A 115,343-nucleotide genomic window follows, 5' to 3' on the forward strand; every position below is an offset into this window, starting at 1 on the left:
GCCTATTGGGCGCACAACGATCCGCTGTTCTTCTTCGCGACGCTGGGCCTGCTGGAAGGCCAAGGGATGAAGGAGGACAGCTTCATTGAGGCATGCACCCGGGTCGGAATGGACGAGGCTTTTGTCGGGCCGCTGCGCACCCATGCGAACATCAACATCAGCGCTTGCCACGGCAATCTCAGCCGGCTGATCTATCAGAAAATTCCCGCAATTACCGAAGCGGAAGCAAGGCGGCTGAAGGCGCAAATTCCGTTGTTCGTCGACCTGTATGACGCATTCTACAGCGGCGTCTGGCGCCACTATACCGCGGACGCACCGCTGCTGCGGCGTGTCTCCGAGCTGTGAAGGAATAGTAGCATGGACGCCACTATCGCCGGTCTCAGCCACCCCAAGTTCAGGCCCGGTGTGACGACGGACGTCGGGCCAAACAGCGTCACCGTCCGCGTCGGCGAGACCAAATGCGCGTTCGCGTTCGAAACGGCAGAGGCTCCCGCCGTGGCCCGGCTGATCGACCAACTCACGACCGGCGGCGGTACGATCGACACGATGATTGCCACCGTGCCCGAAATCGCCGAAAAGGTGCCGCCGCTACTCCAGGCGCTCGACGCCGTCCGCCTGCTCGTTGACGCGAGGCCGCATACCGCGGGCATGGTAAGCGGCGCGCAACTCTACCGCGAGGTTCGCCGGATCGCCGAGCGCGTCACGAGACGCGTTGCCCGCTCCGCCTTCCAAACCGCGCTCGTCGAGCGACACGCGACGCGCGAACACCTGATCGGCTATGCCCTCGAATATTTCTACATCGTCAAGGCCGCGCCCGGGCTGATCGCCCCCGCGCTGGCCACCGCGTTCACCCGACGCGAGCGGAATCTGCTTCAGGAGTTTCTAAAGTCGGAACTCGGACACGACGCATTTCTCGGACGAGCGCTGGAGGCGGTCGGAATTACCTCCGCCGAGTTGGAGGCGCATCAGCCGCTACCCGCCACTTTCGCATTATGCGCGGCGCTCGGCGTCTATGCGCGCCAGCATCCGTTATCCTTCAAGGCGGTGCTGTTCCTGTTCGAAATGGCGCAGGCGGCCTTCATCGACGCGTTCGACGCTCGGTGCCGCGAACTCGATTTACCTGCCGCTTTCTATCTCCCGCTGCGCGACCATGCCGATCTCAACGCGGACTACGACCATGCCGACATCTCACGTGAATTGCTGGCGCTGGAGGGCGTGATCGATCGCGAGGCCGTCGTCGTGGTGAAACGTCACGTCGCGTTGATGATCGAGACGATGATCCAGCAGGAGGAACAAATCCTCGCCGCCTATGCCGAACCCCGCGCGACAATCGCGCGTATCTTCGAGAACGCCTGATGGATCTCTGGACCTTTCATCGCTACCGCGCACCCAAGCTGTGCGTCGATGCGATCCAAGTCTCGCCGGATGCGCCCGCGATCACGCTCGTCCAAGGCGATACGCATTACACGCTCGCGGTCGATGATCCCGCAGCCGCAGCGCGTATAGCCAAGGAGCTCGCGACGCTGCGCGACAGCGGCGCGCCCCTATGGGACTTGATGCGCGAAGCGGGCGCCGACGGTTGGGGCGCCCTCGGTGCGTTTCTCGACAGCCGCGCCCTGATCAGCGAAGGCCATGACGAAACCCGGCAGGCGCTCGCTCGGAGGATCGCCGCGATCGAGACCTGCATCGCCGGCACCATCGCCGCCATCCGTGAAAATTTGCCTTCCGATCGGCTCGAACGCCTGGCCGCCCACGCCGCGTTGCTGAGGGCAGAGGCAAACGCAACGCTCCCCGCCGACGCGCTCGGCACCACCGGCGATCCGTTCGACGCGGACGTCCAGCCCAACTTCTTCCTCGCGCTGATCGTCGCCGAATTCGCCTATTTCCGTCAGTCGGCGCCCCTAACGCTGGTTGCGGCCGGCGTGATGCTCGCGCGCATCGCAGGTGACGACGCCACCTTGCCGGAGACCGACGCGGTCATCGAAGCGCTTTCCCTCTACGATCCACGCGACCTCGAATCGCACCTCTGGCTTGTCGCGCGCGGACTGGTGGATTCGACTGGCGACGCTGCGAGGCGCTTCTCGACCCCACCGGTTCCAGACCTGCCGATGTTGCCCGGCCTCGAGTTCATGCGCCGCCTGGAAGTGCTGACGCGTAGCGCGCTCGCGGCATGGGGCGAGAACGCGTACGTTACGCTGCTCGACGCGCTTGGCGATCGCTGGTCGCCGCTGGTCGGGGGGCCGTTCATCGAGCAATATCATGTCACATGCCGCTTCGTCGAAATCGTCGCCCCAAGCCTCAGCCGCCGACTGATCGCGCCGCTCCGCGCGATGATGTTCCGCTATTATGGCGAAGAGGTGGGCCACGAGGCATTCGAAAGCGCGACCTGTCAGGCGCTAGGCATCACCCAGGCGGCGCTCGATAAGGCGATTCCGCTACCGCTGCACGTCGCGTACGTGGATTTGTTGACGCTTGTCGCGCAACTCGATCCGCTCACGGCGTGCGCGTCGATCATGGTGGCCGAAGGAGTGTTCGGCGAGCCGCCCGACATGTCACTCCGCCTCGCCGCCGCCGCGCGTACCAATCCCGCATTCAGCGACCTCGCGGGCGATCACGAGGCGCTGAACGAAGATCTGAACCACAACAGCATCTCGCGCGACGCGTTCGAACATATCGCGGCTGTGCCACCGGCCGCGCAGGCGCGTGTCATTCGCCGCATCCTGTTCCTGCTTGAACTCAACCACCGCGCCTGGTCCGGCATCGCCGATTTCTACGGGCCACAAACGTCCCTGCGTCTGCAGGGCTCGCTGGGTTCTATGCTTTCGCCCGAAGGCCGGCGCGCGTGTTGAGAGGAGATGGCCAGATAGCTCAGCCGAAGCCCTGCGCCCGTGCCCATGTGGCGAAGAGTTCCTTCCAGTGACGCGCCGGCTCGCCTGCCGCGCCGGGGAGGCCAAGACCATGTCCGCCGGCGGTGAAAAGATGCGTTTCGACCTTCACCCCCGCCGCCTTCAGAGCCGCCCGCATTTCGAGCGTATTCTCCACCGAAACGACCGTATCATCCTCGGCATGGGCCATGAAGCAGGGCGGCGTGGCGGTGGTGACGTTGTGCGCCGGACTGTGCACCCGCTGCGTTTCGGGCGATGGGTTTGGCCCGAGCAGCATGTCGCGCGAGCCGCCATGCGCGAGCGGCGCACTCATCGACTGGACGGCATAGATCGGTGCCGCGATCGCGGGCCGCGCACTCAACCGATCGCTCGCGTCGAGCGGGTCATAGACCCGCGCGTCATAGCGGGTGGCGAGATCACCGCAGACGTGGCCACCTGCGGAAAAGCCGAGTGCGCCGACCTTGTTGAGATCGAAACCATATAGCGGCGCTCGCGATCGGATGAGCCGCATGGCGCGCTGGGCGTCGGCCAGCGGCACATCCGCCCGGTTCGCCCATCCCTCGCCAGGCAGACGATAATACAGCACGAACACCGTCCAGCCGCGCTCACTGAGCCACGGCCCAACCTGATACCCCTCGACGTCGATGACGATCACCGAATAGCCCCCGCCCGGCGTCACCAACAGCGCGGCGCCGTTCGGCTTCGATGGCCGGAACACCTTCATGCGCGGCCGGACGATGCCCTTCACCATCCGGCCGTGGCGTTGGGCGTCGCCAGCCTCGATCACCTGCTCGACCGGCAGGACGGCGGGCGCGCCGGGCGGCGTGCCGGGCCACAGATCGATCTCCTCGGCTGGAAACGCGGGCCACATTCCAGGCTCGGCGGCGCGAAGGCCCGAACTCAGCAGACCCGCACCGACCCCGGCCAACAGCGTTTCGCGACGATTCAACATAGGTGTTCGTCTCTCCTTTGCGGGGGCAGTCATCTCCGGGGGCGTGCTGCGTGTCAAAGCCAATATGGGCGGCACCGGCCCCCGCATTCGTGAGCGGTTCGAGCCCGCGATAGGTGCGAACCCGGCTGGATCTTTCGATCGATATGGGGCGCAGACGGCAAGGAAGCTCGCCCCGATACCGACTTCCAAAACATGCCACGCTGGCTCGATACGTGATGTTACGGATGTCCCTCGGAACCGCCGCCGGTCATCTTGGGTCGATGGCTCTCGGGACGCGGGCGGATCGGGCACGGATGAGCAAGACTGGGCCAGTCGTCGAAACCCATGCGCTTGGCCGTCGCTTCGGCAGCGTCGTCGCCGTTGCAGATCTGAGCATCACGATCGCGCCGGGTGAAACCTTCGCGCTGATCGGCCCAAACGGGGCAGGCAAGAGTTCGCTGATGAAGATGCTGACCACACTGCTCCCGCCGACGGCCGGCGATGCGCGTGTCGCCGGATACGATATCAGGGGCGAGCCCCAGCAAGTACGCCGGCACATTGGGTATGTCCCGCAACTGCCGTCCGCCGACACGGAACTGACCGGCTATGAGAATATGCTGCTTTCCGCGCGCCTATATCTGCTTCCGGCGCGCGAACGGCGGTCCCGGATCGCGGAGGCACTCACTTTGATGGAACTGAGCGATGCGCGCGACCGCGCGGTCGGCACCTATTCGGGCGGCATGGCGCGGCGTCTGGAGATCGCACAGAGCACGCTCCATCGACCCGCCGTTCTGTTCCTGGACGAGCCGACGGTAGGACTTGACCCGAACGGCAGGCTTGCCGTCTGGAGTCATGTGAGGCGCCTGCGGCGGGAGACCGGCGCCGCGATCGTCTTCTCGACGCATTACATGGAAGAAGCGGAAGATCTCGCCGATCGGGTCGCGCTGATCAGCCGCGGGCGCCTTGCCGCGGTGGGCACCGTGGCCGAACTCAAGAACGCGCATGGTGCCGCCTCGCTCGACGCGCTCTTCACAAAGCTGACCGGCGCGGCGCTATCCCCGACGGCGGTTCGGCTATGAATCCGGTGCGAGCCTATTTGACGCAGGTCCATGCGGTCACGGCCGCCGAAGTGATGAAACTGGCACATGATCCGATGGATCTCGTCACCCGCGCGGTGCAACCCATATTGTGGCTGCTGCTGTTCGGCCAGGTGATGGCGCAGGTCCACGGTTTGACGAACGGTTCGTATCTCGACTTCCTCAGCCCGGGCGTGCTCGCGCAAAGCGTGCTCTTCGTCGCCATCTTCTACGGCCTCTCGGCGATCTGGGAGCGCGATCTCGGCATTCTCCACCGCTACATGGTGAGTCCTGCCCCGCGCAGCGCGCTGGTCATCGGCAAGGCGATCGCCTCGAGCGCCCGCGGCATCACCCAAGGCATCGTCATATATGCCTGCGCGGCGCTGCTCGGCGTGAAGCTGAGCTTCGCACCGGCCAACCTGCTCGGCGTTCTGGTCATGGTCTTCATCGCCTCGGCGTTATTCTCGACCTTCTCCCTGATCATCGCCTGCATCGTGAAGACGCGGGAACGCTTCATGGGCATCGGCCAGTTCCTGACCATGCCGATCTTTTTCGCGAGCGACGCCATCTATCCGATCGAGTTGATGCCGCCCTGGCTGCGCGCGATCGCGCACTTCAATCCGCTTACCTATGAGGTGGACGGGCTGCGCGCGCTCATGCTGACGGTCGGCCGGTCCCATTTTCCGTTGACGGTCGATTATGGCGCCCCGGTGATGTTGCTCGCGCTCCTCATCGCCCTCGCCAGCCGGATGTACCCGCGCTTGACGGAGTGAGCCCGGCCGAGCACCGTATCCGAGGCGGATCAGCGGCGGGTGCCGTGCCCATGAATCGCCCCGTCAGGACGATCCATGCGCACGGCCGTTGCGATCAGCGAATGCCGCCGCTCGCGGTGATGTTCTCGCCGGTTAGCCAGCGGGCATCGTCAGAGGCGAGGAACGTGACGACGTCGGCGATGTCATCGGGCTGGCCTACGCGGCCGAGCGGCGTCTGCGCGATAAGCCCGGTCTCCATCTCGGAACCGATAACGCCGGCGGCGTGCGTGCCTTCGGTCACGACGAGCCCTGGGCTGACCACATTGACCCGGATTTTGCGTGGGGCCAATTCATTGGCATGCACACCCGAAATCGCATTCACCGCGCCCTTCGTCCCGGCATAGGCGGCCGCGCCCGGCGTATTCACATGCGTGATCGCGGACGAGATGTTGATGATGCTCGCGCCCTCGCCGAGATGCGGCGACGCGGCCTGCGTGGCGAGGAGGATGCCGAGCACGTTGACGTCGAACTGGCGCCGGTAATGGTCCTCCGTCACGTCCTCGATCGATGCGAATTCGTAAATCCCGGAATTGTTGACCAGCACGTCCAACCGGCCAAACCGCTCCACTGCCGCCTGGATCAGTGCCTGTGCGTCCGCAAGCTTGGACACGTCGCCCTGCACCGCGATGGCCTTGCCGCCACTCGAGGTGATCGCCTCGACCACGGCGTCCGCCCCAGCCTTGCTGGACGCATAGTTGACGACGACCGAAGCTCCGTCAGCCGCCAGCGCCCTGGCGATCGCGGCTCCGATACCCTTTGATGCTCCGGTCACCACCGCGACCTTGCCGTTGAGCTTTGCCATAGTCTCCAATCTCCGACATGGGCAGGCACCGGACCGGAGCCATTCTCCCATAGTTCGGGAATCTGGAACTAACGCTGCTCGGATCAAGACCCTATATGAGAAAAATATGAGGCCGATGATTCACCCTGCGATGGACGACGTCCGACCGGAAGCGATCCTCCACGCGCTCTCCGATCCGGATCGCGCGGCGATCTTCGCGAAGATCATGAGGGCCGGCTGCGTGGACGCCTGTTCGGCGGTGGCCGCATTGGGCGATCGGATCATTCCAAAGTCGTCGCTCTCCAATCACTTGAAGATGCTACGGGACGCGGGCCTGATCCGCAGCGAGCGTCATGGTGTCGAGGTGCGAAATCACTCGCGCTGGGCGGAGGTGGAAGAGCGGTTTCCCGGCCTCTTGCCCGCCATCATCAACGCCTATGCCTCGAACGCCGCGTGTAGAACGCCAAGCATCGATTAACGCGGCGACCGATACTGTACATCGGCCATGCGCGGTGATCGGAAGGCCGGCTAAGCAGGTGTGCCGGGTTCGTCCCAATACGGCGGATCGCCGAACGCCAGTTTTACGTGGTCGACAAACGCGCGCAGCCTCGCAGGCAAACCGTGCTGATAGGCGATCGTGATCGGCGTCACGTCAGGCTCTAGCCCAAGGTCGAGAATCTCGAGCGTTCCGGCCTTGATCGCCTGATAGCTGTGGAAGGTTGGGAGCCAGGCGATACCCAGCCCCGCCACCGCGGCATCGCGCATGGCGAGACAGGACGAGACACGAAGCCTTGGCGGGACACGCGCGACGACCCGCTCGATTTCAGCCTTGAAGGTCCAGTCGTCGGGGCCGCGCTCCATATAATGAATCGCCTTGTGATGAGCGAGGTCCGCAATGGTCTCGGGGCGGCCGTAACGCGCCAGATAGGCCGGAGCGGCCACGAGGGAGCGCCGGCTGATCGTGAGTTGCTCGGTCGCAAGCTTCGGCAGTCCGTCGGGGGCGATCCGCACGATCGCGTCGAAGCCGCCGCTCAGGTCGCTGATCCGGTCATCGAAGTCCGCCGTTACCGTGATGTCCGGGTGACGATCCATGAAGTCGTACAGGATCGGCCCCAGATGAAGGTCGCCGAACGCGCGCGGAGCGACGATCCGCAACGGCCCCGCGATTTCCCCGCGCCGACGCGCGAGATCCTCCCGCGCCTCGTTCGTCTCGGCGACGATGCGCCGCGCGCGCTCGAGCAGGATAACGCCCTCGTCCGTCAGGGCATGCTGGCGACTGTTGCGGCTCAGGAGCCTGGTGCCGAGTGCATGTTCCAGTTCGGTCAGGCGTTCGCTGACCGTGGATTTCGAAAGCCGAAGCTGTCGGGCGGCCTCGTTGATCGATCCGCAATCCGCGACCGTGACGAAGGCGATGATCCCGTCGAGCTTCATCGTTCGCGATCTCCGAAATGTAGGTTCGGCATTTCCGACCTGTTAGGACGTTTCACTCCCGATCATAAAGTCACGCAAGCACGGCTGCCAAGCAGGAGTCGCGCAAACCGAGCAACAGACACTTAAAAGGGGGCGGACGATGAGGGCATTTGGCATTCCGGCCATGGTCGCGGCCATGACGTTGTTCTTCATGCCGGTTTCAGCGGTTGCGCAGGATTTCAATTTCCCGCCGTCCTTCGCCGTGCGGGACATCGCGACCAACGGCACGACCCTGCACGTTCGGGTCGGCGGCGCTGGGCCGGCGGTTCTGCTCCTGCACGGTTACGGCGAAACCGGTGACATGTGGGCGCCGCTGGCACGCAATCTGATGCGAGACCATATTGTGGTCGTGCCGGACCTGCGTGGGCTGGGCCTCTCGGCGAAGCCGGCCTCCGGCTACGACAAGAAGACACAGGGTTTCGACATGGCCGGCGTGCTCGATGCGCTTAAGATCGACAAGGTCGATCTTGTCACGCACGACATCGGCAATATGGTCGGCTATGCATTCGCGGCCGAACACCGCGATCGGGTCAAGCGGTTCGTCCTGATGGATGCGCCGCTTCCCGGCATCGGCCCCTGGGAAGAAATCCTGAAGAACCCGCTCCTCTGGCACTTCCGCTTCGGGGGGCCTGACATGGAGCGGCTCGTCGCGGGGCGGGAGCGCATCTACCTGGATCGCTTCTGGAACGACTTTTCGGCCACGCCGGCCCGGTTCAGCGAAGCTTCGCGGCAGCATTATGCCCGCCTGTACGCGGCGCCCGGCGCCATGCACGCGGGCTTCTCCCAATTCGCCGCGTTCGATCAGGATGCGATCGACGACAAGGCTTTCCTCGCTGCGGGCAAGCTGACGATGCCGGTGCTGGCGATCGGCGGCGAGAAGTCGTTCGGGCCGCAGATGGCGGCCGTCATGCGCTTCGCCGCCACCAACGTGACCGAGGGCGTGGTGCCGGACGCGGGCCATTGGCTGATGGAGGAGCAGCCCGAGGCGACCGTGAAGTTGGTCCGTGACTTTCTGGACGTGGGGCGATGAAGCGGCGCGTTCCGCTCGGTTTCGCGCTGATCTCGATGTTCCTCCTGGCAGCCGCGTCACCGCGTGGCGGCGAGCGCCGGCTGAGCCGCGAGGAAGCGGCCGCGCTGCCGGTCGTCGCGGCCGGGGGCGGTACATCCGGGCTGCGCACGATCGAGACACGCCTCCTGAAAGGGAATCCCGCCCGCGCCGGCCTCTACACCATCTCGATCACGGTGCCGCCGAACACGCACATCGCCGCGCACACCCACCGCGACGACCGGACGGCAACCGTTGTCACCGGCCTGTGGCACTTCGGCTATGGCCCGGATGCGAAGGGTGGCACCGCGCGCGGGCTGCCACCAGGCAGTTTCTATACCGAACCGGCGGGCAAAGCGCACTTCGCTTGGACGGGACCGGAGGGCGCGACCGTCTATATCACCGGCATCGGACCATCGGACACCCGGTATCTTGCCACGCCACGTTGACCGACTTTGGATCGGCTCTCGCGGCCCATCGCGGCGCCCCACCCTTCCTGCTAGACGAAAGGACGCGGCGGCTCAAGGCCGGTCCGGCGCCGCCTCGGTCAACGCCTTCGCTTCGGATGTGATCCAGTTCATCACGGCGCGCACCCGCGGCGCGAGCGTCTCGTTGGCGGGATAGGTGACGTAAAAAGGGATCGGCTCCATCTTTGAATCGGGAAGCAGCCGCACGAGTTCCCCCGCGCGAAGATCCGCTTCGACTTGGAAGTAGGGGAAAAGGCTGATTCCAAGCCCGCTGCGTACCGCTTCGTGCTGCGCGAGGCTGCTGTTCGTCCGATAGGTGCCGGACACCCTGACGGCCTCGCCATCCACGTTCCAGATCTGGCGGGTGGAACCGTAGCTGAACAGCACACAATCATGGTGCTGCAGGTCCGCGGCGCACTCCGGGGCCGGACGACCCGCGAGATAATGAGGCGCGGCGACCAGGTGGCGATCCACATCGCCCAGATGCCGGGCGGCGACCGTGGTTTCCATGATCTGGCCAGTCCGCATGGCCAGATCGAGTCCGTCCTCGATCATGTTCACGAAGCCGTCGCTCAGGATCATCTCCACGGTGATCGCGGGATAACGGCGATGAAAATCGACAAGGCTTCGGGCGAGATGCAGCCCGAACATGCTCGTGGTTCCGATTCTGACATGCCCGCCGTGGTGGCGGTCACGTCCATGAATCTCCGTCTCCAGCGCATCCACCTCCCGCAGAATGCGCCTGGCCCGTGCCAAGAAGACGCGCCCATCGTCCGTCAGCGTGAGATTGCGCGTCGAACGGCGAAATAGCGTCACCCGAAAATGGTTCTCGAGCATGCTGATACGGCGGCCGACGGTCACCTGATTGGTCATCGCTTCCCGGGCCACGGCCGAAAAGGATCCGCTTTCGGCAACCCGAACGAACCATCGCAGACCTTCGATCACCGGAGCCATTCCTTCACTTAATGAATAAGTGATCTACGTTGCAAGCCAATTGTCGATCATTGCGAACAGGATTACGTGGCGGCACATCAGAACGTCACATACTTCGGGAGATTTCCCGATACCACTTCGAGATAACAATCACATTATTCGCGAATCTATTTAGATAGATTTGTCGTACATATTCAAATTTTCAACAAATCCGGCAACCAGAAACTGATCTCACGCCGATCTTCAATTTCTCCTGCATATATATTTACGGGTTTATTGTTGGAATACCAAGGAAATATCTGTGAATCCTGAACCTCGGGAAATGATGGAATTCGACGTTGTTATCGTCGGCGCCGGTCCAGCCGGCCTCGCCGCCGCGATCCGGCTCCGTCAGCTCTCGCTGGAACGCGGTCGAGATATTTCGGTCGTGGTCGTGGAGAAGGGCTCCGAGGTTGGCGCGCACATCCTGTCCGGCGTCGTGGTCGATCCAATTGGGCTCGATCAGCTTCTGCCCGAGTGGCGCACCCATCCCGAGCGGCCGCTGACAACCGAGGTGACGGAGGATCATTTCCTCCAGCTCAGCGCCTCCGGCGCACGCGCCCTGCCCGCCAAACTGATGCCGAAACTGCTCAGCAATCACGGCAATTTCATCGGCTCACTTGGCAATGTCGCGCGCTTCCTCGCCGCTCGGGCGGAGGAACTGGGCGTGGAGATCTTCCCCGGCTTCGCCGCGACCGAACTGCTCTACGATGGCGACCGTGTCGTCGGCATCGCGACGGGGGATATGGGCGTCGCGCGGGACGGAACGGCGCGACCCGATCATGTCCGCGGCATGGAACTGCGGGCGCGCTATACATTGCTTGCCGAAGGCGCGCGCGGCTCCCTGAGCAAGCAGGCGATAGCCCGCTACTGGCTCGATAAAGGCTCGGACTTCCAGAAATACGGGATCGGCATGAAGGAACTCTGGCAGGTCAAGCCGGAGCATTTCCGGCCCGGCCACGTCCAGCACAGCTTTGGCTGGCCGCTGGACAAGCACACCGGCGGCGGCTCCTTCCTCTATCATTTCGACGATAATCTCGTCGCCGTCGGGTTCGTGGTGCATCTGAACTACAGCAACCCCACGCTCTCGCCCTTCGACGAATTCCAGCGCTTCAAGACGCATCCGGCCATTCGCGATACGTTCGAAGGTGGGAAACGCCTCGCTTATGGCGCCCGCGCCCTCACCGAAGGCGGTTGGCAGTCGGTGCCGCGCCTCACCTTCCCGGGCGGTGCGTTGCTCGGCTGCGCGGCGGGCTTCGTCAACGTGCCGCGCATCAAGGGGTCGCACAATGCGATCCTGTCGGGACGCCTCGCCGCCGATGCGATCGCCGACGAACTGGTTCGCGACGAACCCGCCATCGAGCCCGTCGCCTATGAGCGAAACTGGCGGGGCTCCGCAATCGGGCGCGACCTCCACCCGGTCCGCAACGTCAAGCCGCTTTGGTCGCGCTATGGCATGCCGCTCGGGGTGATGCTGGGCGGGATCGATATGTGGTCGCACCAGATCCTCGGTCGCTCGTTGTTCGGCACCGTCGCGCACGGCAAGCCCGACCATGCCTGCCTCCGCCTGCTCTCCGAAGTGACGCCGATCCAATATCCGAAGCCCGACGGCGTGGTCAGTTTCGACAAGCTATCTTCCGTGTTCCTGTCGAACACCAACCATGCCGAGGATCAACCCTGCCATCTGAAGCTGCGGGATCCTTCAGTTCCAATCAAGAACAACCTGCCGCTCTACGGCGAGCCAGCGCGGCTCTACTGCCCGGCCGGCGTCTACGAAGTGACATACGAGGACGATTTCAAGAAAATCGGTCCGCGTTTCGTCATCAATTCCCAGAACTGTGTTCACTGCAAGACCTGCGACATCAAGGATCCAGCGCAGAATATCACCTGGGTGCCGCCGGAGGGCGGTGGTGGTCCCAACTACCCGAATATGTAACCAGAGAAAGTGGTAGGAATGTCTGACATTACCATCCGAAAAGCCGCCGTCATCGGCGCCGGCACCATGGGTTCCGGCATCGCGGCGCACCTCGCCAACGCAGGGCTGGACGTCGTTCTGCTCGATATCAAGCTGGAGTTCGCACAGGGCGGCATCGACCGCCAGCTCAAGGCTGGCGGCTTCATGCGGCCCGAATTCGCCGCTCGCGTGAAGCCAGGGGCGACCGGTACCGACATGGGTCTGCTCGCCGATTGCGACTGGATCATCGAGGCGGTCGCCGAGCGGATCGAGATCAAGCACGCGCTGTTCACCTCGATCGCGGCGGTGCGCAAGCCCGACGCCATCGCCGCCTCCAACACCTCCACCATTCCGCTGCACATTCTCCTCGATGGCTTTTCGGAGGATTTCGCGTCGCATTTCCTCATCACCCACTTCTTCAATCCGCCGCGCCACATGCGTCTGCTGGAGCTGGTCACGGGTCCGCGCACAGCATCCACCGTGGCTGACACAATCACCCGTTTCGCCGATGAGCGGCTCGGCAAGGGCGTGGTGCCCTGCAAGGACACGCCAGGCTTCATCGGCAACCGCATCGGCTGCTACTGGCTGGCGGTCGGGCTCGATGAGGCGATCCGTTCGGGCATTCCCGTCGAGGTGGCGGACGCGACGATCGGCAGGGCGTTCGGCTTCCCCAAGACCGGCATTCTGGGGCTATACGATCTGATCGGCAACGATCTGATGCCGCAGCTCATCCGCTCGCTTCAGGACGCGCTGCCGAAGACGGATGCCGTTCAGGCGATCGCGGCGGAGCCTCCGCTGCTGCACGACATGCTCGCGAAGGGGCTAACCGGCCGCAAGGGCGGCGGCGGCTTCTATCGCCGCTCGGCAGATCGCAAGTCGATCGAAGTCATCGATCTGACGACGGGCGCCTATCGTCCGCAGCAGCCCGCAACCTCCGACAGCCTGGACGCCGCGAACGGCGATGCCCGCGCGTTGATCGGCCACCCGGGCCAGGCGGGGCGTTATGCCCGCGCCGTCCTGTCGGCCACGCTCGCCTATTCGGCCTCGCTGGTGCCCGAGATCGCGGATCGCCCCGATCTCGTCGATGAGGCGATGCGGCTCGGCTATGGCTGGAAATTCGGCCCCTTTGAACTCATCGACCGGATCGGCGCGCAATGGCTCGCCGATGCGCTGGCCGCCGATGGGGTGGCGGTGCCGCCACTGCTCGCGGATGCGACACGGAGCGGCGGCTTCTACCGGATCGTCGATGGCGTTCGCCACGTGCTGGCGCCACGGGCGGACAAGAGCGACTATGTCCCGGTGCCGATCGCGGACGGCGTGATCTCGCTCGCCGCGATCAAGCTGCGCGACAGGCCGGTGTCGACCGACGAGGCGGCGAGCCTCTGGGACATCGGTGACGGCGTCGGCCTGCTTGAATTCCATACGAAGATGAACAGCTTCAGTCCCGCGCTGCTGAACGCGGTGACGCGCACGGTGAAGCTGGCGCCTCAGCATTTCAAGGCGCTGGTGATCGGTAACGAAGGTCCAGCCTTCAGCGCTGGCGCCGATCTCTCCGCCGTACTGGCCATGTCAGCCAACGGCGACGCGGCGGGAATCCGCGCCTTTGCTCTGGCCGGCGTGGCCGCGTTCGATGCGGTGCACGATGCGCCCTACCCGATCGTCGGGGCGGGCTTCGGCGCGGCACTCGGCGGTGGCTGCGAAGTGCTGCTCCACTGCCACGCCGTGGTCGCCGATGCCGAAATCGGCATCGGCCTGGTCGAGCCGCGCGTCGGCCTGCTCCCCGGCTGGGGCGGTCTCACGGAGTTGATGGTCCGCCTTCAGGAGCGGTTCGATGACCCCGCCGAGGCGGCCGCGACCGCGCTGCGAACCGTCCTGGCCGCGACCACGTCCGCGGGCGCCCATGACGCGCGCGCCAAGGCCTTCCTCCGGCCGACCGACGGGATCGTGATGAACCATGATCGCCTGATCGCGCAGGCCAAGGCGCACGCCCTGGCGCTGCTGCCCGGCTTCACCACGCCCGTGCGCGCACCGGTGACACTGCCGGAGGCTTCCGTTCTCGACGCGGTTCTCGCCGACATGGCACCTTCGCTCGCACCGCACGACATCGTGATCGGCAGGGCGATCGCCGATGTCCTGTCGGGGCCGATCACCCTCACCCACGCCGAACTCAATGCGCGTGCGGTCATGGCCTTCGAGGCGCTCGCGCTCAGCGAGCCTACCCGCGCCAGGATCACCCAGATGCTACGCACCGGCAAGCCGCTACGCAATTGACGACGACTGTCGCGAGATTGGCCCAATCCCCTTCTGTCCAGCACTAGGAGTGCTTCCATGCCTGATTATACTGCCCCGCTCGACGACATGACCTTCCTCCTTCAGGATGTGTTCGACGTCGAAAAGACTTTCGCCGTGTTGCCGGGTTACGAGGAGGTTTCGGCCGAACTCGCGGCCTCGGTGCTGGAGGAGGCGGGCCGCTTCTGCGCGGGCGTGCTGCGTCCGATCAACCAGAGCGGTGACGAGGAAGGCAGCAGGCTGGACAACGGCGTCGTCCATACGCCCAAGGGCTTCAAGGAAGCCTATAAAGCGTTCGTTGACGGCGGCTGGTCGGGCCTGTCCTCGCCGACCGAATATGGCGGTCAGGGCCTTCCCCGCACGGTGCAGATCCTGGTCGATGAGATGCTGTCCGCGTCGAACCTGTCCTTCGGCCTGTTCCCCGGCCTGAGCCGCGGCGCCGCGGAGGCGATCGAGGCGCATGCCAGCCAGGCGTTGAAGGACCAGTATCTGCCCAAGATGGTGGCCGGCGCATGGACCGGCGCCATGGGCCTCACCGAGGGCACCGCCGGGTCGGATCTGAGCCTGGTCAAAGCGACTGCCAAGCCGCGCGACGACGGCTCCTATACCGTGACGGGATCGAAGATCTTCATCTCGTCGGGCGATCACGACATGGCCGAGAACGTCATCCATCTGGTGCTCGCTCGCCTGCCCGACGCTCCTCCCGGCACCAAGGGCATCAGCCTTTTCCTGTGCCCGAAATATCTTGTGAACGACGACGGTTCGCTCGGCGCGCGTAACGCGGTCAACGTCGGCTCGCTGGAGCACAAGATGGGGATTCACGCCCAACCCACCTGCGTCATGAACTATGACGACTGCCAGGGTTGGCTGGTCGGCGAGGCGAACCGTGGCCTCAACGCCATGTTCACGATGATGAACGCGGAGCGGCTGTTCGTGGGGGTGCAAGGTCTCGGCCTCGCGGACGCCTCCTACCAGACCGCCGCCAATTACGCGAAGGAGCGTAAGCAGGGCCGCGCACCTGGCGCGAAAGAGTCGGGGATGATCATCGCGCATCCCGATGTGCGCAAAATGCTGCTGACCATGCTGTCCTTCACCGAGGCGGCGCGCGCGCTGACCGTCTTCGCCGCGCTGGAAATGGACAAGGAAACGGCGCACCCGGATCCGGAGGTCCGCAAGCGTGCCGCCGGGCTGGTCGCGCTCCTCACCCCCGTCATCAAGGCGGGTTTCACCGATTTCGGGTTCGAGGCCACGGTGCTTGGTCAGCAGGTGCTGGGTGGCCATGGCTATATTCGCGAATGGGGCCAGGAGCAGTTCGTGCGCGATGCCCGCATCGCCATGATCTATGAAGGCACCAACGGCATCCAGGCCCAGGATCTCGTCGTGCGTAAACTCGGCCTGGACGGCGGTGCGCCGGTCCGGACGTTCCTGGCGATGGTCACCGAAACCATTGCGGAGGGTCGCCAGGTCGCGGCCGCTCGCGATACGGCCGCGGCACTCGACGAAGCGCTGGAAGCGTTGGAGAGCGTCACCACACGCCTGACGACGGGCACGAATGCCGACCCGCTGGAGCAGAATGCCGCCGCGACGGACTATCTGCGCATGTTCGCGTTGGTCACGTTCGGCTGGCTGTGGCTACGCATGACGCTGGTCGTGGTAGCGAAGGGCGACGCCGCGACACCGCATGAAAAGCGCAAGATCGAGATCGCGCGCTTCTTCTCAAGCCGCATCCTCCCTCAGTCGCTTTCACTGGGGAGCCAGATTTGCAGCGGTTCGGCGCCATTGATGGCGATCGCGTCCGAAGCCTTCTGAAATCGCCCGGCCCGTGCCGGCCTCGCCGCCGTCCTCTACCCGGCCCGCCGCCGGCACGGCCATCCGCAAGGTATGAAATCATGAAAATTCTGGTGCCTGTCAAATTGGTGATCGATTCCAACGCAAAGGCACGGGTGAAGCCGGACCAGAGCGGCGTGGATCTCGCCAACGTCAAGCTCTCGATCAATCCGTTCGATGAAATATCAGTCGAGGAAGCGGTCCGCCTGAAGGAAGCCGGCAAGGTGAGCGAGGTGGTGGCGGTCACCATCGGCGTGGCCAAGGCGCAGGACGCGCTACGCGCCGCGCTCGCGATCGGCGCCGATCGCGGCATCCTCATCCAGACCGACGAGATGGTTGAACCGCTCGCCATCGCGAAGCTGCTCGCCAAGGTGGCCGAGGCCGAACAGCCGGGCGTGGTGATCCTGGGCAAGCAGGCCATCGACGATGACAGCAACCAGACCGGCCAGATGCTGGGTGCGCTGCTCGGCTGGCCGCAGGCGACGTTCGCCTCGAAGGTCGACCTGTCGGCGGAGGCGGTCGAGGTCACGCGTGAGGTCGATGGCGGCCATCAGACGCTGAAGCTCACCCTGCCCGCGATCGTCACCACCGATCTTCGCCTGAACGAGCCGCGCTATCCGTCCCTGCCCAACATCATGAAGGCCAAGAAGAAGCCGATCGAGACCAAGGCGCCGGCCGATTACGGCGTCGACGTCACGCCGCGTCTCAAGCTGCTGAAGGTCGGCGAGCCGCCCGCCCGCTCCGCCGGCATCAAGGTCAAGACCGCCGGCGAGCTGGTCGAAAAGCTCAAGTCGGCGGGCGCACTCTGACGCATCGCGTCTGAAAGATTTTTCGAGGAAACAGCAATGACGACCCTCCTGATCGCGGACCACAACAACACGTCGCTCGCCGATGCGACATCACGGGCGCTGACCGCCGCGCTCCAGCTTGGCGGCGATGTCCATGTGCTGGTCGCCGGCGCGAACGACCGGGCGGCGGCAGACGCGGCAGCAAAGCTCGATGGCGTGAAGAAGGTGTTGCTCGCCGACGATCCGGCGCTCGACCATCAGCTCGCTGAGCCAATCGCTGCGCTGGTCGTATCGCTCGCCGGGGATTACGATGCGATCGTCGCGCCAGCGACCGGCAACGGCAAGAACATCCTGCCGCGCGTCGCCGCCCTGCTGGACGTCGCCCAGGTGTCCGAAATCACCAAGGTGATCTCGTCCGACACGTTCGAGCGGCCGATCTACGCCGGCAACGCCATCGCCGAGGTGCGAAGCACGGATAGGAAGACGGTGCTGACGGTGCGCGGCTCCGCTTTCGCGCCCGCGCCCCAAGGAGCGGCAACGGCGCCCATCGAGCCGGTCGCGGCGGTGGCGGGCGACTATCGCTCCTTCTTCGTCGGCGAAGCGCTCGCCAGCAGCGATCGTCCGGAGCTCACCTCGGCCAAGGTCATCGTCTCGGGCGGTCGGGCACTCGGCTCGGCGGCGAAGTTCAACGAGGTGATCCTGCCGCTCGCCGACAGGCTCGGCGCCGCCGTCGGCGCGTCCCGCGCCGCCGTGGACGCGGGATATGCGCCCAACGATGACCAGGTCGGCCAGACCGGCAAGATCGTCGCGCCTGATCTTTACATCGCACTCGGCATCTCGGGTGCGATTCAGCATCTCGCCGGCATGAAGAACTCCAAGATCATCGTTGCGGTGAACAAGGACGAGGATGCCCCGATCTTCCAGGTCGCCGACTATGGCATCGTCGGCGATCTGTTCCAGGTCGTCCCGGAAATCGAAAAAGCGCTGAACTGATCGATTTCCCGAAGCGGTGTGCCGCTCACTTCAATTCAAAGGATAATGCGATGAAGAATCCTATCACGGCGGAGGAGGCGGTTGCGCTGATCCCCGACGGAGCCTCGATCATGATCGGCGGGTTCCTGGGGTGCGGCACTCCGCTCCGGCTGATCGAAGCACTGATCGCGGCGGGCAGGAAGAAGCTGACGATCATCACCAACGACACCGGCCGCCCCAATGAAGGCGTCGGACGTCTGATCCACGAAGACCGCGTCAGCCACGTCATCGCCTCGCATATCGGCACCAATTCCGAGACGCAGCAAAAAATGCTCGACGGAACGATGCGCGTCGATCTGGTGCCCCAGGGCACGCTCGCCGAACAAATTCGTGCGGCGGGCTATGGGCTCGGCGGCGTGCTGACCAAGACAGGACTCGGCACCCTGGTCGCCGAAGCGGGCGAGGTGGTGACGCTCGGCGGCGAGCAATGGCTGTACGAACCGCCGCTCAAGGCCGATTTCGCGCTGATCTACGCCGATGTCGCGGATCAGGTCGGCAACCTGACCTATCGCTTCACCGCGCATAACTTCAATCCCGCGATGGCACTGGCCGGGGCCACCGTGATCGCCGAGGCGCGTGAGATCGTGCCCGTCGGCAGCATCGCGCCCGACGCCGTGAAGACGCCCGGCATCGTTGTGCACCATCTGATCGCGAAAGCCTGAACCATGAGCAAGGACATCATCCTCCGGCGCACCGCACGGGAGCTTCGGCCGAACACGCTGGTCAATCTCGGCATCGGCCTGCCGACCGGCGTCGCCAACTATGTGAGGCCGGAAAGCGGTATCTTCTTCCAGTCGGAGAATGGTCTGGTCGGGCTTGGCCCCAGGGCGGTGGCCGGCTTCGAGAACCGCGCGCTGACGGATGCGGGCGGCGGCTTTGCCACAGCCGTGCCGGGCGCGATGTCGATCGACAGCAACCTGTCCTTCGGCCTGATCCGCGGCGGCCATGTCGATACCACCGTGCTCGGCGGGCTTCAGGTCGATGAGGCCGGACATCTCGCCAACTGGATCGTGCCGGGAAAGATGGTACCGGGCATGGGCGGAGCGATGGATCTGGTCGCCTGCGCCAACCGCGTCATCGTCGCCATGCAGCATACCGCCAGAGGCGCGTTCAAGATCGTCCCCAAATGCACCCTGCCGCTTACCGCCGATCGCCGCGTGACACTGATCATCACCGAGATGGCAGTGATCGAGCCAACGGAGGCCGGGCTGATCCTGCGCGAGCGGGCGCCGGGCGTCTCGATCGAGCAGATCCGCGAGGCGACCGAGGCGGTCCTCATCGTGGACGGCGAAGTGGCCGAGATGAACCTCGCGGCCTGAACGTCGGATACCAATTTCGGAAGCGAGAACCATCATGAGCATTCAGACCCTGCCGGACGAGGCGTTCGCCATCCCCTTTGCCAGTCCCTCCTATCCGCGCGGCCCGTTCCGCTTCTATGATCGCGAATTCGTGATCATCACCTATCGCACCGATCTCGACGCGCTACGCGCGGTGGTGCCCGAACCGCTCGAGATCATCGATCCGATCGTGAAATATGAATTCATCCGCATGCCGGACTCGACCGGGTTCGGTGATTATACCGAGACGGGCCAGGTGATTCCGGTGCGGTTCAACGGGCGCGACGGCAATTACACCCCTGCCATGTATCTGGATGCGGCTGCACCTATCGTTGGCGGTCGCGAGATCTGGGGGTTCCCGAAAAAGCTCGCCAAGCCGAACCTGCGCGTGGAGGGCGAGGTTCTGGTCGGCACCCTCGACTGCGGATCGATCCGCTGCGTCAACGCGACGATGGGCTACAAGCACAATATCCTTCCGCTCGATCCCATCCGCAAGAGCTTGCAGCAGCCGAACTTCTTGGTGAAGGTCATCCCCCATGTGGATGGCTCGCCCCGGATCTGCGAGCTTGTCGAATACTACCTTGAAGATTTGCAGTTGAAGGGCGCCTGGTCCGGGCCGGCCAGCCTGCAATTGTTCGATCATGTCCGCGCCGACGTCAGCCGCCTCCCCGTTCTCGAGGTGCTTTCGGCCGTTCATTTCGTGACGGACGTCACGCTCGGCATGGGTAAGGTCGTCCATGACTATATGAACGGCGCCGCCGGATAGGACACGCCGCGAGGGCAGAGAAGCCCATGCGCTCATCGACCCCGGCGGCTGGTGTCCTGCCGCCCTTCGCTAGATGAAAGTCCTCTGAACGCCCAAACGCCTGACCCTTGCGAGGCCGTTCATATTCTGCCGAAAAACCACAAAATATCGCCATTCCGTCCGACTTCGTCATATGCCTTGCATAAATAACGGTCAAAGCGAGCGCGTTTTCGGATGATGGGGCGCGCGTGACGATCGATCGCAGGATGTTTCTTCTCGGCGCCTCGGGTGCCGCCGCTGTTACGGGCCACACGGCGACGGCGCTCCATCGCCCCGCCGGGCGCGGCTCGATCCGGGATATCGAGCATGTCGTGATTTTGATGCAGGAGAACCGCTCCTTCGATCATTATTTCGGCAGCTTGCGCGGCGTGCGCGGCTTTGCGGATCCGCGCCCCGTCACGTTACCGAGCGGCAAGCCCGTCTGGGCGCAACGCCGAGCGGATCGCGACGGCGGCGAGATCGCGTGGCCCTTCCGGCTCGACTACAACAGCAGCAACGCACGGTGCTTCACCGGGCTCGATCATAGCTGGAAAGACAGTCAGGCGCGTTGGCGCAACTGGGATGTCTGGGCGGAGCAGAAGGGACCGCTGACGATGGCGCACCTGACCCGCGCCGATATCCCCTATTATTACGCGCTCGCCGACGCGTTCACCATCTGCGACGCGTACCATTGTTCGCTACAGGGGCCGACCGGTCCGAACCGGCTTTATCACTTCACCGGCACCAGCGGCCTCAGCGTCGGACAGGAGGGCGAATATTGCGTCACCAACGGCGGCAGCGACCCCAATCCGGGCGCGGACATGGCGAAGGACGACGCTACCGAGGGGCTGCCGTGGCGGACCTATGCCGGGCGGCTGGAGGAGGCCGGCATATCCTGGCGCGTCTATCAGGAACTCGCCAATTATTCCGACAATCCGCTCGGGTACTTCAAGGAGTTCCGCAAGCTGGACCCGACTTCATCGCGGTATCGACGCGGGCGCGCTTACGTCGATTGGATCGACGGCATCGCACCGGCCGATCCCGAGAAGACGCAGGCGCGCCACCTGATCGCCGCCTTCGCCGCGGACGTGGCCGCCGATCGTCTGCCGCAGGTGTCGTGGATCGTGCCGATGATGCAGATGAGCGAGCATCCCGACGCCCCGGTCCCCTTTGGCGAGGTGCTGATCGGCAACCTCGTCGCCGCGCTGGCCGCCAATCCCAAGGTATGGGCCAAGACCGCCTTCATCCTCAATTATGACGAGAATGACGGCTTCTTCGATCATATCCCGGCACCGATGCCCGCGATCGCGCCGCGCTACGGCGCGAGCAACGTCGATGTCCGAAGCGAGACGTATCAGGGCGAGCCGGTGGGGCTCGGCCCGCGCGTACCGATGATGGTGATATCGCCCTGGACGCGCGGGGGTTGGGTGAACTCGCAAATGTTCGATCATACCTCGGTGCTGCGCTTCCTCGAAAAGCGCTTCGGGGTGGCGGAACCCAATATCTCGCCTTGGCGGCGCGCGATCTGCGGCGACCTGACTTCGATCTTCGACTTCGACGTTTCGCAGGAGGCGCGTCTCGATACGCGCTGGGCAAAGGCGCTACCCTCCGTCGCCGGCTATATCGCGGAGACGGAGCATCTGTGTAAGAGCGGTTCGCCGCCGCAGATCGCCACGAGCAAGGGCGTTCCAGCGCAGGAGCCGGGCACGCGCCCCGCGCGCGCGCTGCCGTATCGTTTCGCCGTCGAGCCGAGTTGGTCCGATGCCGGGTTGACGCTGCGCTTCGTCAACGAAGGGAACGTCGGGGTCGTGTTCGGCGTGCAGGACGAGACCGCCTTTCCCGGCTGGCGCTATTTCACCGTCGCGGCGGGTTCGCGGCTCGAAGAGGCGTGGCCGTTGCGTCGCGATCGGCCGCATGCGCTGGTGGTGCGGGGGCCGAACGGCTTCCAACGCGAATATCGCGGCCCCGGCGGCGGCGCGCGGATCGAGGCGACGGTCGCCTGGCGCGACGATGGCCGGGGCGGCATGCTGCACCTCGCCGACCGCGACGGGACGGCGACGACCGTGACGATGCATTGCGCGCACACCGGCCGGCAGGAGCGATTACCGGTTGCGGCGGAGACGCGGCACCCGCTCGCGCTCCCCGATCATCGCTGGTACGATGTGATGCTGGTAGCGTCGGATGGCACCCGGCTGCGGCTCGCGGGGCATGTCGAGACCGGCGAACCCGGCGTCAGCGAGCCCGTCGCGGCTTATCCGCACCCGCTTTGAGCCGCGACTGTCATCACGGTGTTGCGAAGCGCGCCTAGCGCCGCCCGTCGGCAAGGGCGGGCGAGATGGGCGACGCGGTAACCAAGGACGGCACATTGCTGGACAGGCGCTTCCTAGCGCTGGCGATGATGGAATTCTGGGAGCGATTCGCCATGGCCGGCGTGAAATCGCTGCTCGTGCTGATGCTGGTCGATCATGTCTTGGCCGGCGATCTGACGCGCGTGGCCGGGGCGACGGCGGTGCGCGATGCCAGCGGGGCGCTGTTCGGTCCGGTCTCGATCACCGGCCTCGCCTCCCAGCTATATGGCTATGCGAACGCCCTGATCTACCTCGCCATCCCGCTCGGCGGGTTGGCCGGCGACCTCGTCGGCAGCCGCCGGGTGGTGGTGGCCAGCGGCGGCGCGGGCATGCTGCTTGGCCTCACGCTCATGCTCGCGAACGGCAGCTTCCTGATCGGCCTGATCTTCTTCGCCACCGGCACCGGGCTGCTCAAGGGCAATCTCTCCGCCCAGGTCGGCTTGCTGTTTCAAGACGAAGCGCAGCGCAGGCGCGCCTATACGGTCTATCTCGGCTTCCTCAATGCGGGCGTGATTTGCGGCCCATTGGTGTGCGGCGCGCTGGAGGCATTTGCGGGACCGGCTTATGGTATCGGCGCGGCGGCGGTGGCGGTCGCCATCGGCCTGTTCTTCTATGCCCGTACCAGCCGGGACGTCGCCATCGGCCCGGCAGCGGCGATGCCCCCGCGCACGCCGGGCCGGCCGGCCGCCGCGGCGGGCGTGCTGATCGTCGCGCTCGCCGCCGTCTATCTATGCTTCGCCGCTTACGAGCAGCTCGCCAACATCTTTCTGGTCTGGGCGCGGTCGCATGTGGATTTGCGCTTGGGCGGATGGACGGTGCCGGTGGCCTGGTTTCTCTCGCTCGACGGCGCTTTCACGCTGGCCTTGGTCGCCGCGTCGCACGCGGCGGCGAGAGCGCTCGAACGGCACGGCGTCGTCATTGGCGCGAGCGTGCAAGTGTTGCTCGGCGGGCTGTGCTGCTCGGGCGGGTATCTGGTGCTGACGATCGGTAGCACGGCCGGGGGGACGTTGCCGCTCCCCTGGGCGATCACCTACCTGCTCTTGATCGATGCCGCGGTCGTGCTGATCTGGCCGTCGGGCCTCAGCCTGATCGCGGGAGTCGCGCCCCGCCGGCTGGTCGGCTTCTGGATGGGTCTGTTCTACCTGCACGGGTTCTTCGCGAACCTGTGGGTCGGTTTCAGCGGCGTATATTATGAGCGGATGGGGCCGCCATCCTTCTGGCTGCTCCACGCCGGCGTGGCCGGCGCGGGGGCGCTGCTCGTGCTGGTCATCGGATTACCGCTGTTGCGCGTCGCGCGCGCGGGTCAGGCGACCACCACCTCGGCATGAGCGAAGGCACGCGCGTAATCCTCGTTCAGCGGTTCATCGGTGACGAGGATGTCGACATCGGTCAGCGCCGCGGTCTGGATCAGGGCGTATCGGCCGATCTTCGAACGATCGGCGGCGAGCAGCACCCGCTTCGAGGTGGCGTACGCGATCCGGCTCATCTCCGCCTCGCCCGGATGGAAATCCATCAGCCCGCGTTCGATGCTGATCCCGCCCACCGACAGGATCGCGAGATGCGGGGTGAAGCCACGCACATACTCCTGCGCGACATGGTCGGAAAAGGCGCGGTAGTCATAATCCATCTGTCCGCCGGCGAGGAACAGGCGGTTGTTGTTGATGCCGCCAAGATCTTTCGCGACATGCAGTGAATTGGTCACCACCGTCAGCGATCGCCGCTCGACAAGCTGCCGCGCGATGAAGCAACTCGTCGTGCCCGAATCGATGAACAGGATCGCGCCGTCATCCACCAGTTCGGCGGCCGCGCGGGCGATGCGCAGCTTGGCATCGGCATTCTCCTCCATCCGCTGATGGAGCGGCCCCTCATGCACGGGCGTCGCCATGCGCGCCCCGCCATGCTCGCGGATGACGACCCCCTGATCCTCGAGCGCGCGCAGTTCGCGGCGGATCGTTTCGTCGGACACGGCGAGGTCGCCCGCCAATGCCGTCACCGATAACGTCCGTCCGCTGCGCAGCCGCGTGATGATCTCGCGCTGGCGCTGTGATCGCTTCTCTATCGTCCCCTCCCTCTGATCGCTTGCCGTCGATTCGGATGCACGGCAAGACATGCGCCGCGCCCGCTGATTTGCAACCGCCGGGCCGCCTCCTGGAAGCGAACCCGGCGATCTGCGCATGGCTCAGAAGCCGAGGCGCGCCGTCACCCGCACGGAGCGCGGGTTCTGGTAATTGACCGGCATCCGGTAATCGGTGTTCACCGATCCGTCGCCCTGCTCGCCGAAGTTGTTGTACGACGTGACCGCCTGGCTGTTGAACAGGTTGAACACGTCGAGCCGGATCGATGCATCTACACCGTGGGGCAGTGGCAGATGGACGATCGCGCTCACGTCGAACTGCGCAAGCCAGTCGCCGTTGAACGCGGTGCCACGCGGGATCAGCTTGCCCTGACAATAATAGCCATAACCGTGATAGGTGTTGGCGTAGGGATCGACGCTGAGCGGCACCGCGCCGATGCAGCTATAATGCGCGCCGGACTGGACGATCGCATTGCCGCCGAGATCGAGAAAGTCGAACAGACGATAGCTGCCATACGCCTTGAAGCTGTGGCGGCGGTCGCTGGGGAGATAGCCATAGGCGCCATTGACGAAGCCGGGCGAGTCGAAGTCAGCGGTACGGTTGATCGCCGCCTGCCCGTTCTCCGAGCGGACGCCGCCTTCGTAGTTCCCCTTGTTGAACGACAGCGTGTAGGAGGCGGCAAGGCTCCACACTTTGTCGAAGCTGCGATCGAAGGTGAGCGTCAGCGCGTTATAGTTGCGGCTGGGCTTGGGATAGCCGAGATCGGCCGCCTTCAGCGTCACGGTGGGCGTCGAACCGTCGGGGAGCTTGTTCAGCTGCACCGTGACGTCCTCGCCCGGATTGGCGATGACGAACTGATTACCGCCCGAGAAGGTCGATTGGCACGCCGCCGCCGCCATGCCCGCCGCCACGCAATATTTGCGCGCGGCGATGTCGATCGACATGTCCTCGATCACGCTCTGGAGTTCCCGGTGCGTGAAATACGCGCCGATCCGCACATGGTCGCCGAACTGATGCTCGGCGCCGACGATGAACTCATTGTCCGACTGCGGCTTGATGTTGGTGGCGATCGCGCCCGCCGGGTTGAACGCGGATCCGTCCGCCGAGACCTCGCAATTCTTGATCTTGGTGTCCGGGCAGGCGGTGGTGTTGACGACCGACAGAATCGGCGCGCCATCGACCGGGATGTTCCCCGCCCCGCTGGTGCCGTTGAACAGATTGTAGCGGGTATAGGTGACGAGGCTGCCCGCGACGTTCAGATTGATGTCGCCCGCCATCGGCAGATAATATTTGGCGTAGGATCCGAACACCTTGGTCCGTCCGTCGCCGAGCGGATCGAACGACGCGCCAATACGCGGTGCCCATTGGTCGCCCGATTCGAAGAAGGATTTGCCGTTCACGCCCTGGTTGCTGAAGCGATCGTTACGAAGTCCGAGATCCAGCCGCAAACGGTTGTCGAGCAGCGACCATTGATCCTGAATGTAATAGGCTTCGTTGCGTACATGCGCGGTGCCGTTCTGCGCATAGACGCGCGTGGTGTAATAGGTGGTGCCGACCGGCAGCCCGATCCGCGCCGCGGACTCGTTTGTGACGTTGTAGATCTTGAACGCGCCCGCGCCGATCGTCTGGAAGGTTTGCGTCTGCGTGTCCTTCTCATGGTCATAGCCGAAGCGGACGTGGTGCGAGCCCAGCAGGTGGAACTGGAGGTCGGCGTCGATGCGGTAGAATTCGCGCTCGTTATCGGTCTTGCTGTAGGCGTCGGTCACTTTGTTCGCGCCGATCTGGATACCGGCCGGATCGCTCCGGTAATCGACCACCTGCGAATTGGTGGTGTCGAGCGGCAGGTTGCCCGAGCGCAGCTTGTTGACGCCGTATGCGCCGGACAGCGTCAGCCACGGCGTGAACGTCCCCGTATAACGGCCGACATAGTTGACGCCGCCCGCGCGTGCGTTGGTGCCGCCGGTCTGCACGCCGCGCGTGTACGTGGTGCGATCCCACGCATAGCTGCGGTTCAGCGTGTCGTTGGTGGTGTCGAAATAGGTGAATTCGAAGTGATGGTCGCCGGTGATGTAGCCATCGACCTTACCGCCCCAGAACGGGCTGCGGTTGGTCACGCCGGTCGAGTTGTTCTGGTTCTTTGATGGCGTGAACGAGCGGATGTCACGGAAATTGTAGAGACCATAGACGAACAGATGATCCTTGATGATAGGACCGCTCGCCTGGAAGATCAGTTCCTGCCGGCTGGCGCGGGCATGCGCGTAATCGGTAGTACGGGTCGAGCGTGAGCTGTCGCGCAGCGCGTCGGGTTCGGTGATGCCGGTGACGCTGGCATGATATTCGTTGGAACCCGATTTGGTCGTGGCGACGACATAGCCGCCGGTCGCGCGGCCGAACTCGGCGGGCGCACCCCCGGTCTTCACCTCGACGGTCTGGTAGAAGTCGAACGGTACTTCGGTCGGCTGGCCGCCCGACACGAAATCGGTCACGTTCAGCCCGTTGATGTAGAAGGCGTTTTCGGTGAACGCCGCACCGGCGATCGAGACTTGGTTGGCGAAGCCGCCGTTCGACGGCGACGAACCCTGCACCGTGCCGGGCGTCAGCAGCATCACATCGCGCAAGCTGCGGCCGATCGGAACGCGCTGCGTCAGCGAGCCGAGGTTGATCGTGCTGCCGACCGTGGTGTCCTGGAAGTCGGCGACGCGCTGACGCGAACCGGTAACAACGATATCGCCATTCTGCGAGGCCGTGACCAGCCGATAGCTGTTCGCACCGCCCGTCTCGCGGGTCAGCGGGACGTTGCGCTCGGTGTAGGTCGCGAAGCCGTCGGCGGTGATGGTGACGTCGTAATTGCCCGGCGACAATTGCGGAATCGTGTAGGCGCCCGCACCATCGGTCGTCGCGCTGCGGCTGACGCCCCGGTCCGACGACGTGATCTTCACCTCGGCACCGGCGATCGGCGCGCCGTCCTGCCCGGTCACACGGCCGGAGGCGACGATGTTGGTATAATCCTGTGCCTGCGCGGCCGGCGTGGAGATGGCGACGGCGGAAACCGTCGAGCCGAGCATCAACAGCGCGCGCAAGGCGGCGCGCGACGAACGTCGCGTGGAGCGAAACATGGAAACCCCCTTGGTGAAACGAAAGCGGCGGACCCGGTTCAACCGCGTCCCGGGAGCGCCGCTAATCGCGGTTGTTGGATTTTTTGTGACAAACCGACAAAAATCTCACATCGAGGCGACGCGCGCTCATCAGCGCACCGGGAATGACCCTCGCCAGCGTTTCGGCAACGTCATTCACGTCGCAGACCATCGGGCGGCGCCGGGCATGTCGACGCCCATTGTATCATTCCTGCAAGAATAGCCCGCTAGCCGCATCCTGACCGTCGCCTTCAGGCGGCGAATCCCGCCGATCAAGGACCGCCGATGACCTTTCCCCTGCGCTCGCCGTTCGCCGCCGTTCTCGCCCTCGCCACCGCGACCGCCGCCGTCGGGCAGTCGGCCCCTGTCGATCTCGCGCGCGCCGCCCAGGGAGACCTCAGCCAACCCGGCGGCGCGCGGCGCATCAAGGGCGACATGACCGCAACCTACCGCGCGCTGATCCGCGATGGCGCGGTGCGCAACGTCATCCTGCTGATCGGAGACGGCATGGGCGATTCCGAAATCACCCTCGCCCGCGATTATGCCGAAGGCGCGGGCGGCTATTTCAAAGGTATCGACGCACTGCCCGTGACCGGCCAGTACACGCACTATTCGCTGGAGAAAGCGACCGGCAAGCCGGATTACGTCACCGATTCCGCCGCCTCGGCGACCGCGTGGAGCACGGGGGTGAAGAGCTACAACGGCGCGATCGGCGTCGATATCCGCGAAGCGCCGCATCCCTCGCTGATCGCGCTCGCCAAAGCGGCCGGCTTTGCCACGGGTGACGTGACCACCGCCGAGATCGAGGATGCGACCCCCGCCGCGCAGATCGCGCACGTCACCATGCGCGCCTGCTTCGGCCCGGTCGTGACGAGCAAGCTCTGTCCCACCAACGCACTTGAAAAAGGCGGCGCCGGGTCGATCGCGGAGCAACTGCTCAACACCCGCCCCGACGTCGCACTCGGTGGAGGCGCCGCCATCTTCGCGGAAACCGCCCGGGCTGGCGACTGGCAGGGCAAGACCCTGCTCGATCAGGCGCGCGCGCGCGGCTTCGCGGTGGTACAGGATGCCGCCGGGCTCGACGCGGTCATCAGCGCCGACGCCAGGCGCCCGCTGCTCGGCCTGTTCGCGCCAGGCAACATGCCGGTGCGCTGGAAGGGGCCGCGCGCCAGCCATCACGGCAATATCGACCAGCCGCCCGTCCGCTGCGAAATCAATGCCGAGCGTAGCGCCAGCGTGCCGACGCTCGCGGCGATGACGACCAAGGCGATCGCGCTGCTGCGCAAGAATCCCAAGGGCTTTCTGCTCCAGGTGGAAGGCGCGTCGATCGACAAGGAGGATCACGCCGCCAATCCGTGCGGCCAGATCGGCGAGACAGTCGATCTCGATGAGGCGGTACAGGTCGCGCTGGCCTTCGCCAAGGCAGACGGACACACGCTGGTGATCGTCACCGCCGATCATGCGCATACCAGCCAGATCATCGGCAACGGCAGCCAGGCGCCGGGGCTGACCGAGGCGTTGTTGACCAAGGACGGCAGCGTCCTCACGGTGAATTACGGCACCTCGGAAGTCGGCTCGCAGGGGCATACCGGCACGCAGTTGCGCGTCGCCGCCTACGGCCCGCGCGCGGCCAATTTCGCCGGCCTCACCGACCAGACCGATATGTTCTACACGATCCGCGATGCGCTCGGCCTGAAGTGAGGCCGTGACCGTCCTGCGCGCGTCGCCGTGTCGCGCGCGGCCGCCCTGTCCACTCTTGTGAGGTCTTCGCCATGATCGACCGTCGCTCGCTGCTCCGCCACTCGATGCGAGGCGCGGCCCTCGCCGCGATTTCGCCGGCGCTCGCACGCGCCGCCGCGATCGGCCCCGACCGGCGCGGTGGCGGCCTTGGCGACATCGACCATATCGTCGTGCTGATGCAGGAGAATCGCAGCTTCGACCATTATTTCGGAACGATGCCGGGCGTGCGCGGCTTCGGCGACCGCTTTCCCATTCCCGTCGCCGGTGTGGCGGGCGGCCCTTCGCGCACCGTCTGGGATCAATATGACGGTACCGCCAAGCCACCGCGCGTCCTGCGCCCGTTCCGCATGGCGACCCGCGAGCATTTCGAGCTGATGCGCGTCGCCGGCACGCCGCACAACTGGCCCGATGCACAGGCCGCGTGGGATCACGGTCGCATGGGCCACTGGCCCGAGGCCAAGACCCAGCGCGCGATGGCGCATTACGGCGCCGAGGATCTGCCCTTCCAATTCGCGATGGCCGACGCCTTCACCCTTTGCGACGCCTATCACTGCTCGATGCAGACCGGCACCAATTGCAACCGGCTGTTTCAATGGACCGGCACCAACGATCCATTCGGCCGTGGCGGCGGCCCGACCATCGAGAACCCCGACGACGATCTCGCCAAGCCCGATGCGGCCAGCAGCCCGCGCTTCTTCTGGACCACTTACCCCGAGCGGCTCGAGGCGGCCGGGGTGAGCTGGGCGGTCTATCAGGACATGGCGGACAATTTCACCGACAATCCGCTCGCCAATTTCCTCCAGTTTCGCGCCGCCTACCGGGGCGATCCGGGATCGCGCGGCGTGTTGCGCGACAAGGGGCTGACAACGCGCGCGCTCGATGCGCTCCGCGCCGATTGCCTAACCGACCGTCTGCCGAGCATCAGTTGGATCGTCGGCACGGCGGAAGGATCGGAACATCCCGGCCCCTCCAGCCCCGCGCAGGGCGCCGCCTATACCGCACAGGTGATCGCGGCCTTGACCGCCAACCCCAAGGTGTGGGCGCGAACCGCCCTGTTCATCAACTTCGACGAGAATGACGGCTTTTTCGATCACGTGCCGCCCCCGGCACCGCCCTCGCCCGACGCCGGCGGCTTCGCGGGCGCCAGCACCGTCAGCACCGACGGCGAATACCACCACCTGCCCGCGCCCGGCGCCGAGAGCGACCGACCGGCGCTGCGCGGCCGACCATATGGCCTGGGGCCGCGCGTGCCGATGTACGTGCTGTCGCCGTGGACGCGCGGCGGGCGGGTGTTCTCGGAAGTGGCCGACCATACCTCGGTGCTACGCTTTATGACGGCACGGTTCGGCGTCGATGAACCCAACATCTCCGCATGGCGGCGGGCGGTGTGCAGCGATCTCGTGCCCGCGTTCGATTTCGCGCAGGGTGCCAGGCCCGCGGCGCTGACACGCTCGCTGATCGACACGATGGCCGAAGCGCCGGCGCGGCGGGCGGCGGCGCAGGCGATCGCGCATCAGCCGCGCCCGGGCGCGCCCGAGGATCAGCCGCCGCCCCGGCAGGCGGCCGGCATCCGCCCGGCGGTTGCGACGCGCTACCGGCCCGAAGTGCATGGTGCGGTCGAGGGCGGCGCCTTTCGCCTGACTTTCACGGCGGAGGGCGGTCTAGGCGTGGTGTTCCACGTCTATGACCGGTTACGGCTGGACGCGATCCCGCGCCGCTACACGGTCGAACCGGGCAAGATGCTGCACGCCGACTGGCCGCTGGATGGTGAGCGGGGCTACGATCTGTTCGTACTCGGGCCGGCGGGCTTCCACCGGCTGTTCGTGGGCAGCGGCCGCGCCGAACCCGTGGTGACGTGGCGCATCGTCGACGCTGGCGCGTCGGGCAAAGCGCTGCGGATCGAGGCGAAGCAAGCCGGCGGCGTGCAGGTCGCGCCGGGCGCTTATCATACCGAGCACACCGGCTGGACGCCCGAAGCGCCGGGCACGCACGCCTGGCCGCTCGCGCCGACGCACGGCTGGTACGACCTCATCCTCACCGCGCCGGGCGGATGGCGGCGTCGGCTGGCCGGGTGCGTCGCCGGACCGTGGGCCGCGATCAGCGATCCCGCCCAGGCATGATGTTTCGGAGACGATGGATGATCGACGTGCGCAAGGCATTGCTCGCCTGTGCCGCCCTGGCCGGCATCGGCGGCATCGCGTCGGGGCAGAACGCGTCGCCGCCGTCCGGCGCCGCCAACCCCGATGCCGATCGGCTGAGCGAGGCGCCGCTCAATGGAATGCGGGTGCTCGGATCGCACAACTCCTACCGACCCGCCTTTACCGCCGCCTCGCTCGCCGAACAGCGAGCCGTGCTGCGCGAGCAATCGGCCGGCGTGGAATATGGCCATCCGCCGATCGCGCGCCAGCTCGATCTCGGCCTGCGCCAACTCGAATTCGATCCGCTCGCCGATCCGCATGGCGGGCTCTACGCCGCACCCTATGTCGGCCAGCCCGATCGCTATGCCGCGATGCTCCGCCCCGGCCCCAAAATACTCCACGTACCCTTCGTCGACCGGCGCACGCTTTGCCTGACGATCGCCGAATGCCTGACGCAAGTCGCACGATGGTCCCGCGCGCATCCCGGGCACCATCCGATCGTCATCACGATCAATCCGAGTGAAGGGCATACCGATAATCCCATCATGCCAGACCTCCCCGCGTTCGACGAAACCGCGCTTGCCGCCGTCGATGCCGCCGCGCTCGCCGCGTTCGGGCCGCAGGGCCTCGTCACGCCCGATCAGGTTCGCGGCCGCCACGCGAGCTTGCGCGACGCGGTGACGCATGACGGCTGGCCGAGCGTGCGTGCCACGGCGGGCAAGGTGCTGCTGGTGCTCGATGCGGGCGGCACCGTGCTGGATCGGTATCGCCATGGGCATGCATCGCTACGCGGTCGCGTGATGTTCGGCTTTTACCCGGAGGACGCACCTGAAGCGGCCTTCCTGAACATCCAGGATCCGAGGCGGGATGAGACCGCGATCCGCCGTGCGGTCGCGGCGGGGTTCATCGTGCGAACCCGTGCCGATGCCGAAACCGTCGAGGCGCGCGCGCATGATCGGTCGCGGCTGGAGGCGGCGTCGCGCTCCGGCGCGCAGATCATCAGCACGGATTACTATGCCGGAGCGGACGATCCGCTGAAGCTCAATTTCGTCGTCCGGCTGGCGCGTTGACGTTAAAACGAAACGTCCAGAAGACTGTCACAAAAATAGCCATGAGCTGGAACCGTCCCGCCACAGAGCGCTGATAGCGGCACCTCCGTCGCAGCCCGCCACGCCGCTTTGGTGAAGGCACGCGCGACGGGGGGCCCACATATCATGAAATTCCGCACGACCGCGCGATTGCTGCTGCTTTCCTCAGCCTTAACCATTCCAGCGCTCGCTCATGCGCAGGCGCAGGAGTCCACCACCGCCGATGCCGACGCACCCGGCCGCGAGACGATCATCGTGAAGGGGAGCCGCCAGAAGGGCAGCCTCGAACAAGAGCAACTGGCCTCGCCCAACGCGGTCGCCGAATTGAGTGCCGCGAAGATCGAGCAGGCGCCGGACGTCAACCTCGCCGAATCGCTTGCGCGCCTGCCCGGCGTCAGCGTGTTCAACGGTGGACAGGGCAACACCAACAGCGTCGCGACGGACATCGCCGGTCGCGGCCAGGGCAATTACGTCGCGCTGCGCGGGATGGACGCCGAATATAACATCAACCTCATCAACGGTGTCGAAGGCGCGCAGGGCATGCCGTTCAGCCGCCAGGTGCCGCTCAACCTGCTGCCGCCCAGCGGCATGCACCGCATCGTCGTCAACAAGACCTTCCTGCCCGCGCTCGACGGCACCGGGATCGGCGGCTCGATCGATTTCCGCACCCCCACAGCCGCCGATTTCGACCGGCCGACGGTGTTCAACGTGTCGGTGACCGGGCGCCTCGCGTCGCGCGCGCGCGATTACAAGCGGGATGCCGACGGCGAGACCGCGACTGCCGAATTCGCGAAGACCTTCGGTGCGTCCAAACAGTTCGGCTTCTATGTGTCGGGCTATTATGACCGCACCAACTTCACCAACAGCATCGTCGACGGCGTGTATCCCGCTGCCACCAACGGACAATGGACCTATGCGCTGCAAAACGTCGACGGCACCAGCGCCGCCCCAGGCTCGCGCGCGGACAACCTCACGTCGCTGGGCGTGAACGCGGGTTTCACCAACGGCCTCATCACGCGCCACGGCGGCAGCGCCTCGCTCGATTGGGCGCCGGACGAGAGCCAGCACTGGTACATCCGCGGCACCTATGCGCGGAATGATATCAAGCAGGATTCCTATTACGAGCAGATCTACGCCGACAGCACCAGCCGCACGCAAATCGGCACGACCGGCACCTATGCGACGAACATCACCCAGCTTCGCCCGCGCTATTATTTCAGCACCTCGCCCGAACAGGCGCTGCTCGCCACCGCGCAACTGGGCGGCGACCTCAAACTCGGCAAGCTCACGCTGCGCCCCAACGCCTTCTTCAGCGCGGGCGAATATAATGCGCCGGACCATCAGGAAATCTCGGCCCGTAAACCCAATAGCGGCAGCTCCCTGCCCTATAGCGGCACGACGATGTTCACCTACCGCGACGGCCAGCCGATCCTGATCGGCTCCGCCGCGCAATATGCGTTCTTCGACGGGATCGCCACCTACAACGCCCGCCGCGCCGGTGAACTCTCCGCCGAATTCAGCCATCAGACCAAATGGGGCCTGAAGCTCGACGGCGATATCGACGTGGATGCCGGCGTGTTCAAGACGATCAGCTTCGGCGCCAAATATCGCGACGCCTATCGCAAGCACACCTACAACGATTATTCGTCCAATCGCGTCTTCGATGCCGCCGGGCACGAGGTAAGCTGGTCGACGCTCAATATCTTCGATGGCAGCGCGTCGCAGGTGGTGCCCGGTCTCTACAATTTCTCGGCACCGCTCATTAACCGAAGCGCGCTCGACAGGCTGTTCAACGCCGATATCGCGCAGAACTACGGAAGGCTCGCCGACGCGGACGACAGTTGCAGCGATCCCGGCTCGGTCGCCGGCAATGTCAACAACCACAACTGCAACACGCAAAGCGGGCATGAGCGTGTCACGTCCGGCTATGCCATGGCCACGTTCGGCGTCGGGATCGGTCAGGTACTCGTCGGCGCGCGCTACGAGCATACCGACATCACCAACATCTACTGGACGCTCCCGACGGACGGCGCCGGCAATGAGATCATCGGCACTTTCGCGTCGAGCAAGACCACGTACGACAAGCTCTTGCCGAGCCTACAGGTCAATCTACGGCCGAGCGAGCGGCTCGCGCTGCGCATGTCGGTGTCGCGCACCTATATGCCGCCCTCGTTCTTCCAATTGGCCGGCGGCCAGCGGATCTCCAAGTCGGGCGGCGGCGCCGAAGCGGGCGGCACCACCAGCATCACGCAGGGCAACCCGGACCTGAAGGCGATGGAGTCGACGAATTTCGATGCCTCGGTCGAATTCGCCAGCAACACCACGGCGCTGTCGGTGAGCGCTTTCTACAAGGCGCTCGACAACTTCTTCTACTCGCAGGTCAACAACTACGCCAACGTCTCGACCGAGACCGGTGCGACGACGATCTCCAAACCGGTGAACGGCGGCAGCGGCAACGTCTATGGCGTGGAACTGGCGGGTAGCGTCACGATCGAGGCGGCGCCCGCCCTTCCCGGAAGCGTCGTCCTGTCGGGCAACGCCACGTTCGAGGGGTCGCGCGTCGATCCGAAAGGCGGCCTCTCCCCGAACGAGCGCCTGCTCTACCAGCCCGATCTCACCGCCAACGCGCAGGTTTCATATCTCTTCGGCGGTCTGCGCGCCGATCTCTCGTACCGCTACACGAGCGATTATGTGTATCAATATGCGGTGATCGGCGGTTCCAGCGATCTCGATGGCTGGGTCCATGCCCGCTCGCAGCTCGATCTGCATGTCGCCTACGCCTTCGGCCCCGCCAAGCTCGAAGGCGCAATCTCGAACCTCGCCAACGAGCGCAGCTATTATGCCACGATCGGACGTTCCAGCAGCACGATCGGCGCCATCGTGGATTCGGGCCGGACCTTCACGCTGGAAGCCTCCTACCAGTTCTGAGGAGATGCGGTCGGGGCGGCTGGCTATCACCCGCCCCGATCCGCCGACTGCCAAGACACCCGTCGTCGCCACTAACGCGCCGACAGTGCGATCCGGCTGGCGTGTTTCGGCGCGAGAATCGTGAAGGAAACGGTCTTGGCGGCGCTGTCCACAATCGCTTCGGTCTGCCTACCATCATGCTCGACATCGGCCCGTCCGGACCATCCGTGGACCGTAACGGCGATTTTCGTCCACCACGGCGTGAAATGTCCAGCGCGTGGATCGAAATCGATCGAGAGGCCGTGCGGGCTCGCGGCACAGCGCACCGTCTGACGCAGGAAGGCGTGCCGAGCATAGCCGAGGGTGTGACCGTCATCCTCATAGAGCGTCCCTGCGCAGTCATCGCCCGGATAGACGTCCAGCCGCAGTGGTCCGCTCGGAGTTTCCGCCGTGCTCTGTACCAGCGGCTGGCGTGGCAGAATCGTGCCCGCGCGGACGAAGACAGGTAGCCGTTCGAGCCGCGGCGTCTCGATCACCTTGTCGCCGCGCGTGTGCGCGGTCGGAACCGCCTGCGTCGCCGACTGGATCGGCCCTTCGGCGTCCAACTCAGGGGTTCCGACCCGCTGGCCGCTCCAATAATCGAACCAGCCGCCCGCGGGCAGGCAGACATCATAGGTCTGCGGCGATTCCGGGTTCGGCGGCGGCGCGATCAGCAGCGCCTTTCCGAGCGTGAACATCATGGACTGGTTGCACGAAGCGTTGAGCGCCGACGGGTAATCATAGAAGACCGGCCGCATGATCGGGTCGCCCAGACGGCTGTTCTGATCGGCGAGCGCGTAGAGATACGGCATCAGCCGGTAGCGTTCCTCGACGAAGCGGCGGCGGATCGCGAGATGATCGGGGCCATCGACCCACGGCTCCACCCGCGGCGTGCCGGTGGCGCTATGGTCGCGGAACACGGGGGTGAAGGCACCGATTTCGAACCAGCGGGTGAGCAGCTCGGCGCTGGGGCCACCCGCGAAACCGCTGACGTCGGCGGCGCTGTACGCGAAGCCCGACAGACCGAGGTTGAGGATCTGGTGGATCGACAGCTTCAGATGATCCCAGGTCGCGCTGTTGTCGCCGGTCCAGGTAACCGCATAGCGCTGGCCGCCCGCATAGCTGGCGCGGGTCATGACGAACGGGCGCTCGTCGGGGCGCAGCTTCAGCAGCCCGTCGTAGGTGGCGCGGGTATTCTCCATGCCGTAGACGTTGTGGATCTCGCGGTGGTCGGTCACGCGCGGCGCGAAATCGTCGCTGGCGATACGGTGACGGGTGTCGAGCGGCATGGTTTTGGTCGGCGTCGCGAAGATCGCCGGCTCGTTCATGTCGTTCCAGAAGCCGGCGATGCCGCTGTCGACGAAGCCGTTGAACAACCCGCCCCAATAGTCACGCCCCGCCTTCTGCGTGAACTCGGGAAACACCGATGGCCCCGGCCACACCGGCGCGACATAGGTGCTGCCGTCCGGGTTCTTGACGAACGCATCCTGCGCCAGCCCGCTCTGATAAGGCGCATAGCCTTCATCGACCTTGGCGATGTGCAGGTCGGTGATCGCGACCAGCTTGATCCCGGTCTTGCCCATCTCCCGGACGAGTCCGGGCAGGTCGGGGAAGGTCTTGGGGTTGCTCGTGAACGGCCGGTTGCGATCCTGATAGTCGATATCGAGCCAGATCACGTCGGTCGGGATGCGGTCGGCGCGCAGCCGGGCGGCGATACCGCGCACCTCATCCGCCGACATGTAGCTATAGCGCGACTGTTGGTAGCCGAACGCCCATTTCGGCGCGAGCGGCGGCCGGCCGGTCAGGTCGGCGTAGCGGCGGGTGACTTCGGCCACCGAAGGGCCGGCGATGAAATAATAATCGATCGGGCCGTCGGGGCCGCCGAACTGAAGCGTGTCGGCGTCGCGGTGGCCGAAGTCGAACCAGGTGCGGTACGTGTTGTCGAGCAGGAAGCCGTAGCTGCCCCCCGCCCCGCCGGTCGCGATGAAGAACGGGATGGACTTGTAGATCGGGTCGTCGGCACTGGTGAAGCCGAACGCGTCGGTGTTCCAGTCGACGAAAGCGTGCCCGCGCCGGTCCAGCCCCTGAGTCTTGTCGCCCAGCCCGAAGAAGTGTTCGGAGACCGGCAGTGTCTTGGCGATGGTGAACGCCGTGCCGTCGAGCTTCGCCGGGGCCGCATCGGCCGAGATCACCTTGCCGTCGAGCGTTTCGAACGACACGCCGCCGGTCGTACCAACGCGGACGCGAACGCTGGCGGTGGTGAAACCGTCGGGGGTGGCGGTGACCTTCACCGCCTGCCTGCGCACCGCCGCTGGCACCGCCCAACTCGCATCCTCGGGATATTTCCCGTCCTTGGCGATGCGCACCCGGATCAGCCCGTCGGTAAGCGCCGTCAGCCGCGTCGCGGTGGTAGCGGTGCGGATTTCGACGCCGTCGCTATGCGGCGTAAGCACAGGAGCGGTGCTCTGCTGCGCATATGCCGCCGGAATGCCGCCGAGACACGTCGAGACGGCGAGAAGCAAGGCGAGACGTTTCATGGCAAATCCTTGTGCAACGGATGGTGCTCGTGCGCGGTGAGGGTCACGCGGACGTCGTCGTTCTCGGCTCGGCTGATGATCGCGATCATCGCCGCACCACCAATCCCGAAAACGCGGGAAGGCGCACCATGTCAGCGTCGTTCGCCGCGAGGATCGTTTCGCCCGTGGCGGTCGGCCCCGGCCAGTCGCGCGGCGTCTCGCCCAGATTGAACACGCACAGCAGGCGCTCGCCGCCCTCCTCCCGTTCGAACGCGATCACCGCATCATCGCTGTGGACGACGCGGATGCTGCCCCGGCGAAGCGCCGGATGCGCGTTGCGCGCGGCAATCACCGTCCGCGTCCAGTGCAGCAACGAGCCTGCGTCCGCCTGCTGCACATCGACCGCCAGGGCGCGATGATCGTCGCCGAACGGCAGCCACGGCTTCGCCGCGCCGCTCCCGAAACCCATGTCGGGCGCCGCGCCGATCCATGGCATCGGCGTACGCGCCCCATCGCGCGACAGCGTCATCGGCCAGTTGGCGATCGCCTCGGGATCGAGCAACTCGGCGAACGGAATATCGACTTGGGTGAGGCCCAGTTCTTCCCCTTGATACAGGAAAATATTGCCGCGCAGCGCGACCAGCAACAGCATCTTCATGCGCGCGAACGCCGTGGCATGCTCAGGCACGGTCCAGCGTGACAGCGCACGCGGCGCGTCGTGATTCTCGAAGGCCCAGCTCGGCCAGCCGACGCCCGGCGCGTCGGGCCAATTGCCCACCGCATCGGCGATCAGCTCCGGGGTCAGCCGGTCGGCATAGAGAAAGTCGAAGCCATAGGCGCTGTTGAGGCGCGTATCTCCCGCGGTGAACGCTTTCATCTCGCGATCGCTGTCGTCGCCGCCGACCTCCGCCACCGTGAACCGCGCGCCATATTCGTCGAGGAGGGCGCGGATACGCTCGAGCAGCCCGAGAATGTCGGGATGACCTTGGTTATAGAGCTTGAGCTGGAAATCGAACGGCCGCGTGCGGGCGCGATTGGTGTCGGGCGCGGGCGGGTTATCGGTCAGTGCGGGATCATGCATCGCGAAATTGAGCGCATCCAGGCGGAAGCCGTCGACCCCGCGATCGAGCCAGAAGCGCGCGGTCGCAAGCAACGCCTCCTGCACCGCCGGATTGTGCCCGTTGAGCTGCGGCTGATCCTTGAGGAAATTGTGCAGATAATATTGCTGGCGCCGCGCATCCCAGGTCCAGGCCGGGCCGCCGAACACCGATTGCCAGTTGGAAGGCGGGGTGCCGTCGGGCTTCGCATCCGCCCAGACATACCAGTCCGCCTTGTCGCCAGAGCGCGCGGCGCGGCTCTGCTGAAACCATGCGTGCTGGTCCGAGGTGTGTGAATAGACCTGGTCGATGATGATCCGAAGGTCGAGCGCGTGCGCGCGGGCGATCAACGCATCGAAATCGGCGAGCGTCCCGAAGATCGGGTCGACATCGCGATAATCCGCCACGTCATAGCCGAAATCCTTCATCGGCGACGTGAAGAAGGGGGACAGCCACACCGCATCGACGCCAAGTGACGCGACATGATCGAGATGCGCGGTGATGCCGGCGAGATCACCGATGCCGTCACCGTTCGAATCGGCGAAACTGCGCGGGTAGATCTGGTAGATCACGGCCCCCTTCCACCAGGGAGTCGCGGTCTGTGCACGGGCAAGGGTCATCGGATTCATTCGCTGGGGACGGCCGCGCAGATGGCATAGCCAAGGGGCGGCAGGATGACACGCGCCGAGCCGGGCGCGGCGGCCGCGCCCGGACAGGCGCCGGCGAGCGCGGCGAACCGCACGGACCGCGTGCCGACCGCGACATTCTGCGCGATCGGCGCGGTGCTGGTGTTGACCGCGACGAGGATCTCACGTCCGTCGTCATCACCGCGCGTGAAGGCGAGCAGACCCGGCTTGTCCGTCGTGAAGCGCACCACCGTCCGGCCACGGCGAAGCTGCGCATGGTCGCGGCGCAGGCGCGACAGTTTGGCGATCGTGGCGAAGATCGGATTGTCCTGTCCGAAATGCGCCGTGGCCGTGGTTGTGTTCGTGCCGATCAGCCGATTGCTGTTGTAGCGCGCGACCTGGCTCGCGAACAGATCCTCGCGCGAGTCCCGGTCCCCGCCGTGGCCGGTGAAGCCCTGTTCGTCGCCCGAGTAGATCGTCGGCACACCGCGCGCGGCGAGCAGCAGGACGTGCGCGAGCGTGAGGCGCTGAAGGCGCTCCGCCTCGCTGGCGTGTGGCCATGCCTGGTCGAGCATATAGCCGATCCGCCCCATGTCGTGATTGCCGAGGAAAGTCGGCAACTGCCGCGCCCCCGCCTCGCCGCCCTCGTAAAGCACATCGCCATCCACCCACTTGGCGAACACATCGGTTCCCGCCTTCCCCGACAGCAGTGCGCGCGCCGCCGCCTGAAAGGAAAAGTCGAGCACCGCCGGCAGCGTGTCGCGCCGGGTATATTCAGCGGTGTAGCCGGGATCGACCGCCTCGGAATAGACTTCGCCGAAGATGTGGAAGTGCGGGATGCCGCGCGCGGCGGCCCGGGCCTGCATCGCGGGCACGAAACGCTGCCAGAACTCCGGATTCACGTGCCGCGCCGTGTCGATCCGAAAGCCGTCGATGCCGAACCGGTCGATCCAGCTCCCGTAGATCGCGATGAACCCGTCGATCACGCGCGGGTCTTCGGTCATCAGATCATCGAGACCGGCGAAATCACCGAACCGCGCGGATTCCCCGGCAAAGGTCGAGTCACCACGATTGTGGTAATAGCGCGGGTAATTGAGCCAGGCGGGCACCTTCACCTTGGCCTCGGCGGCGGCGACGAACGGCGTGTAGGCATAGCTCGGGTCGGTGAGCGCCGCGAAATTCTCGGGCGTCTCCACCGCGTCCCCCTGAAACTGGGGGTTTATCGCCTTGCCGCTCACGCCGCCCTTGCGCGAATAGGGGTAATCCGCCTTGCTGCGATAGGCGCACGGCCTGCCGACGCATTCGCGATACTGGATCACGTCCGCCGTATGGTTGGCGATGATGTCCATATAGACCTTCATCCCGCGCGCATGTGCCGCATCGACCAGCGCCTTGAACTCGGCCTCGGTCCCGAAATGCGGATCGACCGTGGTGAAGTCGGTGATCCAATAGCCGTGATAGCCCGCGCTCTCGTGACCCGGCGGCCCCTGCACGGGCTTGTTCTTCAAGACCGGCCCGATCCAGATCGCGGTCGCGCCAAGCGCCTCGATATAGTCAAGCCGCTCGGTCAGCCCTCTGAGATCGCCGCCATGATAGAAGCCCGCGTCGCTCGGGTCGTAGCCGGTGACCAGCCGGTCGCCGGTAAGGCCGCCGCGATCGTTCGACGGGTCGCCGTTCTCGAAGCGGTCGGGCAGCACGAAATAGATCACGTCATCCTCGGGCGGGCGCGCGCGGACCACGTCGATCGGTACGGCCGCCGGCCCGGCCAGCGCCATCAGCAGCGCGGCGACGACGCTCATGCCGCCACCGGCAGCGGCGCGGCGCAATGGCCCGCGATGAAGTCGGCGTGGCTCGGCATCTGCGCCACCTCGCGCGCGTTGAGCTTGTCTATCGTGTCCATGAACTCGGCGAGGTCCGCAGCCGGAACCGCGTCGGCGAGCGGATGATGTCCCGCCGGCATCACGCCCTGCCCCACCAGGACCTGCAACCAGCCGACCTCGGTGAACAGTTCCTCATGCTCACGCGTGATATGGCCATTGCCGCGCCACAGCGCGATCTTGGCGGCGAGCGTTTCGGGCAATTCCATCTCGCGGCACGCCCGCCAGAACGGCTCGCTACGATCATTGGCGTGATAATGCAGGATGATGAGGTCGCGGACCCGCTCATACTCGAAATCGCTCTGCCGATTGAATTCGGCGCGGTCGGCCTCGGCGATCGAGCGGGCCGGAAGCAATTTCATCAACCGCGAGATCGCCGACTGGATCAGATGGATGCTCGTGGATTCGAGCGGTTCCATGAAGCCGGCGGCCAGCCCGATCGCGACGACGTTGCGGTTCCACATCTTCCGGCGCTTGCCGGTACGGAACGGGATCGGCCGCGGTTCGGCGATCGCCTCCTCATCGAGCCCGGCGAGGAGTGTCGCGGTCGCCTCGTCCTCGCTCAGATGCGCGGAGGAATAGACGATGCCGTTGCCGGTGCGGTGCTGCAACGGGATCCGCCACTGCCAGCCTGCGGCCTTGGCGGTGGCGCGCGTGTAAGGCGTCAGCGCCCCGCCCCGCGCCGAGGGCACCGCGATCGCGCGGTCGCATGGCAGCCAGTGAGACCAGTCATCATAGCCGGTCTTGAGCGTCTGCTCGATCAGCAACCCGTGAAAGCCGGTGCAGTCGATGTAGAGGTCGGCGCCGAGCGCGGTGCCGTCCTCGAGCACCAGCCGCGACACGTCGCCCGTCGTATCCTGCTCGACGCGGACGATCTTGCCCTCGACGCGGTTCACCCCCCGCGCCTCGCTGTAGCGCCGCAGATGGCGGGCATAGAGTGCGGCGTCGAAATGAAAGGCGGAGGGCATGTCCGGCAGCAGCCGCGCTGTCCTCGCAGGCCCGCGCTGCATCCGCTCGGCCAGTGCCGCCTGGTTGTTGAGCGAATAAGCGGTAAGCTCGCCCGCCGCGCCCAGCCCGCGCGCGCGCAACCAATATTGGTGGAACGGCAACAAGCCGACATCGCGACCGACCGCGCCGAACGCATGCATGTAGCGGTGCCCCGGCCGAAGCCAGTCGACGAACTCGATCCCGAGCTTGTACGTCCCTTGCGTTGCGCGCAGGAATGCATCCTCGTCGAGCCCGAGCGCATCGTTGAACAGCCGGATCTGCGGGATCGTCGCCTCGCCGACCCCGACCGCGCCGATCTCCTCGGATTCGACCAGATCGATTTCGAACCCCACCTCCAGGAACCGTGCGAAGGTCGCCGCGGCCATCCACCCGGCGGTGCCGCCGCCGGCGACGACGATTCGGATAGGATCAGTCATGTCCGCGTCCCCGCTTCAACTACGTCAGGCAGCGCAACGGCGGACAACGAAAACACATTGTCCGCCGTTCCGATCGGTTCAGAACTTGTACGTGATGCCCAAGTAATAATCACGACCATAGCGCTGGTAATCGATCACCTGACGCGGGTCGTCATTCTGGTAGGTCACGAACGGACGATCGGTCAGGTTCTTCGCTTGCGCCAGGATCGCGAAATTCTTGAGGAAGCCGCTCTGGAATTCATAGCCGATCTGCGCATCGAGGATCGCTTCGGCACGCGCCGTGCGATACGTCGGTGTCGCCGACAGGCCCGCGACTTCCGCCAGGAAGGACGAGCGGTAGCGATAGTTCACGCGCGCCTGGAACCCGTGCTTCTCGAAATATACCGTGCCGCTGCCGGTCCACTTCGACAGGCCGGGCAAGGTGATCGCCTGCGTCGGGTTGCTCGCGAACTTGATCGCGGAGTCGGTATAGTTCCCCGATACGAACACCCCGAACCCGTCGAGCGCCTCGGCGATCATCTTGAACGGCACCGATACGGTGCCCTCAAGCCCGATCACGCTGCCCCGCCCCGTGTTGGCCGGGGCGGAGACCACGCCGTTGGTGAGGCGGTTGCCGGTCACGATCGCCTGCTGCGCTTGCGTCAGCGCAGGCAGCAGCGCCGAGAAATCATAGGAATAGGCGTTGTTCGGATCGACGAAATCGGTGAGATGCTTGTAATATCCCGACAGCGCGACATAGCCGCCGCCCCGGAAATATTGCTCGAACGACAAGTCGATGTTGGTCGATTTGTAGGGCCGCAACGCGACATTGCCGCCCGTCGAACTGAACACCGGGTTGAGGCCCGGATTGGTGTTGCCAAGCTGGATGTTCGAGGTGTTGATCGCGACATCCTGCGTCACGCGCTCCTGGTCCAGCCGCGGCCGGACCATGGTCTGCGAGGCGCCGATCTTCACATAGCCCAGCGGCACCAGTTCGACCGCCATTGTCGCCGACGGCAGCACGTTGGTGTAGCTGACCTTCTGCGATGCCGGCGCGTTGGTCACGACGCCTGCGACGACGCTGGCGATCTGCCCATCCGACCGCTGCTCGCTGCGGACGACTTGTGTGCCGATCGAGCCCTTGAGCGCCTTGCCCCCGACCTCGCCGTCGATGTTGATCTTGGCATAGCCGGTATAGACATTCTCGATCACGACATTGTCGCGGACCAGCGAACTCGGGCGGCCATCATAAGCGCTGTTGTAGCTGTTGTTGTACAGGTACAGCGGGTCGAGCGCGAGCGCGGCGGGAACCCCGAGATAGGCGAGCGGAACCGTGCCGATCACCGCCTCTGACGGGATCGTGGCCGAGGTCTCGGCGGCGTTGCTCACCAGGCACGTCGTTCCAGTCGCCTTGGGGCACAGGAAATAGGATTGGTAGGCACTGGTCTTTTCACGCCGGCTGTAATTGCCGCCGACTTCCCAGCTCTTGACGATGCTGTTGTCGAACTCGCCGTTCAGGCTGGCGCGGAGCGACTTGAGATCGTCCTTGAAGCTCGGGCGATTGAGGAAACCCGCCTGAACCACCGGCTGCGTGCCGTTATAGCCCCAACCCTGCGGATCGGTCAGCTTGAAGATGTTGGTATTGGCATAGTCGAGCGTCGGGACGACGCGATAGGCGCCATTGCCCTGCCGCGTCAGGTTGACCGTGTCGCCGACCCCCGACGCGCCATAGCCCGTGCCGGTATAGGTCTCGAGCAGGAAGTCGGTCCGCTTGGCGTGGCTCCAACTGGCGTCGACGTTCAGATGAATCGTGTCGGTCAGCTTCAGGTCGTTGTTCCAGCCGAGCGAGTAATTGTCGGCCTTGCGCTGATTATAGTCGTTGCGCTGGATGGCATGGACGTTGGTGAACTGGATCGTGTCGGCGAACCCGCCCGACGCGGTGACCGCGCCGCGATGCGCCGCCGTGGCATAGCCTGCCGAGGTCGGGTCGTTGTTGACGTTGCCGTCGAGCGGGAACTCGATTCCGCGCAGATGCTGCGTCTCCTCGAAATGCGAATAGAGCGCGTCGAAGGTCGAGTGAAACCGGTCGGATGGCTGCCATTCGATCGTCGCCACGCCGCCATAGCGCTTCAACTCGTTGGACTGGACATAGGGCTTTGCACCGGTGACGATGAACGGGCTCGCCGCCGTGCCCGCGCCATTATAGCCCCAGGCGTTGTAGCGTTCGTCCTGCGACGGTGCCGAGGTCGCCGAGCCGCCGATCGCAATGCCGAGCGTGTCGTTCGCGAACTTGTCGACATAGGTGGCCGACACGCGATAGCCGTAGCGCGAACCGTCGGGATTGAGCTTGTCGATCCCGTTCATCTGGCCACGGGCGCTGACCGCGATGACGCGCTTGGGCTGGTCGAGCGGGCGCAGCATCCGCAGATCGACCGTTCCCGCGATACCGGCGGCGATCAGCGACGCATCGGCCGATTTGTAGACGTTCACCGTCTTGAAGAACTCGGAAGGATATTGGTCGTATTCGACACCGCGATTGTCGCCGACGGTGACCTGCTCGCGACCGTTCAGAAGCGTGGTCGAAAAATCGGGGCCGAGGCCACGGATCGAAAGACGCTGGTCGCGGCCCTCGAGCCGCTGGGCGGTAACGCCGGGCAGCCGCGCCAGCGAGTCCGCGATCGACACGTCGGGCAGTTTGCCCACGTCCTCTGCCGAGATGGAATCGACGATCAATACCGACTGGCGCTTGATCTTGGCGGAGGAATCGAGACCGGCGCGGATACCCGTCACGACGACGTCGCCCGTCTCAGGCGCAGGCGCGACCGGCCCGGCCGGCTGGGGATTCGGCTCGGCCTGGATGGGCGTCGCCTCGATCTGCGCCGGCGCGGTGCTGTCCGCGTTCGCGGTGCCGGGCGCAATCTGGGCGTGGACGGTGCCGGGCAAGAGCATGGCGGCGACAAGTGCGGTCCCGCTGACGCGGAGCGCAAGACGGCTACGCGCGGGAGCGCCGCGCGGCGTGGAATTGATCATGATGGTCCCCTTCGGCGGGGTCCGGCCCCGCGCATCCTCGACAGGTGAAGTCTGTGTCCTCGACGTCATTGAAGCGCGTCGAATTGCTGAAGCGGCTATATGCGCGCCAGCATCGTTGCAAAAGGAACGGGCATACGTATTCAAGGATTATGCATACTGCCTGCCCCCCGTGCGGCGTCGTCCCCGCCGCCCGTCCGCGATGACCAAACGCCCGACCTCGTTCGACATCGCCCAGCTCGCCGGCGTGTCGCAGCCGACCGTCTCGCGCGCGCTGCGCGGGATGAAGTCGGTTAATGTGCAGACCCGTCAGCGGATCGAGGCGATCGCGAAGAGCCTGCATTATGCCGTCGACAAGAACGCCTCGTCCTTGCGCAGTCAGGCGTCGAACACGCTCGCCCTGCTGTTCTTCGAGGAGCCGGCCGATGACGATGCCACCATCAACCCGTTCTTCCTCTCGATGCTCGGGTCGATCACCCGCGCCTGCGCGCGCGCGGGTTACGACCTGCTGATCTCGTTCCAGCAATTGTCGGGCGACTGGCACGTCGATTATCAGGACAGCCACAAGGCCGACGGCATCATCCTGCTCGGCTATGGCGATTACGAGACCTATCGCGCGCGGCTCGACCATCTCGCCGAGCAGGGCACGCATGTCGTGCGCTGGGGTGCGATCGGTACCGGCCCGGCGGGAATCACGGTCGGCTCCGACAATCGCGGCGGCGGCGCGCTGGCAACCGCACACCTCATCGGGCGAGGACGGCGACGGATCGCGTTCCTGGGCACGACGGATGCCCGCTACCCCGAGGTCAGCGACCGCTATCACGGCTACCGCGACGCCTTAGCGGCAGCGGGATTCGTCGCCGAACCGGAACTTCAGATCGACGCGGTCACCACCGAAGCGGCCGGCCAGGCGGCCGTCGAGGAACTGGCGCGGTGCGGTATCGGCTATGACGCGATCTTCGCGGCGAGCGACAGCATCGCGATCGGCGCGATGCGCGCGCTGTCCATGCAGGGGCGCACCGTGCCGGGAGACGTCGCGATCGTCGGCTTCGACGACCTGCCCTCCGCGCAGCTCACCAGCCCGCCGCTGTCGAGCGTCACGCAGGACACGCGCAACGCGGGCGAAGCCCTGGTCGGCACGCTGCTCGCGCGCTTACGCGGCGAACCGGTCGACACCGCGCCGCTGCCGACGCGGCTCGTCGTTCGCGCCAGCAGCGGAGGATAGCGCGCCCTCTCATCAAGAGGGCGAAATTGCACAGGCTCAGTCGTCGAACAGGAACAGGTTCAGCGTGAGCCGCCCGATCAGCGGGTCGGCGCTCAACGTCACCTTGGGCGGCAGGTACGCGCAGTGCAGCATGTTCCCCGAATAGATCAGTGCCCGATTGCGCCGCCCCGCATGTAGCGCGATCTGCTCATAGAGCGGCGTGTCTCCCGCGATATACGCAGGCGCGGGTATGCCGTGCGTTCCCACCCCCTCCTCCAGCGCCGCCTTGAAAGAACCGAGCCGCGCGGAATCGACGCTTTCATAGCCGGTGGCGCGCTGGCGATAGAAGGCGGTGCCGCCCTGCTGCCCCTCACCAAGGAACAGCAGCACGGCGATCCGGCCCGGCTCGACACCGTCGAAATGCGGCAGCCGTTGAATCGGCGCGAGATCGGCCGGCCGGGTGGTCACCAGGGAATAATAAGCCTCCGAGACCGCCGGCGCCGGGTCGAGCCCGAAATGCTGCGCCAGCAACGGCGCGACACGCCGCCGCATCGTCTCGGCGAGCCGCGCCGGTGCGGGTGCGCGTATGCCGGGATAGTGCGGGCCGATTTGGCCCATCTTCAGGCTCGCCGCATCGTCGCGCAGCACGTCGGGGTCGGGCCAGAAATCGTCGATCACCACCAACGGGCGCTGCTCGGTGCCGTGCAGGTGGAGGATGGGATCGCGCATGGCGCGGCATGTGCCGGATCTCGCCACCCGCACGCAAGCGCCGCCATGCACCGCGTACCTGCGGTATTCGTATGCAGGGTTGTGCCGGTGGTCATCGGGCGGCAGGCTCGAACACGCGGATCGTCGTGCCGACAAGCGACGACCGATGGGGAGTCGAGTCTTGAACGAGAAACCAGTGCAGGGCTTCGCCGGCCTGTGGGACATCAGCTTCGGCTTCTTCGGGCTGCAGATCGGCTTCGCGCTCCAGAACGCGAACATGAGCCGCATTTTCCAGACGCTCGGGGGCTCGCTCGATGACCTGTCTTATCTCTGGGTCGCCGCGCCGCTTACCGGGCTGCTCGTCCAGCCAATCATCGGCCATTACAGCGATCGGACCTGGAACCGCTTCGGCCGCCGCCGTCCGTATTTCTTCGCTGGCGCGGTTCTCGCCGCGCTCGCCTTGTTCGTGATGCCCGAGGCGCGGATTCTGTGGTTCGCGGCGGTCACCCTCTGGGTTCTGGACGCTTCGATCAACGTGTCGATGGAGCCGTTCCGCGCCTTCGTGGGGGATATGCTGCGCAAGGATCAGCACACCGCCGGCTACGCGCTGCAGACCGCGTTCATCGGCGCGGGCGCGGTGGTCGGTTCGATCTTCCCGTTCGTTCTTTCGCGGCTCGGCGTGTCGGAGGATGCGATCGGCGGCGTCCCAGACACGGTACGCTACAGCTTCTGGTTCGGCGGCGCGGCGCTGCTGCTCGCGGTGTTGTGGACGGTCGGCAACGTCCGCGAATACAGTCCCGAACAAATGGCCGGCTTCGGCGAGCGCGCGCCGTCGGGGGCCGAGCCGGTCCGTGCGCTCGCCGCGCGCGGCTTCGGCGGCGCCATCGCCTGGATCGTCGCGGGAGCGGCGGTCACCGCCGCGGTGCCCGAGTTCGCGCTGCAAAAGGAGCTGTACCTGCTCGGCGCGCTTCTGATCCTCTACGGGGCGGCGAGCATCGCGGCGATCATCCTCGCGCGCGGCGGCGCGGCCGGCAACGCGCTCAGCACGATCGTGGGGGACTTCTCGGAGATGCCGGAGGTGATGAAGCGGCTCGCGCTCGTGCAGTTCTTTAGCTGGTCCGCGCTGTTCATCATGTGGATCTTCACCACGCCGGTTGTCGCGCAGCGCATGTACGGGTCGAGCGACCCGACCAGCGCCGCCTATAATGCCGGCGCCGACTGGGTGGGCGTGTTGTTCGCCACCTATAACGCGATCGCCGCGATCGCTGCGCTGCTCATCCTGCCGGGGCTCGCCAGACGGATCGGCAAAGTGAAAACCCATATCGTCTGCCTGTCGTGCGGCGCGGCCGGCTTCGCGAGCTTCCTGGTGGTGCGCGATCCGCACCTGCTGCTGCTCAGCGAAATCGGCATCGGTGTCGCCTGGGCCTCGATCCTCGCCATGCCCTATGCAATTCTCGCCGCCAGCCTGCCGCAAGCCAAGCTCGGCATCTACATGGGGCTGTTCAACGTGTTCATCGTCATTCCACAATTGCTGGTGGCGACCGTCATGGGATCGGTGCTCAAGGCCTTTTTCCCCACCCAGCCGATCTGGACGATGGCGTTCGCGGCGGTCGTGCTGGCGATGGCCGCGCTCGCGATGCTACGCGTGCCCGAAACCTCGGGCGAAATGGCGGTAACCGCATACTAGGGGTTCATGTGCGGAAGACCGACCGGCAAGAACCGAGCGCGCTTTCCGCTCAGGGCACCGAAAGCGCTGCGTCCAGCCGGGCCGGGAACTGCGCGAACAACGCCCCGGCGAGCTTGCCGGCCACCGCATCGGGCGTTCCCGCGCGCGTCCCCTCCACCTGGGCGGTGACGGCGCTTCCGCTCCACACCGCGCGCTTCTCGCTCCGCAGCAGGATCGTGACCTTGAGTTCGGTGAGAACGAGGCCCCGGAGTTGATCTTTCCGGGTCGGCAATCGCATCCCCACGCCGACGCCCCAATTGGCGATCCCCGCCGCCGGCGCCGTCCCTTTGGTGCCGGAGGTCACGACGCCTTCGGACTTTCGCGTCACCGCGATGAGCGCGATGTAGCGGCTGTGGCTCGGCGCCGGCAGCGGGATGAAGTTCGCCTGCACGCTCGCCGCCTGGACCGCGTCGGCGAACACCGGGTCCGTATCACGCGCCGCCGCATCGCTGTCGCGCTCGACCGTTATCGTGCCCGGCGTAAGGTCGGCGGGCGCGCCGTCGAGCGGTGTCGCCGCGCCGAACAGGCCGGCCATGATCCACGGGAGCCACATCGTGTTGCCTCGCTCTCGGCGCCGATCCGCCCGCGACCGTGTCTAGAAGGCGCTGGCCCGGGAAACAAGCCGATAGCGCCCGGCCCGCCTCGGTCAGCCGCACGCGAATGCACGCGAGACGCCGGCGGAGAAAACGGGCATGATACTGCGAAACGGCCATAATGGAGAGCGCGGTGGAGAGCGATGTCACGAGACGCGGTGTAATGGGATTGGGCCTCGGCGCGGCGCTGACGATACCGGCGGCAGCGAGTTTCGCCGCCGCCACGCCGGCGCGGGCCAGGGCGCCGGGATCGGTCGGCATCGCGGTGGTCGGCCTCGGCAAGCTGAGCCTCGGGCAGATCCTGCCCGCGCTCAAGCTGACGAAGAATGCACATCTCGCCGCACTGGTCAGCGGCAAACCCGAGAAGGCGCGGAAAGTCGCCGCCGAGTTCGGCCTGCCCGACACGGCGATCTACACCTATGACACGTTCGATCGCATCGCCGACGATCCCGGCATTCAGATCGTCTACATCGTCCTTCCGAATTCGATGCACGCCGAGTTCACGATCCGCGCGTTCAAGGCCGGCAAGCATGTGCTGTGCGAGAAGCCGATGGCGGTCACGCTGGAAGAGTGCGAGCGCATGATCGCGGCGGGCAAGGCGGCGAAGCGCCAGTTGATGATCGCCTATCGTTGCCAGTTCGAGCCGGTGAACGTCACCGCGATGCGGATCCTGCGCGACGGCACGATCGGCACGCCGCGCCTCGTCAGCGCGGTGATGGGCAAGCAGACCGATCTGTCCGATCCGTCGGACGCATGGCGGCTCGACATGGCGATGTCGGGCGGCGGCGCGCTGGCGGACATGGGCATCTACGGCATCAACGCCACGCGCTATCTGCTGCTCGAAGAGCCTGTCGAGGTCCGTGGCTGGGCCCGCACCGACCGGAACGATCCGCGCTTCAAGACCGTCGATGACATGATCGCCTGGCAGATGCGTTTCCCCTCGGGCGCGATCGGCGAAGGTTCCTCGTGCTTCTCGCAGCCCGGCACGATGTCATGGCAGGCGATCGGCAGCGACCGGCGGCTGGTCGCCGATCCGGGCTGTTTCTATGGCGGCAACACGCTCAGGATCGTCGGCGGCAAGGGCGATGTCCAGCCGAGCGTGGCCGAGATCGACCAATTCGGCAACGAGATGAACTGGTTCGCGGACGTGGTGCGCGGGCGATCGCCGAACATCGCGCCCGGCGAGGAAGGCATGCAGGATATGCGGATCCTGCATGCCATCATGCGATCCGTCGCGAACGGCGGAGCGTCGGTCAAGATCGACGCCGGCTACAAGCGCGCCCACGATCCCGCGACCACGGTTGGTATCCGCACGTCGATCTGAGCGGAGTAGTGGCAAGGCGAAGATGGAATTTTCCCAGGATCACGGGGACGGCCGCCGCCGCCGCCTCTCCCTCCCTTCGTTACAGCCGGAACCGCACGCCGGCCGAGAACAGGCTCGCTTCCCAGCGCACGTCTCGCGGATATTCCGGCGATTTCACATAGCTGTGATACGGCGTTTGCAGCAGGTTGGTCGCGTCCACGGTGAAGGTCACCTTGTCGGTGATATTGTAGCTCGCCGACAGGTCGAGACGGCCCACCGCGTCCGAATAGACGGTGGTGAAGACGCCCGGCGCGCCGAAGCCGTCGACGTTCGCGCTGCGATAATTATACGCCAGGCGCACGCTCGTCGGCCCGAGTTCGTACAGGCCGATGATGTTGAAGCTGTATTTCGACACCCCCGGCAAGGTGTTGCGGCCACCCGCGAAGTTCGCCGCGGGCGGGAGCGTCTGCTGGCCGTCGATATAGGTGAAATTGGCCTGCGCACCGAATCCGCGCAGGGCGCCCGGCAGGAAGTCGAAGAACGTCGTCGCCGCCGCCTCGATGCCCTTGATCTTGCCCGATCCCGCGTTCGACGGGCGATACACTAGAATGTCGCCGAAGGGCGGCGTGTTCACCACCTGCGGCAAGGAATTGATGAAGCCCTGGATCTCACGGTAGAAGCCGGCGACCGATACCGATCCGGTGCGCGAGAAATAATATTCCAGCGACGCGTCATAATTGTTGGAGCGGATCGGTTGCAGTTCGGGGTTGCCGCCGTTGCCGGTGTAGGAGATGTTGCCGCCGATCGTGCCCTGCTGAACGGTCAGCGTCGGGTTGATCTGGTTGAAGCCCGGCCGGCTCAACGCTTCGGTACGCGACAGGCGCAGTTTCAACCGGTCGGTGAAGTGCACTTGCGCGCTGATGTTCGGCAGAATGTCCACATATTGCTGGGAGGAGTCGATCGGCACCAACACCGTGCCGTTCGCGGTCGGCAGCGAATTGGTGCCGTTCAGCTTGTTGCGGGTGACGATGACGCGTGCGCCGATCGCGCCGTCGATCGGAACACCGAGGTCGAACGCATATTTCAGTTGCGCATAACTGGTGAACACCTGTTCGCGTGCCTTGAAGGCGGAGAGCGGGTTGAGCAGCGGCCGTTCCGAGGCCCATGCCTGCCGCGTCGCCGGGTCGGCGCTGGTACGGGCCAGCGCCTGCCGGACGTAATCGCGCACGTCGTTGATGCGGTCGTTCAGGATGTCCGAGTTGGGCGCGAACCACGAGCGGAATTGCTGCACGTCATCGTTGTGAAAGCCGGGTTCGATCACCGCCCCATCCGACACACCGGGCACGCGCGAGATCGGATCACGCAAGCTGGCGAGCGAGGCGTTGCGGTCGCCGTACACCGAACTGGCGGTACGATTGGCGTAGCGCACGCCGAACTGGAATTTGGGAAACAGCGGCGATCCGGTGTCGAGCGCGACATTGCCCTGCCACTGCCACTGTTCGCCCTCGGAGCGCTGGCGGTTCTCGTACAGACCGCGCATGTAATAACTCGCCGGGTTCGCGAAATCGACGCCGCTCGGGGTGAAATCGACGCCGCGTTCCGCATTCAGCCGCACCGCCAGCGACAGCGGGTTCGCCAACTGCGTCTGGAACTCGTAGTACGTGTTGTCGACGATCGACTTGGTGTACGCGAGATCGGTGGTGAACACGGCATTGCCGATCTCCCACTTGGCGCCGAGCGCACCCTGGAACGTATCGGTCTTGTTGCGGCCGGCCTGTTTGGTCGGCCCGTTGACGATGCCGAGATCGGTATCGAACGACGCGAGCGTCGTGCCGTCCTGTGTCAGCACCGCGTTGCGGATCGTCGGGGGGTTGCCGCCGGTGGTGCTCGATTGGATCGGCACGCCGAAGAAATCATTCGCGGTCTTGTTGCGATAGGCCAGCCACAGCCCATCGGCGTAGATCATCAGATTGTCGGCGGGTTTCCACTGGAGCGATCCGTTGACCGATGGCCGCTGCCGCGTGCCGCGGCCATAAAACAGGCCGATATCCTGCGGAAAGGTGAAATCGCGCCCCACCGACGCGGGCAGGATCTGCTGCGCGGCCGGAACATTGTCCTGAAACCCCTGGTAGCGGACCGAGTTGAGGTAGCGCGTTTGCGTGAAGGACACGTTCACCAGCGCGCCGATCTCACCGATGCCGGTCTGCCAGCGATCGCTCACCAACAGGCTGCCGATCGGGTCGAGCTTGCGGGATTCGGTGTTGTAGACGCCGCGCGCCGCGCCGGCGAGCTCGAAGCCCTTGAAATCGAAGGGACGGCGCAGCCCGACGTCGATCAGGCCGGCGATCCCGCCCTCCAGATTGTCGGCGGTCGTCGCCTTATAGACCTCGACACGCGACAGCGCCTGCGCCGGGAAATCCTGGATCGATACCGACCGCCCGTCGGCGGTGAAGATTTCGCGGCCCTGCACCGTCGTCTGCACGTTGGGCAGACCGCGGATCAGCACGCCGTTCGCTTCGTCGAGATAGCGCGTCACCTGCACGCCGGTGATGCGCGCGATCGCTTCGGACGCGTTGTTGTCGGGAAACTTGCCGATGTCCTCGGCGACGAGCGCGTCGATGATCGCATCCGAATTGCGTTTGATGTTCTGCGCGTTGCTCAGGCTGCCGCGAATGCCGGTGACGACGATGTCGTTCGGTGCCGCAGCCGCCGGGGGCGTAGTGCCGGTCACGGTATCGGCATCCGGCTGCGCCTGCTGCGCGCTCGCCGGCGTGGCGGCGGCCAGCGCGAGCGCGGAAGCTGCGGCGGATGCATATAGCGGTGCGGCCAGCTTGGTCTTGATCTTCATCTTTCCCTCCTCTTGTTTATGGTTGTTTGTCGCTTCGCCTCATCGATCGGCGGGAGATGCCTTTCCCGTCAGCGGCGTGACCGTGATCCGGTCGATGTTGGGGGCGAATTTCGAGCGCAGCAGCACGTCCGGCCACACGCGCGAGGCATAGGTCTTGCCGCCCCAATCGGGGTGTTCCTCGCCGGAGAAGCGGATCGTGTTGGCGCCCGCGCGTAGCGTGACCGGCACGGTCATCTCCCACCAATTGTTGCGGTGGAAGCTGTTCGGGAAGGTCGCCAGCAGCGGCGCCGCTTCGTTGATCGAAATGCGCGCGACGCGCGCGAGCGGATCGGGATTGTAATGCGTGGCCTTCGACTGCTCGTCGTTGGAGAAGCGCACCGTCAGCGCATAATCGCCGGCGCGATCGACCACGACCGACGGAAAGGTCAGCGTGTTGGCGTTGCCCGGCGCGCCGCCGATGTCGAACACGCCGCGTCCGCCGCTCGCGAGCGACGCCGTGGCGATCCGTGCGGTGCCGCCGATCCGGCCGGCCTCCGCCTCGTAGCTGCGCCCCGCCGCGCCGGGCAGTTCGGTCACCCGCAGCCGCCGAAGCCGGGTCGCGCCGGTCACCACCACCTTGTTGATACCGGCGAAAAGGAATGCGTCGGCGGTCATGCCGCCCGCCATGTCGCGTCCGTTGACGTGCAGAACGGCGGCGCCCGCCGCATCATCCAACGCCAGCCGCGCGAGCCCGTCGCGCGGAGCATAAACCCAGAAGGTCGCGCGTCCACCCGGCGCCACCGCGATGCTGCCGTCGCCTTGCGAGGCGGATGCACCGTCCAGCATCGCGTCCTGCGCCTCGTACAGCGCCGCTTGGCGGGCCGGCTGCGCCGATGACAATGTGATCCGATCGACCAGCGCGTTGCCGGTCGTCCGGCGGCGCCCGTCGAGGCTGCGCGTCGCCAGCGTCAGCACGTGCCGGCCACGCGTCAGCGCGAGCACCGTATCGGCATGATCGAGCACGGACGGCTTGTATCCGAGCGGCAGCAATATTTCGGTTTCGCTCGCCGCCTTCCCGTCCACACGCAGGAACACATTGGTCGGCCCTTGCCCCGCCGCCTTCGGATCTTTGTTGAAGGTGCTGGCGAGGATGCGAACGTCGTACCGGCCGTCGCGCGGGACTTCGACCGCGAAGTCGAGTCCGGCATTCGCGCCAGTGGCGAACCCCTCCACCGAATAGCCGCCAGAGGTGTAGAAGCGATCGACCGCCTGGGGCGAACCCTCGGGGCCGCGCACTTTCAGCCCCGTGCCCATTCGGCGGGCCTGCTCCGCCTCGTAATCCTGCCGCCATTCCGCGAGCGGCGCGCTTTCGGCAACGGCCGCGCCGCCGGGCGTGAGCACCAGTTCATAGGCCGCTTCCTCGCGCAGCGCCGGCATGCCGCCCTCCCCGAAGGCGAGCGTGACCATGCCGTCGCGTACCGGCACGTCGCGCTCGGTCACCAGCGCGGGCGGCGCGGAGTCGCCGATCTGCCCGGTCCAGCCGATCTCGCGCACGCGGACCCGCGCGGCCGAGCCGAACCACGCCGGCACCTTGTTCAGAACCACCCGAGCCTCGCCCGAGCGGCCACCGAAAAGCAGCCGCATCTGCCGCCGCGCCGGGTCGAGCGTCGCCAGCCCCTGCAACGTGTAGCTTTGATCGGGGTGCGGCGGGGTGACGGCCAAGGTGTGGCCGCTCATCGTCGCGTAGCTGTTCAGCAGCCACCATTGGCCGTTGCCGCGGTTGGCCTGCACCGCGGAGTCACTCAGATTGCCGTCGATGTTCCAGTAGGCGATGTCGGCATCGATCTTCGAATCCTCGATCGCGGCGATCCATTGGACCATCTGGCCGGGCACCGACGTGTGGTAATTATAGGCATATTCGTTGACGTTGATCGGCAGGTGCCGCCCCTGCCAGCGCGTGCCGGCGAACAGCCTGTCCTCCCATTCGCGATACCGGCGCACGCTGGTGCGGACGGTGGCTGGATTGCTCAGTTCGTGCCAGGTCATGACATCGGGCACGGTGCCCTGCCGGATCGCGTGGGTCAGGAATCCTTCGACCTCCGGGAACAACTGGCTGGTGTTCGGCCCGGCGACCCGCGCGCCGGGCAGCGTCGCGCGGATCAGCCGGACGGCCCGGTCCCATGCGTCGAAGAAGGCGGTCGGGTCTTTCTGCCAGCCGACGCCGTTGCAGCTCTTCGGCCCGTCGCCGAACATGTTCCCTTCGGGTTCGTTGAAGGGGATGAAGACGATGCGGTCGCGATAGCGGGGTGGCAGGGCGCGCACCTGCTCGACCTGCGAGCGCAGCTTGTCGAGATACGCCGTCACCGACTGCGCACAGTCGTCACTCTTCCAATTATACGGGAATTCGCGGGTGATGTCGGTCATGTAGATGTAGGTGTCGCCGCCCGAGGCGTCGGTGAGCAGCGTGGACACTTCCAGCGCGTCGGCGCCGGGATGCTGCGGCCCGTCCTGCGCCTTGGTCGATACGGTGCGAAGGCCGATCCCCTCGATCAGATTGGGGTGCGGCAGGCGCGCGTCGTACAGGCCGTAGAGCGTGCCCGACGCACCGCCGTGGAAGGCGCCGGTGTCGCTGCTCAGGTCGATCTCGATCTGCTCGGCCGGCTGGGCCATCGCGGGCATCGCGCAGGAGCCGAGCAGCGCGGCGAGCAGAAGCCGGGCGGTGATATGGCGCATGGTACGGGGTTCCGCTTGGTCGGATTGAAGGGTCATGCGGCGCGCGCCGCCGTCATGCGGTCGATCGTCGCGCGATCGAGGATCAGCCGGCTGGCGGTCAGCGCCAGCGCGAGGTGCATCACGCCGGGGATCACGGTGGAGAGCAGCCGGATGCCGGTGAGCGACAGCGGCGTCTGGTTGCCCGCCCCCGCCTTGTACGAGACGATCACCAGCACGCCGCTGATCAACGCGCCCGCCAGCGCCCAGGCGAGCTTCACGAAGAACTGGTTGAACGCGAAGCTCATTCCCGACGAGCGCGTCCCCAATTTCCATTCGCCATATTGATCGGCGAGCTGGATCAGCGTGAAGTGCAGCGGCAGCGTGCAGCCCAGCGCGATGCAGCACAGCGCCACCAGCACCAGCCACAGCATCGGATAGCCGCCGGGCACGAAGAAGGCGGCGAAGTGGCCGGCGACCAGCAGCAGATTCACCCAGACGTACACGGTTCTCACGTCGAACCGTCGGGTGAAAAGCTGCACCAGGACCGAGCCCAGGAATCCGCCCGCCGTCGCCGTGCCGAAGAACAGCGCCTGATAGGTGGAATCGCCGTTCAGCACATAGGTGATGAAATACAGCGCCGCGCCGCCTTTGGTGTTGAAGATTCCGATCAGAAGCAGCGTCATGACGAAGGTCAGGCGGAGCTGGTCGTTCTTCAGCGTGTTGGCGATCGCGATCCGCAGCGGCGGTTCCGCCGCGCCGGTTTCCGGCACCCGCTCGCGCACGAACAGGAAACAGATCACGAACATCGCCACCGCCGCCACGCTGAGGATCGCAACGCCGTCGCAATACCCGCGCGCGACATCCGCTCCGCCCAGATGCCGCACCATGATCGGCAGCCCGACCGAGACGGTGAACGAGGCGATCGCGACCATCGCGAAGCGAACCGACTGGCACGACACGCCTTCCCGCGCGCTGTCGGTCATGCGCGTGATGAGCGCGCAATAGGGTACGTTGTTCAGCGAGTAGGAGAGCGCCAGCAGAAAATAGGTCGCCGCCGCATAGGCGACCTTGCCGTCATACCCGAGGTCGGGCGACTGGAAGGTCAGGAAACAGCTCAGCCCGACCGGTATCGCGGTCCACAGCAGATACGGCCGGAACTTGCCCCAGCGGGTGCGGGTGCGATCGGCCATGATCCCGATCAGCGGGTCGGATACCGCGTCGAACACGCGCAGCGACAGGAACAGGATGCCAACGATGCCGGGCGCGAGCCCGAACACGTCGGTGTAATAGAAGGTCAGGAAATTGGCGATCAGTCCGGTGATGACCGTGCCGCCCGCGTCGCCGAAGCCATAGCAGATCTTCTCGAAGAACGGCACGCCGCGCGCCGGAGCCCCGGCACGCGGCACGATGCCGCCCGTATCGCCATGTTGCGCTATCGCCGTCATCGCCGTCCTCCTCTCCGTCCGCCGCTTTGCGCGTGCTGTCGATCGTGTCAGTCGTTGGTGAATGCCGCCGCCGCCACCGTGCTGGGGCGCACGAACACGGGAATGCGGTCGATCGGCGCCGTGGCGCGCACCATCGCGCCCCCGGAGACGGCCGCGCCAGTCCAGGCGTCCACCCATGCGCCCGCCGGCAGCCAGACGTCGCGCGCGGTGACGCCGGCCGCCAGGATCGGCGCGACGAGCAGATCGGGGCCGAACATATATTGGTCGTCGATCGCCCAGCAGCGCGCGTCATCGGGGAAATCGTAAAACATCGGCCGCATCAGCGGGTCGCCATGCTCGTGCGCCGCCGTCATCAGCGACGCGACATAAGGACGTAGCCTCTCCCGCACGTCCGCGTAGCGGCGCAGGATCGCGTACACCGGCTCGCCGAAGCTCCAGAGCTCATTGCCCGCGCCCGTGTCGCACTGCGCGACACCGTCGCGGAACGGCTCGGCCGGCGGGGTGATCGGGTCGCGGTGGCCGTGCATCCGCAGCACGGGCGAAAATACCGCCCATTGGAACCAGCGCACCATCAATTCGTGAAAGGCCGGATCATCGACATGGCCACCGTGGAACCCGCCGATGTCGGTCGTCCACCAGGGGATACCCGCCATGCCCATGTTCAGCCCCGCGCTGAGCTGGTTGCGCATGGCCTCGAACGAGCTGTGGATGTCGCCGGACCAGACCAGCGCGCCGTGGCGCTGGCTCCCCGCCCAGGCGCAGCGCACGAGGGTGACGATCTCCGTCTCACCCTCCGCGCGCAGCCCGTCGTGAACCGCCTGCGCATAATGGAAGGGATAAGCGTTGCCGACCGCGAGCACCTCGCCGGCGTGATAGCGATAGCTGTCATAATCGTAAGCGCCGTATTCGGGTTCCGCCTCGTCGAGCCAGAAGAGCTTGACGCCCTGGTCGCGATAATTGCGCTTCAGCCGATCCCACAGGAATGCACGCGCGCCGGGGTGGGTCGTATCGATGAAGCGCGTGTTGCCGAGGAAATCCTGCTGGATGTCGAGCCCGCGGCTCGCGCGGACCAGATACCCCTTCTCGATCATTTCCGCATGATTCTCCGAACGCGCATCGACCGTCGGCCAGACCGACACGAGCAATTCGGTGCCCATCGCCTTCAACTCGGCGGTCATCGCGGCGGGGTCAGGCCATTCGCGCGGAGCGAACCGCCAGTCGCCCTGCACCGGCCAGTGGAAGAAATCCGCGACGATCACCGCCAGCGGGATACCGCGCTGGTGATAGTCGCGCGCGACCGCCAGCAATTCCTCCTGGGTCCGGTAGCGCAGCTTGCTCTGCCACAGGCCAAGCGCGAAATCGGGCATCTTCGGCGCGGTGCCGGTAACGCCCGCATAATTGCGCACGATCGCGGCGGGCGTTGCGCCGGCCGTGATCCAGTAATCGATCTCGCGCGCGGCATATGCGGTCCAGCAGGCGCCGTTGGCGGCGAAGCAGACCTCGCCGACCGCGGGGTTGTTCCACAAAAAGCCATAGCCCTCGCTGGAAACGACGAACGGCACGCTGGCCTGCGAGTTGCGCTGCGCCAATTCGAGCACGCAGCCGGCGAGATCGAGGTTGGGTTGCTGATATTGGCCCATGCCGAACAAGCGCTCGCCCGGCTTGGCCTCGAAACGGACGGTGATGCGCGCGGCGTCGCCGCGCAACGGCTTGAACTCGCGGCCCGCGATGCCGAGTGCGCTGATCGTGCGGACCTCTTCGGTGCCGATCGTCCAGAATTTGGTCGCCGTGTCACGCTGCCGCCACTTCTCCTCCAACAGCAACCGCCCGTCCGCGTCCAGAAAGCGCACGCGCCCCTGCAGATCGACCTCGGCGGCGATCCGGCCGTTCACGATACGGGCGACGGCCCCGTCGCGGCTGACCACCGGCTCGCACGCGGCTACCTCGATCAGCGCACCGGGGACGGCGTCGCGCGGGGCGCTCGCGGCGGCGCGCACGCGCAAGCCATCGCGCCCATAGGCTTCGATCCTCAACCAGTCGCCATTGTACGACCAGCCGATCGCGCGTGTTTCCAGAACGAGCGTATCCAAGCAACCATCCTCTCGCCAGTCGTCATATGCGACCGTAAACGTTTCCGGGCTTTCTTCGCGTGATCTCGCGATCTTGTCAATCCGCTTGCCTAATCAGGCCCGGATTGGGATCAGGCCGTATGGACATTCGCGCGCTTGCCAGCCACCTGGAGCTTTCGATCGGCACGGTTTCGCGTGCGCTGAACGACCGTAAGGACGTCAGCCCCGCCACCCGCCAGCGCGTGCTCGAAGCCGCAGCCCGACTCGGGTACACCCCGAATCAGTCGGGGCGCACGCTGCGCAGCGGGCGCACCGGCACGATCGGCTTCATGCTCACGCTGGAACATGACAGCGCGGTCCACGGCGAACCCTTCTTCATGGCGCTGTGGGAAGGCGTGCAAAGCGCCTTGACCGAGCACGGACTGGATCTGGTCATATTGCTCGCGCGCAAAGGCGAGGATGGCCTCACTTTCCTGCGCCGTCACGTCGCGCGCGGCACTGTCGATGCGTGGTTGCTCTCCGCCACCCAATATCAGGACGACCGGATCGATTTCCTGCTGAACCAGAAGATCCCGTTCGTCGCGCTGGGCCGGTCGGCGATGGCGGCGCCGTTCGCCTGGATAGATCTCGATTTCGAAAACGTGATCGCGGAGGCGATCGCGCTGTTCGCCGCCGCCGGTCATCGCCGCATCGGCCTCGTCGCGCCACCGGCCGCGATCAACAACAGCCACATCATCGTCGACTGCTACCGGACCGCGCTTGCCGTCGCCGGCATCCCGTTCGATCCCGCGTTGGTCCACAATGGCGACACGGACGAGAATGACGGCGAATCGACCGCGCACCACCTGATGATGCTGGCGGATCGGCCCTCCGCGCTGCTGCTCATGGGCGAGACCGCGCCGGTGGGGGCATATCGCGCGTTGCGCGGTCTCGGCCTAGAACCCGGCCGAGACATCGCGCTGATCGGCCTGCGCGACAACCCCGCCTGCCGCGCATTGTCGCCGGACCTCACCTGCTTCACGCTCGCGCTCGACGAGCTCGGACTGGCGCTCGCCAACGCGCTGGTGGGAACGCTGGCCGCGCACGACACCAAGGACGCGGCGCTGCTGCAAATGCGGTGGCCGATGACGCTTCGCCTCGGCACCAGTCACCACATTCAAAACTTGCCCTGAGCGCCGGGCGGGGCGCCCCGCCCGGCGCTCTATTCCTCGCCGGTCGTCGCGGTCGCGGCGCGTGCCTTGTCAGGGGTCGTCCCCTCGCCGGCGAACCCCGCCATGCGGAACGTCACGCGGGTCGGCGCCAGGGGCACGCGATATTTTGGCAGGGGCTTGCCGACGTCGCTCCACTGCGTGTCGCCGCCGACGCCCCATTGCGCCCCATCCACCAGCAGCGTGACCTGATCGTGCGGCACGACATCGGTCGATTTCCACGTCCCCGGCGTGTGCCGGTCGAGATCGGCATAGGGGAAGGCGAGCACGTTCATCATCAGCGGCGTATCGCCCGCGACACGCAGCCCCCGGCCCCCGCCGCTCACTTCCATCCAGCGGACGTCGACCTTGTTGCCGGTCTCCTGCGGCCGGATATAGTCATGGTTCTGCGCGGCGATCGGCCCGCGCCACAGCCCGATCGGCGCCGAAGTCTTGCGGTCGACATAGCTTTCATGCGGTCCCCGGCCGTACCATTCGGCGGTGGTGATGTCGCTTGGCAGCGCGAAGGCGAAGCCGACGCGGAACGGCGGCGGCAGATCGGCGCGAACCGGGTCGAGCGCACCCGTCACCGTGACGCCGCCGTCGCGCGCCATCGTGTAGATCGACTGGAAGCGCGCGGCGCCATCGCCCAGCTCATAGTCGATCCGCACCGCCGCACCGCCGTCGGGCGCGTCGGTCGAGGATACGCCGCGCACCGTCCGCGTCTCGCTCATCGTCTTCCAGACGGCGAGTTGCCGGTCGGTGCCGATGCCGATGTCGTTGTCGGTCACCGCCCGCCAGAAATGCGGCGCGCCGCCGCGCGCGAGCGGTTTGCCGCCGCGCGCATAGCCGCGCACGAGACCGGTCTTGCGGTCGATCGCGAGCGTCGCATCCGCTGCCGATAGCGTGATGACGTCTCCCGCCTGCCGCACCGTCACCGCCGCACCGCCGACGTGAGCCGTCCTGGCCGCCGGCCGTTCGCCGAGCGCGAACTGCTCCCAGCCCACCACATGACCCGCCGGCACCAACGGCACCGCACCGGGCCGCGCGACCGCACGCACCGTCACGAAATATTCCGCGCCCGGCTTGCGCGCGATCGTCCCGACCGGGATCGTCAGCGTATCGGTCGCGTGCGGCGCCGCGGTCGACGCCGGCAGCGTTCCTTTGGCGACCGCGACGCCGTCCTCTTGAACCTCCCAGTCGAAGGCGAAGCCCGACAGATCGCGGAAGTCGTGCCGGTTGCGCAGCGTCACGCGGCCGGTCGCGGGGTCGAATGCCTCGAACTGGATCGGCGCATACACTTTACGCACTTCGTACAGCGCCGGATTGGGGGTCCGGTCGGACTGGAGCAACCCGTCGCCGAACTCGATCTCCCCGGTCGGGTTCGGGCCATATTCGCTGCCGTCCCCCCAATAGCGCCGCCCGTCCTTGGTGTAGCGGTACATCGACTGATCGACCCAGTCCCAGACGAAGCCGCCCTGCAGCTTGTCGGGATGCGCGTAGATCACATCCCAATACTCCTTAAGGTCGCCGCCCGAATTGCCCATCATGTGCGCATATTCGCACTCGATCAGCGGCTGCCTGAAGTTCCAGTTGGTGGCATAATCGGCCAATTTCTCGGCGCTGTCGTACATTGGCGCGTAGATGTCGGCATAATCGTTGGGCTGATGCTCTTCCAACGTGCCCCAGCCAAGATAGCTGATCAGCCGGCCTGGATCGCGCGTCTTGGCGGCTTTGGCGGCGGCCGCGAAATTGGGGCCGATCCCGGCTTCGTTGCCGAGCGACCAGAAGATGATCGACGGATGGTTCTTGTCGCGCTCGACCATGTTGGCGACGCGGCTGACATGCGCGTCCTGCCACGCCGGATCGAAGCCGATCTGATATTTGGCACGCTCGCCCAGGTGATTGTTTCCATACTCCATGTACGCGTGGCTTTCGATATTGGCCTCGTCCATCACGTACAGGCCATATTCGTCCGCAAGCGCGTACCAGCGCGGATCATTGGGATAATGCGACGTGCGTACCGCGTTGATATTGTTACGCTTCATCAATTCGATGTCGCGCCGCATCGACGCTTCGGAGATGACGTGGAAGGTCTCGGGATCATGCTCGTGGCGGTTGACGCCGCGGATCACGATCGGCTTGCCGTTGACGCTGACCAGCCCGTTCTTCATCTCGACGGTACGGAAGCCGATCCGCTGCGGCGTCGCCTGGAGCACCTTGCCATCGGCGCCCACCAGCTCGATCAGCAGCGTGTAGAGGTTGGGCGTCTCCGCCGACCAGGGCTTCACGCCGGGCACCGGCGCAGCGAGCGTCACCGTCCGCTCGCTCGATCCGGCGGCGACCGTCTGCGCACGCACGAGCAGGGTGCGCTCACCATCGAGCAGCGTCATCCGCGCCGTAACCGGCTTGGCCGACGGGGAGACGGCCACATCCGTCGACAGGACGCCGTCGCGATAGGCGGCGTCGAGCCCGGCATGGACGAAGATGTCGTTCACACGCGTCTTCGGCGCGGCCATCAGATAGACTTCGCGCTCGATCCCTGAGACGCGCCAGAAATCCTGGTCCTCCAGATACGAACCGTCCGACCAGCGATGAATTTGGATCGCGATGGTGTTGCGGCCCGGCGCGACGAAGCGGGTGACGTCGAACTCGCTCGGCAGTTTCGAATCCTGCGAATAGCCGACCTTCTTGCCGTTAACCCAGACGTCGTACGCCGATCCCGCCGCGCCGATGTGAAGGATGACATCCTGCCCGCTCCAGCCCGCCGGCAGCGTGACGTCGCGGCGATAGCTGCCGACCGGATTGGTCGCATGCGGGATCAACGGGCGGTCGGGCGGAAAAGGATAGTTGATGTTGTTGTAGCGCGCCTGATCGAACCCTTGCGCCTGCCAGTCCGCCGGCACCTTGATATCGGCCCAGGAGGCGACATCATAGCCCGGCTGCTCGAAGCCCGCCGGCGTCGCGTCGGACGAGGGCGACAATGCGAACTTCCACGTGCCGTCGAGGCTGAGGAAACGGGCCGAGCGCGTCCGGTCGCCGGCAAGCGCGGCGGCGCGGGTCTCGAACGGGAAGCTGGTCGCGTGCGCCGGCATCTTGCCCCGCGCGAACACCGCCGGATTTTCCCAATCCGGCCGCGCGGGATCGACCTGGACCGGCTGGACGCGTGGCGCGTCTTTTGCGAGCGCCGGCGACGCGAGGACGAGCGCGCTGGCGCCGACGAGAATATCGTTGAACTTCATCTTGATCCCCTACCGCAAACGACTCGCGGTCGGCCGTTGCCGCCACGCGTAGCGCTCGCGCTGATACGCGCGATACTGTTGCCGCGACATGGCTGCCCGTCGAGGCGGAACAGCCAGTCTACGTGTCTTTTCACATGCCGCGCGCGCTTGAGGCGCCACGAATGCTCCGAACACAGTGCCACGAGCTTGGCCGTAAACGTTTCCGGACGCAAGCCAGTTATGAGGAAGGGTTATCGCGGGACATATAATGTTACAGCGGCCGCGACGATGCTGGCCGGCCATGTCCCGCTCAGGCCGCGTTGCGCTCCAGCAACGCCGCATACAGCGCCGCGCCGACGCCCGGTTCGTGTCGGGGCGTGACCAATTCATATCGCCCGCGCTGCTCCAGACCGCGCAGGAACGGCTCGCGCACCTCCGCCAATTTGGTGAGCACCCCGCCCGACCACGATAGCGAAACCGTCTCGTCGGCCAGGAACCCCAATTTGCCCCGCAGCGCGTGCGCGATCTCGACCAGTTCGACCGCGGCGCGCTCGAGGATCGCTGCCGCCTCGATGTCCCCGTCCGCCGCCGCGCGCGATACGATCGGCGCCAGCGCGGCGATCTCATCGCGCGCCAGACCGCGCTCACCCATCACCCGCGCGCAGATGTCGAGATCGGCGCCGAGGTCGAACGCCTCGACGAACGCGCGCCGCAGCGGGCCTTCGGCCACGCGCCCGTCGCTCATGCGTGTGAAGAGGTTGAGCCCCTGGATCGCGATCCAATAGGCCGAACCTTCGTCGCTGAAAATCTCGCCCCAGCCGCCGGCGCGTGCCTTCCGGCCTTGCCGCTCGCCATAAGCGATCGAACCGGTGCCGGCGACGAGATTGATCCCATCCGCACAGGCCAGCGACCCGGCCCAGCCGCACACCATGTCGTTGTCGCACGCATAGCGGTCATGGCCCAGCAGTTGCCCGCATGCGGCGCGAAGCAGCGGATCGACGACCGCATCTTCGCCGAACGCCGGCAAACCGAAGAACACATATCCGAACTGTTCCCGTGAGACGGACAGTTGGGCGCAGATCGCGTCGATGCCCTTGGCCAGCCGCGCGACGGCTTCGTCCAGCCCGACCTGAAGATGATAGGTCGTGCCCGTCAACGCGCGCGCCCTCACCGCGCCGGTCTGATCGATGCAGACGAACTCGGTCTTCGTGCCGCCGCCATCGATGCCGAGGTACAAGGTCATGCGGCCGGCGTGTGGATTCGAACGCCCTGCACGACGCGATTGACCGTACCGTTGGCGTTGGGCTGATCCGGCGTGCGGCCGAGCCGCAGCGAGCAATGCAGGCCGTAGAGTTGGGCGAAGGTGATGTAGGGGAACAGCAGGTCGGCATCGACGAGGTCGGCGGCATGCTCGACCAGCAAGGTCTCGCCGGCGGCCTCACGCGCGGCGATCACGATCACGGCGCCACATCGGCCATCGGCGCGCAATTCCTCGATGATGTCGAGATCGTACAGGCGCGTCAGCGGATCATTCGAGACGAACACGACCACCAGCGTACGCGGCGTGACGATCGTCTTGGGGCCGTGGCGGAAGCCGAGCGACGAATCGAACGCGGTCGGAATCGCACCGTCGGTGAGTTCGAGCAGCTTGAGCGCGGCCTCGCGCGCGAGGCCCTGAAACACGCCGCTGCCGAGATAGACGACGCGTTCGAAATCGGCGCCGGCGAGCGTCTCCGCCGCATGGTCCGAACGGCCGAGCATCGCCTCGACCGCGTTGGCGATCGCCTCGACACGCGCCGGCATCGTGCCCGCCCCGGTGAAGATCGACAGCGCAGAGAGCATCATCGCGCTGAAGCTGGACGTCATCGCGAAGGCGCGATCGTGCGTCTCCTCGGGCAACAACACGACGAAGGTATTGCCGGGCTGCCGGCGCGACAGCGCGCCCTGCGCGTTGCAAGTGATGACGAGGTGATGGACCGAGGCGATGCGCGCATCCGCCAGATCGACGGCGGCGACGCTTTCCGGGCTGTTGCCGGAGCGCCCGAACGACACCATCAGCGTCGGCCGGCCCGCATCGAGATAGAGGTGCGGCGCGCTCACGATATCGGTCGTCGCGACCGCTTCGACCGGGCGGCCCAGCGTCGCCGACAGCCACGGCGCGAGGCATTCGCCGATGAACGCCGACGTCCCCGCGCCGCACAGCATGATCCGCAGGCCGCGCTGGTCGAGCAGCGGGCGCATGAACGCGTCGATCTCGTCCCGGCGCGCGTCGAGGATCGCCTGGGTCGCGCGCAACGTGGCGGGTTGCTGGAGGATTTCGCGTCGCGTCCAGCTCTCATCGCCCGTGGAGGGCTGGGCGACCGCGAGGGTGCTGTCAAGCATTGGGGTTACAGGCTCCGTAATAGGCATCGAGCGTCGCGCCGATGTGCGCGACGATCAGATCGATGGGGTCGAGCGTCGCGGTGCCGGCGCGCACGGCGGCATAGGCGACAGGCAAATACTGGCTGAGCAGCGGCAACGGCGGCACATGCTCCCGCAGATTGTCGAACAGCACGGCCTGCGCGGCCGCGATCTGCGCGTCCGGCCAATAGTAGCGGATGCGATCGCTCAGCGAATATTGGAGCTGGAGATCGAGCGCGTCGCCGCTCTCATGATAATATTTGCGCCAATTGCCGGGTTCGGCCTTCATCCGCGCGATCGCGGTTCCGCGAAGGTTCGCGCGCTGGTCCGCCGGCACTGTCTCGCGCTCGATCGCGTCGAGCGCCCAGAGCGCCTCACGCAACGCGAACGTGACGCCGGGGCCGACCTTCAGGATCGCGAAATGATCGCGCACCAACGCGGCGAGCGCGCGCGCGGATTGATAGTCGGTGGAATGCGCCTCGAACACGATATGGTCGACCGGGACGATCGCCTCGCTCAGCGCCGTGGCGGCGTCGGGGTCGTAATCGACCACCTTCATATGATCGAATTCGACACCGGGCTGGACGACGGTGGCGATCACCCGCTCCCACGCGGCTTGCAGGCCGCTTTCCGCGAACAGCGCACGGTGCATGTCGAGCGTGGCGAGCGCCGACTCGGGGGTCGTGACGGCGAGCGTGTCGAGATCCTCCGCCGCGCCGCCGGGCACCGGCACTTCGGTGCCGATCACATAGACCGGCGCGCGCGCGGGATCTCCGGTGTAGGCGTCCTCCGCCACCCGGCACAGGCGCGCCGCGCGCTCGGCGATGGTGCGTTCGGGGAGCGGCGTGGGATCGTCCGCGCAGGACATCGAGCAATCGAGATGGATCTTCGAGAAGCCGGCACGCACATAGTCCGCGATCATCACCTCGGCCTTGGCCATCGCCTGATCGGCCGGCAGCGCGGTCCAGGCATTGGGGCCGAGATGGTCGCCGCCCAGCACGAGCCGGTCGCGCGGATACCCGAGCCGATCGGCGATGCCCTCCACGAACGCCCGGAAATCGGCCGGCAACATGCCGGTGTAGCCACCGTCCTGATTGACCTGATTGGACGTCGCCTCGATCAGCACGAACTCGGCGTCCCGGCCAAGCGCGTGTGCGAAGGTCGCCTCGATCACCAGCGGATGCGCCGAGCAGATCGAGGTGATGCCCACCGTCTTGCCGCTCTTATGTTCGGCAACGAGATTTCGAATCATCTCCATCGGCTACTCCTTTGGCGGCTTCTTAGTGGCCGTGGATGCATAAGACAACAAATAGATACTAAACGAAACTTACGCTTCCGCGAGCACGGCACTTTCGTCTTTGGTGTCGGGCTCCACCGCGAGCAGCAGGGAGGCGGCGACGGCGAGGATGATGCCAACCAGCTTGATCGGGCCGGGCATGACGCCGAGTGCGACGAGCGAGATGATCGCGGTGGCGAGCGGCGCGCCCGCGTTGGTCAGCGGGGCGACGATGATCGCCTTGCCGTAGCGGAACGCGAATACGAGCGTGAGCGCGCCGATCGCGTTCAGCACCTGGATCACCGCCGCGAGGCCAGGGCCGTCCAGCCCGTAATTGATCGTTCGGCTGAAATCGGTGAGCGACAGCGCGACCGGTACCAGCGCCAGGCCCGTCACCGTCATGTAGAAGAAGATGCTTTCGCCCGACATCACGCCGTTGGCGGACTTCATGAAATAGGCCTGCAAGCCCCAGCACACCATCACGATCAGCGCGAGGATCAGCCAGCCGCCGCCCTGCGCATCCCCGCCGGGCGCGAAATCGAAGGTCGGCAGCGCGAGCAGCGCGAGCAGGATGCCGATCGCCCCGAGCCGCCCGGTACGCTCGCCCATGAACAGGAACGACAGCGCGATCGTGACGACCGGCGACAGCGAGATGACGGGGAAGATCAGATAGGCCGGCCCGCGCGTCACCGCGTAGAACAGCACCATCTGCCCGCCCGCACCAAGCGCGCCGACCGCGACGCCATAGGCGATCGCGCGCGGGTTCACATCGAGCTTCCACTTGGCGAGCGCGAGCACGACCAGGGCGGGCGGGATCATCGTCAGCGCCCAGACGCAATAGACCAACGTCTCGGGGAAACCGTGCTGCGGGGACAGGCCGGAGAACGCGCCCCATATGCCCCACAGCACCACCGTCGCCATCGCGTTGAGCAGCCAGGCACGTCCGCCCGGAGAGGTTGCGGTCATGCGTTGGTCTTTCCGTCGAGAGGCGTGGTTTCGAGCACCAGGAAATGCTCGAACGTGGCGGGCAAGCGCGCTTGCGGGCCGGAAACGGTGCCGAGCGGCTTGCCCGTGAAGCTGTCGGTCACCCGGTGCCGCCCCGGCGGCAGGCCGCGCAAGACGACCGCGCCCGACCAGCGATCCGCGTAGAACGCATAATGCATCCGCCCGTCCTTGCGGATCGCATGACCTTCCGGCTTGTCGAAGCCGATATCATACAACCCGCCTAGATACTCGCCCTTGGGCAGCATGTTGGCGTGGTACAGGGCGATCCACTTGCGCCACAGCGCCTCCTTCTGGGGGTGCAGCGCGATACCGCCCGGCGGCAGCGGATCGGTGGTACCGACCGGATCGTTCGGCCAGGTGAACTTGGTCGAGAGGATCGCGCCGATGCCGTAATGCGTCGCGAAATCGTCGTGGCGGTCGCTGAGTTCGACATGATCGCCCGCGAACGGCGCGGACGGCCCCATCATCGCCTTGAACGTCTTGCCCTTCAGGCGGATCTGCCATGACGAGGTCGGGTCCGACGCCGGCGTGTGGTTCATGCCGGGAATGTTGTGGAACGCGAAGGAATCGCCGCACGGGCAGATTTCCATCACCGCGTTCGGATTGATCGAGATCGCCTCGTCATAAAGCGCCTTCCAGAAATCCTGGAGCTTCTCGTACGATTCCTCGGGCCGCACGTGCTTGTGCGCCGGGTTGTAGCAGGGCGCGACGGCGTTGAGATGCTGGCCGTCGAGCTTCAGCCCTTCGAATCCCCAGCCGAGGATGCGCCGGATCTGGCCGCGAAAGTAATCGACCACCGGCGGATAGGCCGGGCACAGCGTGAACGCATCCCAGAAGCTGACGTTCTGCGCCGCGCCGTTCGCGTCGAGCAGCAGCATGTCCGGGTGATCGCGCAGCAGATCGGTGCCGGGATCGGCGGCGAGCGGCGCGAGCCACAGCCGCGGGCGCATCCCGCCCGCCTTGATCTGCGCGGCGAAGGCTTTCATGTCGGCGTCGCCGCGCGGGAACTTGGCGGGGTTGAGCTTCCAGTCGCCCTCCGAGGTCTGCCAGCCATCGTCGAGCACCGCCCATTCGAGGCCGATCTCCTTGGCCTTGCCCATGGCGGTGAGCACTTCGGGAATTTTGAAATCGCGGCCATAGCCCCAGGCGCACCACACTGGCGCATAGCTCGGCTCGGGGATGGCGGGCGCGGCGAAGCCTCGCTCGGCCATCAGACGGCGATAGGCGTCGAGCGGGCGGAAATGGTCCCCTTCATGCACCATCAGGAACACCGGCGGCAGCGCGAGCGTGCCCCCCGGCGGCACCACCGCCCCCTGATCGCCCACGATGGCGATGCGCGTGCCGCCCGGCTGGCCCGCGACCGGCAGCGAGACCAGACGTGGCACGGTGTCGACATGGCCGACCGCGATCCCGGCGTCGCGCCGCCACACCACCGCGACCGGCGTGCCGCCGCCGTAATCGGTCGCGTTCATCCCCATGAAGTTGCGCTGGCCGGTGCCGGGGCGGATCGGCTGCACCCAGTCGCGGCGATCGGGGTAGGAAGCGCCGGAGAAACTCCACGCGCCGTCTGGATGCGATAAGAGATCGTGCGTCGCCGCCTGCCATCCCGCCACCGCGAGCGGCGCAGCGCCGGTGTTGCGATAGCGGATGTCGAGCAACGCCAGTCCGGGGTAAGCCGCGAGGAAGGTCACCGTGATGCGCTTCTCGATCCCTTCGGCCGTGCCGCGCAGGTGATGGACGCGACCGCCAGCGATCTGGTCCTGCGTGTGTTCGACGAGGAGGAACCGGTCGACGACACGCTGGTCGCCGAGACGAATCGCCTCCCCCGGCTCCATCGCGGTCAGCGGCTTGCCGCGCATGGAAACGCGCGAGTGCATCCCCGTATCGAACGCGATGGTCAGCACGCCGTCGCTCAGCGGCAGGATCGGCGCCTCTTTCAGTGCCACTCGGGCGAAGGCCGCCGGGGACGTTGCGATGAGCGCGGCGGCGCCCGAAAGCCGCGCCAGCGCGCCACGACGGGACAGATGCGATTGCGACACGGACAAGCCTCTCGTGAACAGCCGCTCGGAACCGGAAGCGCGGCTTTGGCCAAGGATGTGCCCGAAGGTTATCGCTTGCGCAAACCAAAACGCAACATAGGATGCATTTCGTTACGTTTCGTTTGGAGAGTATGATGCGCCTGTCGACGACACTGCTTCCCCTCGCCGCGCTGGCGCTCGTCGGTGCCGGCCCGGCCCCCAGCACCTATGGCGAAGCGGATTTCACCCGCGTCGCCAAGCTCGACGCGCATGTTCACGCCAATCGCGACGCGCCGGATTTCCTCTCCGTAGCCCGCAAAGACGGATTCGAGCTGCTGTCGATCAACGTCGATTATCCGGATTTCCCGCCACTCGCCGTCCAGGCACGCATCGCGTACAAGATGCACGCGGCCGATCCCAAGCGCTTCCACTTCGCCACCACCTTTTCGATGGACGGGTTCGGCGGCAAGAACTGGACCGCGCAAGCGACGCGCGCGGTCGATGACGGCTTCGCGCACGGCGCGGTCGCGGTGAAGGTGTGGAAGAACATCGGCATGATCGCCAAGGACACCGCCGGCAAGCGGGTCTTCCTGGACGATCCGCGGTTCGATCCGGTCATGGCGCACATCCAGGCGCGCGGACACCCGCTGATCGCGCATCAGGGCGAGCCGAAGAACTGTTGGTTGCCGCTCGACCAGATGACGACCGACAACGACCGCACCTATTTCAGCGAACACCCCGAATATTACATGTATCGCCACCCGGAGGAGCCGAGCTACGAGCAGCTCATGGCGGTGCGCGACCGCTTTGTTGCGCGCCACCCCAAACTCGCCTTCGACGGTGCGCATATGGCGAGCCTGGAGTGGAGCGTCGACGAACTCGCCAAGTTCCTCGACACCTACCCGAATGCGATGGTCGATCTCGCCGCGCGGATGAGCCAGGTGCAGGTCCAGTCCAACGCGAACCGCGCCAAGGTACGCGATTTCTTCATCAAGTATCAGGACCGGCTGATGTACGGCACCGACCTGACCGACAGCCCGCTCGATCCCAATGCACGCGCGCAAAACCCGCCGACAACGGGCAATTTCACCAAGGAAGCCGATGATATGTGGCGCTCGGACTGGCGTTATCTCGCCACGCCGCTGTCGCAGCCGATCGCCGCGATCAAGGCGGACGCACCGGGGCTGGCGCTGCCGCGCGCGGTGATCGACAAGATCTATTACACCAACGCGCGGCGCTTCTTTCACTTGAAGGGGTGACGCCCTGCCCGGCCTCGGCCCCGACACGGGCCGGAGCCGCTCCTCGTTACGGACGCCCCCGCTCACGCCTCGTGGATGCGGAAGCCCAGGCGTTGCGAGGCCGCGTGGATCTCGGCGGGCACGCGGTTGTCGGCGATGAGGTGCTGGATATCCTCGACCTTGACGATGCGGTGCAGGCAGACGCGGCCGAACTTGGACACGTCCGTCACCGCGATCACCTCGCGCGCCGCCTCGACCATCTTGCGGTTGAGCAGTGCTTCCGGCTCGTAATGGGTGGTGATGCCGCATTCGATGTCGAAGCCGTCGACGCCCAAGAACAGCTTGTCGACGCGGAGATTTTCCAGCGCCGCCACCGTCTGCGCACCATAAAACGCGCGGTTCTTGCGACGCAGCATACCGCCGAGCATGACGATGTTGAGCCGTTCCTTGGCCGCCAGCACCGACAGAATATCGAGATCGTTGGTGAGGACGGTGATATCCTCATCATCGGGCAGGAAGTGCGCGATCTGTAATGTGGTGGTGCCCGAATCGAGCACGATCGATTCGCCGGGGCGGACCATCGAGGCGGCGAGCTTGCCGATCCGCGCCTTCTCGTCGGCATGGCTGGAGCGCTTCACCTCGACCGCCGGCTCGGCCGTGACGTTGACCGCGTCGGCGCTGATCGCCCCGCCATACGATCGCTCCATCACGCCACGCGTCTCGAGATAGCGCAGATCCTTGCGGATCGTCTGCATCGACACGCCGAACCGCTTCGCGAGCGGCGCGACCTGCACGCTGCCGCGCTCGCGGACCATGGCGCTGATGCGCAGCCGTCGCTCACTGGTGTCGCGGACCATGCCGCCGTCTTCCTTGCTCACGTGCCTGTTTCCACCACAGCCCGGCCCGGTGCCGGTCGTCCCATTATGTCGTCCGCGCCTTCGTGCGGAAAGCGAGCATTGTCCATGCAAATGCTATCGGCGACGCAAGCCCGCATCGCCCCAGCCGATCATCGGCGGGCGACCGGCGCGCGCACCGTCGTCGAGCGCGACGAGCTCGACGATCTCGGCGCCGGCAACATCCGCGTCGATCGGCCGGGGCGCGGTGGCCGGGGCGACGGCGACCTCCTGAACCAGCTTGCGATCGGCATAGACGCGAAAGCGCACGGTCCGCTCGCCGCCGAGAACCAGCGGCGTCGCGACGAAGCGGCGATATTCGCGGCCGGCACGCACTTCGATCCGCGAGTTGGCGAACAGGCCGATGCCATGCGCGAATGTCCGCCCCGCCGCGGTGAGCGGCGTGCCGTCGGGCGCGGCGGCGATGCGCGCGGGGAACTTGCCCATCGGCAGCGCCGTTTCGGCGGTCAGCCCGTCGGCGGCGATATTCACCCGCGCGGGCATCTCATCGAGCAGCGTCGAGGACGGGTCCGCGGCGACGCCCTGGACGCGCAGCAGCAGCGCACCATGCGCGGGCAAGGTCGCGGTGATGGCGTCACGCGCGGGCGCGCGATCGGCGCGCGCCCAGATGTCGCGGACGCGCGCGCGGCTACCGGGCGCGAACCCGAGTTGCGCCCATGTGACGCGCGCCGTGACCGGCTTGTCGCCGCGATTGAGCAGCGCGACCGCGCGCTGGCCGGTGCCCGCGAGCGTGCGGACCACCGCCATCGCGTCGCCGTCGCGATAGGGCACCCCCTGGTTGCCGGCGGCGTCCTGATCGATCGCGATCATCTCGGTATTGCCGACCAGATCGAGCAAGGACGGCGGCGCGCTCCGCAGATCGAAGCCGAGCAGCAGCGGCGCTGCGGTGATCGCCCACATCGTCAGGTGCGATCGTGCCTCGGTGAGATGATCCGCATCGAAATCGCCGTGGCCGACCGCGAGCATGTCCGGGTCGTTCCAATGCCCCGGCCCGGCATAGAGGCCGCCGTCGACCACGCTGTCGAAATTGCCGAGCATGCTCTTCCAGGTGAACTCGACGTCGGGGCTCGTGCGCCACAGATTGCCGTGGACATGCCCCCAGATCGGCGAGAGCGCCTCGCCCCATGCGCAGATCGACAGGGTGGCGGCGTCGCCTCCGAACCGGCGCGCCGCCGCGCCCAGCGCGGCATAGAGTTTCTCGACCGCACGGGGATCGGACTTTGGGATGTCGCCACGCACGATCAGCGGCGCGAACGCCTGATATTGGCCGGATGTCACCGGCGGATCGGCCCGCGTGTAATCGGCCACGCCGCACGCGTCGATCTTGACGTAATCGAACTTCCAGTCGGCGAACATGATGCGCATGTCCTGCTCGGCATGACCGAAACTACCGACCTCGCGTTCGGCCACGGTGCCTTCGGGCAAGTTGCGGCTGTCGGCGTCCCAGCGCTGCGCACAGGTGTTGCGGCCGATATCGGTGTAGAGGCCCGCTTTGAGGCCGAGCCCGTGCAGGAAGGCGGTGAAGGGCAGGAACGAACCCGTATCGCTATCCGCCACCTTGCTGGACGGGAACATGCTGTCGCGGATGCGCAGGCGCCCGTCGGGGAGGCGCTTCAACGCCCAGCCATCGTCGATATTCACATAGCGATAGCCCTTGGCCGCGAGCCCCGTATCGACCAGCGCCTGCGCGGAGGCGCGGACCTTGGCCTCGTCCACATCGGTGCGGAAGGCGTTCCACGGGTTCCATCCCATCGGCGGGGTCTGCGCCGCCGCGCTCGGATACGCGGAGAATTGGCCGGAGGGTTCGAGCGGCGCCACCTGTGCGGCGGCCTGCTGCGCCGCGACCGACGCGATCAACGCCGACGTGGCGGCGAAGACGGTGCGCAAGCGCCGTATGGTCGACAATCTCTGCGTCATTTTAGCGGAATTCCTGTCAGCTACGAGGCGCTACCGATCCGCCGCACGCCGGCCATTCGCGAATCGGGGGACGCGCACGCTATCAGCGAAACGGGGCGAACGCTACAAAACGAAGCCTTTTGCCGTGCAAGGCGCCTCCCCTGACGTCCCCGTGCTCGCAGCGCGGCGTTGTCACCTTTCAGCAACATCCCGCAAGTTTCGTTTTAAAGCGTTTGACAACTTTGTTTCGTGCGAGGTAGCAAAGCGCAACAAAGCGACCGCCGAACGTCGCGTCGCTTACGATGATATCGCGAAATGGGAGGACGGAACATGGTCAACGCTAAATCGTGGCGGAACGTCGTTTGCACGGGCATCAGCGCGACCGCGCTGATCGCGGGATCACAGGCAGTCGCGCAGACCGAGCAACAAGGCCCGGTCGCCGGCGCGCCGACCGACCAGACCAACCTCGGCTCGACCATCCAGTCCGGCCCCGGCGCCAGCGGGGACGCGACCGCGACGACGGGTGACACCGGCACCGATATCGTCGTGCGCGGCGTGCGCGGCAGCCTGCTGCGCTCGATCGACACGAAGCGTGACGCCTCCACGATCGTCGATGCGATCTCGGCGGAAGAACTCGGCAAATTTCCGAACCGCAACGTGGCGGAAGCCTTGTCCAACATTCCGGGCGTCACCGTCGGCCGCGACGGTCGCGGCGAGGGCCGCAGCGTCACGGTGCGCGGGCTCGGCGAGAATTTCGCGCTCACCACGCTCAACGGCCGCGTGCTGCCGACCGACGGCCCCGACCGATCGTTCGCGTTCGACGTGCTGCCCTCCGAAGTCATCTCCGGCGCCGAAATCCAGAAGGCCGCGCAGGCGTCGCAGCTCGAAGGCAGCATCGGCGGCAACATCGATCTGCGCACCGCGCGCCCGTTCGATCACCGCGGCTTCCACGCCGCCGGCTCGCTCGAAGGCCAGTACAACCAGTTCGCGGAGAAGGGCGGCATCAAGGCGTCGGGCGTGGTCAGCACCACCTTCGCCAACGACACGATGGGCTTTCTGATCTCGGGCACGTACAACAAGTACAAGTTCCGCACCGACAATCTCGGCGAATATTCGAGCAACGACATCTACGACATCGTCACCGCCCCGAACGGCCAGCGCAGCGTCGTCAACGCGCCCGACGGCGGCGGCGTGATCGAACCGTATTTCTACAGCGTCGGCTATGTGAAGGGCGAGCGTCAGCGCTGGGGCGGGTCCACCGCCTACCAGTGGAAGCCTTCGGACAGCTTCGAACTGCGCATCGACGGCATCTACAGCAATTACACCGATACCGAGCACAACCACCGCGTCTCGGTCGGGCTGACCCCGTTCGATAACGACGGCAACGTTCGCTACGATCTCAACAACGTGCAGATCGACAAGAACAAGGTTCTCACCAACTATACCGTCAACGACGCCACGATCGACGTGTTGTCGACCGACGAGCCGCGCAACTCCGTGACCTATCAGGTTGGCGGTCACATCGACTGGAAGGCGACCGACAAGCTCAAGGTCGCTGCCGACGTGTCCTACGGCAAGGCGTCCGACAACACCGGCGGGCAGAACCGCTTCGTCGTGGCGGGCATCCCCGGCTCACGCGCGCAAGTGGCGACGCGTGATGGCGGCTTGCCCGATCTCATCCTGACCATCCCCAATGCCGACGGCAGCGTCACCAACCGTACGCTCGATCAGGCGGGCAACCAGGATCTGCGCGTTCACTATATCGGCATCCAGGGCCAGAACATTTCCGACCGCAGCACCAGCGCCAAGCTCGATCTGGTGTATGAGGCGGATAACGGCCTGCTGCGCTCGATCGCGTTCGGCGGCGCCTATACCGACCGCAAGAAGACGGTCGACGTGATCGACAACCAATACACCACCGCCAACAATTTCGGCGGTTATCCCTTCCCGTTCTCCGCGATCGGCGCGAACGTGGTGCAGGCGCCCGAGTTCACCCACATCCTGCCCAACGTTTCCGGTAATTTCCCGCGTGCGATTCCGGCGTTCGACATCAATACCTATCTCTCGTCGCTGTCCAAGGCGGAGAACAATCCAAACGTCATCAACCCCAATACCGGCCAGCCCTACCCGACCGGCTATGCCACGCAGCAGATCGTGCCGGACCAGCTCGCATCCTACGCGATCACCGAGAAGACCTGGAACGCCTATGCCCAGCTCAACGTCGGCGGCGACAATTGGAAGGGCGATTTCGGCCTTCGCTACGTCAACACCACCGTCAATTCACTTGGCTACGGCGCGAGCGTGCGCAGCTATGTCGTGGTCGGCGTCGGCACCGCCAACGTGGTGTTCAACCCGATCGCGCCGATCTCCGGCGGCGGCAGTTATCAGCGGCTGCTGCCTTCGGCGAACTTCTCCTACGACATCGCCCGGGGGTTCCGCGTGCGCCTCGCCGCGTCGCAGGCGATCTCGCGGCCGACGTTCGGAGAATTGTCCTCGGCCAAGGATTATTCGGCGGCACAGTCCAACACCCCGGTGGTCACCGATGCCGGCAACCCGAACCTGAAGCCCGTCTCCGCCGATCAGGCGGACATCTCGCTCGAATATTATCCGAACCGCCGCATCGCGCTGACGCTCGCGGGCTTCTACAAGCACCTGACCAACTTCGTGACGACCAAGGCCGTCGCGTTCAACCTCGTGCCGACCAACCAGGTGCCGGGCGCGCCGGCGAGCTTCCCGTTCACCGAACTGACCTACGTCAACGGCGACAGCGCGACCGTGTACGGCATCGAGGCGGGCGGCCAGTATTTCCTCGACAACGGGCTCGGCTTCCAGGCGAACGCCACCTACAACCGCTCGCGCGCCAAGCGTGAGGGGCTGCCCACCACCGATCTGCAGGATGCGGTGCCGTTCTCGGCCAACGCCAAGATCTTCTACGAGAAGCACGGCATCAACGCGTCGGTGTCGTACCAGTATCAGTCGAGCTTCACCTCGTCGCAGTATAGCTACATCAACACGCTCGCGATCAAGCAGCGCCCCTATCATGAGCTGGCGGGCAGCATTTCCTACGACATCCTGCCGCAACTGACGGTGTATGTGCAGGGTTCGAACCTGCTCGACTCCGCCACGCAGCGTTACTCGACATACAGCAACGTGCCGGCCTTCTACGAATATACCGGCCGCGCGTTCTTCTTCGGCGTGCGCGCACGCCTCTGATCCGCTCCGCCGACCCTGTGTTCGCCCGACCGGGCAAGCCCGTCTCAGGCGAACACAGGCCGGCAGGATCGAACAGCCGGTTCTCGCGGAACCCGGATTAGGCCGCACGCGGCGCGGGCGAGCCTACCGCCCGCGCCGCGGCCTGCGAGCGATCACATGTTCGCGGCGGTGGGCCGGATGATCACTTCGTTGATGTCCACGCCTTCGGGCTGCTCGAGCGCATAGCGGATCGCACGTGCGATCGCGTCGGGCGTCAGCGATTTCTGGCGCCAGTCCTGAAGAGCGGAGGCGATCGCCGGATCGGTGATGTCGTTGCCGAGTTCGGTCGCGACGACACCCGGCGAGATGACGGTGCTGCGGATGTCGTCATGCTCCTGCCGCAGCCCCTCGCTGATCGCCCACACCGCATATTTGGTCGCGCAATAGACGGCGGCACTCGGCAGCACGAGATGCGCCGCGATCGAAGCGACGTTCACGACATGGCCGGACCGCTGCGCGACGAACCGCGGCAGCACCGCCGCGATGCCGTTCAGCACGCCGCGGATATTGACGTCGATCATCCGCGTCCATTCGTCCTGCTTGAGCGCGGCGAGCGGCGAGAGCGGCATCACGCCGGCATTGTTGATGAGCACGTCGATCCGCCCGAACCGTGCCTCCGCCGCCTCGGCGAATGCGGCGAAGTTCTCCGCGCTGGTCACGTCCAGCTTCTGCCAGGCGACGGTGGCGCCGAGTTCGGCGGCCAGCGCTTCCAGCCGATCGCTCCGCCGTGCGCCGATGAACAGGCGCGCGCCGCTGGCGGCCAGTTCGCGCACGGTGGCCTCGCCGATGCCGCTGGAGGCGCCGCTGATGAGGATCGTCTTGTCGATGGTGGTGGTCATGATCGTCCCTTCCTGACGCCCCTTTCTCTCGCCGGGGCGGCTTGCCTCAAATGGCGGCGAACGGTGGCGGGCGTGAGCGCGATCGTCCGAACTCCTTGCCCGATTCTCCGGATATGGCGCCCGGCGCTTGCATGGCGCGGCAGAAGGCGCGCAGAAGGCCGCATGGACCGCATCGCCGATCTCGCCGCCTCGATCGCGCTTCAAATCCCCCGCACCGGCATGACGGTCACGGCGGTTCCGCGCCTTTCGCTGTTCCGCGCCGATCGGCCCACCGTGCCGCTACCGGCGGTGTACGACGCATGCCTTTGCCTGATCGCGCAAGGGTCCAAGCATGTGTCGCTGGGCGAGCGGAACCTGGTCTACGATCCCGCGCACTACCTGCTGGTGTCGGTGGACCTTCCGCTGGTCGGCCATGTCACGCAGGCGAGCCCCGCCGCGCCCTATCTTTGCTGCAAGATCGATATCGACCATGCCGCGCTGGCGGACCTGATCCTCGCCGAAGGCGGTCGCGCGCCGAAAGCCGACCTGCCGGCGCTCGCCGTGTACCGGAGCGACGACGACCTGATCGACGCCGCGTGCCGGCTGGTGCGGTTGCTCGATCGGCCGGAGAGCATTCCCGCGCTCGCCCCGCTGATCGAACGTGAGATCCTCTATCGTTTGCTTACCGGCCCGCATGGCCCGGCGCTGCGCTACATGACGGTGGCGGACAGCCGGCTCAACCAGGTCGGACGGGCGATCGCCACCATTCGGCGCGGCTTCGATCGGCACCTGCGGATCGACGACATCGCCGCCGCCGCGAACATGAGCCCATCGTCGCTGCACGAGCATTTCAAGGCGGTCACGCGGATGACGCCACTGGAGTATCAGAAGCAATTGCGCTTGCAGGAGGCGCGGCGCCTGATGCTGTCGGAGGGCGCGAGCGCGGGCTCGGCCGGCTTCGCGGTCGGCTATGAAAGTCCATCTCAGTTCAGCCGCGAATATGCCCGGCTGTTCGGCGCTCCGCCCAAACGCGATATCGAACGCATGCAGGCGAGCGGCGACCTGCTCACGCCGGTTTGATCCGGGGGGCGCCCGCTGCCCGGAACACCGCGGCCCTTGTCTTTCGGCAGCGGCTGGGCTGAAACGGCGCGATGTTCTTCCGCAAGAAACCCGCCAGAAGCTCGCCGGTGCGCCAATATTACGGCGAGTCGGTCTCGGCGCGGCTCGCCGCCAATCCCGCGACGACGCGCGCCAAGAGCGATGCGATCCAGCTCTTCTACTACCCGGACTTTCTGAACGCGGCGGTCTGCACGCGGCTGCGCGCGATGATCGACGCCAACCGCCGCCCATCGACCGTGCTGAGCACCGCCGATCCCGATTACCGCACCAGCGACAGTTGCGACATGGATCGCTGGTCGCCCGAGGTCCGGCCGACCGACGAGGCGATCGCCGAACTGCTCGGGCTCGATCCGGTTCACGGCGAGACGATGCAGGGCCAGCGCTACGCGCCCGGCCAGCAATTCCGCGCGCATTGCGACTGGTTCAGCGAGGATCAGCCCTATTGGCCGGCGATGCAGCAATGCGGCGGGCAGCGCACCTGGACGACGATGATCTATCTGAACGATGTCGAGGAAGGCGGCGCGACCTGGTTCCCGCTCGCCGGTGTGCGCGTCACCCCGAAGCGGGGCCTGCTGCTCGCGTGGAACAACATGAACCCCGATGGCAGCCCCAACAACAGGACGCTCCACGAAGGCGTCGCGGTGATGAAGGGGACGAAGTACATCGTCACCAAATGGTTTCGCGAGGGGAATTGGATTCAGGGGTAACCGCTCCCCTTCGCCCTCCCTGGAGGAGAGCGAAGGGTAACGCGATCAGGCTCGCGCGACCTGGAACCCGGCGAAGCTCTGCCGCACCGGCATCAGTTCCAGCGTGTTGATGTTGAGATGCGGCGGCAGCGTCGCCACCCACGCGATCGTCGCGGCGATATCCTCGGCGGTCATCGGCTCGGCGCCGCCGTAGAGCGTATCCGACGCGGCCTGATCGCCGCCGGTGCGCACCAGCGTGAACTCGGTTTCCACCATGCCCGGTTCGATCGAGGTGACGCGCACGCCCGTCCCCGCCAGATCGGAACGAAGCCCAAGGCTGAACTGATGCACGAACGCCTTGGTGCCGCCATAGACGTTGCCGCCGGTATAGGGATAGGTCGCCGCCACGGAGGACAGGTTGATGATCGCCCCCTTGCGCGCGATCAGCCCCGGCAGCAGCCGGTGCGTGACGGTGGCGAGCGCGGTGACGTTGGTGTCGATCATCGTGCGCCACTGCTCGAGATCGGCGGATTGCGCGGGCGCGGTGCCGAGCGCGAGGCCGGCGTTGTTGACGAGCAGATCGATGTCGCTGAACGGCGCGGGCAACGCTGCCAGCGCGGCCTCGAACCCGGCTTCGTCGCGCACGTCGAACGCGGCGACATGGACGAGATCACCGATCTCCGCCGCCAGCGCGTCGAGCCGGTCGGCACGGCGGCCGGTCGCGACGACATGCCAGCCCGATCCGGCGAGTTCCCGCACGGTCGCGGCGCCGATGCCGGAGGTGGCGCCGGTGATGAAGGCGGTCGGCATCGGAAACTCTCCTCAAGGTTGCGCGCCCTCATGTCGCGGACGGTGCGGCGATTGCAAGGCTCGTGCGGCACAAATCCTCCTCCGCCAAGGGGAGGTGGCGCGAAGCGCCGGCGGGGAAGGTCGCGGCGCGCTTGCGGCCGTCTCGTGGTCCGCCCCCTCCGCCACGCTACACGTACCACCGCCCCCGGCGGGGCAGGATCGCCGTCAGAACAGCAGCTTGCGCACCGAGACGCGGATCGTCCGCCCGAGCGGGTTGATATAGCCCGGCTGATAGCTGACCGGCGTCACCCCCTGCGCGTCGCGCACCGTCTGGCGCGTGTCGAACAGGTTGGTGATGCCGACCGCGATCCGCATGCCCCGCACCCAGGGATGCGCCTTCACCAGATCGAGCCGCTGGCCCAGATCGGCGAACAGCCGCAGGTTGATCGTGCCGAGCGCGGAGAAGTGCAGCGGATCGGGGTTGCCGACGGTGCCGCCGGTCACGTCGGTGGCGCTCTGCCAGTCGGCGGAGAGCCGCGCACCGAGGCCGTTGTTGCTATAGCCCGCCTGCGCCTCGATCTCGTGGCGCGGCTGGCCCCCGCCCGAACCGACCGTGTCGCCGCGGAGCAGATCGAGCGCGGGGCCGCCTTGCGCGACCAGCACGCGATCGGTGAAGTGCCAGGTGTGATAGACCGCGAACTGGAGCCGTCCGCCGCCCTGCCCGCGCCCGCCGAAGCCGCCGCCACCGCCGCGAAACCCGCCACCGCGGGGTCCGCCACCGCCGCCACCTGGCCCGCCCGGCCCGCCACCCGGCCCGCCGAAGCCGCCGTTACGCGGGCCGCCGCCATTCGGGCCACCCGGCGGCGCGCCATCGCCCCGGCGTCCGCCCGGCGGCAGCAGACCTTGCAACGGGTTCGGCCCCTTACCCGCGCGATAAGCCTCGAACGCCTTCTGGATCTTCGACTTGAGCGGCACGGAGAAATTGACGCCCCAGCGCAATTCCGATCGACGCGATTCGGCGAAGTTGATCGGCCGCTGGTCGATCTGGGTCAGATCGCCATCCGCATCGCGCACGAAGCGGCTGGGGAACACGCTCTCGATCGCGGCGGTCGCGCCCGGGAAGGACACCGCCGAATTCTCGGTGCGGACCTGCACGTAATTCGCGGTGAGATTGATGTCCTTCGCCGCCCATGGCTTGAGCGTCGCGCCGATCTTCTTGGTGTGCGTGGTGTCGGCGAGGAGCCCGCGGTTGCCGCCGCTGATCGCGGTGACGATCGCGGTGGTGCCGCGCACATAATCGAAAACGCGGACGTTGGGGGTGATGATGCTCGGATTGCCGAGTTGCTGCGCGGTCGGCGCGTCATCCTGGTCGGTCGCCGAGGCGATGATCCGCAAAGCCGGGATCGGCGCCCAGTTCACGCCGTAGCCGACCGTCGTCAGCGTCCCGAAATCGGAGAGGTGATCGACCGCGAGGTTGAAATTGGCCGACAGCGTCCCGATCGCGCCGAGCACCTGCTTGGATCGGCTGGTGAGCGGCACGTCGACATTGATCTGGCCGTTGACGATGTCGCGGCGGACGGTGCCCGCCTGCTCGATGTTCGAGCGGAACGAGCGGCTGTCGAAGCTGTTGGCCTGCGCGCCGATGCGGATCGAGGTCGAGATCGCGCCGGCTGGCAGCTTGAACAGCGTGCCGCTGAACAGCGCGTCCGCACCGCCGGTCTGCGCGGTCGAATAGCCGCGATTGACCGGCAGCACGCCCAACTGGCCGCTGAGCGGGCCGTACGGGTTGGCGGTGCGGTCGCCCGCGTTCAGCCGCGCCTGGAAGGCGGAGGCATCGACGCCGACATCGGTGAAGGTCTCGCTTTCGGTGCGGTCGTACGTGCCCGTCACCGACCATTGCCAGCTACCGACATTGCCGTTGAGCGTGGTGCCGAGATGCGCGATCACGCTGGAGGAATCCTGCCGCAGCGGCAGATATCCCGTACCGAGCGCGCGATCCACCACCACCGCCTGCGAGAAGGGCGAGAAGGGATTGCCCGCCGGCAGCGTGAGCGCGACGTTGGCCGGGCCGTTCAGCGCGTGGCTGTCGGTCACCTCCAGCCGGCCGTTGAACGATGCGCTCACCGTGCCGAGGATCGAGGTCGCGTAATTCGTGTTGACCGCGAAGTCGCGGCTCGAGGGAACGAGCGTGCGATAGGCGCCGGGGTCGGCCACGTTGGCCGCCGTGCCCGCGAAATCGCCGAGCGACGGTGTCGTCGCCCCGGCGGTGCGCGGCACGCCGACGATCGTCGCGGTGCCGAGCGCCGGGTCGATCGCGCCGCCGCCGACGCCGGTGATGTTGCCGCCCACAGCGAACGGGCTGGCGACGGGCAGGATGCCACGCTCGTCCTCGGTCAGCGCCGAGCTGGACTTGTAGGAGAGATGGACGTTGGCGCGCGTACCGCTCTGGATCTTGAGCAGATCGGCCTCGACGCCGGGGCTGTTGTTGCCGCCGGCGGTGGGCACCGTGTCCGCCAGTTCGGTGGTGAGCGCGCGGAAGCGGCGGCGCAGCACGATGTTCACCACCCGCTGATCGGCGCGGTAGCCGTATTTGAGCGCGACCTCTTCGGGCAGAATTTCTGCGCGCAGGATCGCCTCGGTCGGAATGTCGCGGATTTCGGCGAAGCTGGAGATACGCTTGCCGTTGAGGAGCACCACCGGCGCTCCCCCGCTGCCACGGTCGCTGCGGGTCTGGGGCGACAATTCGGTGAGCAGGTCCGCGACCGAACTGACCCCGTAGGAACGGATGTCGGCCGGGCTCAGCGTCTGCTCGGGCGGAATGTCGCCAACCACCGAGCCGGGCGGCTTGACGCCCTGCACGACGATATCGCCGGCCTCTTCATTCTCCTCGGACGGCGCGGGAGCATGGGGCCGCTCGGATGGCCGATCCTGCGCGGCGGCGATCGTCGCGGTGCTCGCACATGCGAAGAACACTATGGCGGAGCTTCGGCGCATCGATCGTCCTCGTTTCGTTACGAAGCCGGGATGCCCGCATTTTGTCGCAGGATTATGCCAGATCGGCCCGAAATCGATTATTGTGCGTCGCACCCCGTGCTGCGCGACGACCAGCTCGCATTGGCGATCTTCCAGGTACCGCCTTCGCGGATCAGGTCGAAATGGTCGGTGCCGCAATGGTGCACCTTGCCGTTAACGCGGAAGGTGTAGGGTGCCCACACCATCGCGATGTCACCGTCGCTCTCAATCGCGGGATCGCTGATCCGCTCGTCCCAACGGTCGGCGCCGGGCGCGAAGCGCGCCGCCACCTCGGCCCATGTCCGCCGCGTGATGCTCCGCCCACCGTCGGCCGCCTCGGTCGCATAGGTCGCGCCGCCGTCGGGACGCACCACCGCGAGGATCGCCTGCGGGTCGCGCGCGGCGACGCCGGCGAGGAAGGCGTTGATCGGCGCCATCACCGCGCTGGTGTCGGCATCCGCGAGCGGGATCGGGTTGGCGGGCGGCAGCTTGGGGATCGGCGTCGTCTGGCCGACAAGCAAGGCGGCGGCAAGTAGCAGGCTCATCAGCGTCTCCGGAAATCAGGCGGGCAACATCGTCTTGAGCGGTACGTCGGCATCGGCGAGCAGCGCGGGATCGACCGCCGCACCCGCCAGCACCAGCGCACGGCCCTGCACATAGTCCCTGGTGGAATTGACGCAATCGAGCGCGATCACACGGCCCGCCTTCAGGTAAATCACCGAGAAGCTGCGCGTCTCCGGCGCCCCGCGCACCACCACCGCGTCATGACCGGTCGAGAGGCCGACCGTTTGCAGGCGCAGGTCATATTGGTTCGACCAGAACCACGGCACCGCATCGTACGAGACGGCGTCGCCGAGGATCGTCTTCGCCGCGATCGTGGCCTGGTCGTTGGCGTTCTGCACCGATTCGAGCCGGATCGTCGCACCGCCCGCGAAGCGATTGACGTGCGCCGCGCAGTCGCCGATCGCGAAGATATCGGCGAGGCTGGTGCGGCACTGCGCATCGACGACTACGCCGTTTCCGCCCTCCGCGCCCGCCGCGATCAGCGGTTCGACCGCGGGTACGATGCCGATGCCGACGATCACCATCTCGCACGGCAGGATCGCGCCGCTCGCCAGCCGCACCCCGCACGCCGCGCCGTCGCGCTCCTCGATGCACGCGACGCCGACCGACAGGCGCAGATCGACCCCGTGCGCGCGATGCTCGGCCTCGTAGAAACGCGACAGCGGTTCGCCCGCGACCCGCGCCAGCACGCGGCCCTGCGCCTCCAGCACGGTGACATGCTTGCCGAACTTGGTCAGCACCGCCGCCGCCTCCAGCCCGATATAGCCGCCGCCGACCACGACCACGCGCTCGACCTGCGGAAGCTCGCGGATCAATTGATCGACATCCGCACGCGTGCGCACCGCATGGACGCCGCGCAGGCTGTGCCCGTCGCACGTCAGTTTGCGCGGGCGCCCGCCGGTCGCCCAGATCAGCTTGCCATAGCCGATCACCTCCCCCGCCGCCGTCTCGACGATCCGCGCCTCGGGATCGACGCGCGTCACCGCCGATCCGAGCAGCATCGTCACGTCGCGCTCTTCCCAGAAGGCGGGCTGGCGGATCAGGATGCGCTCGAAGCCCTTCTCGCCGGCGAGATAGTCCTTGGAGAGCGGCGGACGTTCATAGGGAAGTTCGGGTTCGTCGCCGATCACCGCGATCGTGCCCGCGAACTTCTGCTGGCGCAGCACCACCGCCGCCTGCGCGCCGCCGTGCCCCGCCCCGACGATCAGAACATCATAGCTGGTCACGTGATCCTCCATTCTCGTTTTCCAACCCTGTGCCCAGCGGAGGCGGCGTTGTCGAGATGGTCAGCACCGCGCGCATCCTGTATCGCGGCATCATGAGTGAAGACCGATTCGAGCGCCACCGCCAACCCTGGACCACCGACGAGATCCAGAAGCTTCACACGCTCGCGAAAAAAGGCATGGCGCTAAAGGCCATCGCCAAGGCGCTCAAGCGCAGCGAGGAATCCACCAAGGATCGCGCCAAGGCCGACGGGCTTTCGATCGCCAAGTTGCGGTAAGCCCGAATCGGGCGTGTTGCGCCGCAAAAGAAGTCGGTTACACAAGGCGTCATACCCGGTATTCGGATTCGGCGTCTCGTGCGGGGGGATCATCCCCCGCATGCGCTCCGGGCGAATGCGCGATGGAGAAACGATGACGCCTCCCCACCCCTGCCGCGCCTTCTCTTCGTCTTTCACCCTCGCCCCCGTGATCGCCCTGCTCTGCACGGCGGCGCTCACCGGGTGTTCGGGGTCGGGCGGAGCCGGAGCCGCCGGCGGCAAGCGGGGCAACGCCGGTCCGCCGCAGGTCGGCTATGTCGTCGCCAAGGTCAGCAGCGTGCCCCTTATCACCGAACTGGCCGGCCGCACCTCGGCCTTCGAAAGTTCGGACGTGCGCCCGCAGGTGTCGGGCGTGATCTACCGCCGCTTCTTCACCGAAGGCGCGCTCGTCCGTAAGGGCCAGCCGCTCTACCAGATCGACCCGAGCCTCTACCGCGCCTCCGCCAACCAGGCGCGCGCCAATCTGCTGAGCGCGCAGGCGACCGCCGCCTCGACGCGGATCAAGGCCGACCGCTACAAGCCGCTCGCCGAGATCGAAGCCGTCGCCAAACAGGATTATACCGACGCCGATGCCGCCGCGAAACAGGCCTCGGCGGCGGTCGCGCAGCAACGCGCCGCGCTCGAGACGGCGAACATCAACCTGCGCTTCACCACCGTTCCCGCGCCGATCACCGGGCGGATCGGCCGCTCGCTCTACACGGTCGGCACGCTCGTCACCTCGGGGCAGGCGGACGCGCTCGCGACGATCCAGCGGCTCGACCCGATCTTCGTCGATATCCAGCAATCGAGCGCCGATCTGCTTCGCCTGCGCCGCGCGCTCGCCTCGGGCGGCGAAGTCCCCGCCAGCGCCGCCGTCACGCTCAAGCTGGAAGACGGCAGCGATTACGGCATGACCGGCAAGGTGCAATTCTCCGAAGTCGTGGTCGATCAGACCACCGGCACGGTGACGCTGCGGGCGGTCTTCCCCAATCCCAAGGGGCTGCTGCTGCCCGGCATGTTCGTGCGCGCGAGCTTCGCGCAATCGATCGACAACACCGCGATCCTGATCCCGCAACAGGCGGTGTCGCGCACCGCCAAGGGCGATGCGACCGTGTTCGTACTGAACGGCGACAAAGCCGTGCTGCGCACCATCACCGCGACGCGCACCGTCGGCACCAACTGGGTCGTCACCGCCGGCCTCAAGCCGGGCGAGAAGGTCATCACCGAAGGCGTCGGCAAGACCAAGCCGGGCATCACGGTGAGGCCGGTCCCCGCCGGCTCGCCGCAGAAGATCCAGGCCCCGCAGAAGCCCGGCCAGAAGGGCTGATCGGCCAGTGATCTCGCGCATCTTCATCGACCGGCCGATCTTCGCCTGGGTCATCGCCATCATCATCATGCTGGCGGGCGTTGGCGCGATCTACACGCTGCCCATCGAACAATATCCAGACGTCGCCCCGCCGACCGTCAACATCCGCGCAACCTATCCCGGCGCCTCGTCCGCCACGCTGGAAAACAGCGTCACGCAGGTGATCGAGCAGCAGCTCACCGGGCTCGACGGCCTGCTCTATTTCCAGTCGAGTTCCAGCTCGCGCGGCTCGGTGACGATCACCGCCACCTTCCAGAAGGGCACCGATCCGGACATCGCGCAGGTGCAGGTCCAGAACAAGGTCCAGCAGGCGATCTCGCGGCTGCCGCAACAGGTGCAGCAGCAGGGCCTCACCGTCACCAAGTCCAACCCCGACTTCCTGATGGTCATCGCGATCTACGACACGTCGGACCGCGTTACCAACGAGGACGTGTCCGACTATCTCGTCTCGAACATGCAGGAGGCGCTCGGCCGTCTGAAGGGCGTCGGCGACACCAACGTGTTCGGCTCGCAATATGCGATGCGGATCTGGCTCAACCCCGACAAGCTCGCCAGCTACAGCCTGATGCCGAGCGACGTCACCTCCGCGATCCAGGCGCAGAATGCCGAGGTCGCGGCGGGCGAGATCGGCGGCGCGCCCAATCCGCCGACTCAGGTGCTCGACGCCACCGTCACCGCGCAGACCCGCCTGCAAACCCCCGAGCAGTTCCGCGATATCGTCATCAAGACCCAGACCGACGGCTCGGCGGTGCGCATCCGCGATGTCGGTACGGTGCAACTCGGCGCGGAAAGCTACGGCATCGTCAGCCGCTACAACGGCCATCCCGGCGCGGGCATGGCGATCAGCCTGGCGCCCGGCGCCGATGCGATGTCCACCGCCGAACTGGTCAAGGCCGAGATCCAACGCCGGTCGAAGGGCTTCCCGCACGGCTTCGCCTACGCCTTCCCGCAGGATTCGACCAAGTTCATCAAGCTTTCGGTCGAGGAAGTGGTCTGGACGCTGATCGAGGCGATCATCCTCGTCATCGTCGTCATGTTCGTGTTCCTGCAAAGCTGGCGCGCGACGTTGATCCCGACGATCGCGGTGCCGGTCGTGCTGCTCGGCACGTTCGGCATCTTCGCGGTGGCGGGCTTCTCGATCAACACGCTCACCCTGTTCGGCCTCGTGCTGGCGATCGGCCTGCTCGTCGACGATGCGATCGTCGTCGTCGAGAACGTCGAGCGTCTTATGGATGAAGATCCCTCGCTCTCGCCACGCGACGCCACGATCCGGTCGATGGACGAGATCACCGTCGCGCTGATCGCGATCGCGCTGGTGCTGTCCGCGGTGTTCCTGCCGATGGCGTTCTTCGGCGGCTCGACGGGCGTGATCTACAAGCAATTCTCGGTCACGATCGTCTCGGCGATGGTGCTGTCGGTGATCGTCGCGCTGGTGCTCACCCCGGCGCTGACCGCGACCTTGCTCAAACACCGCGCCGAAACGAAGAACGACACCTGGTTCGCGAGGCGGTCGCAAGGCGCGAAGGACTGGTTCAACGGCAATTTCGACCGGATGGTCGATCGCTACGGCAACGCCGTGATCCGCGTGGTCGATCGCAAATGGCTGTTCCTGTTGATCTACGCGCTCGTGGTCGCGCTGCTGGCGATCATGTTCGTTCGCCTGCCCACCGGCTTCCTGCCGACCGAGGACCAGGGCATCGCACAGCTCCAATATAATCTCGCACCGGGTTCGACGATCAACAGCACCAAGCTCGCCCAGCGCGAGATCGAGAAATATTTCCTCACCCAGGAAAAGGCCAATATCGACGGCGTGCTGACCGTGGCGGGTGTCGGCGGCAGCGGCGGCGGCGGCCAGAACGCGGGGCGCGGCTTCGTCGCGTTCAAGGATTGGTCCGAACGCAAGGGCAGCGCGAACGGCGCCGCCGCGATCACCCAGCGCGCCACCGCCGCGCTCGGCGCGCTGCGCAACGTCGAATTTTACGCGATCCAGCCCGGCGCGGTGCGCGGCCTCGGCCAGTCGAACGGCTTCACGCTCGAATTGCAGAACACCGGCGGTCTCAGCCGCGTCGATTTCAAGGCGGCGCGTGACAAATTGCTCGCCGCCGCGCGCGCCGACGGCCGGCTCGCGGCCGTGCGCCCGACCGAGCTCGACGACCAGCCGACGCTCAAGGTCGATGTCGATCCGCTCAAGCTGAGCGCGCTCGGGCTCAGCCAGGCGAGCGTCAACGCGACGCTGTCGACCGCCTGGGGCGGCTCCTACGTCAACGACTTCAACGATCGCGGCCGCGTCAAGCGTGTCTATGTGCAGGGCGATGCGCTGTACCGCTCGCGTCCCGAAGACATGGCGCGCTGGTATGTGCGCGGCGCGACCGGCTCGATGGCGCCGTTCTCATCCTTCGCCACGACGAGCTGGAACACCGCGCCAAACTCGCTGTCGCGTTTCCAGGGGCTGTCGTCCTACGAGATTTCGGGTCAGCCCGCGCCGGGCCAAAGCTCGGGCGACGCGATGAACGTGATGACCGAACTCGCCGCGCAGCTTCCCGGCACCAGCGTCGCGTGGAGCGGGCTGTCCTATCAGGAACGACTGTCGACCGGACAGGCGCCGTTCCTCTACGGCATCTCGCTGCTCGTCGTGTTCCTGTGCCTCGCCGCTTTGTACGAAAGCTGGACGATCCCGGTGGCGGTGCTGCTCGTCATCCCGCTCGGGCTGGTCGGCGCGATCTTCGCGGTCACGCTGCGCGGGCTGCAGAACGACGTCTATCTGCAAATCGGGCTGCTGACGACGATGGGCCTCGCGTCCAAGAACGCGATCCTGATGATCGAATTCGCCGAACAGGCCGAGAAGAAGGGCGCCCGCGTCATCGACGCCGCGCTGGAGGCCGCGCGGCTGCGGCTCCGCCCGATCCTGATGACGAGCTTCGCGTTCATCTTCGGCGTGCTGCCGCTGGCGATCTCGACCGGGGCGGGCGCGAACAGCCGCGTCGCGATCGGCACCGCCGTGATCGGCGGCATGCTGACCGCGACGATCCTCGCGATCTTCTACATCCCGTTGTTCTTCGTGCTGGTGCGGCGCGGCGTGCGCGACGGGCTCAAGGCGGTGCAGCACCGCCTCCACCACGACACCCCGCCGGAGACCGCGGCATGACCCGCACGATCGCCACCGCGCTCGCGCTCGCCGCGCTCGGCGGCTGCACGATGGCGCCCAAATACGTCCGCCCGGCAGCGCCCGTGCCCGCGTCCTGGCCAACCGGGGACGCCTATCTGCGCCAGACCGAGGCGGCGCTGCCGAGCGTCGGCTACCGCGACATTTTCCGCGATCCGCGCTTGCGGACGATCATCGACCGGGCGCTCGTCAACAACCGCGATCTGCGCGTCGCCGCCGCCAACATCGCCATCGCCCGCGCAACCTACCGCATCCAGCGCGCCGAACTGCTGCCGACGATCGGCGCCAACAGCGGCTACACCTTCCGTCAGAACAGCTCGGCGGGCGGGGTCAACACCGGCGGCACGGGCAACGGCGGCATCGGCAATGGCAACACCGGCAACGGCGGTTTCGGCGGGTCGGGCGGCACCTCGAACAATTTCTCCGCGAGCGTCGGCATCACCGCGTTCGAGGTCGATCTGTTCGGCCGCATCCGCTCGCTGAGCGAAGCCGCGCAGAACCGCTATTTCGGGACCGAGGCCGCCGCGCGCGCGACCCGTCTCACGCTGATCGGCGATCTCGCCACCGGCTGGCTCACCTACGCGGCCGACAAGAGCCTGCTCAGAATCGCCGAGCAGACCGCCGAGGTCGCGCGGAAGAGCGTGACGCTCACCCGCCAGCGGCTGAGCGGCGGTATCGCCCCGCGCACCGATCTCGCGCAGGCGCAGATCACGCTCGAAACCGCTTTGTCGGATCTCGCCGAACAGCGCACCGCGCTCGCGCAGGATGTCAACGCGCTGCAACTGCTGGTCGGCGCACCGGTCGATCCCGCCTTGCTGCCCGACGGCATAGAACAGGCCGGCACGACCGTCGCAGAACTCCCCGCCGGCCTCGATTCACGCGTGCTGCTGCGCCGCCCCGATGTGGTCCAGGCGGAATATGAACTCCGCGCGGCCAATGCCGAGATCGGCGCGGCGCGCGCGGCGCTGTTCCCGACCGTATCGCTCACCTCGCTGGCCGGATTCGCATCGAGCGCGCTCTCGAACCTGTTCACGGGCGGCGCGTTCAATTACTCGGTCTCGCCGGGCGTGAGCTACCCGATCTTCCGCGCCGGCGCCGGCCGCGCGGGTCTCGCGCAATCGCAGGCACAGCGCGATTCCGCGCTCGCCAGCTATGAGAAATCGATCCAGACCGCGTTTCGCGAAGTCTCGGACGCGCTCGCGCGGCGCGGCACGATCGCGGATCAGGAACGCGCGCAGCAAGCGTTGACCGCGGCGTCGCGGGACAATTTCCGGCTGTCCGAAGCGCGCTATCGCGGCGGCATCGACACCTATCTCGCGAGCCTCACCGCGCAGCAGTCCTTCTATTCGTCGCAGCGCTCGTTGGTGAACACGCAACTCACCGCTGCGACCAATCTGGTGACCTTGTACCGCACGCTGGGCGGGGACTCGACGCTGGATGTGGCGCCGGACGACAAACGGCCGGCTCCAGCGGCAAAGTAAGCCCGTTCGCCCTGAGCTTGCCGAAGGGCGTGCCCCAACCGAAACGCAGCGAGCGGGGCACGTGCTTCGACAAGCTCAGCACGAACGGGTGTGGTTCCGGGTAACGCTCAGCGAGGACTCACTCCTCCTTGGTCGGCGTCACCACCTCGCGTCCGAACTTCATGATCAACTCGCCGATCTCGCGCGCCTGATTGACCGATCGGTTGCTCTGCTCACGGATGAAGTCGCCCTGGATCTTCATGACCTGCGACAGATCCTGCGCCGAGGCGACCTGGCGCATCGCCGCGAACGCCTCGCGGGTGTTGGACTCGGCCTGGTCGAGCATGCGCAGGCCGAGGTTCGACCCGCCCTCGACGAACTTGAGGTGCGCCTTGCGCGCCGGATCGGCGATCTTCTCGTCGAACGCTTCCTTGGCCTTGTTGGCGAATTCGTTGATGTCGACCATCGAATGGCTCCTTCTCTCGCGGGCAGCCGGATCGGTCCGGCCGGGGTCGGCTCTGCGGCCACGAACGCGCGGGCTTGGCCCCGCGTCGCTCAAGTCCCTGGAGAATAGGGAGCCGCCCCTGCGCAGGCAACGCCCGTGCCGCACAGCAACGGAATTTTACGCCGCGCTCATCAAAGCGGCGCATTCGCCGGCGCGCCTATAGCGCGCGTTCGCCGCCCTTGATGACCGCCACAGGATGTTCGAGCACCCGCACATCGGCGAGCGGATCGCCCTGCACCGCGACGATGTCGCCGTAGCGCCCGACCGCGATCTGCCCGACATCCTCCGGCGTGCCGAGCGCCTCGGCGGCGCTGAGCGTCGCGGCGCGGATCGCCTGAAGCGGGGTCATCCCCCATTTCACCATCACCGCGAACTGCTTCGCGTTGTCGCCGTGCGGATAGACGCCGGCGTCGGTGCCGAACAGCATCGGCACGCCGGCTTTCACCGCCCGCTGGAACGTCTGGCGCTGCTTGAGGCCGATCATCCGCTCCTTGTCGAGGCTCTGCTGCTCGGTGCCGTTCTTGGTGCCGGTGGCGAGGATATAATCGTCGTTGTAGATATCCATGTCGAACCACGTGTGATGCTGGATCGCGAGCTTGATCGCCTCGTCGGAGGCGAGGCTGCAATGTTCGATCGTGTCGATGCCGGCGAGGATCGCGGCCTTGATCCCCTCGTCGCCATGCGCGTGCGCGGCGACCTTGAGGTGGAGCATGTGCGCCTCGTCGGCGATCGCCTTCATCTCCTCGAACGAGAGCTGCTGGCCACCGACGCTGTCGCCGAGCGAGAACACGCCGCCGGTCGCGCAGATCTTGATGACGGTCGCGCCATATTTGTGCAGCCAGCGCACCTTCGCGCGCGCTTCTTCGGGCGAGTTGACGACCGAAGGCTGCTGCCGGTCGAGCGAGGGTGGCAAGGTGTTGTCGTCGCAATGCCCGCCGGTCGCGCCGATCGCATAGGTCGCGGTGGTCATGCGCGGGCCATCGATCCAGCCGCCGTCGATCGCCTGGCGCAGGCCGACGTCATCGAAATCGGCCGATCCGACATTGCGCACCGAGGTGAAGCCCGCCCGCAACGTCTTCTTCGCGTTCGCGACGCCGACCGCCTGCCAGAAGCTGTCGGTATATTTGAGGCCAGTATAGCCGCCGATCTCGGCAAGCGACGTCAGGTGAACGTGCATGTCGATCAGCCCGGGCAGGATCGTCTTGCCGGGAAGGTCGATCCGCGTCGCACCGGCGGGGATCACCGGGCGCGCATTGGCGCCGGTCACCACCGAGGCGATCCGCCCATCGGTGATGACCACGACCGGGTCGTCGAGCGTCTTGCCCGACGCGACATCGAGCAGATGCGACGCGGTGATGACGACGCTGTCGGCGAGCGCCGGTGTCGCCACGGACGCGAGCAGCGCCGCGGCAAGAATCTTGCGAACCATCAAATCCCCCTATCTTTCAACCCTGTGAACGGGTTGTCGCGCCGGTGCCGCCGCCTGTCCATCCCATTCGAGCATCGCCGCATAGCCCGGTGGCGGCGAGGGCAGCACGGCGCGCGCGACCAGGCCGGCGGCGATCACCAGCGCGAGCGCGATGCCGCAACCACGAGCGATCCGGCGCGGCGCCCCGCCCTCGCTCGCCAGCAGGATCGCCGCCAACGCCGCCGCCATCATCGGCCACAGGTGATAGCGCAGGTCCGAAGCGATGCTCACCACCGCGAAACTCGCCTCCAAAGCGAGCGCGGAGACGGCGAGCGCCAGTGCGAAATCGCGCACCGGCGTGCGTGCGCCGGCGATGACGATCGCCACCACCGACGCCGCGACCACGATCCACGCAACCGGCCAGCCGAGCGGCGACGCCACCAGCCAGCCCGCCGCCGCCACGATCGGCCACGCCGCTTTCGATGGCGACCCGAGACCGACCGTGTTCCGTTCGGATGCCGAGGGCGGCGCCGCGCTCACCCACACCGTAGGCACCAGCCAGCGCGTCGTCGCGTTGAGATGCGCCAGCCGATGCCGCGCATAGGCGATCGGATGCCGCACGATCGCGCCCGCCCAGGCGATGTCGAGCGTGCTCGCGGGCACCGCCTCGAAGCGGTCGGCAATCGCGCCGCAGCGCGACGCGCTGCCGATCGGATCCCAGAAGAACGGCTGGTAGCAATGCTTCTCGACGATCATCGCGCGCTCGTCGCGGCGCAGCACGCCGTCATCTCCGGCGAAATGCGCGATCCCGGCGAGATCGAACAGCGGCAGCGTGTGGCCGACGGTGGTCGGCTCGGCGTCGAGCAGCCGGTGGTTGATGATCGGCGACACCGCCAGCACCGCCAGCGTCAGCCCGGCGATCGTCGCGGCGCGGTACCCCCACCGCCGCCGTCCTGGCACCAGCATTACCCCGAGCGGCACCACCGCGAACACCGCATTGGTCCGCACCAGCGCCGCATAGCCGAGCAACGCCACGACCGCGATCAGAGCGGGCATCGACAATGCCCGCCCGGCGAACCGCGCCCGCGCGACGATACCGACCGCCGACAGCATCGCGCCGAGCATCTGCGCGTCCTTGAGCACCACCGATTGCCACGCGACGAACAGCGGCAGCGCGCCGAGCACGATCACCGCCCAGCCCGCCCATGCCCGCCCCGCCCGCGCCAGAGCCGCCGCGATCAGCCCGAGGCCGAGCCAATAGGCCGCCGCCTGCACCAGCAACATCGGCGCCGCGCCCGGCCCGAATGGACGGAGCGCCGCCCATAGCCGCGCCATGATCGGCGGATGCCAGTCGTCATATGCGCCGCTCAGCGCCTGCGTATATTGGCCGACCGTGTCGAACATCGCGACACCCGGCCACCACAGCACGATCTGGAGCAGAAACAGCAGCGCCGCCGCGAGCGCGACGGGCCGGGCAACCGTCACCGACATCGCGCGTCAGGGCTCGGCTGGAAGTCCTCGCGCGGCGTGCCGCTGACGGTGTAGAGGCGCTCGGCCGGCAGCTTCACCACCAGCCCGCTCGCGGGCAGCGGAAAATCATAGACCGCACCGCGCAGCCCCGCCATCCGCGTGCCGCACACCGGCGTGCCGAACGCGGCGAAGCCGATCGCGATCCCCTCGCCCATGCTGCCCGTCCACCGTCCGACCCGCACCCGAACCGGCCCCGAATGATATTTGCCCGCGCGCGGCAGTACCTGTTCGATCCACTGGCGCGGCACGCCGGTCTCGCGTTCCTCGGCGGGCAGGGTGTGGACCTGATAGGCGCTGGGTCCGCGCACGAACCAGCCCATCACCGCACGCGCGACGCTGGTGTTGCCGCCGCTCGGCGTGTCGGTGAGGTCGATCGTCACCGGCGCGCCGCCGGGAATCGCGGCCATCGCCGCGTCGAACGCCGCGATCGTGGTCTGGTCGCCAAGCGAATTGTTGAAGCGGATCGTCGTGCCGGTGACGGTCAGCGGCGGTCGATCCGTGTGCGTGGCGTACAGGCTGGCGAGCGTCAGCGTGCGCGTCCCGCGCGCGCCCGCGACGGTTAGCACCCGTGGCCGGTCGCGCCGCCCCGCCGCGAGCACCCGCGCGCCATAGGCGCCGCGCTCTCCGCGCGAGTCCAGGCCGAGTGGCGCCCAGAATGCCGCGAGCGCCCGCGCGATCGGCACCCCGCCGACCGCGACCAGCCGATCGCCCGCCATGACACCCGCACGCGCGGCCGGCGTGTCAGGACGCACCGCATCGACGACATAGCCGTCACCGGCGCGCTCGATCCACAGATCGGCATAGGTCGGCACCACCGCCCAATCGTCCTTGAACGACGCGCCGGTGATCGCGTGATGATCGGCGAGCGCGGTCAGCACATCCTCGGCATAATGGAGCAGGCTGTCGCGATCGTGGACCGCGTCGCGCGCGGCGGCGACTTGCGGGGTCATCGGCGGTTTCCCACCGGGGAAACGATCGAGATAAGCGTAATTGGCGGCGACGAGCGCATCGAGCGCCCTCGCATCGCCAGCGAAATCCGGCGTCGCCGCGCCGAGAGTGACCGGCGCGGCGAGCACACACAAGGCCGCCGCGCCGGGGCGCATCAGATGTGCAGCGCGCGACCGTAGGCGCCGAGCACGCTTTCGTGCATCATCTCGCTCAGCGTCGGGTGCGCGAACACCGTCTCCATCAGCTCGGCCTCGGTGGTTTCGAGCTGGCGGGCGATGACATAGCCCTGGATCAGCTCGGTCACCTCGGCGCCGACCATGTGCGCGCCGAGCAGTTCGCCGGTCTTCGCGTCGAACACCGTCTTGATGAAGCCTTCGGCCTCGCCGAGCGCGATCGCCTTGCCGTTGCCGATGAAGGGGAACTTGCCGACCTTCACCTCATGGCCGGCGTCCTTGGCCTTGGCCTCGGTCAAGCCGACGCTCGCGACCTGCGGGCGCGAATAGGTGCAGCCCGGAATGTTCCACGTTTCGAACTTGTGCGGCTTGAGTCCGGCGATCGCCTCGACGCAGACGATGCCCTCGTGGCTCGCCTTGTGCGCGAGCCACGGCGGCCCGGTGACGTCGCCGATCGCATAGATGCCGGGCACGTTGGTGCGCGCATAGCCATCGACCTTGATGTGGCCGCGATCGGTCTCGATGCCGAGCGCCTCCAGCCCGATATTCTCGGTGTTGGGAACGATGCCGATCGCGACGATGACATGGCTGAACTCGGTCGATGTGACCTGTCCGTCCTTGCCCTTGATCTTGGCGGTCACGCCGTTCGCGCCGACGTCCAGCCCATCGACGCCGGTGCCGGTGAGCAGCTTGATGCCCTGCTTCGTCAGCGCCTTGTCCATGAACGCGGAGACTTCCTCGTCCTCCACCGGCAGGATGCGCGGCAGCATCTCGACGATCGTCACGTCGGCGCCCATGTCGTTGTAGAAGCTCGCGAACTCGACGCCGATCGCGCCCGAGCCGATCACCAGCAGCTTGGTCGGCATCTCGGGCGGCACCATCGCGTGGCGATAGGTCCAGATGCGCTTGCCGTCGGCCTTGGCGAACGGCAGGTCGCGCGCGCGCGCGCCGGTCGCGACGATGATGTGCTTGGCCTTCAGTTCGACGTCCTTGTCGCCCTGCTTGACGACGAGCGTATCCTTGGCGGTCAGCGTGCCGGTGCCCTCGAACACCGTCACCTTGTTCTTCTTCATCAGCCCTTTGACGCCGGCGTTGAGCTGCCCCGCCACCTTGCGGCTGCGCTGCGTCACCGCCTCCAGATCGAAGCCGATCTTCTCCGCGCTAAGGCCATAATCCTTGGCGTGCGTCATATAGTGATAGATTTCGGAGGTGCGCAGCAGCGCCTTGGTCGGGATACAGCCCCAGTTGAGGCAGATGCCGCCCAGCCGCTCACGCTCGACGATGGCGGTCTTGAGGCCAAGCTGCGCCGCGCGGATCGCCGCGACATAGCCGCCAGGGCCGGAGCCGAGGATTACGAGATCGAATGATTCGGACACTAAAGGTTTCCTTCCAGCAGCGGCTTGATATCGGAAGTGGTCGGCGTGGTGTTAAGGGCCTTCGGCGCGCCGTCCTCGCCCATCGCGACGAGCACGAAGGTGCCCCGCGCGGCGCGCGTGGTGCCCTCGCCGTGGCGATCACGCCGCCACACCTCGACCGCGACCGTCATCGAGCTGCGCCCGGTGCCGACGATCGCGGCGTGGAACGAGACTTCATCGCCCGCCATCACCGGCGCGGTGAAGGCGAAGCCGTCGGCGGCGACCACCGGCGCGCGCGCGCCGCTATGGCGCGACGCGACCGATCCGGCGGCAAGCGCCATCTGCCCCATCAACCAGCCGACGAAGATCGTGCCATAGGGATTGTTGTCGGCGGACATCGCCGTCGCGCGGATCGCGGGCTCGCCGGCGGGCGGCACGGGCTCAACCATCGGCCCGCGCCCCGGCCTGCGCCGTCGCGCGATCGAGCAGCCACGCACGACGGATCGGGCGGAGCTGGAGGAGCACGTCGATCACCATCACCCCATAGGCGACGGTCCAGACCGCGCGGCCGGTGCCCGGCACCGCCCACACCGCCAGCGACGCGATGCCCACCGCCACGCCCAGCCCGAGCGCGAGGAACATCAGTTCGACGAGCGTGCGCCGCACGACCGTCTTACGCGAGCATCGCCAGCGGCGATTCGACCAGCGCCTTGAACGCCGCCATCAACTCGGCACCATCGGCGCCGTCGATCGCGCGGTGATCGAAGCTGCCGGTCGCCGACATCACCGTGGCGATGCCGAGTTGACCGTCGATCACATACGGGCGCTGCTCGCCCGCGCCGATCGCCATGATCATGCCCTGCGGCGGGTTGATGACCGCCTCGAACTGCTTGATGCCCATCATGCCCATGTTCGACAGCGAGGCGGTGCCGCCCTGGAACTCCTCGGGCTTGAGCTTGCCATCCTTGGCGCGGGTGGCGAGATCCTTCATCTCGGTCGAGATCGCCGCGACGCCCTTGGTGTCGGCGCCCTTGATGATCGGCGTGATGAGCCCGGCCGGCACGCTCACCGCGACCGACACGTCGGCGCGGGTGAAGCTGATGAGCTGATCGGGCGTGTACATCACGTTGCACTTGGGCACCTGCATCAGGCTGACGCCGAGCGCCTTGATGAGCAGATCGTTGACCGACAGCTTCACCCCGCGCGCGGCGAGGCCGGCGTTCAACTCACCACGCAGCTTGAGCAGCGCATCGAGCCGGATGTCGACGGTCAGGTAGATGTGCGGCACCTGCTGCTTCGATTCGGTCAGGCGGCGGGCGATCACCTTGCGCACGTTCGACAGCTTCTCGGCGGTGTGCGGAATGTCGGGCACGTTGGCGACGGTCGGCGCGGGTGCCGGAGCCGATGCGGCGGCGGCCGCGGCTTCAGCCTTGGCGGGTGCCGCGGCGGGCTTGGCGCCTTCGAGATCGGCCTTGACGATGCGACCGTTCGGGCCGCTGCCGGTCAGCGCGGCGAGGTCGATATTCTTCTCGGCGGCGAGGCGGCGCGCGAGCGGGCTGGCGCGCAGGCGCTCGCCCTCGGCGGCCTTGGGCGCCGGGGTCGATGCCGCCGCGGGCGCGGGGGCCGGTGCCGGCGCCGCCTCGGCCTTGGCGGCCTCCTTCGGCGCGGCGGCTTCGGCCTTGGGTGCGGGCGTTGCCGCCGCATCCTCGCCGTCGCCGGCCATCACCGCGATCACGGTGCCGACCTTCACGCCCTCGGAACCCTCGGCGACCAGCAGCTTGCCGATGACGCCCTCGTCAACCGCTTCGAACTCCATCGTCGCCTTGTCGGTCTCGATCTCCGCCAGCAGATCGCCCGACCGGACGGTGTCGCCCTCCTTCACGAGCCATTTCGCGAGCGTGCCCTCCTCCATCGTCGGGGAAAGCGCGGGCATCTTGATCTCGATCGGCATGAAGTCGTCCTTGAAATCGAATCCTGGGGCGTCCGCGTCTCTCGCGCCCCGAACCGGCCCGGTCAAGACCATGATCCGTGCAGTCAGGCTTGCACGCGACGCGCGCACGCGCCACCTAACGCGTTGAGGGGCCTTCACATGCGCATCTATCTCGTCGTGATCGACAACAATCCCGAAAGCGCGATCGCCTTGCGCTTCGCCGCGCGGCGCGCGGTGAAGACCGGCGGCGGCGTCGAGATCCTCGCGCTGATCGAGCCGCAGGAATTCATCCCGTTCGGCGGCGTGCAGGCGACGATCGAGGAGGAAGCGCGGCTCCATGCCGAGGGCCTGGTCGCGGGCGCGGCGGGCGCGCTGATCGAGGAATCGGGGTTGCGCCCGTCGATCACGGTGCGCCAAGGAGACGGTCCGAAGATCATCCGCGAGATGATCGCCGCCAATCCCGATATCGCCGCGCTCGTGCTCGGCGCGGCGCCGGTCGGCTCGCCCGGCCCGCTGATCGCGCATTTCGCCGGCGATTCGGGTGCGCTGCCGATCCCGCTGATGATCATTCCCGGATCACTCGACGCCGAGGCGATCGACCGGCTGAGCTGACCGCCTGATCCGTCCCCCGGTCAGCCGCGATCAGCAGACCGCCGTCAGAACGCCATCGCCAGCCGTTCCTGCATCGAGCGCGCCGGGCTCGCGCCCATCGCCACGCCCGCCTGCGCCGCGTCGAGCAGACCGACCCGCCGGTACAGGTCCGCGCTCGCCTGGATCAGCGCGCGCGCCCGCGCCGGCAGGTCCGCCACCGCCGCCGCGTCGCTGATCGGCGCCGGGCCGAGCCGCCGCGAGGGATCGAGCGCGTCGCGCGGCGCCATCTCGCCGGCGGCGACCGCGCGCTGGGTCAGCAGCCAGGCGATCGCGTGCATCAGCCGTGTCGTCACCTTGAGCGATTCACAACTGAACGCCACGCGCGCGAGCGGCGGCAGCGCTTCACGGTCCACCCGCCCGCCATCGTCGAAATAGCTGCGCGCCTCATCGGCCAGCACCATCGCATCGACGTACAGCACGTCGATCAGATGGCGATGGATCCGCGAGTCCGGCAGCGCCCCCCTCATCTCGGCACCCCTCATCTCAGCGTTGTGGCACAAGTCCCGCGCGCGGCGTTAGCGCGGCGGGCGCCGGCCGCGTCGCCGGTCGTCCCATTTCGGGTCGTCACGGTCACGCGATGATGTCGGGGATCAACTGGTCCTCGAGCGCGACGATCTCGTCGCGCAACCGCAGCTTGCGCTTCTTGAGCCGCGCGAGCTGCATCTGATCGCCCGCACCGCCCGCGGCCAGCGCGGCCAGCGCCGCGTCGAGGTCACGATGCTCGACCCTCAGCACCTCGAGCCGTTTGGCGATCTGCGCTCCGTCCATTCGTCCCCCTGCGCCGGTGATCGGCTGAGTCGCGCCCGCCCGCGCACCGCCCGACCGCCGATCACGGATCTACCGAGGCTTGGGGCGGGGGAACGGGCCGGCGACGGGAACTCTAGCAAAACCGCGGGCGGACGCGAGCGCCAAAAAACCGATCGTCGCACTTCCTTACTCGGTACGTCGAATCATGCCACACAGGGGGCAGACATTTGATCGGAAGCGTGCTTGATTGACTCCCCCGCCACCCTTTCGGAAGGAGGAAGACTCAATGCGGAACGCGCACCATATGGCCTTGGAGGCCAAGCACGCCGTCCTCGAAGAGAAGATCAGCGCCGAGTCGCATCGACCGCAGCCTGATAGCGCAATGTTGGCCGCGCTCAAGAAGCAAAAGCTTCGCGTTAAAGAAGAAATGACGATCCTTTAACGATCAGCGCGCCCGGGCAGCCCCGCTGCCCGGGCTTGAAACCGCATTCACGCGCGCGGTGTGTATTTGGGCGCGACCACCGTCTTCGGCTTGCTCCCCGTGCCGACCGGCTTGCGCGCCAGCATCGGATCGATCTGCCGGTCGAACGCGATTCCGATCCGCCCCGCCGCCGACCAGGCGACCCGCCCGCGCACCGCGCCGACCCCGCGCAGGTCGACTTCTACCTCGGTGCCGACCTCCAGACCCTGCTGATATTCCGCCATCAATCCGCCCGCCGACAGGTTGCGCACGCGTACCGTCGTCTTGATGTCGCCGACGCGCAGGTCGGCCATCACCAACAGGCTGTCACGCGCGCCGCTACGGTCGCCCGCGCCTTCGTCACGCGCGCGCTCGCCGGCCGGGCCGCGCAGGGGATCTTTGGAGGACTCGTCCATCACCATCGCCGGATTGAAGATACTCGGACCCGCGAGATAGCGGGTTTCGGTATCCAACGTCTTAACCGCGCGCGCCGACGATCCGCCGGCCCGCCTCAATCCTCGCGCGAGACCTTCTCGTTGCGTTCGTGGCGCTCCTGCGCCTCGACCGTCATCGTCGCGATCGGCCGCGCCTCCAGCCGGCCGAGCGAAATCGGCTCGCCGGTGACTTCGCAATAGCCATATTCGCCGTCCTCGATGCGGCGCAGCGCAGCGTCGATCTTGGAGATCAGCTTGCGCTGCCGATCGCGCGTGCGCAGCTCGATCGACCAGTCGGTCTCGCTCGACGCGCGATCGGTCAGGTCCGCCTCGCGCAGCGAATCGAGCTGGAGCTGCGATAGCGTGCCCGCCGATTCGCGCAGGATCGCGTCCTTCCACGCCTGCAGCTTGTCCCGGAAATACGCCTGCTGGCGCGGGTTCATGAACGGTTCGTCCGCGCTCGGCCGATATCCGTCGTCGTCGTTCGACATCGCCGGCGGCGTGTCGAATTTCGTGGTGTCATCTAGGTGATTCAAGACCAGTCGCCATCCCATCGCTGCCAGACGTATGACGCTCAAAGCGTTCTTTTTTCACGCCCGGCTGTCCCATGATGAGCGCGCCTATAGCCATGCCGTTCCCGCTCCACAAGCAACCCGGCTCCACGGTGGATGAAAGCGCACGGGCACCCTCGTTTTCATGCCCGATCTGTACCGTGACGGTACGTTAACCACGATCCGCGGCCATCCCGCGCCCGGAATCCCGTATTGAGACCGCGATAACTCGGTTAACAGCCTTGAACTTAACACTTTGTTCGGCACTTTGGGCAAAGAGCGGCGAACCGCTGGGGTAAAGCATATCCGGTAGACGATCCTATCGGCAACGAAAGAGCGAAATCATGTCGGTGCGGATGGCCTTGGCTAAACTGTGCGCTTGCGCATGCGGCGGCGCTATCGTCGGCGGCGGCGCGGTACATGTCGCCGAGACATCGAAGGTCCGCCACGCCTATGTCCACAAGACCAAGCGCGTCGTACGCCGCACGGTGAGCCGCCCCGCCGGGCGGGTTCGCCGAGTCGTGACGCAGACCCGTGCGGTGTGCCCGCCCGCGGTCGTCACCATGACGAGCCAGGGCGCGCCGATCCCGCTGCCCCCCGCCGACGTGCCGGCGATGGGCGGCGGCGGTGGCGGCGGCGGTCTGACCGTGATCGGCGGCGGTGGCGGCTTCGGCGGATTTGGCGGCGGCTTCGCGGGCGGCGGGTTCTTCGGGGGTGGCGGCAGCGGCGGTTCGGGCGGGATCGTCATCTCCTCGACATCGAGCGGCGGCTCGACCTCGACCAGCGGCGGCTCCACTTCGACCGGCGGATCGTCGACGTCGACCGGCGGCTCGTCCACCTCGACGGGCGGATCGTCGACGTCGACCGGCGGCTCCTCGACCTCGACCTCGACGGGTGGCTCGTCCACCTCGACCTCGACGGGCGGATCGTCCACCTCCACCTCGACCAGTTCCTCCACCTCCGGGTCCACCTCCACGTCGAGCGCGTCGAGCGGATCGAGCAGCTACGCGTCGAGCAGCCACGGCTTCCCGGGCAGCAGCGGCTGGCATGGCAGCAGCGGTTGGCATGGCGGGAGCAGCGGCGGGCATGGCGGCAGCAGCGGTGGCCACCCGGCGCCGGTGCCCGCGCCGCCAATGGTGCTTCTGTTCGGCGCCGCCGCCGCTGCGCTGGTCGCGCGCAAGCGCTTCGCTAGGAAGCCCGCCGCCGAGGCATGAGCCGTTTCGGTCGGGCACCCTCGGCGCGGCGCGTGTCAGGCCGGGATTCTCACCGCATCACGCGGCCCTGATCGCCGCCTCGATATCGGGAATCGGATGATCGGTGAGATCCTTGTGGATCTCCGCCTTCAGCCGCGCTTTCACCTCGGGATGATAGTGCTGACGCAGGCTGCCGAGCGTGCGCGGCGGCGCGACGATGATGAGCGATTCGAACGCGTTCGCCAGCGCCCGGTCGCGCAGCAGCACGGCCGCGTCAGCGGCGAAGCGCGCCTCGCGCTGTTCGTGGTAATCTGGCTCGCCCATCGTCGCCTGCCCGATCACCGGGCCGCTCGGCGCGCCGCCGGCAAGGTCCGTCTTCAGTTCGTGGTCGGGGGGGTCGGACTGTTCCCGCGCCTGTTCGACGACGAGGTTGGGATCGGCGTCGCTGCCCGCGTTGCGCAGCCATAGCAGCTTGCGCCCGTCGAGGACGAGCACGGCGGCATCGTGCGGAATGTGCATGGTCGCTCTCCGTCAGTGGAACGGTAATAACGCTCGCCCGCCGGAGTGGGTTGCGCGGGCGCGGGCGCGCGGCCATAGCCACGCGCATTATGCACGACATCCGCCTGATCCGTGACGATCCCGCCGCCTTCGATGCCGCCCTCGCCAAACGCGGTGTCGCCCCCGTGTCGGCCGATCTGCTCGCGCTCGACGAGACCCGCCGCGCCCTCATCACCGAGGCGCAGGCCGCGCAGGCGCGCCGCAACGAGGCATCGAAGGCGATCGGCGCCGCCAAGGCGCGCCGCGACGACCCCACCGACCTGCTCGCCGAGGTCGCCGCGCTCAAGGAACGTTTGCCCGCGATCGAGGCGGAAGAGAAAGCGGTCGGCGAAGCGCTCACCGCCGCGCTCGCCGCCATCCCCAATCTGCCGCTCGCCGACGTGCCGCAGGGCGCCGACGAGGACGACAATCTCCTGGTCGCGACCCACGGCACGCAGCCCGCCTTCGCCTTCGCGCCCAAGGAGCATGACGCGATCGGCCCCGCGCTCGGGCTCGATTTCGAAGCCGGCGCGGCGCTGTCGGGCGCGCGCTTCACGCTGGTGCGCGGCCACGCCGCCAAGCTGCACCGCGCGCTCGGCCAGTTCATGCTCGACACGCTCACCGGCGAACATGGCTATGAGGAAGCCATCCCGCCGCTGCTGGTGCGCGACGAGGCGCTGTTCGGCACCGGGCAGCTTCCCAAGTTCGCCGAGGACCAGTTCCGCACCACCGACGGCCGCTGGCTGATCCCCACCGCCGAGGTGCCGCTGACCAACATCGTGGCGGGCAAGATCCTCAGCGAAGCCGAACTGCCGCTCCGCTTCGCCGCGCTCACCGCCTGCTTCCGCTCCGAGGCGGGCGCGGCCGGGCGCGACACGCGCGGCTTCATCCGCCAGCACCAGTTCGAGAAGGTCGAGATGGTCTCGATCGTCACGCCCGACGCCTCCGAGGCCGAGCATGAGCGGATGACCGCCTGCGCCGAGGGCATCCTCACTGCGCTCGGCCTGCCCTTCCGCCGCATGAAGCTTTGCACCGGCGACATGGGCTTCACCGCGGCGCGCACCTATGATCTCGAAGTCTGGCTGCCCGGCCAGGGTCGCTACCGCGAGATTTCGAGCTGCTCGACCTGCACCGATTTCCAGGCACGCCGCATGAACGCGCGCTACCGCCCCGCCGAGGAAAAGGGCACCCGCTTCGTCCATACGCTCAACGGTTCCGGCCTCGCGGTCGGGCGGACGTTGGTGGCGGTGCTGGAGAATTACCAGCAGGAGGATGGCTCGGTCGCGGTGCCGGAGGTGCTCAAGCCGTACCTCAAGGGCCTCAACCGCTTGGAACCCAAATGACCCGCCCCGGCGCGGGAAGGATCTGATGCGCATCCTCCTGTCCAACGACGACGGCATCCACGCACCCGGCCTCGCCGTGCTCGAACGGCTCGCGCGCACCTTGTCCGACGACGTCACCGTGGTCGCGCCGATCGAGGAGCAATCGGGCAAGGGCCGCTCGCTCTCCCTCACCCAGCCGGTGCGGCTGCGCGCGTTCGGCGAGAAGCGCTGGGCGGTCACCGGAACGCCCACGGACGCGGTGATGATCGCGCTCGCCGAGATCATGAAGGACGCCAAGCCCGACCTGATCCTGTCCGGCGTCAACCGCGGCGCCAATCTCGGCGAGGACGTCAGCTATTCAGGCACCGTCGCCGCCGCGATGGAGGGCGCGCATGCCGGCATCCGCTCGATCGCGCTCAGTCAGCGCTATGCGGGCAGCGGTATGAGCGACGCCGTCACCTTCGCGGCGGCGGAAGCCTGGGGCGAGCGCGTGTTGCGCACGCTGATCGACACGCCGTTCGCGCCGCGCACGCTCGTCAACGTCAACTTCCCGCCGATCGCGGCCGAGGCGGTGCAGGGCATTCGGGTCGTCGCGCAGGGCTTGCGCGATTACGGGCGGCTCCAGCTCGATCGCCGTACCGATCCGCGCGGTTTCGACTATTACTGGCTGCGGCTCGGGCGCATTCCCCACACGCCCGCCGAAGCCACCGATCTCGAGGCGATCGAGCAGGGCCACATCACCGTCACCCCGCTGCATCTCGACCTGACCCACCGCGCGTCGCTCGCCACGCTTGGCGAGAGGTTCCATAAGGACGCGTGATGGGGTGGTTTCCGGGTCGGTCGCGCAACGCGGCGTCGTTGGCCGTTCTGCTGCCCGCGCTGGCCGCCTGCATTCCACAAGGCGCCGCCCCCGATCCGGACGCGACGCGCTATCGCCCCCGCCAGACCCCGCCTGACCGGCCCGTCGATACGCCTCCCGCCTATGGCCAGGATGATGCACCGCCCCGCGCCGACGCGAGCGTCGCCGCGCTCCCGGCGCCGCCGCCCGCGTGGCAGGCGCGCCCGGTCCGCGCCGATGCGAAGGCGATCGACCCGACGATCTACGTCGTGCGCTCCGGCGACACGCTCCGCGCGGTCGCGGACCGGACGGGCGCCGGCTCGGAGGCGATCGCGCGCGCCAACGGGCTTAGCGCGCCGTTCATGATCCGCGCCGGCCAGCGGCTGGCGATCCCCGGCGGCCGCTACCACCTCGTCCGTTCGGGCGAGACCGGCATCGCGATCGCGCGCGCTTACGGCATCGACTGGTCACGGATCGTCACCGCCAACGGCCTCAGCGAGCCCTATACGCTGCGCGCCGGGATGCGCGTGCTGATCCCCGATGCCACCCCCGGCCTCAGCAGCGCGGCCGAGCGCGCCGCCGCGTTCCGGCTCGACGTCGATGATCTCGTCACCGGCAGCGCGCCCGCGCTCGCCGGCAACCAGCGCCCCGCCCCGCCCACACGGTCACCCCGCCGCGTGCTCGCGCCGACCGAGGCGATCAGCGAGCCGACGCGGCTGCGCGGCGTGTTCGGCTGGCCCGCGCAGGGCCGCATCGTGGCGCGCTTCGGCCCGAGCGGCGCGAGCGGCGAGCGCTTCAACGGCATCAAGATCGCGCTGCCGATCGGCACGCCGATCCTCGCCGCCGCCGATGGCGTGGTCGCTTATGCCGGCAGCGAGGTGCCGACGCTGGGCGGCCTCGTCATCATCAAGCACGGCGACGGTTGGACCACGGTGTACGGCCACGCCAGCCGCCTGCTCGTCCAGCGCGGCCAGGCGGTCAAGCGCGGCCAGACGATCGCACTGTCGGGTGATACCGGGCTGGCCGACCGGCCCGAGCTTCACTTCGAAATGCGCAAGGGCCGCACGCCGATCGACCCGATCGGGCAATTGCCGCGATCGTAAGCGCCTACCCTCCCGTTCGTGCTGAGCGGAGTGTCGCCGCCCCCTCCAACCGTTCGTGTCGAGCGAAGTCGAGACACAATGCACGTCCGCCCGGGGCATGTCCCTCGACTTCGCTCGGGACGAACGGGGCATGACGCTTCAAGACGTTGACGACGGCTCCAACACCGAAAACGCGCCGTAATTCCCCTGGAAGAACAACAGCGGCGCGCTCGGCGCCTCCACCTCCAGCGCGATGACGCGGCCGAGCACGATATAATGGTCGCCCGCCTCATGAACCGCGTCGAGATTGCAGTCGATCCACGCCACCACCCCGTCGAGGATCGGCGAGCCGTTGGCGGAGGCGCGGTGCGAGATGCCGGCGAACTTGTCCGCACCGCGCGTCGAGAATTGTCGGCACAGCGCCTCCTGATCGGCGGCGAGCACGTTGACGCAGAATTTGCCGACCTTCTCGATCCGCGGCCAGCTCGACGAGCGGCGGTCGGGGAAGAACGCCACCAGCGGCGGATCGAGCGACACCGAGGTGAACGAGCCGACCACCATGCCGGTCGGCGTGCCATCCGCCTCGGCGGCGGTGACGACGCAGACACCGGTGGGGTAATGGCCCAGCACGCGGCGGAACGTCGCGTTATCGAAACTCGTGCTCACCGGCGACTCCCCGCATAATCCCGGCGCAACGCATGCGGATTCCGCGCGCGGCAATCAACCCCGCCTAGCTGCGATTGGGGCCGGCCTAGAATCATTCGCTTGCCGCGCGGCGCCGCGCGCCGTCTTGGGGGCACTCACCCTCGATCATCCGGACATGCCCGTGCAATCGCTGACCCATCTGCAACGCCTCGAATCCGAAGCGATCCACATCCTGCGCGAAGTGGTCGCGGAAGCCGACAAGCCGGTGATGCTCTATTCGGTCGGCAAGGACTCGGCGGTGATGCTGCATCTCGCCAAGAAGGCTTTTTACCCCGCGCCGCCGCCCTTCCCGCTGCTTCACGTCGATACGACCTGGAAGTTCCGCGACATGTACGCGCTGCGCGACAAGGCGGCCGCCGATGCCGGCATGGAACTGCTCGTCTATCAGAACCCCGAGGCGCGCGAGAAGGGCATTAACCCGTTCGACCACGGCCCCTTGCACACCGATATGTGGAAGACCGAGGGGCTGAAGCAGGCGCTCGACCTCTACGGGTTCGATGCGGCGTTCGGTGGCGCGCGGCGCGACGAGGAGAAGAGCCGCGCCAAGGAACGCATCTTCTCGTTCCGCACCGCCTCGCACCGCTGGGACCCCAAGGCGCAGCGCCCCGAGCTCTGGCACCTCTACAACGCGCGCAAGGCCAAGGGCGAAAGCATGCGCGTGTTCCCGATCTCGAACTGGACCGAGCTCGACATCTGGCAGTACATCCAGTTCGAAAACATCGAGATCGTGCCGCTCTATTTCGCCGCGCCGCGCCCGACCGTCGAGCGCGACGGCATGCTGCTGATGGTCGACGATGATCGTTTCCGGCTGAACCCCGGCGAGGTGCCGGTGGAGCGCTCGATCCGCTTTCGCACGCTCGGCTGCTATCCGCTGACCGGCGCGGTCGAGAGCGAGGCCAAGACGCTGCCGGAGGTGATCCAGGAAATGCTCCTCACCACCACCAGCGAACGCCAGGGCCGCGCGATCGACAAGGACGGCGGCGACGCGAGCATGGAGAAGAAGAAGCAGGAGGGGTATTTTTGATACGCGACCCCGCCCCATCCCCGTTCGTGCTGAGCCCTTCGGCTGGCTGGCAAGCCAGCCGCTCAGGACAGGCTTCGGCCCAAGAGGCCGAAGTCGAAGCACGTGCCCCAAACGCCGCTGCCCGTGGCACGTCCTTCGACTTCGCTCAGGACGAACGGGCTGGTGATGTTCCCGCTTCTCACGGGCAGACGAAATGACCGACACCCAAGACCCGATCTACCAGACCGACACCCTGATCGCCGAGGATATCGACGCGTATCTCGATGCGCATCAGCATAAGACGATGCTGCGTTTCATCACCTGCGGCTCGGTCGATGACGGCAAATCGACGCTGATCGGGCGGCTGCTCTACGATTCGAAGATGATCTTCGAGGATCAGCTCGCCGCGCTCGAGGCGGACAGCAAGCGCGTCGGCACGCAGGGCGGCGAGATCGACTTCGCGCTGCTGGTCGACGGCCTCGCCGCCGAGCGCGAGCAGGGCATCACCATCGACGTCGCGTACCGCTTCTTCGCGACCGACAAGCGCAAGTTCATCGTCGCCGACACGCCGGGCCACGAACAATATACCCGCAACATGGTGACCGGCGCCTCGACCGCCGACCTCGCGGTGATCCTGATCGACGCGCGCAAAGGCGTGCTCGTCCAGACGCGGCGGCATTCGTACCTCGCCCACCTGATCGGCATCCGCAATATCGTGCTCGCGGTGAACAAGATGGATCTGGTCGGCTACGACCAGAGCGTGTTCGACGGAATCGTCGCCGACTACACCGCCTTCGCCACCTCGATCGGCATCGAAAGCTTCGTCGCGATGCCGATCTCGGGCTTCAAGGGCGACAACATCACCACGCGCAGCGCCAATACGCCCTGGTACACCGGGCCAACGCTGATGGAACATCTCGAAACCGTCGCGGTCGATGCCACGCTCGACGCGCAGAAGCCGTTCCGCATGCCGGTGCAATGGGTCAACCGCCCCAACCTCGATTTCCGCGGCTTCGCCGGGCTGATCGCGAGCGGCGCGATCCGACCGGGTGACGCGGTCCGCGTGCTGCCCTCGGGCAAGACGTCGACCGTCAAGGCCATCGTCACGCTGGACGGCGATCTTGACGAGGCGATCGCCGGCCAGTCGGTCACGCTCACGCTCGCCGACGAGGTCGATTGCTCGCGCGGCGACGTGATCGCCGCCGCCGACGCCCCGCCGCAGGTCGCCGACCAGTTCGAGGCGACGATCGTGTGGATGGACGAGGCCGAGATGCTGCCGGGCCGCCCCTATTGGCTCAAGATCGGCACGCAGACCGTCTCGGCTACACTCCAGCAGCCGAAATATCAGGTCAACGTCAACACGATGGAGCATCTCGCCGCGAAGACGCTCGATCTCAACGCGATCGGCGTCGCCAACCTCGCCACCGACCGGCCGATCGCGTTCGAACCCTATGCGCAGAACCGCGACCTCGGCGGCTTCATCCTGATCGACAAGATGACCAACGCCACCGTCGCGGCGGGGATGATCCACTTCAGCCTGCGCCGCGCCGACAATATCCACTGGCAGGCGGTCGACGTCAGCCGCGCCGCGCACGCCAGCCAGAAGTGGCAGGAGCCGCGCGTGGTGTGGCTGACCGGGCTGTCGGGGTCGGGCAAGTCGACGATCGCCAATATCGTCGAGAAGAAGCTGTACGCGCGCGGCAAGCACAGCTTCCTGCTCGACGGCGACAATGTCCGCCACGGGCTCAACAAGGATCTCGGCTTCACCGATGCCGACCGCGTCGAGAACATCCGCCGCGTCGGCGAAGTCGCCAAGCTGATGACCGACGCCGGGCTGATCGTCATTACCGCGTTCATCTCGCCGTTCCGCGCCGAGCGCGACATGGTGCGGCAGATGCTGCCCGCCGGCGAGTTCATCGAGGTGCATATCGACACCCCGCTCGCCGAGGCGGAGGCGCGCGACGTCAAGGGCCTCTACAAGAAGGCACGCGCCGGTCAGCTCAAGAATTTCACCGGCATCGACAGCCCCTATGAGCCGCCGCTCAACCCCGAAATCCGCATCGACACGACCAAGCTCAGCGCCGATCAGGCGGCGGACGTGATCGTCGAGGCGATCGTCGGCATCTGGAGCCATGACCTGTGAGCCTGACCGACGCCGACCTCGCCGCGCACCTCGCCGAGACCGCCGGCACGCTGCTGCGCGCGGTGCGGGGCTCGGGCGTGTTGTCGCCCAAGGCGCTCGGGCTCGCCGGTGACCAGACCGCCAACCAGTTCCTCGTCCACGCGCTGCGCGACGCGCGGCCCGAGGACGGGCTGCTCTCCGAAGAGATGAAGTGCGACGGCACCCGGCTCGGCATGCGCCGCGTGTGGATCGTCGATCCGGTCGATGGCACGCGCGAATATGGCGAGGCACGCGCCGACTGGGCGGTGCATGTCGCGCTCGCGATCGACGGCGTCGCCAGCATCGGCGCGGTCGCGCTGCCCGACGCCGGGCTGGTGCTGCGCAGTGATCGCCCCGCTCCGGTGCCGCCCCCGCCCGCGCAGTTGCGCATGGTCGTCAGCCGTACCCGTCCCGCGCCCGAGGCGATCGCGGTCGCGGGCAAGCTCGGCGCCGAGCTGGTGCCGATGGGATCGGCGGGCGCCAAGGCGATGGCGGTGGTGCTCGGGCAGGCCGACATCTACCTCCATTCGGGCGGGCAATACGAGTGGGACAGCGCCGCCCCGGTCGCGGTCGCGACCGCCTACGGGCTGCACTGCTCTCGGATCGACGGTTCGCCGCTGCGCTACAACAACGCCGACGTGTATATGCCCGATCTGCTGATCGCGCGTCCCGCGCATGCCGAAATGGTGCTCAAGCTGCTCAACACGTAATCCTCCCCGCTTCGCGGCGAGGGGGGACCATTTTGCCTCTTCGGCAAAATGGTGGAGGCGGGCTTCCACATAGGGTACGCTTGTGGAAGCCCCCTCCGTCGCGCTCCGCGCGCCACCTCCCGTGCCGGGAGGATAAGGAAAGGATATCTCATGCCGACCGCACGCTGGAACGGCGCGATCATCGCGCAATCGGACGATACCGTCGTCGTCGAGGGCAATCATTATTTCCCCGCCGACTCGGTCGATCCCGCCCTGCTGGAAGACAGCGCCACCCACACGATCTGCCCGTGGAAAGGCACCGCCAGCTACAAGACGATCGTCGTCGGCGGCGCGCGCAATCCCGATGCGGCCTGGTATTATCCCGATCCCAAGGCGGCCGCCGCCGAGATCAAGGGGCGGTTCGCGTTCTGGAAGGGCGTGACGGTCGCCTGACACCCGCTGGCGCGCACACGCGAGCGCGGGTATGGAGCGCGCATGTCCACGACCTTCACGATCGACACCGCGACCAGCCGCGCCAATCCCACGCCGGCGCCGATGAAGCGGCTCACCGTGCCCGCGATCCGCAAGCGCAAGGGTGCGAATGGGAGTGGCGAGCCGCTGGTGATGCTCACCGCCTATACGGTGCGGATGGCGCAACTGCTCGATCCGCATTGCGACATCCTGCTGGTCGGCGACAGTCTCGGCCAGGTGATCTACGGCCTGCCTTCGACGCTGCCGGTCACGCTCGACATGATGTGCGCGCATGGCGCCGCGGTGGTGCGCGGCAGCTACCATTCGGTCGTCGTCATCGACATGCCGTTCGGCAGCTACGAGGCGAGCCCTGAAGCCGCCTTCGCCTCGGCGGCGCGGATCATGAGCGAGACCGGCGCGGCGGCGGTCAAGCTCGAGGGCGGCGTCGCGATGGCGCCGACCGTCGCCTTTCTGTCCGAACGCGGCATCCCGGTGATGGGGCATGTCGGCCTGACGCCACAGGCGGTCAACGCGCTCGGCGGTTACGGCGCGCGCGGCCGCAGCGAGGCCGAGCACGCCAAGATCCTCGCCGACGCGCGCGCGATCGCCGATGCCGGCGCGTTCGCGATCGTCGCCGAGGGTATCCTCGAGCCGCTCGCCCGCACGATAACCGCCGAGGTGGCATGCCCGGTGAT

At 66.6% G+C, this 115,343-nt stretch carries 89 protein-coding genes (2 of these 89 cut by a window edge); 45 read left to right on the forward strand and 44 right to left on the reverse strand.

The features are described from left to right. The 3 genes in view from BLS81_RS05745 to BLS81_RS05755 are tightly spaced (at most 12 nt apart) and all read left to right on the forward strand, a layout consistent with a single transcriptional unit that may run on beyond the window. A protein-coding gene (locus BLS81_RS05745; RefSeq protein ID WP_218123097.1) for an iron-containing redox enzyme family protein crosses the window boundary here: on the forward strand, positions 1 to 345 show its 3' portion. It extends 642 nt beyond the left edge of the window; 345 of the gene's 987 nt are visible here — the last part of the coding sequence; its start codon lies off the left edge, out of view; its stop codon occupies positions 343 to 345. A gap of 12 nt (positions 346 to 357) precedes the next feature. Then, positions 358 to 1,356, forward strand: coding sequence for an iron-containing redox enzyme family protein (locus BLS81_RS05750; protein ID WP_093221992.1), 999 nt, complete (start codon positions 358 to 360; stop codon positions 1,354 to 1,356). Further along, positions 1,356 to 2,849 (forward strand): hypothetical protein, encoded by a 1,494-nt coding sequence (locus BLS81_RS05755; RefSeq protein ID WP_093221996.1) that lies wholly within the window; start codon positions 1,356 to 1,358, stop codon positions 2,847 to 2,849. Before BLS81_RS05750 ends, BLS81_RS05755 begins: the two co-directional genes overlap by 1 nt. A 19-nt stretch (positions 2,850 to 2,868) precedes the next feature. On the opposite strand, the gene BLS81_RS05760 is transcribed toward BLS81_RS05755, so the two are convergent. Continuing rightward, a complete protein-coding gene (locus BLS81_RS05760; protein WP_093221999.1) occupies positions 2,869 to 3,837 on the reverse strand; it encodes an alpha/beta hydrolase in 969 nt (322 codons plus the stop codon). A 260-nt stretch (positions 3,838 to 4,097) separates the two neighbouring features. On the opposite strand from BLS81_RS05760, the gene BLS81_RS05765 reads away from it, so the two are divergent. Together BLS81_RS05765 and BLS81_RS05770 are read left to right on the forward strand one after the other, a co-directional pair. Then, positions 4,098 to 4,895, forward strand: a complete 798-nt coding sequence (locus tag BLS81_RS05765; RefSeq protein WP_176787054.1) for an ABC transporter ATP-binding protein — start codon at positions 4,098 to 4,100, stop codon at positions 4,893 to 4,895. 5 nt (positions 4,896 to 4,900) lie between these two features. Beyond that, positions 4,901 to 5,665, forward strand: a complete 765-nt coding sequence (locus BLS81_RS05770) for an ABC transporter permease (protein WP_093222923.1) — start codon at positions 4,901 to 4,903, stop codon at positions 5,663 to 5,665. A gap of 94 nt (positions 5,666 to 5,759) precedes the next feature. Here BLS81_RS05770 and BLS81_RS05775 read toward each other — a convergent pair whose 3' ends face one another. Continuing rightward, on the reverse strand, positions 5,760 to 6,557 hold the full coding sequence (locus BLS81_RS05775; protein WP_371128255.1) for a glucose 1-dehydrogenase: 798 nt from the start codon (positions 6,555 to 6,557) through the stop codon (positions 5,760 to 5,762). 55 nt (positions 6,558 to 6,612) lie between these two features. Between BLS81_RS05775 and BLS81_RS05780 the strand changes: the two genes are divergently transcribed. Further along, entirely contained in the window at positions 6,613 to 6,963 is a 351-nt protein-coding gene (locus BLS81_RS05780; protein WP_093222005.1) for an ArsR/SmtB family transcription factor, read from the forward strand. Between the two features lie 50 nt (positions 6,964 to 7,013). Here the strand turns inward: BLS81_RS05780 and BLS81_RS05785 are convergent, their stop codons facing one another. Beyond that, entirely contained in the window at positions 7,014 to 7,916 is a 903-nt protein-coding gene (locus BLS81_RS05785; RefSeq protein WP_093222008.1) for a LysR family transcriptional regulator, read from the reverse strand. Between the two features lie 139 nt (positions 7,917 to 8,055). On the opposite strand from BLS81_RS05785, the gene BLS81_RS05790 reads away from it, so the two are divergent. Continuing rightward, positions 8,056 to 8,985, forward strand: a complete 930-nt coding sequence (locus tag BLS81_RS05790; protein ID WP_093222010.1) for an alpha/beta fold hydrolase — start codon at positions 8,056 to 8,058, stop codon at positions 8,983 to 8,985. Beyond that, positions 8,982 to 9,449 carry a cupin domain-containing protein gene (locus tag BLS81_RS05795; RefSeq protein ID WP_093222011.1) on the forward strand — a complete coding sequence of 156 codons (468 nt, stop codon included), beginning with the start codon at positions 8,982 to 8,984 and terminating at the stop codon, positions 9,447 to 9,449. Before BLS81_RS05790 ends, BLS81_RS05795 begins: the two co-directional genes overlap by 4 nt. A 72-nt stretch (positions 9,450 to 9,521) precedes the next feature. Here the strand turns inward: BLS81_RS05795 and BLS81_RS05800 are convergent, their stop codons facing one another. Next, positions 9,522 to 10,412: a LysR family transcriptional regulator gene (locus BLS81_RS05800; RefSeq protein WP_176787056.1), complete on the reverse strand. Its 891-nt coding sequence runs from the start codon at positions 10,410 to 10,412 to the stop codon at positions 9,522 to 9,524. Between the two features lie 313 nt (positions 10,413 to 10,725). Between BLS81_RS05800 and BLS81_RS05805 the strand changes: the two genes are divergently transcribed. From BLS81_RS05805 to BLS81_RS05850, 10 genes are all read left to right on the forward strand, one after another. Next, positions 10,726 to 12,375 carry an electron transfer flavoprotein-ubiquinone oxidoreductase gene (locus tag BLS81_RS05805; protein WP_093222924.1) on the forward strand — a complete coding sequence of 550 codons (1,650 nt, stop codon included), beginning with the start codon at positions 10,726 to 10,728 and terminating at the stop codon, positions 12,373 to 12,375. 18 nt (positions 12,376 to 12,393) lie between these two features. Continuing rightward, positions 12,394 to 14,664 carry a 3-hydroxyacyl-CoA dehydrogenase/enoyl-CoA hydratase family protein gene (locus BLS81_RS05810; RefSeq protein ID WP_093222017.1) on the forward strand — a complete coding sequence of 757 codons (2,271 nt, stop codon included), beginning with the start codon at positions 12,394 to 12,396 and terminating at the stop codon, positions 14,662 to 14,664. A gap of 57 nt (positions 14,665 to 14,721) precedes the next feature. After that, positions 14,722 to 16,491 (forward strand): acyl-CoA dehydrogenase C-terminal domain-containing protein, encoded by a 1,770-nt coding sequence (locus tag BLS81_RS05815; protein ID WP_093222019.1) that lies wholly within the window; start codon positions 14,722 to 14,724, stop codon positions 16,489 to 16,491. An 80-nt stretch (positions 16,492 to 16,571) separates the two neighbouring features. Further along, positions 16,572 to 17,318, forward strand: coding sequence for an electron transfer flavoprotein subunit beta/FixA family protein (locus BLS81_RS05820; RefSeq protein ID WP_093222021.1), 747 nt, complete (start codon positions 16,572 to 16,574; stop codon positions 17,316 to 17,318). Between the two features lie 36 nt (positions 17,319 to 17,354). Next, positions 17,355 to 18,290, forward strand: coding sequence for an electron transfer flavoprotein subunit alpha/FixB family protein (locus BLS81_RS05825; RefSeq protein ID WP_093222023.1), 936 nt, complete (start codon positions 17,355 to 17,357; stop codon positions 18,288 to 18,290). A 50-nt stretch (positions 18,291 to 18,340) separates the two neighbouring features. Then, positions 18,341 to 18,991: a CoA transferase subunit A gene (locus BLS81_RS05830; protein ID WP_093222025.1), complete on the forward strand. Its 651-nt coding sequence runs from the start codon at positions 18,341 to 18,343 to the stop codon at positions 18,989 to 18,991. A 3-nt stretch (positions 18,992 to 18,994) separates the two neighbouring features. Then, positions 18,995 to 19,648 carry a 3-oxoacid CoA-transferase subunit B gene (locus BLS81_RS05835; RefSeq protein ID WP_093222027.1) on the forward strand — a complete coding sequence of 218 codons (654 nt, stop codon included), beginning with the start codon at positions 18,995 to 18,997 and terminating at the stop codon, positions 19,646 to 19,648. A 34-nt stretch (positions 19,649 to 19,682) separates the two neighbouring features. Further along, positions 19,683 to 20,432 (forward strand): acetoacetate decarboxylase, encoded by a 750-nt coding sequence (locus BLS81_RS05840; protein ID WP_093222030.1) that lies wholly within the window; start codon positions 19,683 to 19,685, stop codon positions 20,430 to 20,432. Positions 20,433 to 20,659: 227 nt separating this feature from the next. Further along, positions 20,660 to 22,720 (forward strand): phosphocholine-specific phospholipase C, encoded by a 2,061-nt coding sequence (locus tag BLS81_RS05845; protein WP_256326091.1) that lies wholly within the window; start codon positions 20,660 to 20,662, stop codon positions 22,718 to 22,720. Between the two features lie 65 nt (positions 22,721 to 22,785). Beyond that, on the forward strand, positions 22,786 to 24,126 hold the full coding sequence (locus BLS81_RS05850; RefSeq protein ID WP_093222032.1) for a POT-type proton-dependent oligopeptide transporter: 1,341 nt from the start codon (positions 22,786 to 22,788) through the stop codon (positions 24,124 to 24,126). On the opposite strand, the gene BLS81_RS05855 is transcribed toward BLS81_RS05850, so the two are convergent. Next, entirely contained in the window at positions 24,102 to 24,908 is an 807-nt protein-coding gene (locus BLS81_RS05855; protein ID WP_256326092.1) for a DeoR/GlpR family DNA-binding transcription regulator, read from the reverse strand. The genes BLS81_RS05850 and BLS81_RS05855 overlap by 25 nt on opposite strands. 69 nt (positions 24,909 to 24,977) lie before the next feature. Continuing rightward, positions 24,978 to 27,989, reverse strand: coding sequence for a TonB-dependent receptor (locus BLS81_RS05860; RefSeq protein WP_093222034.1), 3,012 nt, complete (start codon positions 27,987 to 27,989; stop codon positions 24,978 to 24,980). 303 nt (positions 27,990 to 28,292) lie between these two features. Here BLS81_RS05860 and phoA point away from each other — a divergent pair, with 303 nt between their 5' ends. From phoA to BLS81_RS05880, 4 genes are all read left to right on the forward strand, one after another. Beyond that, positions 28,293 to 29,708 (forward strand): alkaline phosphatase, encoded by a 1,416-nt coding sequence (gene phoA, locus BLS81_RS05865; RefSeq protein ID WP_093222036.1) that lies wholly within the window; start codon positions 28,293 to 28,295, stop codon positions 29,706 to 29,708. A 71-nt stretch (positions 29,709 to 29,779) separates the two neighbouring features. Next, on the forward strand, positions 29,780 to 31,867 hold the full coding sequence (locus tag BLS81_RS05870) for a phosphocholine-specific phospholipase C (protein ID WP_093222039.1): 2,088 nt from the start codon (positions 29,780 to 29,782) through the stop codon (positions 31,865 to 31,867). Between the two features lie 17 nt (positions 31,868 to 31,884). Further along, entirely contained in the window at positions 31,885 to 32,955 is a 1,071-nt protein-coding gene (locus BLS81_RS05875) for a Ca2+-dependent phosphoinositide-specific phospholipase C (RefSeq protein ID WP_093222040.1), read from the forward strand. Between the two features lie 144 nt (positions 32,956 to 33,099). Further along, positions 33,100 to 35,901, forward strand: a complete 2,802-nt coding sequence (locus tag BLS81_RS05880; RefSeq protein WP_093222043.1) for a TonB-dependent receptor — start codon at positions 33,100 to 33,102, stop codon at positions 35,899 to 35,901. A 71-nt stretch (positions 35,902 to 35,972) separates the two neighbouring features. Here the strand turns inward: BLS81_RS05880 and BLS81_RS05885 are convergent, their stop codons facing one another. From BLS81_RS05885 to BLS81_RS05905, 5 genes are all read right to left on the reverse strand, one after another. After that, entirely contained in the window at positions 35,973 to 38,456 is a 2,484-nt protein-coding gene (locus tag BLS81_RS05885) for a glycoside hydrolase family 31 protein (RefSeq protein WP_093222046.1), read from the reverse strand. 85 nt (positions 38,457 to 38,541) lie between these two features. Further along, entirely contained in the window at positions 38,542 to 40,152 is a 1,611-nt protein-coding gene (locus BLS81_RS05890) for an alpha-amylase family glycosyl hydrolase (protein ID WP_093222930.1), read from the reverse strand. Between the two features lie 5 nt (positions 40,153 to 40,157). Next, positions 40,158 to 41,957, reverse strand: a complete 1,800-nt coding sequence (locus BLS81_RS05895; protein ID WP_093222929.1) for an alpha-amylase family glycosyl hydrolase — start codon at positions 41,955 to 41,957, stop codon at positions 40,158 to 40,160. Next, positions 41,954 to 43,459, reverse strand: a complete 1,506-nt coding sequence (locus BLS81_RS05900) for a tryptophan halogenase family protein (protein WP_093222048.1) — start codon at positions 43,457 to 43,459, stop codon at positions 41,954 to 41,956. The genes BLS81_RS05895 and BLS81_RS05900 overlap by 4 nt, the downstream gene beginning before the upstream one ends. Positions 43,460 to 43,537: 78 nt before the next feature. Beyond that, positions 43,538 to 46,468: a TonB-dependent receptor gene (locus BLS81_RS05905; RefSeq protein ID WP_256326093.1), complete on the reverse strand. Its 2,931-nt coding sequence runs from the start codon at positions 46,466 to 46,468 to the stop codon at positions 43,538 to 43,540. A 199-nt stretch (positions 46,469 to 46,667) separates the two neighbouring features. On the opposite strand from BLS81_RS05905, the gene BLS81_RS05910 reads away from it, so the two are divergent. Beyond that, a complete protein-coding gene (locus BLS81_RS05910; RefSeq protein ID WP_093222933.1) occupies positions 46,668 to 47,690 on the forward strand; it encodes a LacI family DNA-binding transcriptional regulator in 1,023 nt (340 codons plus the stop codon). A gap of 36 nt (positions 47,691 to 47,726) precedes the next feature. Here the strand turns inward: BLS81_RS05910 and BLS81_RS05915 are convergent, their stop codons facing one another. After that, on the reverse strand, positions 47,727 to 48,398 hold the full coding sequence (locus BLS81_RS05915) for a DUF6445 family protein (RefSeq protein ID WP_093222051.1): 672 nt from the start codon (positions 48,396 to 48,398) through the stop codon (positions 47,727 to 47,729). Positions 48,399 to 48,558: 160 nt separating this feature from the next. On the opposite strand from BLS81_RS05915, the gene BLS81_RS05920 reads away from it, so the two are divergent. Then, a complete protein-coding gene (locus tag BLS81_RS05920; protein ID WP_371128251.1) occupies positions 48,559 to 50,064 on the forward strand; it encodes an MFS transporter in 1,506 nt (501 codons plus the stop codon). A 49-nt stretch (positions 50,065 to 50,113) separates the two neighbouring features. Here BLS81_RS05920 and BLS81_RS05925 read toward each other — a convergent pair whose 3' ends face one another. Continuing rightward, on the reverse strand, positions 50,114 to 50,656 hold the full coding sequence (locus BLS81_RS05925) for a hypothetical protein (RefSeq protein ID WP_093222056.1): 543 nt from the start codon (positions 50,654 to 50,656) through the stop codon (positions 50,114 to 50,116). A 173-nt stretch (positions 50,657 to 50,829) separates the two neighbouring features. Between BLS81_RS05925 and BLS81_RS05930 the strand changes: the two genes are divergently transcribed. Continuing rightward, positions 50,830 to 52,020 (forward strand): Gfo/Idh/MocA family protein, encoded by a 1,191-nt coding sequence (locus BLS81_RS05930; protein WP_256326094.1) that lies wholly within the window; start codon positions 50,830 to 50,832, stop codon positions 52,018 to 52,020. A gap of 79 nt (positions 52,021 to 52,099) precedes the next feature. On the opposite strand, the gene BLS81_RS05935 is transcribed toward BLS81_RS05930, so the two are convergent. Genes BLS81_RS05935 through BLS81_RS05950 form a run of 4 tightly spaced genes read right to left on the reverse strand, consistent with a single transcriptional unit; the run spans position 52,100 to position 61,073 of the window. Continuing rightward, positions 52,100 to 54,847, reverse strand: coding sequence for a TonB-dependent receptor (locus BLS81_RS05935; RefSeq protein WP_093222061.1), 2,748 nt, complete (start codon positions 54,845 to 54,847; stop codon positions 52,100 to 52,102). Positions 54,848 to 54,886: 39 nt separating this feature from the next. Next, on the reverse strand, positions 54,887 to 57,559 hold the full coding sequence (locus BLS81_RS05940; protein ID WP_093222064.1) for a carbohydrate-binding protein: 2,673 nt from the start codon (positions 57,557 to 57,559) through the stop codon (positions 54,887 to 54,889). A 32-nt stretch (positions 57,560 to 57,591) separates the two neighbouring features. Then, entirely contained in the window at positions 57,592 to 58,983 is a 1,392-nt protein-coding gene (locus tag BLS81_RS05945) for an MFS transporter (protein ID WP_093222066.1), read from the reverse strand. Between the two features lie 47 nt (positions 58,984 to 59,030). After that, positions 59,031 to 61,073 carry a glycoside hydrolase family 31 protein gene (locus BLS81_RS05950; protein ID WP_093222069.1) on the reverse strand — a complete coding sequence of 681 codons (2,043 nt, stop codon included), beginning with the start codon at positions 61,071 to 61,073 and terminating at the stop codon, positions 59,031 to 59,033. Positions 61,074 to 61,192: 119 nt separating this feature from the next. Here BLS81_RS05950 and BLS81_RS05955 point away from each other — a divergent pair, with 119 nt between their 5' ends. Beyond that, positions 61,193 to 62,224 (forward strand): substrate-binding domain-containing protein, encoded by a 1,032-nt coding sequence (locus BLS81_RS05955; RefSeq protein WP_093222072.1) that lies wholly within the window; start codon positions 61,193 to 61,195, stop codon positions 62,222 to 62,224. Positions 62,225 to 62,253: 29 nt separating this feature from the next. Here the strand turns inward: BLS81_RS05955 and BLS81_RS05960 are convergent, their stop codons facing one another. The 6 genes from BLS81_RS05960 to BLS81_RS05985 form a co-directional block, all read right to left on the reverse strand. Further along, positions 62,254 to 65,481, reverse strand: coding sequence for a glycoside hydrolase family 2 TIM barrel-domain containing protein (locus tag BLS81_RS05960; RefSeq protein ID WP_093222074.1), 3,228 nt, complete (start codon positions 65,479 to 65,481; stop codon positions 62,254 to 62,256). Positions 65,482 to 65,770: 289 nt separating this feature from the next. Then, positions 65,771 to 66,703, reverse strand: coding sequence for an N-acetylglucosamine kinase (locus tag BLS81_RS05965; RefSeq protein ID WP_093222078.1), 933 nt, complete (start codon positions 66,701 to 66,703; stop codon positions 65,771 to 65,773). Then, positions 66,700 to 67,842, reverse strand: a complete 1,143-nt coding sequence (locus BLS81_RS05970) for an SIS domain-containing protein (RefSeq protein ID WP_093222081.1) — start codon at positions 67,840 to 67,842, stop codon at positions 66,700 to 66,702. The genes BLS81_RS05965 and BLS81_RS05970 overlap by 4 nt, the downstream gene beginning before the upstream one ends. Next, positions 67,835 to 69,118, reverse strand: a complete 1,284-nt coding sequence (locus tag BLS81_RS05975; protein WP_093222083.1) for a D-tagatose-bisphosphate aldolase, class II, non-catalytic subunit — start codon at positions 69,116 to 69,118, stop codon at positions 67,835 to 67,837. The genes BLS81_RS05970 and BLS81_RS05975 overlap by 8 nt, the downstream gene beginning before the upstream one ends. A gap of 69 nt (positions 69,119 to 69,187) precedes the next feature. Next, on the reverse strand, positions 69,188 to 70,102 hold the full coding sequence (locus BLS81_RS05980; protein WP_093222086.1) for a DMT family transporter: 915 nt from the start codon (positions 70,100 to 70,102) through the stop codon (positions 69,188 to 69,190). Further along, the gene (locus BLS81_RS05985; protein ID WP_256326095.1) at positions 70,099 to 72,087 is read right to left on the reverse strand and encodes a glycoside hydrolase family 36 protein; all 1,989 of its coding nucleotides are present in this window, start codon (positions 72,085 to 72,087) and stop codon (positions 70,099 to 70,101) included. The genes BLS81_RS05980 and BLS81_RS05985 overlap by 4 nt, the downstream gene beginning before the upstream one ends. 227 nt (positions 72,088 to 72,314) lie before the next feature. On the opposite strand from BLS81_RS05985, the gene BLS81_RS05990 reads away from it, so the two are divergent. Next, positions 72,315 to 73,418, forward strand: coding sequence for an amidohydrolase family protein (locus BLS81_RS05990; RefSeq protein ID WP_256326096.1), 1,104 nt, complete (start codon positions 72,315 to 72,317; stop codon positions 73,416 to 73,418). A 62-nt stretch (positions 73,419 to 73,480) separates the two neighbouring features. Here the strand turns inward: BLS81_RS05990 and agaR are convergent, their stop codons facing one another. Beyond that, entirely contained in the window at positions 73,481 to 74,275 is a 795-nt protein-coding gene (gene agaR / locus BLS81_RS05995; RefSeq protein ID WP_256326097.1) for a transcriptional repressor AgaR, read from the reverse strand. Positions 74,276 to 74,368: 93 nt separating this feature from the next. Then, complete coding sequence (locus tag BLS81_RS06000) at positions 74,369 to 76,228, reverse strand: NPCBM/NEW2 domain-containing protein (RefSeq protein WP_093222092.1); 1,860 nt, start codon at positions 76,226 to 76,228, stop codon at positions 74,369 to 74,371. Between the two features lie 309 nt (positions 76,229 to 76,537). Between BLS81_RS06000 and BLS81_RS06005 the strand changes: the two genes are divergently transcribed. Beyond that, on the forward strand, positions 76,538 to 79,420 hold the full coding sequence (locus BLS81_RS06005) for a TonB-dependent receptor (protein WP_176787058.1): 2,883 nt from the start codon (positions 76,538 to 76,540) through the stop codon (positions 79,418 to 79,420). A gap of 152 nt (positions 79,421 to 79,572) precedes the next feature. Here BLS81_RS06005 and BLS81_RS06010 read toward each other — a convergent pair whose 3' ends face one another. After that, complete coding sequence (locus tag BLS81_RS06010; RefSeq protein ID WP_093222097.1) at positions 79,573 to 80,298, reverse strand: SDR family oxidoreductase; 726 nt, start codon at positions 80,296 to 80,298, stop codon at positions 79,573 to 79,575. Between the two features lie 162 nt (positions 80,299 to 80,460). Between BLS81_RS06010 and BLS81_RS06015 the strand changes: the two genes are divergently transcribed. After that, the gene (locus BLS81_RS06015) at positions 80,461 to 81,357 is read left to right on the forward strand and encodes an AraC family transcriptional regulator (protein ID WP_093222099.1); all 897 of its coding nucleotides are present in this window, start codon (positions 80,461 to 80,463) and stop codon (positions 81,355 to 81,357) included. A gap of 71 nt (positions 81,358 to 81,428) precedes the next feature. After that, the gene (locus BLS81_RS06020) at positions 81,429 to 82,103 is read left to right on the forward strand and encodes a prolyl hydroxylase family protein (protein WP_093222101.1); all 675 of its coding nucleotides are present in this window, start codon (positions 81,429 to 81,431) and stop codon (positions 82,101 to 82,103) included. 45 nt (positions 82,104 to 82,148) lie between these two features. Here BLS81_RS06020 and BLS81_RS06025 read toward each other — a convergent pair whose 3' ends face one another. The 4 genes from BLS81_RS06025 to BLS81_RS06040 all read right to left on the reverse strand — a co-directional run bounded on the left by BLS81_RS06025 (position 82,149) and on the right by BLS81_RS06040 (position 87,673). After that, positions 82,149 to 82,892 (reverse strand): SDR family NAD(P)-dependent oxidoreductase, encoded by a 744-nt coding sequence (locus tag BLS81_RS06025; protein WP_093222104.1) that lies wholly within the window; start codon positions 82,890 to 82,892, stop codon positions 82,149 to 82,151. Positions 82,893 to 83,096: 204 nt separating this feature from the next. Continuing rightward, complete coding sequence (locus BLS81_RS20690) at positions 83,097 to 85,865, reverse strand: porin family protein (protein ID WP_093222106.1); 2,769 nt, start codon at positions 85,863 to 85,865, stop codon at positions 83,097 to 83,099. A gap of 77 nt (positions 85,866 to 85,942) precedes the next feature. Continuing rightward, positions 85,943 to 86,428, reverse strand: coding sequence for a nuclear transport factor 2 family protein (locus BLS81_RS06035; RefSeq protein ID WP_093222109.1), 486 nt, complete (start codon positions 86,426 to 86,428; stop codon positions 85,943 to 85,945). 15 nt (positions 86,429 to 86,443) lie between these two features. Then, entirely contained in the window at positions 86,444 to 87,673 is a 1,230-nt protein-coding gene (locus BLS81_RS06040) for an NAD(P)/FAD-dependent oxidoreductase (protein WP_093222936.1), read from the reverse strand. Between the two features lie 92 nt (positions 87,674 to 87,765). On the opposite strand from BLS81_RS06040, the gene BLS81_RS06045 reads away from it, so the two are divergent. The 4 genes from BLS81_RS06045 to BLS81_RS06060 all read left to right on the forward strand — a co-directional run bounded on the left by BLS81_RS06045 (position 87,766) and on the right by BLS81_RS06060 (position 93,976). Next, positions 87,766 to 87,948 (forward strand): hypothetical protein, encoded by a 183-nt coding sequence (locus tag BLS81_RS06045; protein WP_069207285.1) that lies wholly within the window; start codon positions 87,766 to 87,768, stop codon positions 87,946 to 87,948. 133 nt (positions 87,949 to 88,081) lie between these two features. Continuing rightward, positions 88,082 to 89,293, forward strand: coding sequence for an efflux RND transporter periplasmic adaptor subunit (locus tag BLS81_RS06050; RefSeq protein WP_093222938.1), 1,212 nt, complete (start codon positions 88,082 to 88,084; stop codon positions 89,291 to 89,293). 7 nt (positions 89,294 to 89,300) lie between these two features. Next, the gene (locus tag BLS81_RS06055; RefSeq protein WP_093222112.1) at positions 89,301 to 92,477 is read left to right on the forward strand and encodes an efflux RND transporter permease subunit; all 3,177 of its coding nucleotides are present in this window, start codon (positions 89,301 to 89,303) and stop codon (positions 92,475 to 92,477) included. After that, complete coding sequence (locus BLS81_RS06060) at positions 92,474 to 93,976, forward strand: efflux transporter outer membrane subunit (RefSeq protein WP_093222115.1); 1,503 nt, start codon at positions 92,474 to 92,476, stop codon at positions 93,974 to 93,976. Before BLS81_RS06055 ends, BLS81_RS06060 begins: the two co-directional genes overlap by 4 nt. Positions 93,977 to 94,094: 118 nt before the next feature. On the opposite strand, the gene BLS81_RS06065 is transcribed toward BLS81_RS06060, so the two are convergent. The 8 genes from BLS81_RS06065 to BLS81_RS06100 all read right to left on the reverse strand — a co-directional run bounded on the left by BLS81_RS06065 (position 94,095) and on the right by BLS81_RS06100 (position 101,825). Continuing rightward, a complete protein-coding gene (locus BLS81_RS06065) occupies positions 94,095 to 94,421 on the reverse strand; it encodes a phasin family protein (RefSeq protein WP_093222118.1) in 327 nt (108 codons plus the stop codon). Between the two features lie 196 nt (positions 94,422 to 94,617). Continuing rightward, a complete protein-coding gene (locus tag BLS81_RS06070; protein WP_093222121.1) occupies positions 94,618 to 95,889 on the reverse strand; it encodes a Xaa-Pro dipeptidase in 1,272 nt (423 codons plus the stop codon). A gap of 9 nt (positions 95,890 to 95,898) precedes the next feature. After that, positions 95,899 to 97,359, reverse strand: a complete 1,461-nt coding sequence (locus BLS81_RS06075) for a hypothetical protein (protein WP_093222124.1) — start codon at positions 97,357 to 97,359, stop codon at positions 95,899 to 95,901. Then, positions 97,350 to 98,501: a S41 family peptidase gene (locus BLS81_RS06080; RefSeq protein ID WP_093222126.1), complete on the reverse strand. Its 1,152-nt coding sequence runs from the start codon at positions 98,499 to 98,501 to the stop codon at positions 97,350 to 97,352. The genes BLS81_RS06075 and BLS81_RS06080 overlap by 10 nt, the downstream gene beginning before the upstream one ends. After that, positions 98,501 to 99,895 (reverse strand): dihydrolipoyl dehydrogenase, encoded by a 1,395-nt coding sequence (gene lpdA / locus BLS81_RS06085; protein WP_093222129.1) that lies wholly within the window; start codon positions 99,893 to 99,895, stop codon positions 98,501 to 98,503. Before lpdA ends, BLS81_RS06080 begins: the two co-directional genes overlap by 1 nt. Beyond that, positions 99,895 to 100,323 carry an acyl-CoA thioesterase gene (locus BLS81_RS06090; protein WP_093222131.1) on the reverse strand — a complete coding sequence of 143 codons (429 nt, stop codon included), beginning with the start codon at positions 100,321 to 100,323 and terminating at the stop codon, positions 99,895 to 99,897. The genes lpdA and BLS81_RS06090 overlap by 1 nt, the downstream gene beginning before the upstream one ends. Further along, positions 100,316 to 100,540 carry a hypothetical protein gene (locus BLS81_RS06095; RefSeq protein ID WP_093222134.1) on the reverse strand — a complete coding sequence of 75 codons (225 nt, stop codon included), beginning with the start codon at positions 100,538 to 100,540 and terminating at the stop codon, positions 100,316 to 100,318. Before BLS81_RS06095 ends, BLS81_RS06090 begins: the two co-directional genes overlap by 8 nt. 7 nt (positions 100,541 to 100,547) lie before the next feature. After that, positions 100,548 to 101,825: a pyruvate dehydrogenase complex dihydrolipoamide acetyltransferase gene (locus BLS81_RS06100; protein ID WP_093222939.1), complete on the reverse strand. Its 1,278-nt coding sequence runs from the start codon at positions 101,823 to 101,825 to the stop codon at positions 100,548 to 100,550. Between the two features lie 138 nt (positions 101,826 to 101,963). Here BLS81_RS06100 and BLS81_RS06105 point away from each other — a divergent pair, with 138 nt between their 5' ends. After that, entirely contained in the window at positions 101,964 to 102,416 is a 453-nt protein-coding gene (locus BLS81_RS06105; protein ID WP_093222137.1) for a universal stress protein, read from the forward strand. Between the two features lie 44 nt (positions 102,417 to 102,460). Here the strand turns inward: BLS81_RS06105 and BLS81_RS06110 are convergent, their stop codons facing one another. Both BLS81_RS06110 and BLS81_RS06115 read right to left on the reverse strand, forming a co-directional pair. After that, a complete protein-coding gene (locus BLS81_RS06110) occupies positions 102,461 to 102,922 on the reverse strand; it encodes a DUF1465 family protein (protein ID WP_093222139.1) in 462 nt (153 codons plus the stop codon). Positions 102,923 to 103,025: 103 nt separating this feature from the next. Beyond that, the gene (locus BLS81_RS06115) at positions 103,026 to 103,223 is read right to left on the reverse strand and encodes a DUF465 domain-containing protein (RefSeq protein WP_093222142.1); all 198 of its coding nucleotides are present in this window, start codon (positions 103,221 to 103,223) and stop codon (positions 103,026 to 103,028) included. Between the two features lie 265 nt (positions 103,224 to 103,488). Here BLS81_RS06115 and BLS81_RS06120 point away from each other — a divergent pair, with 265 nt between their 5' ends. Beyond that, positions 103,489 to 103,644, forward strand: coding sequence for a YdcH family protein (locus tag BLS81_RS06120; RefSeq protein ID WP_093222144.1), 156 nt, complete (start codon positions 103,489 to 103,491; stop codon positions 103,642 to 103,644). A gap of 47 nt (positions 103,645 to 103,691) precedes the next feature. On the opposite strand, the gene BLS81_RS06125 is transcribed toward BLS81_RS06120, so the two are convergent. After that, positions 103,692 to 104,135: a PilZ domain-containing protein gene (locus BLS81_RS06125; RefSeq protein ID WP_256326098.1), complete on the reverse strand. Its 444-nt coding sequence runs from the start codon at positions 104,133 to 104,135 to the stop codon at positions 103,692 to 103,694. Between the two features lie 38 nt (positions 104,136 to 104,173). Beyond that, on the reverse strand, positions 104,174 to 104,587 hold the full coding sequence (dksA, locus tag BLS81_RS06130; protein ID WP_176787081.1) for an RNA polymerase-binding protein DksA: 414 nt from the start codon (positions 104,585 to 104,587) through the stop codon (positions 104,174 to 104,176). Between the two features lie 404 nt (positions 104,588 to 104,991). Here dksA and BLS81_RS20695 point away from each other — a divergent pair, with 404 nt between their 5' ends. Continuing rightward, on the forward strand, positions 104,992 to 105,861 hold the full coding sequence (locus tag BLS81_RS20695) for a PEP-CTERM sorting domain-containing protein (RefSeq protein ID WP_256326099.1): 870 nt from the start codon (positions 104,992 to 104,994) through the stop codon (positions 105,859 to 105,861). Positions 105,862 to 105,918: 57 nt separating this feature from the next. On the opposite strand, the gene BLS81_RS06140 is transcribed toward BLS81_RS20695, so the two are convergent. Then, positions 105,919 to 106,359 carry a host attachment family protein gene (locus BLS81_RS06140; protein ID WP_093222152.1) on the reverse strand — a complete coding sequence of 147 codons (441 nt, stop codon included), beginning with the start codon at positions 106,357 to 106,359 and terminating at the stop codon, positions 105,919 to 105,921. 89 nt (positions 106,360 to 106,448) lie between these two features. Here BLS81_RS06140 and serS point away from each other — a divergent pair, with 89 nt between their 5' ends. The 3 genes from serS to BLS81_RS06155 are packed head-to-tail and all read left to right on the forward strand — an operon-like array spanning position 106,449 to position 109,640. Next, a complete protein-coding gene (gene serS, locus BLS81_RS06145; RefSeq protein ID WP_093222155.1) occupies positions 106,449 to 107,720 on the forward strand; it encodes a serine--tRNA ligase in 1,272 nt (423 codons plus the stop codon). 25 nt (positions 107,721 to 107,745) lie between these two features. Continuing rightward, positions 107,746 to 108,519, forward strand: coding sequence for a 5'/3'-nucleotidase SurE (gene surE / locus BLS81_RS06150; RefSeq protein ID WP_093222157.1), 774 nt, complete (start codon positions 107,746 to 107,748; stop codon positions 108,517 to 108,519). After that, positions 108,519 to 109,640, forward strand: coding sequence for a M23 family metallopeptidase (locus BLS81_RS06155; protein WP_093222160.1), 1,122 nt, complete (start codon positions 108,519 to 108,521; stop codon positions 109,638 to 109,640). Before surE ends, BLS81_RS06155 begins: the two co-directional genes overlap by 1 nt. 138 nt (positions 109,641 to 109,778) lie before the next feature. On the opposite strand, the gene BLS81_RS06160 is transcribed toward BLS81_RS06155, so the two are convergent. Further along, on the reverse strand, positions 109,779 to 110,285 hold the full coding sequence (locus BLS81_RS06160; RefSeq protein WP_093222162.1) for a flavin reductase family protein: 507 nt from the start codon (positions 110,283 to 110,285) through the stop codon (positions 109,779 to 109,781). Positions 110,286 to 110,439: 154 nt separating this feature from the next. Here BLS81_RS06160 and cysD point away from each other — a divergent pair, with 154 nt between their 5' ends. From cysD to panB, 5 genes are all read left to right on the forward strand, one after another. Next, complete coding sequence (gene cysD / locus BLS81_RS06165) at positions 110,440 to 111,348, forward strand: sulfate adenylyltransferase subunit CysD (RefSeq protein WP_093222165.1); 909 nt, start codon at positions 110,440 to 110,442, stop codon at positions 111,346 to 111,348. A gap of 193 nt (positions 111,349 to 111,541) precedes the next feature. Next, on the forward strand, positions 111,542 to 113,470 hold the full coding sequence (gene cysN / locus BLS81_RS06170; RefSeq protein WP_093222166.1) for a sulfate adenylyltransferase subunit CysN: 1,929 nt from the start codon (positions 111,542 to 111,544) through the stop codon (positions 113,468 to 113,470). Between the two features lie 2 nt (positions 113,471 to 113,472). Beyond that, positions 113,473 to 114,198 carry a 3'(2'),5'-bisphosphate nucleotidase CysQ gene (locus tag BLS81_RS06175; RefSeq protein WP_371128256.1) on the forward strand — a complete coding sequence of 242 codons (726 nt, stop codon included), beginning with the start codon at positions 113,473 to 113,475 and terminating at the stop codon, positions 114,196 to 114,198. Positions 114,199 to 114,348: 150 nt separating this feature from the next. Further along, positions 114,349 to 114,630, forward strand: coding sequence for a DUF427 domain-containing protein (locus tag BLS81_RS06180; RefSeq protein ID WP_093222173.1), 282 nt, complete (start codon positions 114,349 to 114,351; stop codon positions 114,628 to 114,630). 42 nt (positions 114,631 to 114,672) lie between these two features. Then, positions 114,673 to 115,343 carry the 5' portion of a 3-methyl-2-oxobutanoate hydroxymethyltransferase gene (gene panB / locus BLS81_RS06185; RefSeq protein WP_093222176.1) on the forward strand. Its footprint extends 202 nt past the window's final position, so the window shows 671 of its 873 coding nt (coding positions 1–671); it begins with the start codon at positions 114,673 to 114,675; the stop codon falls past the right edge of the window.

Source organism: Sphingomonas sp. NFR15 (genome assembly GCF_900103265.1).
Lineage (GTDB): Bacteria > Pseudomonadota > Alphaproteobacteria > Sphingomonadales > Sphingomonadaceae > Sphingomonas > Sphingomonas pollutisoli.

Bases quoted from the DNA above. Each gene is read 5' to 3' on its own strand.
- BLS81_RS05750 (WP_093221992.1), top strand. From the start codon at position 358: ATGGACGCCACTATCGCCGGTCTCAGCCACCCCAAGTTCAGGCCCGGT.
- BLS81_RS05755 (WP_093221996.1), top strand. From the start codon at position 1,356: ATGGATCTCTGGACCTTTCATCGCTACCGCGCACCCAAGCTGTGCGTC.
- BLS81_RS05760 (WP_093221999.1), bottom strand. From the start codon at position 3,837: ATGTTGAATCGTCGCGAAACGCTGTTGGCCGGGGTCGGTGCGGGTCTG.
- BLS81_RS05765 (WP_176787054.1), top strand. From the start codon at position 4,098: ATGGCTCTCGGGACGCGGGCGGATCGGGCACGGATGAGCAAGACTGGG.
- BLS81_RS05775 (WP_371128255.1), bottom strand. From the start codon at position 6,557: ATGGGAGAATGGCTCCGGTCCGGTGCCTGCCCATGTCGGAGATTGGAG.
- BLS81_RS05780 (WP_093222005.1), top strand. From the start codon at position 6,613: ATGAGGCCGATGATTCACCCTGCGATGGACGACGTCCGACCGGAAGCG.
- BLS81_RS05785 (WP_093222008.1), bottom strand. From the start codon at position 7,916: ATGAAGCTCGACGGGATCATCGCCTTCGTCACGGTCGCGGATTGCGGA.
- BLS81_RS05790 (WP_093222010.1), top strand. From the start codon at position 8,056: ATGAGGGCATTTGGCATTCCGGCCATGGTCGCGGCCATGACGTTGTTC.
- BLS81_RS05795 (WP_093222011.1), top strand. From the start codon at position 8,982: ATGAAGCGGCGCGTTCCGCTCGGTTTCGCGCTGATCTCGATGTTCCTC.
- BLS81_RS05805 (WP_093222924.1), top strand. From the start codon at position 10,726: ATGGAATTCGACGTTGTTATCGTCGGCGCCGGTCCAGCCGGCCTCGCC.
- BLS81_RS05810 (WP_093222017.1), top strand. From the start codon at position 12,394: ATGTCTGACATTACCATCCGAAAAGCCGCCGTCATCGGCGCCGGCACC.
- BLS81_RS05815 (WP_093222019.1), top strand. From the start codon at position 14,722: ATGCCTGATTATACTGCCCCGCTCGACGACATGACCTTCCTCCTTCAG.
- BLS81_RS05820 (WP_093222021.1), top strand. From the start codon at position 16,572: ATGAAAATTCTGGTGCCTGTCAAATTGGTGATCGATTCCAACGCAAAG.
- BLS81_RS05825 (WP_093222023.1), top strand. From the start codon at position 17,355: ATGACGACCCTCCTGATCGCGGACCACAACAACACGTCGCTCGCCGAT.
- BLS81_RS05830 (WP_093222025.1), top strand. From the start codon at position 18,341: ATGAAGAATCCTATCACGGCGGAGGAGGCGGTTGCGCTGATCCCCGAC.
- BLS81_RS05835 (WP_093222027.1), top strand. From the start codon at position 18,995: ATGAGCAAGGACATCATCCTCCGGCGCACCGCACGGGAGCTTCGGCCG.
- BLS81_RS05840 (WP_093222030.1), top strand. From the start codon at position 19,683: ATGAGCATTCAGACCCTGCCGGACGAGGCGTTCGCCATCCCCTTTGCC.
- BLS81_RS05850 (WP_093222032.1), top strand. From the start codon at position 22,786: ATGGGCGACGCGGTAACCAAGGACGGCACATTGCTGGACAGGCGCTTC.
- BLS81_RS05855 (WP_256326092.1), bottom strand. From the start codon at position 24,908: ATGTCTTGCCGTGCATCCGAATCGACGGCAAGCGATCAGAGGGAGGGG.
- BLS81_RS05860 (WP_093222034.1), bottom strand. From the start codon at position 27,989: ATGTTTCGCTCCACGCGACGTTCGTCGCGCGCCGCCTTGCGCGCGCTG.
- phoA (WP_093222036.1), top strand. From the start codon at position 28,293: ATGACCTTTCCCCTGCGCTCGCCGTTCGCCGCCGTTCTCGCCCTCGCC.
- BLS81_RS05870 (WP_093222039.1), top strand. From the start codon at position 29,780: ATGATCGACCGTCGCTCGCTGCTCCGCCACTCGATGCGAGGCGCGGCC.
- BLS81_RS05875 (WP_093222040.1), top strand. From the start codon at position 31,885: ATGATCGACGTGCGCAAGGCATTGCTCGCCTGTGCCGCCCTGGCCGGC.
- BLS81_RS05880 (WP_093222043.1), top strand. From the start codon at position 33,100: ATGAAATTCCGCACGACCGCGCGATTGCTGCTGCTTTCCTCAGCCTTA.
- BLS81_RS05885 (WP_093222046.1), bottom strand. From the start codon at position 38,456: ATGAAACGTCTCGCCTTGCTTCTCGCCGTCTCGACGTGTCTCGGCGGC.
- BLS81_RS05890 (WP_093222930.1), bottom strand. From the start codon at position 40,152: ATGACCCTTGCCCGTGCACAGACCGCGACTCCCTGGTGGAAGGGGGCC.
- BLS81_RS05895 (WP_093222929.1), bottom strand. From the start codon at position 41,957: ATGAGCGTCGTCGCCGCGCTGCTGATGGCGCTGGCCGGGCCGGCGGCC.
- BLS81_RS05900 (WP_093222048.1), bottom strand. From the start codon at position 43,459: ATGACTGATCCTATCCGAATCGTCGTCGCCGGCGGCGGCACCGCCGGG.
- BLS81_RS05905 (WP_256326093.1), bottom strand. From the start codon at position 46,468: ATGATCAATTCCACGCCGCGCGGCGCTCCCGCGCGTAGCCGTCTTGCG.
- BLS81_RS05910 (WP_093222933.1), top strand. From the start codon at position 46,668: ATGACCAAACGCCCGACCTCGTTCGACATCGCCCAGCTCGCCGGCGTG.
- BLS81_RS05915 (WP_093222051.1), bottom strand. From the start codon at position 48,398: ATGCGCGATCCCATCCTCCACCTGCACGGCACCGAGCAGCGCCCGTTG.
- BLS81_RS05925 (WP_093222056.1), bottom strand. From the start codon at position 50,656: ATGTGGCTCCCGTGGATCATGGCCGGCCTGTTCGGCGCGGCGACACCG.
- BLS81_RS05935 (WP_093222061.1), bottom strand. From the start codon at position 54,847: ATGAAGATCAAGACCAAGCTGGCCGCACCGCTATATGCATCCGCCGCA.
- BLS81_RS05940 (WP_093222064.1), bottom strand. From the start codon at position 57,559: ATGCGCCATATCACCGCCCGGCTTCTGCTCGCCGCGCTGCTCGGCTCC.
- BLS81_RS05945 (WP_093222066.1), bottom strand. From the start codon at position 58,983: ATGACGGCGATAGCGCAACATGGCGATACGGGCGGCATCGTGCCGCGT.
- BLS81_RS05955 (WP_093222072.1), top strand. From the start codon at position 61,193: ATGGACATTCGCGCGCTTGCCAGCCACCTGGAGCTTTCGATCGGCACG.
- BLS81_RS05960 (WP_093222074.1), bottom strand. From the start codon at position 65,481: ATGAAGTTCAACGATATTCTCGTCGGCGCCAGCGCGCTCGTCCTCGCG.
- BLS81_RS05965 (WP_093222078.1), bottom strand. From the start codon at position 66,703: ATGACCTTGTACCTCGGCATCGATGGCGGCGGCACGAAGACCGAGTTC.
- BLS81_RS05970 (WP_093222081.1), bottom strand. From the start codon at position 67,842: ATGCTTGACAGCACCCTCGCGGTCGCCCAGCCCTCCACGGGCGATGAG.
- BLS81_RS05975 (WP_093222083.1), bottom strand. From the start codon at position 69,118: ATGGAGATGATTCGAAATCTCGTTGCCGAACATAAGAGCGGCAAGACG.
- BLS81_RS05980 (WP_093222086.1), bottom strand. From the start codon at position 70,102: ATGACCGCAACCTCTCCGGGCGGACGTGCCTGGCTGCTCAACGCGATG.
- BLS81_RS05990 (WP_256326096.1), top strand. From the start codon at position 72,315: ATGCGCCTGTCGACGACACTGCTTCCCCTCGCCGCGCTGGCGCTCGTC.
- BLS81_RS06000 (WP_093222092.1), bottom strand. From the start codon at position 76,228: ATGACGCAGAGATTGTCGACCATACGGCGCTTGCGCACCGTCTTCGCC.
- BLS81_RS06005 (WP_176787058.1), top strand. From the start codon at position 76,538: ATGGTCAACGCTAAATCGTGGCGGAACGTCGTTTGCACGGGCATCAGC.
- BLS81_RS06010 (WP_093222097.1), bottom strand. From the start codon at position 80,298: ATGACCACCACCATCGACAAGACGATCCTCATCAGCGGCGCCTCCAGC.
- BLS81_RS06015 (WP_093222099.1), top strand. From the start codon at position 80,461: ATGGACCGCATCGCCGATCTCGCCGCCTCGATCGCGCTTCAAATCCCC.
- BLS81_RS06020 (WP_093222101.1), top strand. From the start codon at position 81,429: ATGTTCTTCCGCAAGAAACCCGCCAGAAGCTCGCCGGTGCGCCAATAT.
- BLS81_RS06025 (WP_093222104.1), bottom strand. From the start codon at position 82,892: ATGCCGACCGCCTTCATCACCGGCGCCACCTCCGGCATCGGCGCCGCG.
- BLS81_RS20690 (WP_093222106.1), bottom strand. From the start codon at position 85,865: ATGCGCCGAAGCTCCGCCATAGTGTTCTTCGCATGTGCGAGCACCGCG.
- BLS81_RS06035 (WP_093222109.1), bottom strand. From the start codon at position 86,428: ATGAGCCTGCTACTTGCCGCCGCCTTGCTTGTCGGCCAGACGACGCCG.
- BLS81_RS06045 (WP_069207285.1), top strand. From the start codon at position 87,766: ATGAGTGAAGACCGATTCGAGCGCCACCGCCAACCCTGGACCACCGAC.
- BLS81_RS06050 (WP_093222938.1), top strand. From the start codon at position 88,082: ATGACGCCTCCCCACCCCTGCCGCGCCTTCTCTTCGTCTTTCACCCTC.
- BLS81_RS06060 (WP_093222115.1), top strand. From the start codon at position 92,474: ATGACCCGCACGATCGCCACCGCGCTCGCGCTCGCCGCGCTCGGCGGC.
- BLS81_RS06065 (WP_093222118.1), bottom strand. From the start codon at position 94,421: ATGGTCGACATCAACGAATTCGCCAACAAGGCCAAGGAAGCGTTCGAC.
- BLS81_RS06070 (WP_093222121.1), bottom strand. From the start codon at position 95,889: ATGGTTCGCAAGATTCTTGCCGCGGCGCTGCTCGCGTCCGTGGCGACA.
- BLS81_RS06075 (WP_093222124.1), bottom strand. From the start codon at position 97,359: ATGTCGGTGACGGTTGCCCGGCCCGTCGCGCTCGCGGCGGCGCTGCTG.
- BLS81_RS06080 (WP_093222126.1), bottom strand. From the start codon at position 98,501: ATGCGCCCCGGCGCGGCGGCCTTGTGTGTGCTCGCCGCGCCGGTCACT.
- BLS81_RS06090 (WP_093222131.1), bottom strand. From the start codon at position 100,323: ATGGTTGAGCCCGTGCCGCCCGCCGGCGAGCCCGCGATCCGCGCGACG.
- BLS81_RS06100 (WP_093222939.1), bottom strand. From the start codon at position 101,825: ATGCCGATCGAGATCAAGATGCCCGCGCTTTCCCCGACGATGGAGGAG.
- BLS81_RS06105 (WP_093222137.1), top strand. From the start codon at position 101,964: ATGCGCATCTATCTCGTCGTGATCGACAACAATCCCGAAAGCGCGATC.
- BLS81_RS06110 (WP_093222139.1), bottom strand. From the start codon at position 102,922: ATGAGGGGGGCGCTGCCGGACTCGCGGATCCATCGCCATCTGATCGAC.
- BLS81_RS06115 (WP_093222142.1), bottom strand. From the start codon at position 103,223: ATGGACGGAGCGCAGATCGCCAAACGGCTCGAGGTGCTGAGGGTCGAG.
- BLS81_RS06120 (WP_093222144.1), top strand. From the start codon at position 103,489: ATGCGGAACGCGCACCATATGGCCTTGGAGGCCAAGCACGCCGTCCTC.
- dksA (WP_176787081.1), bottom strand. From the start codon at position 104,587: ATGTCGAACGACGACGACGGATATCGGCCGAGCGCGGACGAACCGTTC.
- BLS81_RS20695 (WP_256326099.1), top strand. From the start codon at position 104,992: ATGTCGGTGCGGATGGCCTTGGCTAAACTGTGCGCTTGCGCATGCGGC.
- BLS81_RS06140 (WP_093222152.1), bottom strand. From the start codon at position 106,359: ATGCACATTCCGCACGATGCCGCCGTGCTCGTCCTCGACGGGCGCAAG.
- serS (WP_093222155.1), top strand. From the start codon at position 106,449: ATGCACGACATCCGCCTGATCCGTGACGATCCCGCCGCCTTCGATGCC.
- surE (WP_093222157.1), top strand. From the start codon at position 107,746: ATGCGCATCCTCCTGTCCAACGACGACGGCATCCACGCACCCGGCCTC.
- BLS81_RS06155 (WP_093222160.1), top strand. From the start codon at position 108,519: ATGGGGTGGTTTCCGGGTCGGTCGCGCAACGCGGCGTCGTTGGCCGTT.
- cysD (WP_093222165.1), top strand. From the start codon at position 110,440: ATGCCCGTGCAATCGCTGACCCATCTGCAACGCCTCGAATCCGAAGCG.
- cysN (WP_093222166.1), top strand. From the start codon at position 111,542: ATGACCGACACCCAAGACCCGATCTACCAGACCGACACCCTGATCGCC.
- BLS81_RS06180 (WP_093222173.1), top strand. From the start codon at position 114,349: ATGCCGACCGCACGCTGGAACGGCGCGATCATCGCGCAATCGGACGAT.